Source organism: Faecalibacterium sp. I4-1-79, assembly GCF_023347235.1.
Lineage (GTDB): Bacteria > Bacillota > Clostridia > Oscillospirales > Ruminococcaceae > Faecalibacterium > Faecalibacterium tardum.
In genome coordinates, this window is the sequence record NZ_CP094467.1 from 799,499 (window position 1) to 914,841 (window position 115,343).

A 115,343-nucleotide genomic window follows, 5' to 3' on the forward strand; every position below is an offset into this window, starting at 1 on the left:
GCGTTATGGCAAGCCGTACCATCGAGAACGAGCGTGACCGCCGCATGACCATCATGACCACCTGCTTCATCCCCTGCGGCGCAAAGATGCCCATCATCGGCCTGATCGCCGGTGCACTGTTCGGCGGTTCTTCGCTGGTGGCAGTGTCTGCCTACTTCATCGGCATGGCAGCCATCATCTGCTCCGGCATCATGCTGAAAAAGACCAAGCTCTTCGCAGGTGATCCCGCTCCCTTCGTCATGGAGCTGCCCGCCTACCATGTGCCCGCATGGGGCAACGTGCTGCGGGCAACTTGGGAGCGCGGCTGGTCCTTCATCAAGCGCGCAGGCTCTGTGATTTTGCTCGCTACCGTTGTGCTGTGGTTTATGCAGGGCTTCGGCTTCGAGAACGGTGCCTTCGGTATGGTCGAGGATCAGGACAACTCCGTGCTGGCTGCTATCGCTACCAAGGTCGCATGGATCTTTGCACCTCTGGGCTTCGGCAACTGGCGTGCAACCGTCGCTTCCGTCTCCGGCCTGATTGCAAAGGAGAACGTGGTTGGTACCTTCGGTGTTCTGTATCACTTCGGCGGCGAGCTGTCTGAGAACGGCGACGAGATCTGGGCTGCTGTTGCGAAGGACTACACCGCTCTGTCCGCTTACGCCTTCATGATCTTCAACCTGCTGTGCGCTCCCTGCTTTGCTGCTATGGGCGCCATCAAGCGCGAGATGAATAACGGCAAGTGGACGGCCATCGCCATTGGTTACATGTGTGCTCTGGCTTACTGCGCTGCGCTGGTGGTGTATCAGCTGGGCGGCCTTATCACCGGCGAGGTGCACTTCGGCCTGTTCACCGTGGTGGCTGTTGTGGTGCTGGCAGCGTTTATCTACCTGATGGTGCGCCCCAACAAGTACGCAAACAACAACGAAGTAAAGCTGGATACTTCCCGCATCTGATAGAAACGAAAGGGTGTGTACTGTATGACGGAATTTATTGCAACAAACTTTAATCTGCCCACCATCATCGTGGCAGCGCTGGTATTCGGCGCGCTGGGCTGGGTCGTATGGCACACCCACAAGCACGGCGGCGGCTGCAGCTGCGGCGGCGATTGCAGCCACTGTAAGGGCTGCCACTAAACACTGAACACTGAACCAGGGTGCATCTGAAAAGTCGAAAATTTAGTCTATTTCTACAAGCACAGCTGGCTTTTGCGTTAAACAGCCTTGAAATCCACAAAGGATTCCTGCGGCTATTTGCCTTAAATCCCGCTTGTGCTTGCGAAATATCCGTCATTTTCTTTGTTTTCAGATACACCTTAGGAGCGCGGGCTGAAACTCTCGGCTCGCGCTCTTTTTTAAGCAAAACAAAGTTAGCTTATGATAACACCGGGCAGGCCCCGGCGCGTAAAAAGGAGAGTGACCGGTATGCAGCTGACCGCAGCGCATCTGCGCTATCTGCTGGCCATCTACGAGGTAAGCCGCACCCATCTGGACATCAGCTCCCGCAGCATTGCGGAAAAGCTGGGGGTGACAAAGCCCTCGGTGGTGCGCATTTTGAACCTGCTCATGGAGCAGGGCATGATCGTAAAGGAGTACTACGGTAAAATTTACCTGACCGACCGCGGCATCTGGGTGGCAAAGCGGGTGCAGCAGGAGCTGGACGCCATTCTGGCGCACTTTCCGCCGGTGAGCGGGGAGCTGACGGACGAGGAAAAGTGGAGCGCCGCCCTTGCCATGACCAGCGCTTTGCCCCAGCGCCTTTTTACCGCCGACTATGAGCGGATGGTGGAAGAGGAGGAAACTCCCTCAGTCAAAGCCTGACGGCTTTGCCAGCTCCCTCCCAGAGGGAGCCTCTGGCGAAACCGGGCACTTTGCAGTTCAACCGGGAGGTGGGGACGATTGGGAATGCGCCGCGCTCCGCGGGGCAACTTTCTGCCTGCCAGCAGCGGGCAAGGACGCTCCGCTGGGCCAGAGGCAGGGAGGGGTGTTCCGACTCCCCCCTCCCTACCTCTGGACTCCACCCACCCCGCAACGGGCCAAGGGCTGCTCGCCCTTGACAATCCTAAAGAAGAAGTCGAAGCACAAAAAAGCTAGCGCTGCGCCAGTCGGCGCTATCGCTTTAACGCTTTTTTCGCTTCTCCATTTATAGCCCCTCAGTCGCTGCGCGACAGCTCCCCCAAGGGGGAGCGAGCGCGCCCGCAAGCTTTGCAGTTCAACCGGGAACTTTCCCGCCATGCCAAGGGCTCCCCCTTTGGGGGAGCTGGCGCGCAGCGAGACTGAGAGGGCAAGCCTGCTGCCCCGCAGCGCCGCGCTTTCGCAGAAAGCGGCGCTGCAAATGCAGTTTCCCGTTACGACCCCTCCCGTGAAAATAGCGTTTGGAGCGGCCCGCAGGCCGCGACAAACGCGAAATTATAAATAATTTTTCCTCTGATGATGCGCAGAGCGCAGCGGAGCGCATTTCAAATCGTCCCGCCCCCGGCAAGGGCGACTGTTCAAAAGTCCCCTATGACCCATAGAGTTTTGAAGAGTTACTTTTTCTGCGCCAAAACACGCAGGACGCTGCGCTTTTTGCCCTGACTCTTCAAAAGTAGCCAAAGTTTTGAAGAGTTGCAAACATAACGGAACTACGTTACTTTTAGATGCTATTCAATATAAAAAAGTGGTAATAATGTCCGACTCTTCAAAAGTCCCTTTGTATCATAGGGCTTCGCCGCCTGTTTTGAATAGTCGCATTTGCGGTCAAAGCGGCAGCTGCGTCTGTTTGTTGAGGTTGATGATCTCAGCAGCAACAGCCGCCGGTTCAAGCTCTGGACGATGCCAGTAGATCTTCTGGTTCGGCGGCTTTCCAACGCGCAACAGCTTCAAATCCAGCGCGATGCGTGCCCTGCGGATGGTACTGTCCGAGATATCCCGCTCGGCGCACAGGCGGTACACCTCGCCCGCCTCTACCCAGCCCACAAAGGACAGCTGCTTTTCCAGCGCCTCGATGGCGTTGGCAAGGGCGGCAGAGGGACGGCCATTGCCGGTGGCGGGGGTGCCCGCCTCCCGGATGATGGCGTCGGCGGTAAGGGTGCAGGGGCCGTCGTAGGCCACCGTGCCCTGCGGACAGATGCGGTAGCGCTGGCTTTCGCCGGGCTGACCAAGGCTGTTTTTGGCGTGGGCCACCACCCGCACCTCCGGGTGCTCCGGGTCCCGCCCGGCAATGAGGATGCTGCGGGCGGCGTTGCGGAAATCGCTGGAGCCAAGCAGACGGTCCAGTGCGCTGCACACCCCGGGGCCGGGCTTGCTCATGTGGCTGATGAGCAGCACCGCCATGTCCAGCTCCTTGGCAAGGGCACCCAGATGGTCCAGCAAGGGGCGCACCTGCTCGGCGCGGTTCATCTGCACCCCCTGCCCCAGATAGCTCTGGATGGGGTCGAACACCAGCAGCGCCGGGCGGTACACCCGGCACAGGGCGGCAAGCTCCTCGTCGCCCATGCTGTAACTGGCACCGTCCTGAAAGTACAGCCGGTCAAGGTCTGCCCCCATGGCCTCGGCGCGGGGACGCAGCACCTTGTTGGGGTCGTTCTCGGCGGTAAGGTAGAGCACGGTGGCGGGGGGCTGCGGCGGGGTGTCCGGCGCAAAGGCAGCGCCCCGGGTAAGCCGGGCGCACACATCCAGCGCAAGGCTGGTCTTGCCCGCAGCGGACACGCCGCCCAGAATGCTGATCATGCCCCGGGGCAGGTAGGGCTGCACCAGATAGGCGGCGCGCTCCGGCGCAAAGGCGCTGGCGGGACGGATGCGGAACCGCCCGCGCCCGGCCTTTTGTTTGGCTTCGGCTTCGGCGCGCTGCTCCTCGGCAAGGCCGGCCTGCACATACTGCTGGCGGGCGTTTGCCACAAAGCCCTCGATATCCTGCCCCATGCGCGCCCCGCAGTCGGTATACCAGCTCTCCACCCGACCGGTGTCCCGCAGCTGACGGCTGTACAGCTGCCCCCGCAGCAGCCGCAGGGCTTCCTCGCGGCGGTCTTTGTCCAGTGTATACACCAGCGTGGCGGTGTAATCGCTGAGCAATTGGGCATCCGGCGCGTGCTCCAGATGCTGGCACAGCTCCGTCCAAACCTCGTGCTGGACGGCCTGCGCCTTGTCGTAGGCGGTACGGTACTTGTTTGCGTCCATGTAAAAAAACCTCCTTCGGACATAAAGTATCTACCCTTATCCTAAGGCGATGGACGCGGAAAAACCAGTGTGTACTTTTTGGGAGCCAGAGCGTATTATCGCACACGAGATATACGAAACGTAAACACAAGCGCGGCAGCTGTAAACTAAAAACCAACGCAGCAGCGCACAACAACCTCCGCCGCACGGGAAAAATCTGCCAAAAGCTGGCAAAGTATTTTCCCCCGCGTAATCCACCGAAAACGTGCGATTTTTGGGGGAGAGACAGCAAAAACCGGACAGCCCGCGGGCTGCCCGGTTTTTGCGTATCCTTTTATTTCTTAACCGCCCGCAGGATGCGGTTGGCGATGTACTTATGCCCGCTCACGGTGGGGTGGGCATCGGTGGCGGTCATGGCAAAGGGGATGGGCACATAGGTCACGTTCTCGTTCTGGGCGGCAAGGCTCTTGCCAAGGGCGTTCAGCCGCCGGAACAGCTGCGTCCACTCCGGCAGTAGAGGCACGGGGTTGGTGTAGCCTACAAGGATGATCTGCGCGTCCGGGTTCAGCGCCCGCAGCTGGGCCACCACCTGCGGCATGTTGACGGCGGCGTCCTGATACGCCTGCTCGCAGATAGCGTCGGTGCCGCCGCCCAGCAAAAGCTGGGTAGTGGCTTTGCGCTCCTCGCGGGTAAGCCGCAGGCGGGAAAGGCCGCTGTTCAGCCGCTGCAAATTCTCAAAGCTGGGGGTACGCAGCACGCCGCTGACGAGGGTGGCTACCAGCTGCTCGCTTTTCCAGTTGGTGGCGTTGCCCAGCGCCACAAGGGCGGGTACCAGCGCATCGTTGGAGCCGACCTGCACGCTGATGATATCCGCACGCCGGATATAGTCCAGCATCTGGGGGTAGACGTAGTAGGTGCCCGCCTGCTGGTTCATCTGGGGCATTGCACCGGTGCGCAGCATATCCACAAGGTCGCCGGTGGTCAGCCCGGGCAGGCCGAGATCGATGGCGTGCTGACGGTCCAGTCCAAGCCCCTTGCCCACCAGCGAAACATAGCACTGCTCCGGGTAACCCTCAAAGTTTGCGGCCACGTCCATGCCGATGGCGGCTTCGGTGTACTTGAAATCCGGCAGACCTACGCCGGAAACGATGCTGTCGCCCAGCGCCACATAGGTGCGCTGAGGGTCAGCAGCAGGGGGTTCTGCGTCTGGGGCGGGCTGGGCAGTCTCCGCTGTCGGGGACGGAACATCCGCAGGGGCGGTCTGCACCTGCGCGGCGGGGGCATCCTCCGGCGGTAGGGCATCGGGCTGCTGGGCGAAGGCGGGCACAGCCAGCAGCACCAGCGCAGCGGCGCTGCACAGCCATGCGGCAAAACGGGGATGGTTCATGGATGGTCCCTTCTTTCTCAAGGGAAGGCGGGTTTACCCCAGCTCCTCTTCCAGTTTGCGGTAGTCGGCCTTGCCGGCGGGGGTCATGGGCATTTCGGCGATGATCTTATAGGCCGAGGATGCGGGCTGCACATACTCCGGCAGCTCCTCGCGGCACAGCTGGCGCAGCTCCCGCAGGATCTGGCGCTTTTTGCCGGTGGCGGCAGGGTCCAGCACCACAAAAACGAAGGGCAGACGTCCCTGGGTGTGGTCGGTATCGGCGCAGCCCACCACGCAGCACTGCTGCACGGCAGGGTGGCGGCTGATGACGTTTTCGATCATGGAGGGGAACACCTTGAAGCCGTCGTGCCGGATGATGATGCGCTTGATGCGGGCATCCAGATACACAAAGCCGTCCTCGTCCATGGAACCGATATCGCCGGTGTGCGCCCACAGCTGGCCGTCGGCGTGGCGGCGCAGCAGATAGGCGGTCTCCTCGGGCTTGTTGTAGTAGCCCTTCATGGCGGTGGGGGTGCAGATGCAGATCTCGCCGCGCTGACCGATGGGCAGCTCGGTCTCGGTGCCCGGCTCGAAAATGGAGACCACCGTGTTGACCATGGGGATGCCCACGCTGCCGGGCTTTGTCACGTTACCGGCGGCAATGGTAGCTGCCGAGGATACCTCGGTCATGCCATAGCCCTTTGCCAGCGGGTACTCCACCCCGTGGGCTTTGAGGAACTGGTTCACCGTCTGCTCCGCGCCCAGCGAGAGGGAGTCGCCGCCGGCGGCGTAGTTGCGGATGAAGGAGAGGTCTTTGTTTTTCAGCAGCGGGTCAGCAGCCAGCTGCTGGTAGTGGGTGGGCACGCCGAACATGTGCGCGGGCTTGTACTTCCACACCAGCGCGCCCAGCTTTTCCGGGTCCAGATTAGGGATGATGATGATATGCAGCCCCATGACCAGCGGCATGTGGATGCCGCAGCTGTAACCGTAGGCGATGAAGGGCGGCATCACGTTCAGCATCTTCTGTCCGCGATGGAACAGGCGGCTCTGGGCGGCAAACTCCTGCGCAAGGGCGTTGAAGCAGTAGTCGGTCAGCATAACGCCCTTGGGCGAGCCGGTAGTGCCGCCGGTGTGCACCACCACGCAGGTGTGCTGAGGGTCGTAGGGCACGGCGGCGGGGCTGTGCCCCTTGCCTGCGGCGATAAAGTCCTTCCAGCGCAGCACGTTGGAGGCGTAGCGGTTTTTATCCGGGTTGGTCAGCTTGTAGCCCACGGCCTTGGCCAGCGGCAGGCTGTCGGCGGGGCTGAGCACCACCACCCGCTCCACGCTGGTGCGCTTTGCAGCCTGATGGCAGCGGGGGTACACCACGTTCAGGCAGATGAGCAGGCGGGACTCCACCTCCTCGATGTACTCCCGGATGCCCTCAGTGCTGTACCGGGGGTCCACCAGATTCAGGGTAGCGCCCAGCAGGTCGGCGGCGTAGAAGGCGTAGACCACCTCCGGGGTCATCACGCTGACCACCGTGATGATATCGCCCTTTTTCACCCCCAGCGCCTGCAGGGCGGCGGCGGTCTTTTTGACCTGCACGATCAGGTCGGCATAGCTGAACTTGCGTCCGTAGTATTCCAGCGCGGTGTCGCCCAGATGCCGCTCGTTGTTGCGGCAGACCAGCTCAAAGGCCGAGCACTCCGGCACGGTCTGGTGGATGTACTTTTCCTCATAATACTTCAGCCAAGGCTTTGCCTTGGAGGCATAGACCGGCTGCTTGGTGGTTTCCGTCATAGGATCAAAACCTTTCTTCACTTTTTTCTTCTTTTCTCTTTTCAGGTCTGCTGCCCGGCGCAGCGTCTGCGGCAGACAAAAAAGGCAGCTTGCCATAGTGGAAAGCTGCCGGGATGCTGCTGCATCAGAGAAGGCAAAACCTCTCATTCAATATTGTAGTAGAACCGCAGGGGAAAGTCAATAAACAAACCGTGCAACCGTGAAAAAGGGAAAGGGGCTGTTGCAAAATAAAAATGCGATAGCAACTTGCACAAAGAAATAGTGCAAAAACAGAAACCCGGAACCCTTTTTGAGTCGTTTTGACCCTGAAAAGGTTCCGGGTTTTGTGCATGATTTTTTCAGAGAGCTATTTTGCAACAGCCCCTTTTGACTACTTATTCATTTTTGGACTGGTTTTGCTTCGCTTCTTTATATGTATGGTACATCATAAGCCTTGCGTCCGGGTCTGCACCACCCGCAAGCAATTCCTCTTTGGTTTTTGTTTTCGGCTGACTCTTTTTGCCGCAGCCAGTTATACCAATCACCGCCGAAACCAGCAAGGTACTGCCGATACCTTAAAAAAACTCCGGCGGCTGACATTTCGTTCGTCCATCGTTTTATAACGTTACGACCACAGCTTTGCGTCCGCCATGATGAGCGCACCATCATTGCCATCCGGACCCTCGCCGATGGAATTTCCTGTATGGACATACACTTCCAATTTGATATATTCTGCGTCCGCAATATTTGCTTCAAAGTCGATTACCGAAGATTTTTTCTTCACGAACTCCGAAGTTGCTACAAGCTTATCATCTGCATACACTTTAATATAAGCGTTTCCGTCCTTATTCATCAGCTTGTGCGGTGCCAGCTTCATGGTCAGCTTCTTATATTTTTTGGATACACGATACTCTGCAAAACCGTACCCATATCCATTCGAGGTATAACTCTTCAAGAAATCCCACTCGGATCCGTTCGAAAATGCACAAACCATATAGTTGACCGCTTTGGAGTAACTGTTTCCGGAGACATCCTCTGGTTCTACGCCGTTGTTCCATTCCAAATGTCCGGTGAACGCATCCAGCGATGCCAATGAAACCGAGCCATCGCCTTTATTCTGTTCCGGCCCAGGCACCGGGCCACAACCCGTCAAAGCACCCGCTGCGCCCACAAGAGCCGCCGCACCCATAACCTGCAAAAACTTTCTGCGCTCCATTTTTTTCATCGTACTGCCTCCTTGTTATTAATTATGTCCTCCAAACGTTCCCATGCATTTTTTTGCATAGTATACACTTATATTATAGAGCAATACCGCTGATTGTCAAGGTAGTTGTCGGAAAATTCTAGCAATTCAACTTTATAATGCAACAGCAACTATTTATGCGCAAAGCGAACGCGGCGCGCATTTCAAATCGTCCCGCTCCCGGCAAGCCACTTTTCCGCCTCGGCGTCATTGCACAGCACCCAATGGCGCGGGCGCAATTCCCGCCACGCGGGGGGCGCGGCGGTGTAGTCGTGCATGGCGGGGTCGTAGACCAGCAGCTGCTTTTCCCGCTCCCGGCGCGGGTCCGGCATGGGAATGGCGGACAGCAGGCTGCGGGTGTAGGGGTGCAGCGGGTGGGTGACCAGCTCCTCGGCGTCCGCCAGCTCCAGAATATTGCCCTTGCGGATGACGGCAATGCGGTCGGAAATATAACGCATCACCGAAAGGTCGTGGGCGATGAACAGGTAGGTGATGCCGTGCTGTTTTTGCAGCTGGCGCAGCAGGTTGAGCACCTGCGCCCGGATGGACATATCCAGTGCGCTGATGGGCTCGTCCGCCACGATGAACTCCGGCTCTACGATCAGCGCCCGGGCAATGCCGATGCGCTGGCGCTGCCCGCCGGAAAATTCGTGGGGGAAGCGGGAAGCAAACTCCGGCAGCAGACCTACGTCCAACAGCGCCTGCCGCACCTTCGCCTCCCGCTGCGCGGCGCTCAGCTCCGGGCGCACGTTCTGCAAGCCCTCGCCCACGATGTAGCTTACCTTGGAGCGCTCGTTCAGGGAGGATTGCGGGTCCTGAAAGATCATCTGAATTTCCCGGGTGAGCTGCTTATCCAGCGCGCGGGGAATTTTGCCGTTGATGCGTTGACCTTTGTATAAAATTTCGCCGCCGGTGGTGGGCAAAATGCGCAGGATGGCGCGGCCGATGGTGGTCTTGCCGGAGCCGCTCTCGCCCACAAGGCCGAAGGTCTCGCCCTTATAGATGGTAAAGCTGGCGTTCTGCACCGCAGCGTAAGCTTTGCGCCCGCTGCCGTAGGTCACCTGCAAATTTTTTACTTCCAGTAACGGCTCTGCCATATCACAGCCCCTCCTTTTGCAGCTTTTTCACCGCAGCGGGCGGCTCGATGTGGGGCGCACGAGGGTCCAGCAGCCATGTGCGCGCCTTGTGGGTGGGCGATACCGCAAAGTAGGGCGGCCGCTTGACAAAATCGATCTTGAGCGCCTGCGGGTTGCGGGGCGCAAAGGCGTCGCCGTGGATCTCGGCAAACAGGTTGGGCGGCGTGCCCGGGATGCTGAACAAATCCTCGCCCTTCACGCCCATCTGGGGCATACTGGACAGCAGCGCCCATGTGTAGGGGTGGCGGGGGTCGTAGTAAATTTCGTCTGCTGTGCCAATTTCCACGATGTCGCCCGCGTACATCACCGCCACCCGGTCTGCAAGGTTTGCCACCACGCCAAGGTCGTGGGTGATGAGCACGATGGTCAGGTGGTATTTTTCCCGCATCTGCCGCAGCAGCTGTAAAATTTGCGCCTGAATGGTCACATCCAGCGCGGTGGTGGGCTCGTCGCAGAGCAGTATTTTGGGGTTGCACGCCAGCGCAATGGCAATGACCACCCGCTGCCGCATGCCGCCGGAGAACTCGTGGGGGTACTGCTTATACCGCAGCGCAGGGTCGGAGATGCCCACGTCCCGCAGGTATTCCAGCGTCTTTTCCCGCGCAGCAGCGCCCTTTAAGCCCTGATGCAGGGTGACGGCCTCGGTGATCTGCTCGCCGATGGTCTTGAGCGGGTTCAGGCTGGTCATGGGGTCCTGCATCACCATGGCAATCTCCCGCCCGCGGACGGTGAGCCACTCTTTTTCAGTCTTGAGCGCCGCAAGGTGCAGCGGGGTGCAGCCGGGGGTGGGGTAGTAGTCGATGCTGCCGCCGGTGATGCTGCCGTTCGCGTCCAGAAGGCCCATAAAGCTTTTGGTGAACACACTTTTGCCGGAGCCGCTCTCGCCCACAAGGGCCAGCACCTCGCCCCGGTAAAGGTCGAGGTCGATGTCCCGGATGGCGTGCAGGGTGCGCCCGCGCAGCCCGAACCGGATCTGCAAGCCGCGCACCGAGAGGATGGGGTCTTGGGTCATGGGATATCCTCCTTATTGCAGATGGTTCTTGGGGTCGGCAGCGTCCGAGAAGGCGTTGCCGATCAGGTAAAAGGCGATGGTGACAAAGCTTAAAATCAGGGTGGGGTACAGCAGCTGATACCGCAGCCCGGCCTGCATCATCACCTTGCGGCCGTCGTTCACCAGATTGCCCAGCGAGGGCGTTTCCACCGAGAGCCCAAGGCCGATATAGGTGATGAACACCTCGTTGCCGATGGCTTCCGGGATGGTCAGCGCCATGCGCAGCATGATGACCGAAACCAGATACGGCAGCAGGTTGCGCAGCACGATGCGCAGCGTGGGCGTGCCGATGCAGCGGGAGGCGATGTTATAGTCCCGGTCGCGGATAATTAAAATCTGATTGCGGATGAACCGCGCCATCTCGATCCACCCTTTGATGGACATACCAAGGATCATCGTCCAGATGCTGGGGGTAGCCACATAGGAGATCAGGATCAGCACGATGGCGGTGGGGATGTTATCGAAGATGTTGTACAGCTCGGTGAACACAAAGTCCAGCCCGCGCACATAGCCCCACAGCACACCGGCGGTAATGCCTACGGCAGCCTCGATGACCGCCACGAAAAAGGCGATGGTCAGGCTGGTGCGCGCGCCCGCCCAGATGCGCGCCCACAGGTCCTGCCCGATGGAGTTGGAGCCCCAGAGAAAGCCCTGCTGCCCCGGGGCGATGTTGCGGTACTGGATGCCGGTGGCGGGGTCTACGGCGCAAAGGTTGGGGTCTGCCTGCCCGGGCAGCAGCGGCTGCACAAAGGCGAACACCACCACCGCCGCCAGCGCTGCCAGCAGCGCCACGGCAAGCTTATTTTTGAAAAAGGCACGGAAGGTGCTGCCCCAGTAGCTGTAACTGGTGCTGGCAGTGGCTTCGGCCTGCTGGCTGCTGAACCCGGCGGGGGTGAAAAGCTCCTCCTCCGGCAGGGTTGCCCACGCGGCGGGGCCGTCCTTTTGCAGGGTGTTCAGCTGCGCTTCCAGCTGACGGGAACACGCACGTTTGAACATCAGCGGCCACCTTCCTTCTTGCCAAAATTGATGCGGGGGTCAATGAGCACCATCAGGATATCGCCCAGTATCAGCCCCACGATGCCCACGCAGGCGTACAGCAGCACGATGCCCTGCACCATGGTATTGTCGTGGCGCTGCACACAGGTGACCAGCAGCCCGCCCATGCCGGGGATGCTGTACAGGCTTTCGATGTAAATGGAGCCCACCACGGTATTGAGAAATGCCGAGGGGATATACTGCACCAGCGGCACCATGGCGTTGCGGAACACATGATGCAGCGCGATATCCCGCCCGCACACGCCCTTGGCGCGGGCAAGGCGAACGTAGTCCTTGTTGCTTTCGTCCACCATGTAGCGGCGCAGCCACATGGCGTAAAAGGCAAGGTTTGCAAGGCTCATGCTGCACACCGGCAGCACCCAGTACCGCCAGTTTGCGGCGTTGAACAAAAGTCCCACGCCCACCGCCGCCGTGCCGTACATCTGGATGTACAAAAAGTACACCGCAGCGGGCACAGCCTGTATCAGCACGATGAGCGCCGTGCCCAGCTTATCCGGCCAGCGGCCCTTGTACTGCCCCATCACAAGCCCCAGCGGGATGCCCAGCACAAGGCTGAGCAGCATGGCCAGCACGCCCATCTGCACAGAGATGGGCAGCTTTTGCGCTAAAATCTGGGTGACCGGAGCGTTCACCTTATAGATATGGCTCACCCCAAGGTCGCCGTGCAAAGCGTTTCTCCAAAAGCGCCCCACCTGCACCGGCAGGGGGTCAAGCAGCCCCATAGATTGCAGCCCGGCCTGAATCTGCGCCTCGGACATTTTTTCGTAGTTTGCAAAGTAGCCTTCCACCGGCATGAGCCGCAGCAGGCAGAACACCAGCGTCACGATGATAAACAGCGTCAGCACCGAGCGCCCGATGCGCTTTGCAAGATATTGCACCATGGTGTGCACCTCTCTTTTTACTTGAAATATCGATAGATATAGCATACCGCAAATTGCCCTTTTTGGGAAGTGCTTTGTGGGCTTTTGCGGGAAAATGAGAAGAGGGACGATTTTGAATGCGCTCCGCTTCACGGGGAAAGCTTCTGCTTGCCGCAAGCGTGCAAAGACGCTCCGCTGGGCCAGAGGCAGGGAGGGGTGTTCCGACTCCCCCCTCCCTACCTCTGGACTCCACCCACCCCGCAACAGGTCAAGGGCTGCACGCCCTTGACAATCCTAAAGAAGAAGTCGAAGCACAAAAAAGCTAGCGCTGCGCCAGTCGGCGCTATCGCTTTAACGCTTTTTTCGCTTCTCCATTTATAGCCCCTCAGTCGCTGCGCGACAGCTCCCCCCGGGGGAGCGAGCACGCCCGGAAACTTTGCCGCCATTGCTGAAGCCTTCCCCCGGTCGGGGGAAGGTGGCGCGTAGCGCCGGATGAGGGCGCAGACTGGCAGTGCTTTCCCGCAGCGCCGCCGCTTCCGCAGGAAGCAGGCGCTGCAAATGCCGTTTTCCTTCACGACCCCTCCCGTGAAAATGCAAAGCCGGAGCGTCCGCAGACGCTCCGGCTTTGCTCTATTAAAAATATTCTTTCCGCTATTTATGCGCAGAGCAACGCGGAGCGCATTTGAATCGTTTTACCGTGCATCCCGGTTGGCGTTATACTCGTCCATGGAAACGTAGTGGTCGAGGATATGGATGCCCTTCAGGCGGTTCGAGGAAAAGCCGGTGGGGGCGTACTGTCCCTCCCACAGGTTCAGCCGGGTGGCAATGTAGGGCGGAACCGGCAGGCTGAGCGGGATGACCAGCGCATTCTCGATGAGGTACGCCTCGGCATCGGCAAAGGCGGCGTACCGGGCGTCGAGGTCAGCGGTGATGGCCTTGGCCTTTTCTACCATGTCCATGTAGGTCATGACATAGTCGGCGGTCTCGCCGGTGATGATGCCGTCCTCTACGCCGGTGCGCAGAAAGGCATAGCAGGTGCCCCGGTCGCCCGCTTCCTGATAGAAGGGGTACACTTCGGTCTCGGGGTCGGAGTAGTCCGCGCCCCAGTAGTAGGACATGAACTCGTAGGCACCCGCGCGGCGCACTGCGTTCAAAAAGTTATCCGACGGCCCCTGCGTGATGATAATATCCACAAAGTCAAAGCCGTCGTTCAGTACGCCCTCTACCTGCTGCTTGAACACCTGACACTGCTTGTCCCAGTCCACCACGGCGGGGTTGTAGGGGTACTGCACCTTAATGGGGAAGGTAGCCCCCGCAGCGGTCAGCTCCTGCACGGCGGCGTCGCGGTACTGCTTGGCGGTGGCTTCGTTGAAGTGGTCGGTCACCTTGGCAAGCGCGCCGCATTCGGTGTAGTCCACGCCCTTGCTGTCCGCGCAGAAGGAGGGCGGGGTGATGGTGTGCAGCTTGTAGTTTTCGTACCCTTCCGGCGCAGTGACCGCCAGCGTAACGGCGGGGTTGATGGCGTAGAGGAACGCCTTGCGGAAGTTGGTGCTGTTCACCGCCTTGGCCCAGTTGTCCGGCTGGTACTGGGCATCCACGCCGGTGGTGTTCCAGTTGGGGAACTGGTGGGCGTAGGGCAGGAAGTTGAAGAAATAAAAGTAGCTCTTGCCGGTCTCCGGGCGATCCATGGACACCATATCCTTGGTGGTATCGTCTGCCAGCCAGCTGTCCAGAATATCCGAGCTGATGGTGGCCTGATCGATCTCGCCGCGCCGCACCATCTCCGGGCCGCTGATGAGCGCCTCCTGATTGTAGATGTAGCGGATGGTGTCGATGTAAACATTGTCCTTATCGTAGTTTTCGGGGTTTTTCTTCATCACCCAGCTTTCCAGCGGGGTGTACTCTGCCAGATAGAACGCACCGCAGTTGCAGGCGGTCTCGGCGCTGGTGCAGAACTGGTCGCCCAGCTCCGCCAGCATGGGGCCGTAGGCAGGCTCAAAGGGGGCGTAGTTCAAAAGGCTCAAAAAGCCCGGGAAGTCGTAGTTCAAAGTATAGGTCAGGGTGTGCTCGTCCACAGCTGCCACGCCCACGGAGGAAAAATCCACAGCAGGGCAGGTGGTGGTGCTGCCGTCGGCGGCGGTCAGGGTCACGGTGCCTGCGGCGTCGATGGTGTAGGTGGTGCCGTCCTCGGCTACGGTGCCGTTGTTGGCGTTGTTGCGCCAGACGCAGTAGTTATAGTAGTCCTCAGCCCCGGCCACATAGGGGGTGACAAGGCTGGCGGTGCCGGAGGCGTAGTCCGGGTTCAGCAGATAGGCCAGCGCGTCCACAAAGTCCTGCGCGGTCACAGGGCCAAGCACCGCGCCAGTATAGTCCACCCAGTTCTCATCCCGCAGGTGGAAGGTCCATGTCAGGGTGTCGGCGTCCCACTCCCAGCTGGTGGCAAGGCCTTCGCGGATCTTACCACGGCTGTCGTACTCCACCAGCGTGTCCACGCAATGGGTGCCGTGGTACAGGTCCGGGTCGGCAGAGCAGATGAGATAATTCAGGGTGGCGGGCTGGCGGGCATACAGCACGGTGTAGGTGGCGCTGCCGTCACCGGCAGTGTCGCCCGCAGCGGAGCCGCCGCAGCTGCTCAGCAGCCCGGCAGCAGCGGTAGAAAGGGCTGCCGCACCGCCGGCCTTCAAAAACTGACGGCGGGAAAAAGCATGATGCATCATAAAAACCTCTTTCGCTCTTTGTAAAAAAAGAGGCAACGGAACCACATCCGTTACCTCTTTTGAACAGTCTGTCGGCTATTACTGGTAACTTTAAGTCCAGTATAGCATTGTTTGGGCGCAACGTCAAATAGTTTCCACTGGGCTGCCGGTCTGCGCCCTCTCAGGCGCTCCCTTTGGGAGAGCTGTCACCGCAGGTGACTGAGAGGGCGCAGCAAGGCTAATGGGTGTTGCCCCTCATCCGGCGCTGCGCGCCACCTTCCCCCGGCGGGTGAAGGCTTCAGCGGCGGCGGGAAAGTTCCCGGCAGCACCCAAAGGCTCCCCCTTGGGGGAGCTGGCGCGTTAGCGCCTGAAGGGGTGACCCCTCCCCGTGAAAATGCAATGCCGGAGCGTCCGCAGACGCTCCGGCATTGCTCTATTTAAAATAATTTTTCCGCTATTTATGCGCAAAGCAACGCGGAGCGCATTCCCAATCGTCCGGCTGTTACTCGGAGCGCGGCGCTTCGAGACTGGGTGCAGCAACGTTTGCAGGGGCTGCGCTCTGCCCGGCGGGGATGGTATCGGGCAGGGCAGTGGCGGCGGTCTCCGCAGTCTTTACGGCAGCTTCGGCGGCAGTTTCTGCCATAGCTTCCGCAGCGTTTTCCGCTGCCTTGGCGGCTTCCTCAGCGGCTTTGGCGGCACGCTCGGCCTTCAGCTGCTCGGCGCGCAGACGCGCTTCCTCCTGCCGCTTCTGGGTGCGCGCCTTGATGCGGCACACCGAGCACAGACCCTCGGCGCTGTCCGGGGCAATGGGCTTGCCGCACTGCTTGCACAGGGTCTTGGTGCACTTGTGCAGCACCACGGGGCCAAGGGTGGTAAGCTGGTACAGCTTCATGCCGTCAAAGCCCTTGTTGGAGCACACGTTCATGCACACGCCGCACTCGCTGCACTTCCACGGGGTAAGCACCATGCGGGTCTGACCGTTTGGCATCTCCTCAAACTTCAAAGCGTTGGCGCGGCAGGCTTTTTCGCACCGGCCGCAGCCAAAGCAGTTGTCGGTGAATTTGGGCATATAGTAGCCGTACTGCAGGGGCGTTTCCATGGCGGCTTTCAGCTGCTTTGTGCGCTGGTGCAGCAGCAGACGGAAGTCCACCCCGCTGTCCTCCTCGCTGCGCAGACCGGGCAGCATTTGCAGCAGCTTTTTGGTGCCGCTCTTGGAGCCGTGGCTCACCTGTTCCAGCATCTCGCGGCGGGTCAGCTCCTGCACATGGTAGGGGTACTCCTTTTCCTCATAAGCCAGCGAGAACCGCGCTTCGAACATCGGCTGACCGAAAAAGTCCACAAGGCGGGTCAGCTCCTTACGCAGCTGCTCGGCGCAAAGGTCGTTCTCGCACTGCCCGCAGGGGGTCAGGTCCAGCACGATCTTTTTGTTCAGCGCCAGATATGCCAGCGCCTCCCACGAAAGCGCACAGATGCAGCTGCGCACCACGGTGTTTTTGCGGGTGGATTTTTCACAGCCGATCCAGATGGTATCGCTGTCGGTGTCCGCCGCGGCGGTATCCCGCTGCACCTGCTCGGGCGAGGGGGCGATGCAGCCGCTGCGGCAGGCGGAAACGCACAGCCCGCAGTCGGTGCAGGGGTCCCAGTCCTTGACAAGGTTCGGGCGGGTAAAGATCTCCTCGCCGTATGGGCAGATGTCCTTGCAGGTCGTGCAGGGCTTGCGGTGGGGGTGCAGGTTCCAGCACTGGCGGCGGTTGATCTCGGGATGGCTGGTCTTCATCAGGGCATCCATTGCAGTTCTGGTAAAAAAGCCCATGGTCTTACTCCTTTTCCACAACAGAGGTAAGGGCAGCGTGGTCGAGCAGGAAACGCTGCACCTTCTGGTTGGTCACGGCGGCGGCGATGGCGTCCCGGCTCAGCACCTTGCGGATCTCTTCTTCCGGGGTGTCGTGCAGCTTGGAAAGGCGGGCGATCTCGGCGTCCACCTCCTGCTGGGTCACGGTGATCTTTTCAGCTTCGGCGATGGCGCGCACTGCCAGCATTGCCCGCAGCTGTCGCTCGGCTTCCTTGCGGTAGCCCTCCCGCACCTGCTCCGGGGTCAGCCCGGCGCTCTTGCAGTAGAGCTCCATGGTCATCTGGCTCTTGCGCAGCCGCTGGCGCAGCTGGGTCATCTGGTATTCGGCGTTCTGTGCCAGCAGCTCTGCGGGCAGTTCCACGGTCAGGTTCGCGCCTGCCATATCCAGCAGCGCCGCCCCGGCAATGCGGTCGGCGTTGGCTTCGTGGGACAGGCGTTTTTTCTCCCGCAGGCTCTCCCGCAGGGCTTCCAAGTCCGCAAAGCCCTGTGCCTTGGCAAAGGCATCGTCCACCGGGGGCACCTGCTTGCGCTCTACCGTGTGCAGGCAGATCTCAAACTGCGCCGTCTTGCCGGAAAGCTCCGGCACCCGGAAGTCGGCGGGGTAGGTGAAGTCGAAGCGGAAAGTCTCGCCCGCGCAGTGGCCGTACACCGCTTCCTCAGCGGCGGGCATCAGCTGCCCGGTGCCCAGCACCACGGTCACCTTTTCCATCCGGCTGTCCGGGATGGGCGCACCCTCCAGAAAGCCCTCGAAATCCAGCGTGACGCGCATCCCGCGGGCGGCGGGCGCGTCAGTCGGCACAAAGGGCGCGTGGACCCGCGCCAGATTGCCGATATCCGCTTCTACGGCCTTTTCCGATACCGGGCGCACCCGGCGGGTGAAGGCAAGCCCCTTGTACTGCCCTAAGGCGGCAGCGGGCATGGTGTTTGCAGTCTGTTCCATAGTCGAACACTCCTTTTTATAAAAGCGGCGTTACAGCCCGCGGGCGGCCAGCCAGCTTTCTGCGATCTGGGAGAACATCTCCGGGTACTGGGCATCTTCTTCTTTAAAGGCGCTCAGGTAGTACTCCACCTCGGCGCGGGTGGGGCTTGCGGTGCGCCGCCATATCGTAAAGGTGGTGCCGTTGCCCATATCAAAGGTGGCTTCCTGTGTAAAGTACTCGTCCCGCACCGCAAGGAACCTCTCGTTCAGCTTGTGGGACATCTCGCCGCTGCCCACAAAGGTCTGGGGGAAGGGGTCGGCGGTAAGGACGTACTTTGCCTCAAAGAACTGCATGGGGAAGTTGTGGGTGCCCGGCACCGAGAAACCGAAGGCCAGCTTATCGTTGATGGGCATTTCGGGCAGAAGGCAGTTCTTGAAGTGATCCGGGCAGTACAGCATATCGTGGGGGATCATGTAGCTGAGCTCACCCTCGGCGCAGTGGGTGTCGATCCAGTTGGCAATGGCCTTGATCTGCGGCAGATCCTTGCGGTCGTAGATCAGCTTGTCCAGCCGGACGAACTCCGACGCCGCCTTGAGGGGGAAGTGATCCACCAGAAAGCCCGGCAGGGCAATGGTGGTCAGGGGAGAGCAGCGCACCGAGGTGGCAAACACCAGCGTGAACACCCAGAACACGACCTTTGCCGCCCGGAAGCGGCTGATGCCCTCGGCCAGCGCCGCGGCGCCCAGCAAAAACAGGAGAAACCACCCCGGGAGGAACAGCAGCATCTGGTGGGAGCCGGTGTTCTGGATGCGGGTGAACAGCAGCATGCTCAGAAGGATCTCCAGCCCGGCAAGGCAGGGCAGCGCGGGCATTTTGCGCTTTTTCAGGCTGAACCACAGCCCCATGCCCACGAGCACAAGGTTCATCAGACCCATGCGGAAGAAATGCAGCGAGATCTCGGCCACAAAGCCGCCGCCGTTATAGTAGGAATAGCGCTCGGCGTAGCTGTAAGCGAGGATGCGGCTGACCATCGGCCACAGCAGGATCAGCATGGCCACCATGCTCATCAGGCCGAACAGCACGAGGTTGCGCACCTGCAAAAGCGCCTGCTTTTTCTGCCCGGCGCGGGCAGTGCGCGCGCTGCTTACCAGCACCAGCACCGCGTAGGCAAAGTAGTAGCCCACCACAAAGTATAAGTACCACCGGCGGGAAAGGATGATGGCTGCCGTGGCAAGGAACAACAGGCAAAAGCGCACCGGCTCCAGCTTTTCAAACCGGAAGTCCAGCGTGAGCAGCAGGATGCTGAAGGCGAAGATGAGGCCGAACCAGTCCGGCTGGCTGAGCATGGCGCTCATGCGCAGCCACGGGTAGGTGACCATCCAGGTCATGCCGATGAGGAAGTACCAGAAGCGGTTTTTCACCCGCAGCATCTGCCCCACCTTGATGGTAAGCCCTGCCAGCAGCACCAGCAGCATGGGCAGGATGCTGAACACCTGACAGAAGGCAAAGCTGTCGCCGGTGCGGTCACTCAGGCAGAAGGGAAAATCCAGAAACAGGGTGATGAAGTTGGTGTAGTCCTCGGCAAGGGAGCCGAAGATGTACTGGAAACCCGCCGCCGGGCTTTGCAAAAAGGCGGCCTCGGCGCCGTACTGTTTGTTGATATAGTTGACGTAATCCCAGATATACACAAAGCTGCGGCGGTTCAACGCCCAGAAAAAGTAGACCAGCGACGCCGCCCACAGGCCGACGAGCACCGCTTTGTGGAAGAGGTCAAATTTGATCCCCGCCACCCGCAGCACCAGCAGCACACAGGCAAACAGCACTAAGTTGCACCACAGGCTCACCAGCGGAAAAAAGAACTTACTGCCGGGCGCAGCCAGCGCAAAAACGGCCAGCAGCACCGCCGCTGCAGCCAGCACCAGCGCAGTTTTCGCCGCAGCGGAAACGCGGGGCTTTGTAATGGGTTCGGTCATGGAACAAGACCCTCCTTGCAAAGTTTCATACCTTACAGTATAACAACTCCCCGGGGCACTGTCCAGCACCCCGGCGGCGAAAAATGCAGAATGTCCCGCCGCTTTCAAAGCAGACGGGACATTTTTGCATAAATATTACTTGTCGGAAACTTCCGCAGTAGCCTTTGCAGCCTTTGCCGCCTTGCGCTTTTGCGCCAGCGCCCTGTTGGCGCTCAGGCGGGCGGCGTCCGGGTTCGGGGCTTCCGGGGTAAGCCGCAGCAGATAGCTGCCCATGGCGGGCAGGTCCAGCGTCAGGGTGTAGTCCCTGCCGAACACGCCGCCGTCGGTGGTGTGGAAGTTCTGCTTGCGGTGCGCCTTGTGCACGCCGCCCCAAGTGCCGGCCTCGGTGTCCAGCACCAGCTCTGCGCTGCAGGGGAATTTAAGGTACAGGGGGAACTTTTTGTGGGCGTGGTCCTGCGTGTTCATCACGCAGAGCAGGTTCTGCCCGCGCCCCTTGCGCAGCCATGCGTACACGCCCTCGGCGCAGCTTTCGTTGGCCACCCACTCAAAGCAGTCCGGGTTGTACTCGCCGTCATACAAAGCAGGCTCGGAGGCGTAGATGCGGCACAGGGCAGCAAAGTACTTCTGGAAGGCATCGTGGAAGGGGTATTCCAGCAAATTCCAGTCCAGCTCCCGCTTTTCGTCCCACTCCCGGAAGTGTGCCAGCTCGTTGCCCATAAAGTTCAGCTTTTTGCCGGGATGGGTATACATATAAAAATACAGGGTGCGCAGCTGGGCGCATTTTTCCGCGTAGCTGCCCCACAGCTTATCAATGATGGTTTTTTTGCCGTGCACCACCTCATCGTGGCTCAGCGCCAGCAGATACAGCTCGTTGTAGAAGTAGTGCATACTGAACAGCAGCTTGCCGTAGCAGCCCGGGCGCTCGCCGAAGGGGGTGGCAAAGTAGTCCAGCGTGTCGTGCATCCAGCCCATGTCCCACTTGTAGTCAAAGCCCACGCCCTCGTAGCGGGTGGGGGCGGTCACCTTGAGGAAGTTGGTGGAGTCCTCCGCCATGTAGATGCCGGTGGGCCAGCGCTCGTTCAGGCCGTGGTTCAGGCTGCGCAAAAAGTTCACCGCGCCCTGATTTACGCCGCGGTTGGGGTCGCCCTGCCAGTACAGCGCCCGGGAGATGGCGTCCATGCGGATGCCGTCGCAGTGGTAGACGTCCATCCACAGCCCGGCGGCGCTGCTCAGAAAGCTGCACACCTCCCGGCGGTAGTAGTTGAAGTTGCAGGTGCCCCACTCGCTCTGTCCCACGTCGCTGTCGTACTCGTACAGGTAGGTGCCGTCAAACTTTGCCAGAGCATCGGCGTTGGCGGCAAAGTGCACCGGCACAAAGTCCATGATGACGCCAATGCCCATGCGGTGACAGGCGTTGACAAAGCCCGCAAACTGGGCGGGGGTGCCGTAGCGGCTGGTCACCGAGAAGTAGCCGGTGGTCTGGTAGCCCCAGCTGCCGTCAAAGGGATGCTCTGCCAGCGGCAGCAGCTCCACATGGGTAAAGTGGTGCTCCAGCAGCCACGGGATCAGCTCCCGCGCCAGCTCCTCGTAGTTGTACCACCCGTCCGAGCCGTCCGGCTTGCTTGCGCCGGGCTTGTGCTTCCAGCTGCCGACGTGCAGCTCGTAGATGTTCAGCGGGCGGTTGCGGCATTTGTCCCGCCGCTCCATCCACGCGGTGTCGTCAAAGGTGAAATCCAGCTTTGTCAGCTTGCTGGCGGTGCCGGGGCGCAGCTCGGTGGCAAAGGCGTAGGGGTCGCTGCGCATCACGGTGCTGCCGTCCGCGCCATGCACGCGGTATTTGTACAGATCCCCCTCCGCAAGGCCGGGGATAAAGGCGCTCCACACGCCGGTATCGGCTTTTTCCATGGGCACACCACGCTCCCAGCCGTCAAAGCCGCCGCACACCTCCACGGCGGTGGCACCGGGTGCCCACACGGCAAAACGCCAGCCCTCGGCGCCGTTCGGGTCGGTGCAGGGGTGCGCACCCAGAATGCGGTAGGCATCGAAGCAGTCGCCACTGAAAAACGTGCGGGGGATCACAGGGTAATTCATGCAAAGATCTCCTTACTTCTCTATGTTGACCGGCGGTGTGCGCCGGTTGGTACAAAGCTATTTGGGCAAACTATCCAAGAGAAACGGCTGTTTACCGGCATGATAGCCGATAATCTTAGCGAATCTTGACAAAAATCGGCAAATTTTCACATATTTGCCAAATCTTGTGGTATACTGTTGCTACCGCCGTGCAAGCGGCGCAACTTTTTAAGCAATAGAACGGGAGCGAACGATCATGGCTTGGTATGACGAAGCAGTATTTTATCACATTTATCCGCTGGGGCTGTGCGGCTGTGCGCACGAAAACGACGGCCAGCCCACCCCGGGCGCTTTTGCAAAGCTGGAAGCATGGGCAGCCCACGCGGCAAAGCTGGGCTGTACAGCCATCTACATCGGCCCGCTGTTCGAAAGCGGCTCCCACGGCTATGATACCATCGACTACCGTCTGGTGGACCGCCGCCTTGGCACCAACGAGGAGTTCAAGGCCTTTGTGGCAGCCTGCCACGCCCGCGGGCAGCGGGTCATCGTGGACGGCGTGTTCAACCATGTGGGCCGCGATTTCTTCGCGTTCCAGGACCTGAAGGCAAACCGCGAGAACGCCCGCTATAAGGACTGGTTCTGCGATGTGAACTTCTGGGGCAACAACGAGTATAACGATGGCTTTAGCTACGGCAACTGGGGCGGCTACAACCTGCTGGTCAAGCTGAACCAGCGCAACCCGGAGGTGCAGCAGTACCATTATGATACCGTCCGCTTCTGGGTGGAGCAGTTCGACATCGACGGCATCCGTCTGGACGCAGCCGATGTGCTGGATTTCGACTTCATGCGGGGGCTGCGCCGTCTGGCAAACGAGGTAAAGCCGGAGTTCTGGCTGATGGGCGAGGTCATCCACGGCGATTACAGCCGCTGGGCAAACCCGGAAATGCTGCACTCGGTCACCAACTACGAGCTGCACAAGGGCTTGTGGAGCGGACACAACGACCATAACTATTTTGAAATTGCCCACACCATGCGCCGGCTGCAGGGGCTGTGCCACGACACCCGGCTGTATCTCTTCTCGGATAACCACGACGTGGAGCGCCTGCCCAACAAGCTGCGCAACCGGGAGCACATCCGGCATATCGCCATTCTGGTGTACAGCCTGTGGGGCATTCCGTCCATCTACTACGGCTCGGAGTTCGGCATCGAGGGCAAAAAGGAGTGGGGCAGCGACTGGCCGCTGCGCCCCTGCTTGGAGCTCAGTGACTACGCTGATGCAGAACATACAAATCCTGTTACCAGTGTATACAAAGCGCTGGGAAAATGCAAGGCTGAGTTGCCGGAAATGACCTACGGCGAGGTAAAGGAATTGCAACTCACCACTCAGTGCTACGCCTTTGCCCGGGTGCTGGACGGCAAGGCGGTTGTGGCGGTGCTGAACAACGGCGATACCCCCGCACAGCTGGAGTTCCAGCTGCCGGTGGAAACCGCCAAGGTCACCGACCTGCTGGCGGATACTGTGGGCGCGCAGGAGGTGCTGGTCTCTACCGAGTGGAACCGCATGAAGGTGCAGCTGCCCTCCAATTACGCCACCCTGCTGAGATTGGAATAAAGCAATGCCTGCGGCGTGACCGGAGCGAAAGCCTTTACCCTTTGGGGATAGGTTTCCCCCTTTCGGGGGGAAGCCTTTGTTCAGAAAGCTGAGATTGGAATAACCTTGCACATTGCGCTGCGTTTTGCTACAATAAGGAGAGAAAAGTCGTTTTACGGAAAGGAAGCCTGACCCTCTATGAATGCAGCACAGCGCAGAGAACGCATCCTGACCCGGCTGAACAGCGCCGGTGCCCCCTTAAGCGCCAGCACGCTGGCGGCAGAACTGGGGGTGTCGCGGCAGATCGTGGTAGGGGATGTGGCGCTGCTGCGCGCCGGTGGGGCGCAGATCGATGCCACCCCCCGGGGCTACCAGCTGCACCCGGCGGAAAAGGGCTATACCGGCATTCTGGCCTGTGTGCACCGCACGCAGGAGGAGATGCGCCGGGAACTGTACACCGTGGTGGATCAGGGCGGCACGGTGGTGGATGTGGCGGTGGAAAACAGCCTGTACGGCGAGATTCGCGCCACCCTGAACCTGTGCAACCGGTACGACGTGGACAACTTTATCCGTCAGGCAGCCGATGCGCCTGAAAGCCTTTTGAGCCGCATGACCGGCGGCGTGCACCTGCACACTTTGCGCTGCCCGGACAAGGACACCTTTGCCCGCATCCGCGATGCTTTGGAGCAGCAGGGGCTTTTGTACCGCAAGGAGTGACCCTGCTCCGCTTATACCCAGTATAAAAAGGCTTGCGGGGCTTGTCTATCCGCAAAACCGGAAAAATGTTGGAAAATCAACAAAAAAGCAAAAGAGGTGGGTTTTCTGGATATCCGCATTGAAAAGACCGAGCGCGCCATCAAAGAAGCCTTTATGGAGCTGCGCCGTGAAAAACCGGTGGAGAAGATCCGTGTCAAGGAGCTGTGCGACCGCGCCTGTATCAATAAATCCACATTTTACGCCCATTATCAGGATATCTATGCGCTGGCCAACGCCATGGAGGACGAGATGGTGCACGCGGTGGTGGAAAGTCTGCCCCGCCTGACCGCCAGCGATGTGAGCGAGCGCACCGAGTGGCTTGCGCGGGAGATGTTCCGCGCCTTTGCCGAGCATCAAGAAGAGATCAGCGTGCTGTTCTCCGGCTCCCGGCAGGGGCTGTTCATCAACCGGGTGGAACAGGCCATGTGCCAGTGCATCGCCCAGACAGACCCCACTTTTGAGGCGGACGTAGTGCGCAAGGTGGTGCTTTCCTTCTGTGTACAGGGGTGTTACTACACCTTTACCAGCTACTGCGGTCAGATGGACGAAAAACGCCTTGTGACCCTGCTTGCCTCCATCGCCCGCGCCGCGCAGCGGATACGGATGTAATGCGGGACGATCAAAAATGGCCGCCGCTTGTGCTTTGGCCATCTTTAGAGGAATAATTATTTTTACTTCGGGATAGCGGAGCGTCTGCGGACGCTCCGCTATCCCATTTTCACAGGGCAGGGACGTAACCGAAAACGGGCAGTTGCGCCCCGCCCATAAAAATACAAAGTCGGGCAGTCTGCGGGCTGTCCGATTTTTTGTTTTCACGGGGGGAGACACACCTTGACAAAACCACCAAAAAATAAGACGAAAATTCGTCATCTGCACTTTTTTACCAGAATTTTTAAGAAAGAGTTTACACTATGCCGGAAACAGTGGTATTATATAAAATAGTATATCATGGCGTAAAATGCGCCTGCGTACGCCGGGAGGGTATAGATCAGGATGAAGAACAAGATCTCGCGCCGCAGCTTTCTGGCGGCGGCTGCGGTCTCGGCAGCGGCACTGGTTGTGTCCGGCTGTGATGCAAAAACGAGCAAAAAAGCAGTGACCGACATCACGGTGTGGAACTACTACAACGGCGACCAGCTGGAAAGCTTCAACCGCCTTGTGAGCACCTTCAACGAGACCATCGGCAAGGAAAAGGGCATCCGGGTGTCCAGCTCCAGTCAGGGCACGGTGAACGATCTGGAAGCCAACGTGATGGACGCTGCCGAGGGCAAGGTGGGCTCTGCGGAGATGCCCACCATTTTTGCCGCCTACGCGGATACCGCTTATAAACTGGATCAGATGGGCATGGTGGTGGACCTGAAGGACTACCTGACCGAGGATGAAAAGGCCGCCTTTGTGCCCGGCTATATCACCGAGGGCGATTTTGACGGCAGCGGCAGCATAAAAATTTTTCCGGTGGCAAAATCCACCGAGCTGATGTTCTTTAACGATACCGACTGGCAGCGGTTCGCAAAGGAGACCTTTGTGCGTTACGGTGCTCTTTCCACCATGGAGGGCGTGACGGCGGTGGCCGAGCAGTACTATAACTGGTCCGGCGGCAAGGCGCTGTTTGGTCGGGACGCGATGGCAAACTATATGATTGTGGGCGCAAAGCAGCTGGGCTGCGAAATTTTTGAAGTGCACAACGGCAAAATGACCCTGCACTTTGACCATGATGTGGTGCGCAAACTGTGGGATAACTACTATGTGCCCTTCGTCAAGGGGTATTTTGCTGCGAATGGCCGCTTCCGCAGCGATGACGTAAAAACCGGCGCACTGCTGGGCTGTGTAGGCTCCTGTGCCAGCGCTACCTTTTTCCCGAAGCAGGTGATGCCCGGGGATAACCAAGTCCACGATATCGAGATGAAGGTACTGCCTGCGCCCCGGTTTGCCGGGAGCGAAAAGGTGGCGGTGCAGCAGGGAGCCGGCATGGTGGTCACCACCGGCACCGAGGCCGAGATCAACGGCGCAGTCACCTTTTTAAAGTGGTTCACCGAGCCGCAGAATAACATCGCTTTCGCGGTGGAGTCGGGCTATCTGCCGGTGACCACTGCCGCCAACGACATGGACGCCATCCGTGCAAGCGGGCTGGAGCTGACCGACAATATGGAGCAGACCCTTTCCGGCGCGGTGAAAACGGTGCGCGAAAACGAGCTGTACACCCCTACGGCCTTTGCAGGCGGCAATGCAGTCCGCAAGATACTGGAATACAGCATCGGCGATCAGGCCAGTGCCGACCGGGACACGGTGCTGGAACGCATCGCCGCAGGCCAGAGCGCGGAAGCAGCCATGGCAGAATTTTTGACCGACGACTATTTTGAGGCGTGGTATCAGGCCACCCTTGCACAGTTACAGCAGTACGAGGGCTGACCGCCCGCAAAAAAGACGGAAAGGGGGCAGGGCGATGTTTGACGCATGGAAAGAGCGCCAGCGGCAGCGCTTGAAAAACAGACCGGAAAGAACCGTGTTCTACAATATTTTTGCCACCATGATGCTGGTGCTGGTGGTGGAGCTGCTGATGGCGGTCGCCAGCATCCTTGCCGTCAACGTGACCGGGCAGCTGGACGAAAACGCCAAGGATCTGCTTACCATGCGGGTGCGCAACCGCGCCAGCTATGTGCAGGAGATCCTGCGGAACGCGGAGGATCTGGATCAGCTGAGCGAGCAGATCACCGCCACCACCCAGCAGCTGCTGAAAAGCGGCGATATCTCGCTGGATACGCTGGATAACAGCAGCGAGCAGAGCGATGCTTTGCTGGTAGCGCTTGCCCCGCAGCTTCTGGACACCCTGCGCACAAAGCAGGTGACCGGCATCTTTCTCATCCTGAACACCCATGATCTGGACACCTGCGAGGTGGGCAAAAAAATGCCCGGCATCTACCTGCGGGATATGGACCCGGACGCCCGCCCTTCGGAGCGCAACAGCGACCTTTTGCTGGAACGCGCCAGCGCCACAGTGGTAAAAGAGCTGGCCATCGGCACGGATAAGGGCTGGCAGCCCGCCTTCCCCTATCAGGGAGATACCAAGGGCGGCATCCTGCGCACGGTGTTTCAGACCGCGTATAAGAGCGGTGCCAGCCTTTCGGCGGAAAGCTATGGCCGCTGGACCACCAACTCCTACTGTCTGGCAGGGGACGACCGGCACGCCATTGCCTACTCGATGCCGCTGATCCTGCCGGACGGCACGGTATACGGCGTGGTGGGCGTGGAACTGCTCACGGACTATCTGCAAACAAAGCTGCCCTTCACCGAGCTGGACGAGGACAAGGCAGGCACCTATTTTATCGTGACCACTACCGATGATGCGCTGACGGACGACGTGCTCTCCCTGCGCAAGACCGTGACCTCCGGCGAGGATCTGGTAACGGCAGATGCACCGCTGGGCGTTTTGAACTGCCGCAGCAACGGCAACGGCGGCAACTGGGCGGAGCTGAACGGCAAGCGCTATTATATGGTGCTGGAGCCGCTGCTGGTGTATAACCGCAACGCGCCCTTTGCCGCCGAAAAGTGGTTCCTGGCAGGTACCATGGAGCAGTCGGTGCTGCTGGCTTTTTCCGACCGGGTGCGCGAGGTGCTGCTGGCTACCTTACTGTTCACGCTGGTGCTGAGCGTTTTGGGCAGCCTGCTGATCTCGGCACGGCTGGCCAGCCCCATCAACCATTTGTACCGCGAGGTGATAGACGCGCAGGAGAAAAAGACCTTCCCCCGCCTGTCCCGCACCGCCATCCGGGAGGTGGACCGCTTTGCCGAGACCATTACAGAGCTGAACAGGGAGCTGGTGACCAACTCCACCAAGTTTTTGCGCATCATGGATATGGCCAGTGTGGAGATCGGCGGGTACGAGCTGCGCACCGACACCGGCAGCGTGTTCGTGACCGATAATTTCTTCTCCCTGCTGGGCAAGCCCGAGATGCAGGGCGAGCCGCTGAGCGTGCGCCGCTTTGAGGAGGTACTCAAGGGCATCCGGGAAAAGAATCCCTGTGACCACACCGCCGAAGGGGACGAGCTGCTGACCATTCAGCAGCCGGACGGCGTGCGGTACATCATGCTGCGCAGCACCATCGAGGGGCACGCCAAGATCGGCCTTGCCGAGGACGTGACTGCCGCTGTGCTGGAACGGAAGCGCATCGAGCACGAGCGCGATCACGATATCCTGACCGGGCTGTACAACCGGCAGGCCTTCAACCGGGTGTGCACCGAGCTGTTCGCCGCGCCGGAGCGCATGGGCGTGGCGGCGCTGATGATGATGGACTTGGATAACCTCAAGCACATCAACGATACCTACGGCCACGACTGGGGCGACCAGTACATCCGCCGCACCGGTCAGTGCCTGCGGGACAATACCCCCGCCGGGACGGTCTGCGCCCGCCTTTCCGGCGACGAGTTCCTTGTGCTGTTCCACGGCTACCGCAGCCGGGACGCAGTGCGGGAAAAGATCGACTGCCTGACGAAGGCCATGCAGCAGAGCGTGGCGCTGCTGCCCAGCGGCAACGCTTTGCACATCAGCCTTTCCGGCGGCATCGCGTGGTACCCGGACGATGGGCAGGACTGGGAGACCTTGAAAAAATACGCCGACTTTGCCATGTATCAGGTCAAGCATTCGGAGAAGGGCCGGGTGGAGGAGTTCGACATCGGGGTGTACAACCGCGAAGCCTACGCCGAGCGCACCCGCCGGGAGTTCCGGCAGCTGCTCAGCAATGCGCAGGTGTTCTACTGCTTCCAGCCCATCTTCTCGGCGCGCAGCGGCAGGGTAGTCGCCTACGAGGCGCTGATGCGCTCCGACCTGCCCACCCTGCGCTCCCCGGCCACCATCATGAAGCTGGCGCGGGAGCAGGGGGCACTGTACGAGATTGAGCGCATCACCTTTACCAAGGCGCTGGAGACCTTCGACAGCCTGTGCCGGGCGGGCAGTGTGTCCGGGGATGCCATGCTCTTTGTCAACTCCATCGCCAACACCTGCCTGTCGCATGAGGACGGCAAATATATAAACAGCCATTGGCACGAGCTGTGCCGCCGCATGGTCGTCGAGATCACCGAAGAGGAAGAGATCGACTACGAAGCACTGGAGAGAAAGCGCAATGCACCGGGCTTTTCCGGGATGTTTGCACTGGACGATTACGGCAGCGGCTATTCCAACGAGAATACGCTATTGCAGCTTGCACCCCGGTTCGTCAAGGTGGATATTACCATCATCCGTGGCATCGACACCTCGCCGGACAAGCAGCAGATCCTGCGCAATGTGGTGGCCTACGCCCACCCCCGCAGCATGAAGATCGTTGCCGAGGGCGTGGAGACCGCCGCCGAGCTGCGCACGGTCATCGAGCTGGGCGCAGACCTTTTGCAGGGCTATTTTCTGGCACGCCCGGCCATTGTGCCGGGGGATATCGCGCCGGAAGCGGCTGCGATCATCCGGGAATTGCAGCGCCGGAAAAAAGACTGAAATACAAGCCCTCCCGGGCGCTGCGGCGCTGGGAGGGTTTTTGCAACGGAGGTAAATAGATATGGTTCAGGTGGATCTCATCACCGGCTTTTTGGGCGCAGGCAAGACCACTTTTTTGCGCCGCTATGTGCGGTATCTGGTGCAGCAGGGGCATAAGGTGTGCATTCTGGAAAACGATTTTGGCGCGGTGAACGTGGACGCCATGCTGGTGCAGGAGGTGCTGGGCCCCGGCTGCGATGTGGAGACCATCAGCGGCGGCTGCGACTGCGACACCCACCAGCGCCGGATGCGCACCAAGCTCATCGCCATGGCTATGCGCGGCTTTGACCGTGTGGTGGTGGAGCCCAGCGGCATCTTTGACGTGGACGAGTTTTTCGATATCCTGCGGGACGACCCGCTGGACCGGTGGTATCAGCTGGGCAGCGTCATTGCCGTTGTGGATGCCCTGCTGCCGGAAACGCTTTCGCCGCAGGCAGAGTACCTGCTGGCGTCCGAGACCATGAACGCGGGCCGCGTGCTGCTGAGCCGCGCCCAGCTGGCAGCGCCTGCCCAGTGCGCTGCCGCCGCTGCCCACTTGGAGCGTGCACTGGAAGCCGCAAAATCTTCCCGCCGCTTTGCGCCGGGGGAGATCCTTGCCAAGGATTGGAATGCCCTGACCGATGCCGACCTTGCCGCCCTTGCCGCCTGCGGCTACCGGCAGGCCAGCTGCGAAAAGCTGCATTTTGACCAGCACGCGGCCTTTACCTCCCTTTGCTTTCTGGAACTGCACCTCACCCCGCAGCAGCTGCAGGCTGCTGCACAGCGGCTGTTCGCCGCGCCGGAGTGCGGGCAGGTGCTGCGGGTAAAGGGCTTTGCGCCCGCCCCGGCAGGCGGCTGGCTGGAGCTGAACGCCACCGCCGCCGGCTGCACCCTTGCGCCCATCCCGCAAGGGCAGGAGGTAGTCATCGTCATCGGCGAGGGGCTGGACAAAGCCGCCATTGAAGCAAACCTGAAGGGGTGAAAGGCAGTTTTCACCTATAACAAAACGCATTGTGGAAAAACAGGAGGGAGCATCATGCAGGAAGTACGTGCAGCCGTTATTGGCACCGGGGTCATGGGGCGCAAGTATGCCCAGATGATCGCAGAGGGAAAGGCGGGGGCATTGCGCCTGACCGCCGTGGTCTGCCGCAGCGCCGGGGCGCAGCAGTGGGCAAAGGATACCCTGCCGGATACGGTGCGGGTGTGCCCCAGCGCAGACCAGCTGTACGACTACGCGGAGGAGTTTGATGCCGTGTTGGTGGTCACCCCGCACAAGACCCACCCGGCGCTGGTGATGCAGGCTTTTGCCCACGGCAAGCACGTCTTGTGCGACAAGCCCAGCGCAAACGCGCTGGCACCGGCGCTGGAAATGAACTGCGCCGCCGAAAAAAGCGGCCTTGTTTTCGCCATGATGTTCCATCAGCGCCGCTACAAAAAGTATATGCGACTTAAAAAATTACTGGATGATGGGGTTCTGGGCGAGATCAAGCGGGTGCAGCTGGAAAACAGCCGCTACTTCCGCACATGGATGTACCACCGCTCCGGCAGCTGGCGTTCCAGCTGGGCGGGGGAGGGCGGCGGCGCGCTGCTCAATCAGGGCCAGCACATTCTGGATATCTGGCAGTGGCTGTTCGGGATGCCGACTAGTATTTATGCGGTAATACCATACGGCAAGTATAACGATTTCATGGTGGATGACGAGGCTACTCTGCTGATGGAGTACCCGCAGCAGCGCACGGCAACCTTTATCCTCTCCACCGGCGAGGGCAGCTACACCGAGCGGTTGGAGATCGTGGGCACCAAGGGCACCGCCCTGCTGGAAGAGGACACCCTCACCCTGCACACCTACACGCCGGACACCGAGACCTACCGCCGTACCGCAGACTGCACCGAGCGCCAGCAGCTTACCGAGACCACCACCACCGAGCAGTTCGCCCCGCAGGCAGAGCCTTACCCGGAGATGCTGGCAAACTTTGCGGATGCCATCCTGCACGGCACGCCCCTGACCGCCCCCGGCGTGGAGGGCGTGCGCGCACTGGAGCTGACCGATGCGGCTTACCTGTCCGCATGGCTGGGGGAGAAGCTCACCCTGCCGCTGGACGCAAACCGCTTTGAACAGGAGCTGCAAAAGCATATTCAGGAGGAACAGACGAATGGCTAAGCTGCGGTTTATTATAGTAGGTTCCGGCTGGCGGTCGCTGTTTTACTGGCGTGTCGCGCAGGCGCTGCCGGAGCGGTTCGAGCTGTGCGCCATGCTTTGCCGCACCGAGGAAAAGGCCGAAAAGATGCACCGGGAGTACGGCGTGCCGGTAAGTACCTCGGCGGAGCAGTGCATTGCCCTGCACCCGGATTTCGTGGTGGTGGCAGTGAATAAAGCGTCCATCGCCGCCGTCAGCACCGAATGGCTTGCCCGGGGCTTTGCCGTGCTGTGCGAGACCCCGGCGGCGCTGGAGGAGAACGCATTGTGCGCCCTCTGGCAGCTGCACCGGCAGGGCGCAAAGCTGCAGGTGGCAGAACAGTACTGGCTGTACCCCACGCTGGCAAAACGGCTGGCGGCGGTGCACAGCGGCGCGCTGGGCACGCCGCAGTTTGCCCGGCTGTCGGTGGCGCACGGCTACCACGCAGTCAGTCTGGCGCGGCAGTTCCTGAACGCCGGGCAGCAGCCGGTGCGGGTGACCGGCCGCAGCTGGACGGAAAAGATCATCGAAACGGATTCCCGCTGGGGCGCGGTGCATAACGGCGCACTGGTGGAAAAGACGTTGCAGCAGCACACGCTGGAATTTGCGGGCGGTGGCACGGCGTTTCTGGATTTTAACGGCGTGCAGTACCACTCCTATCTGCGCAGCACCCACACCAGTGTGCAGGGAGAGCGGGGCGAAGTGTTCGACGACACCCTGCGCTGTCTGGATGCCGCCGGGGAGCCGGTGTGCCGTCCGCTGACCCCGCTGCCGGACCCGCTGGCAGCAACCGCCGCGCAGGCGGGGCTGAACGAGGACGAGACTGCCATCGCTTGTTTTCTGGACAGGATGCAGGGCTATCTTGCCGGCGGGGCAGAGGTGTACCCGCTGGCAGACGCCTTGCAGGACGCCTACCTTGCCCTGCTGATGGAGCACGCCCTTGCCGTCCCCGGCCAGCCGGTGGAAAGCACCCCGCAGCCGTGGAACACAGAAGAAAGATAAAAAAGGCTCAGAAGCACCTGTCGGCGCTTCTGAGCCTCTTTTCACGATTGGAGCCGTGACGGCAACCAGCCAGTTCTCCGTAGCAGCCCTTTCCGTGAAAACGGGACAGCGGAGCGTCCGCAGACGCTCCGCTGTCCCAAAATTATAAATGTTTTTCCGCTAAAAATGCCCAGCAACGACGACGACCGCCGCCAGTGGCGGAAACAGGGAGGAGTTGTTGGGGCAGCGGCCAGCAAGACGCAAGTGCCGCCCAAGGCACGATGCGGATGCTGGGTGCCGCAACCCGTAAGACGCGGAGGGCATTCAAATCGTTATATTCAAAAAGGAGCGCGGGATCACATCAGGTCGATCAGCGCTTCCACCTCGTCCATGCGGGTAGCCCAGCTGGTGGCGATACGCACCACGGTGTGGGTGTCGTCGAACTTCTCCCAGAAGCCGAACTTTGCCTTGCCTTCCAGCGCAGCCAGCTGGGCATTTTCCAGCACAAGGAAGATCTGGTTGGTGGGGGAGTCCATAAAGAAGCGATAGCCCTTTTCCGCAAAACCGGCCTTCAGGCGGTTGGCAGTGGCAATGGCGTTTTTGCTGATGGAAAAATACAGGTCATCGGTGAACAGCACATCGAACTGGATGCCCAGCAGCCGCCCCTTTGCCAGCAGTGCGCCCTGCTGCTTGACCATGGTCATAAAGTGCGCCGGTGCGCCGTGGGGGAACACCACAGCCTCGCCGCACAGCGCACCCACCTTGGTGCCGCCGATGTAGAACACATCGGTCAGCCGGGCAAGGTCGGCCAGCGTTACGTCCGTACCATCGGCAGCCAGACCGTAGCCCAGCCGTGCACCATCTAAGAACAGCGGCATCTTGTACTCCTGACATACAGCGTGCAGGGCTTCCAGCTCTGCCTTGGTGTACAGGGTGCCGTACTCGGTGGGGTGGGAGATGTACACCATGCCGGGGAACACCATGTGGTCGTGGTTGTCATCGGCGTAGAAGGTGGCCACCAGCGCCCGCAGCTCGGCGGCGTCCATCTTGCCGTTGTGCTGCGGCAGGGTGATAACCTTGTGGCCGGTGTACTCGATGGCACCGGCTTCGTGCCCGGCCACATGGCCGGTGGCAGCAGCCACTACGCCCTGCCACCGCTGCAGCATGGACGCGATGACGATGGCGTTGCTCTGGGTGCCGCCGGAGATGAACTGCACGTCGGCCTCCGGGCAGGCGCAGGCGGCGCGGATCTTCTCCCGGGCGCTGGCGCAGTAGGGGTCGGTGCCGTAGCCGGAGACCTTTTCAAAGTTGGTCTCGGTCAGCTTTTGCAGAATGGCGGGGTGTGCACCCTCGCAATAGTCGTTTTCAAAATACAGCATGGCAAAACGCTCCTCTATATAATTGTAAGAAAACAGTACCTTTATTCTACATCGCCGCGAAAACCCTGTCAAACCCAAAACGGCGCACGGTACACGCAATGCACCGCAAAAACGCTTACAGGATACCCGGTGCGACACTATGTTGACCAGAACCACAGCCTACGACAGTTTTTTACGAAAGTATGATTATTTCCAGAAAGACGAAAAGTTTTTCAAAAAAGTGCTTGACAATTCTGCTGCATCTGGTATAATAACTATCGTTCCGAGCATCGCAGCTCACGAACACAACAGAATATGCGGATATGGCGGAATTGGCAGACGCGTTAGATTCAGGTTCTAATCGGGGCAACTCGGTGGAGGTTCAAGTCCTCTTATCCGCACCACAAGGAAGGCAGCTTTTAGTAGCTGTCTTTTTTGTTTTACATGACTATTTCCCTTTGGCTGCAACGGCGATAACAGGACTTGAACAGCACTGCAACGCCGCAGGCGGGGCAACGTGTAGGAATGTCTACCAGGAGGACTGCCACTGAAATAGAAAATCCGAACCTTTTCTCGATAGGAGAAGGGCTCGGATTTTTTGGTTTATTGGTTCTTGGATCGTGCCGGAATTTACGGCTCAGGCAAGGCTTTCAATTTTTCGAGCCATAAAGGCTCCGAAAAAGGTTCCGGGGCTTGTGTATTTTTCAGAGAGCTATTTTGCAACAGTCCGGAACGGATTTACTTTCCGAGTACAACGGAGAGCCTGATTTCCTTTTCCGTCTCGCTCAGGTCAAGAGCGCCGCCATCGGCGACGGTCACGTGCAGCTCATAGAGCGTACCGGCGGTAAGTTCCGTTACAGCCTTGCCGTCCTCGTCTGTGATCGACCACAGTGCAGGATCGACCTTTGCCAGCTTGCCGTCCACGCCATAGGCGTAGAGGGTCAGACCGGAGGTGCTGCCGGACAGGTTGTTCATACGGAAAGCTACCGTGGTGTTGGGATGTACGTTGCGGACGGTCACAGTGTTGCGCCAGCTTGCAACGGTGCCTTCGCCGCCGTTCTGCGCAAACCGCTCCTGCGAAAGGACGTTTCTTGCCGCCTGATCAAGCTCGACCTTGCGGTAGGGCATTTCGGGCAGATAAACAAACCGGTCCTGCAGACGAAGCAGTTCCAGATAGCCCGTCGGGCAGTAGAGCGCGTTGCCGCTGTTGCCGGCATACATACCAATGGCCATGTTGTTGTAGCCGTATTTGTTGGAAACATCCATCGTGAAAACCGTCTCGCCGGTTTCAAAATCCAGAATGATGTACTGCCACATCCCGGTGGTCACATCCTGCACATAGCCGTAGATATAGCCCGTTGCGGTGGAAAGCTTCATGATGGAGGTGTCGCTCAGGTCGTTCCGGCACCAGACGCTCTTCATTTCGTAGCCGTTTGCGGTCTTTACGGTGTCCATGCGCTCGATGCCGGGGGCAATCATAATGTTGCCCTTCATGAGCCAGCTCTGGTCGTAAATATTGGCGTAGCTCTGGATGGAGGAGTCGTTGTTGGGGTCCGCCAGACCTGCATTGCCCGCGCCAAACCAGTTGCAGACGATGGTGCTGACGGTGCCATTGCCGTCGTCATAGACGATGGCAGAGTTCTCAACGGCTACCTGATAGCCCTCGGGCAGGTCATCCAGCACCGGGGCGCTTGCCACGACCTCGCCGGTCTTCATATCGAGCGCAAGAAGGTTTACAATATCCTGATTGTCGGTGAACAGCACAAGGTTCGGTGTCAGTGTGGGAGAGCAGCCACCGCCCCATGCAAGACCGCCGCCGGTGGTCTTATCGCCTTCGCCGCTCACCTTTGCACCCGCGCTCTCATAGGGCGTGCACCACACAACGTCTACGCCTTCTTCTGCGCGCAGAAGATAGCAGTTCTGGTTGGTCAGGACCACCGCACCGTCCTTGGAGGCGGCGATGCCGTTTTCAGCGCCCTCGCCGGGGGTCAGTTCGTGGACAAAAACAGCCTTTGAAAGGTCTGTCTGCTCGCCGTTCAGGATCGCATCAATGGCAGAACGGGCAATATAGCCGATGACGCCCTGCTGCTGGCGCTGCGGATAAATGCGGAAGCCGCCCGTTGCAAACCAGAGGTTTCCGTCATAATCAAAGACCACGGACAAAAGATTCTGCGTCAGCTCTTTTCCAAGCGCGGCCTCGGCAGCAGCTTTGATATCAATGTCCAGCACCTTTTCAAATTCCGGCAGAACATTGCCGTTTTCATCCGTTGCACGGAGCATCAGCACATGGTTGTTGCTCGTGGGGCAGACGATGCGGTTGGATTCGTCAAGGAAGGTATAGGAGCTCTGGATAACGTAACCGCCGCCGTCATGCTGTTTGGGGGAGAAATAGCCGAGCGTCTTTGTCTCTTCGGCGTTCAGGTCTCGGATGGCGATGCCGCCCAGCAGCGGCACAACGGCATGACCGTAGCTGTCAAAGTAGATGGCGGGCGAAGCGTTCGCGTTCGTCGTCTCATAGGAAACGTTGATCTCCGGATAGATGGCAAGCGGCAGGATCTCATCCGTCGAGTCGGTGTTGTAGCCGTCGTGATGAATGTTTGCATCACTCTTGGCCATGTAGGGGTTTTCCTCCACCTGCTTGGGGTTCAGAGCCTTTACCGGCAGCGCCGCAGAGGCTTGTTCCGCTGAAGAGGGCTGTACCGCAGCGGACGGGGCAGCGGGCTGCGAAGCGTCAGCACTGTCTGCCGGCGTCTGTGTTCCGCCGCAGGCAGCCATGGAAAGGCACAATGCTGCGGTCAGCGACAGGCTTAACGCAGAATGGACGATGTTTCTCTTTTTCATAAACCGTTCTCCTTGTTGTGTTCGTTGCGGTCAGACCAGTGCTGCTCCGCCTGATTTTTTTCCATCCAGCCAGATGCGGAATCCCTGCCGCAAGGCGGCTTCGGTCACCGGCTCCAGCAGAAAATAGTCTGCACGCAACCGGAAGGCATGGAGCGAAAAATCCAGATCGCTGCACCAGATAATGCGTGTCTGTGGACAAAGCGCGCGCAGATGCTCTACTGCATTCAATCCGTCGACCCCCGGCAGGGCAATCACGGCATTTGTCAGCGGCTCGTTGCGTGCAGCCTCAAAAAAGCTTTCCTGATCGTGGTAACAGTCCATTTTCGGGAACAAGCAATGTTCGGCGCAGAACCGCGAGATCTGCTCTGCCAGAAAAGCTTCCTGCGCCCTGCTGCTTGTCAGCACGGCAATTCGGTACACAGCGTGCCTCCTTTCTCTTGCGCCATCGTTGGCGTTCTCTGCTTTCAGTATACGGACAGGCATGGTCTTTTCAAGCCATTTAGCACGAAAGCCCCTTTTCCGTCACGAAATCCCATTTTCGGCTGCGACATAACCGGGCAACTGTGCTATAATCAGGATGAAAGAGTTTATAAAGGAGGTTGGAAGCTGTAAAACGGCTTCCTGATACAGCATGAGGATCGCAATCGTCGATGACCTTGATACCGAGCGCACACTGCTGAAGGAGCGCTTGGCACGGCAGCTGCGCCAGCGCGGTACAGAAGCAGATCTTTTAGAATTTGACAGCGGAGAAGCTTTTCTGGCGGCAGAAGAAGCGCAGCGCTTTACCGCCGCATTTTTGGATATTTACATGGATGGTTTAAGCGGCATGGACGCGGCAAAGGAACTTCGGAAAACAGACGCAGACTGTCTTCTGGTTTTTACCACCACCTCGACAGACCATGCACTCGAGGGGTTTCAGGTACGGGCATTTCATTATCTGGTCAAGCCCTTTTCAGAGGCCGAGTTGTCCGGTCTGTTGGATGAAATGCTCGCAAAACTCCCCCGCCCGGAGCCGGTTTTGACGGTGAAGGTGGATGGCAGCGACATCCGTTTGCGCTATCGTGATATCATATCCGCCGAGCATTTCGCCCACATGATCAACATCCGCACCACTGCCGGCAAAACGCTTGCTACGCGCCAGAGCTTCAAAGCGTTCACCGAGCCGCTCAAAAAAGATCCGCGCTTTTTTGTCTGCGGACGTGGCGCGATCATCAATATGGAAAATGCTGCCGATTTTCAGGCTGCCGCCTTCTGTATGACGGACGGCAGCCGCGTCTATGTCAGTCAGGAGCTTTTGAAAGCCGCCCGGCAGGCCTTTATGGAATTTCTGCTGCAAAGGGGGCGTGCGGATTGAAGGACGTTCTGCGCCCGGTTCTGGAACTTACGGTCGTGTTTCCCGGTTTGCTGCTTGCGTATTTTCCGGTAGGTTCCTATCTGAAGCTGCCGCCCGCAAAGCTTGCAGCAGGGGCGGTGCCGCTGCTGCTCGGGCTTTGCCTTGGCGGCGGGCTGTTTTGCTATCATTTTGGCATTTCAACGGCGTTCTCCGTGCTGCTTATTACGCTTACAGCAATTTTTTTGTATCTCAGAACGCTGCGTCTCTCTCTCTGGAAATCCGGAACCATCGCGCTTGCGGTCTGCGCGGTATTTGCGTGCCTGAACAGCCTGTCCCGGGCCGTCGGCACGGCAATCGTGATCCGGATGCAGCTGCCGCCGGACAAGCCGTGGTTCTGCTTTGGCGCCTGCATCTTTTATAATGCGGTCTGCTGGCTGATCACTGCCGCAGCCTATTATCCCGCCACCCACGCAGTACGCGCGATGGTGGAGGATGACAATTTTGCGCAGACGTGGTATGTGTTCTGGGTACTGCCGCTGGTGTTCATCCTGCTGAACCTTTTTATAACCCCGCGCTACCAGATAACGCTCCGGACGGGGCGGGTCTTGCAGGTCTACATCGTTATGAGCATCGCGCTTTTGTTTCTGATGTTCATGTTCAATGCGATCTTTCTGCTGATGGCAAACAGCCTTAACCGGAATGCGAGATTGCAGCAGGAAAACCAGTTTCTTTCCATGCAGCAGCAGCGCTATGAAAGCCTGAAAACCGCCATTGATGAAGCCCGGCAGGCGCGGCACGATATGCGCCACCAGCTGAATCAGATCTCCGCACTGGCCGAGGCAGGAGATCTGGATAACCTGAAGGCTTACCTTGCAAAAACGGTCTCCCGGATCCCGGATCTGGATATGAATTTCTGCGAAAACCGTGCAGCGGACAGTGTTGTCGGCTATTATTGTGCCCTTGCAAAGCGTGAGGGTGTTCCCTTTTGTGCCAAACTCGACTTACCACAGGTGCTTCCTGTGGACGAGATCGATCTGTGTCTGGTGCTGTCTAATCTTCTGGAAAACGCATTCGAAGCCAGCCTGCGCACCGCACCCGCCCGGCGCAAGATCGCGATCACCGCGTATGTCCATGCCGAGCGGCTTCTTCTGGTCGAAGTGGAAAACGCATTTGACGGCGCAGTTCACGAAAAAAGCGGGGTGTTCCGCTCTTCCAAGCGAAGGGAAAACGGGATCGGCATCCAGTCTGTCCGCCATATTGCAGAAAAGACCGGCGGGGCAAGCACGTTTACCCATCAGAATGGCGTTTTCTCTGCCAAGGTCATGCTCTGCGGATAAGGAGCCTTTTGCTTTTGCGGGGATTTTTATACCCGATTTTTTACAAAAAATTCACCCTGGCAGGGTTGCCGCCGCATACCGGATGTGCTATGATGAGGTGCAAAATTTGAAGCGGAGCGATGGATTTTGATTTGTCGAGCTCGCGGAATCAGGAGGAACTACCCATGCAGAAGAATTATGTACAGGAAATTCTGAGCATCATTCACAGTGGTCTGCCCAAGGCAGAGCTGGCCGAAAAACTGTCGGATTACCATGAAAAGGATCTGGCAGATGCGTTGGAGGCACTGACCCCCGCCGAACGACAATCGCTCTATTCCATTCTGGGCGTGGATACCGTTGCCGAGATCTTTACCTATCTGGACGATGCCGAGCCGTATCTGAAGGAGCTGCCCAGCCACGAGGCCGCAAAGGTCATTTCCAACATGGACTCGGACGATGCGGTGGACGCACTGGAAGACCTTGACGATACCGATAAAAACGAGATCGTCAACAAGCTGGACAAAGACTCGGTGGAAGATGTGAAGATGCTGCTCTCTTATGACGAGGATGAGATCGGCAGCAGAATGACCACCAACTACATCTCCATCAAAAACGATATGACCATCCGGCAGGCGATGAGCGAGCTGGTAAAGCAGGCCGGAGAAAACGACAACATCTCCACCCTGTATGTGGTGGATGAAAACGAGCATTTCTACGGTGCCATCGACCTGAAAGACCTCATCATTGCCCGGGCAGAGGAGAGCTTGGAAAGCCTGATCGTCCGCTCCTATCCCTATGTCACCGACCGGGAGCAGATCAGCGATTGTATCGACCGCATCGTGGACTACGCGGAGCGCAGTCTGCCTGTGTTGAACGATGCCGGTAAGCTGGTGGGCATCATCACCTCGTCCGATGTTGTCGAGCTGGTCGATGATGAGATGGGCGATGATTACGCAAAGCTGGGCGGTCTGACCGGCGAGGAAGATCTGAACGAAAGCGTATTTGAAAGCGTGAAAAAGCGTCTCCCGTGGCTGATTGCATTGCTGTTCCTCGGGATGCTGGTCTCCTCGGTCGTCGGCGCGTTTGAATCTGTGGTAGCGGTGCTGCCGGTGGTCATTTGCTTCCAGTCCATGGTGCTGGATATGGCCGGTAATGTTGGTACCCAGTCGCTGGCTGTGACCATCCGCGTGCTGGTGGATGAAAACCTGACCCTTTCCAAAAAATTGCAGCTGCTCTGGAAGGAGACCCGCGTGGGTCTTTTGAACGGTGCCATTCTGGCTGTGATGGCCTTGGGCTTTCTGGGCTGCTACATCCACTTTTTCAAGGGCTATGTCTGGACCTCGGCCTTTTTGCTGTCCGGCTGTGTCGGGCTGTCGCTGATCGTGTCCATGGTCATTTCCAGTCTGGTGGGCACGCTGATCCCGATGCTGTTCCATAAGATCCATATCGACCCGGCGGTCGCTTCCGGCCCGCTGATCACCACGATCAACGATCTGGTGGCGGTCGTGGTCTACTATGGCCTTGCCATGGTCGTGCTGATCGATCTGTTCCACCTTGCATAATGGGTGCATCCAGCAGGGCGTTCCCTCCGGGGAGCGCCCTGCTTTGCGTTAAGATGTTTTTTCCGCTGAAAATGCTCAGAGGGCATTCAGGCTCGTCCCAGCCCAAAGAACAGTCGTGAACAAAAGAAAAAGCGACGACCCGTGCAGGTGGGTCATCGCTTTTCTCGTCCCTTGCGGGACAGGCAGGGTAAATGATAAGAAGGTAAATGAAGAAAATAGCAAGGTGAAAAACAAAAGCGTGTGCGGAGCCGAAGTTGCTGCTCCAAAGTGAAGATGTATCCAAGTTTCACTTTTGTTGGATACAACATACCACTTTGGAACAGAAATTGCAAGAGGTTTTTTAAAATTTCTCCCTAAAAATACGCGGGAAATCGCATTTTTGTAGAAACGCACAAATTTTGCGGAAAGTTCCCGGCAAACTGACGAACAAGCATAAAAACGGAAAGCCTGCCGGAAAACCGTGCAGGATACCTTTATAAAACCGGCGGGCAATAGGAGATAGGCATGGAAAGCTGATTTTCGTGGGATATAGCCTGCACCGCTTTACAAGCAGCCGGTGGTGTGTTAAGATGGACACATCTGCTGCAACCGGAAAAATGCACGCGCCGGGCAGCGGCAGCGTACCGGAAAAGTGTCCGGTGTCGGGAGGGGAGAAACGGATGACAAAGCTACTGCATGGCAATGAAAAAACCAGCCTGAACGGCGGACGGGAGCCGCTGTTCAGCCAGAAGGAACTGCTGGTATTGGCCGTTCCGCTGCTGGTGGAGCAGCTGCTGGAAGTAACGGTGGGCATGGCCGACACCATGATGGTGTCCCGCTGCGGCGAGGCGGCCATCTCCGGCGTCAGTCTGGTGGATATGATCAACAACCTTATCATCGTGCTGTTTGCGGCGCTGGCTACCGGCGGCGCGGTGGTGGTAAGCCAGTATCTGGGGGCAAAGGATCGCCCGGATGCCGACAAAAGCGCCGGTCAGCTGCTGCTGCTCAGCGGACTGTCCGGCATGGTGATCGGCGCGGTATGCTTTGTGCTGGCCCGCCCCATGATCCGGCTGTTCTACGGCTCTATTGACGCTGACGTGCTGGATGCGGGCGTGAAATATTTGCAGATCATCGCCCTCAGCTACCCGTTTCTGGCGCTGTACAACGGCGGCGCGGCGCTGTTCCGCAGCATCGGCAACTCCAAGATCTCCATGCAGATCAGCTTTCTGATGAACATCATCAACATCGTGGGCAACGCAGTGTGCATCTTCGGCTTCAAAATGGGAGTGGACGGCGTAGCGTGGCCCAGCGTGGTGTCCCGCGTGGTGGCTGCGGCGCTCATCCTGCGCAAGTGCTACCGGGAGGATGCGGTGCTTACCGTGCCAAAGACCCTGCGGCTGGACGGTGGCATGGCAAAGCGCATTCTGGGCATCGGTATCCCCTCGGCCTTTGAAAACAGCCTGTTCGAGGCCGGGCGCATTCTGGTGGTGAGCATGATCTCCACCTTCGGCACGGTGCAGATCGCAGCCAACGCAGTGGCAAACAATTTGGACGGCATGGGCGTCATCCCGGGCAAGGCCATCAGTCTTGCCATGATCACGGTGGTGGGACGCTGCATCGGTGCCGGTGACCACGAACAGACCGTTTACTACACCCGCAAGCTGCTGCTGTGGGCTTACATTACGATGGGGCTTTCCAACGGGGCGATCCTGCTGTTCCTCCGGCAGCTGGTGGGCATCTACGCCCTTTCCGGCGAGACCATGGAGCTGGCCATCACGCTGGTCACCATCCACGCGGGCTGCGCCATTATCTTCTGGCCGCTGTCCTTCGTGCTGCCCAACGCCCTGCGCGCGGCCAACGACGTAAAATTTACCATGGTGGTGTCCATCCTCAGCATGGCATGCTGGCGGCTGGGCTTCAGCTATCTGCTGTGCGTCCGCATGGGCTGGGGCGCTGTGGGCGTGTGGGTGGCTATGGTCATCGACTGGACCTGCCGCGTGACCTGCTTTGTGCTGCGCTTCCGCAGCGGCGCATGGAAAACAAAATATCAGGCATAACAATAAGGAGAAAAGCATGAAACTGATCAGCTGGAACGTGAACGGTCTGCGCGCCTGCCTGACCCACGGCTTTGCCGAAAGCTTTGCCGCGCTGGACGCGGACATCTTCTCGGTGCAGGAGACCAAGATGCAGCCGGGACAGGCAGATTTTGCGCCGGAGGGCTACACCGAATACACCTATTCGGCCGAGAAAAAGGGATACTCCGGCACAGCCTGCTGGTGCAAAACGGCACCGCTGGCAGTGACCACCGGCATCGGGCTGGAACAGCACGACCACGAGGGGCGGGTGCTGACGCTGGAATACCCCGGCTTTTATCTGGTGAACTGCTACACCCCCAACAGTCAGGACGGGCTGAAGCGGCTGGACTACCGCATGGAGTGGGAGGATGCCTTCCGGGCGTACCTGCTGGCGCTGGACGCAAAAAAGCCGGTGATCCTGTGCGGAGACCTGAACGTAGCACACACTGAGATGGATATCAAAAACGCTAAGACCAACCGCATGAGCGCGGGCTTTACCGATCAGGAGCGCGCCAAAATGACCGAGCTGCTGACGGCGGGTTTTGCGGACAGCTTCCGGGTGGTGCACCCGGACGAGGTGAAGTACAGCTGGTGGAGCTACCGCTTCCACGCACGGGAAAAGAACGCGGGCTGGCGCATCGACTATTTTATCGTTTCCCGGCGCATTGCAGACCGCATCCGCGCCGCCGAGATCCACAACGAGATCTTTGGCTCCGACCATTGCCCGGTGGAGCTGCAGATCGACCTGTAATATAAGGAGAAGCCAATGCTGAAAAATTATCTTCTGATCTTCCTTATCTCCATGGTGCCCATCATCGAGCTGCGCGGGGCCATCCCTATCGGGCTGGGCATGGGGCTGCCGGTGCTGCCCACCTACCTTTTGTGCGTGCTGGGCAATATGATCCCGGTGCCCTTCATCTACCTGTTTGCCCGCAAGTTCCTTATCTGGGGCTACTACAAGCCCCTCATCGGCCCCATCTGCCGCTTTTGCATCAACAAGGGCGAAAAGGGTGGCCGCGCACTGGAAGCCAAGGCAGGCAAGGGCCTGACTGTGGCACTGCTGCTGTTCGTGGGCATCCCGCTGCCGGGCACCGGTGCGTGGACGGGCACGCTGGCAGCCTCCATTCTGGATATGAAGTTCAAGGACGTGCTGATCGCCTGTATGGGCGGTGTGCTGCTGGCGGGCATCATCATGGGCTTGGCAAGCGCCGGGCTGCTGGGCGCGCTCAGCGGGCTGTTTGCGGCAGGCTGACAAAACGCGGACGCTTTTGTCGTGAAAAATGCCGGTAGCTTTTCCGCCCGGAGTGTGTTAAACTAGGTAACAGTTGTGTAAAGACAGGGATCTGCTCCCGGTCAGAAAGGACGTTATAGAACATGGATCAGGCACTGAATCAGAAAATTGACGCATATATTGCGGAAAATAAGGAGCAGCTGCTGCAGGACATTGCAGCGCTGGTCGCCATCGACAGCGTGGAGGGCACCCCGGAGGAGGGCGCACCCTTCGGCGCAGGCCCCCGGGCGGCACTGGACAAGACGCTGGAGCTGGCAGCAGGCATGGGCTTTGCCACCCGCAACTGCGAAAACTACATCGGCTATGCCGAGCTGGCCGGTGCAGACCCGGAAAAATATCTGGCTACCATCTGCCATGTGGACGTTGTGCCCGTGGGCAACGGCTGGACGGCAGACCCCTTTAAGATGCGCATTCAGGACGGCTGGCTGCTGGGCCGCGGCGTCTCGGACGATAAGGGCCCGATGATCGTCACTCTGTACGCGCTGAAGTTCCTCAAAGAGCAGGGCTACCAGCTGCGCTACCCCATCCGTGCCATTGTGGGCGACAACGAGGAGACCCACATGAACGATGTGAAGTACTATCTGGAAAACTATCCCGCCCCGGTGTTCTGCTTTACCCCGGATGCCGAGTTCCCGGTGTGCAACGGCGAAAAGGGTCACTTCGGCGGCAAGATCGTCAGCCCGGTGTGCAACGGCGTCATTGCAGAGTTTGAGGGCGGTGTTGCCAACAACGCGGTGCCGGACCGCGCCAGCGCACTGGTCAAGACCGATATCCGCAAGCTGAAGAACGCCCCCAACATCACGCTGGAACCGGAAGGGGACGGCGTGCGGGTGCGCGGCTGGGGCAAGTCCGGCCATGCCGCTATGCCGGAGGGCACGGTGAACGCCATTGGTCTGGTGGTGGAGTATCTGCTGGACAACGGCCTGTGCAACGATGCCGAGCGCGCTTATCTGGAGGCACTGCGCAAGCTGCACAGCTCCACCGCAGGCACCGGCCTTGGCATCGACTGCGCCGATGGCCCCTTTGGCCCGCTGACCATCATCGGCGGCCGCATCTATATGGAGGACGGCAAGCTGGTGCAGACCATCGACAGCCGCTTCCCCACCTGCACCGACGGCGAAAAGCTGACCGCACAGATCACCGCTGCGCTGGGCGAGGGCGCAAAGCTGGAGGATGTGGACGCAGCCGAGCCTTTCTACATCGAGGCCGACAGCCCCGCCATCCGCGCCTGCATCGACACCTACAACGAGGTGACCGGCGAGAACGCCACCCCCTTCACCATGGGCGGCGGCACCTATGCCCGCCACTTCCCCTATGCTGTCAGCTTCGGCCCGGAGCATGAGGACGTGAAGCTGCCGGAGTTCGGCGGTCCGATGCACGGCGCTAACGAAGCTGCTCCCATCGACAAGCTGCTGGAGGCCGTCAAGATCTACATTCTGGCGCTGCTGCGGTTGGAAGAGGTCGACTTCTGAGGTACGGCATGAACGTGCTTGTCATTGACGGACAGGGCGGGGGACTGGGGCGCCAGCTGGTGGCTGCCCTCAGTGCCCAGTGCCCGGACATCCGGCTGGTGGCCGTGGGCACCAACAGTGTGGCCGCACAGGCCATGCACAAGGCCGGGGCGCAGCGCGCCGCCACCGGTGAGAATGCCGTGGTGGTGAACTGCCGCAATGCGGATATCATCGTGGGGCCCATCGGTATCGTCATTGCAGATGCGCTGCTGGGGGAGATCACCCCCGCCATGGCCACGGCAGTATGCCAGAGCAGCGCCACCCGGGTGCTGATCCCGGTGAACCACTGCGAAAACTATATCGTCGGCGTGCCCGACCAGCCCATCGGCAGCCTTGTAGCTGCCGCCGTGCAGAAGGTGAAAGCCCTCTGCGCCGGGGAAGGCTGCTGAAAATTTCTACAAACAAACAGGCGGCTGTACAAAATGCTGTACAGCCGCCTGTTTAGTTTATTCAGCGCATATTGCTGGTGCGATGCTCCATCAGGTAGGTAGCCTGCAGGTCTGCGATGTGCAGTTTGACCGCCAGCGGGTACTTGTCGTAAGCTTCCGAGATGGCAAAACAGCCGCCCCGGGCAGCATCGTCAAAGCCGCCCATGTGCCAGCGGATGGCAACCGCTTCCTCCACCTTCAGCTTCATGAACCGCTCGATGAGGAACACGCTCTTTTCGCCGTGACCGTAGGGAAAAAGGTCGTCCACACTGTAAAAAGGCGCTTTCTCCCACTGTCCGGTGGCTTCGTTCTTCACGTTGCGGGTGCCCAGCTTGTAGTAGTTGGCCTTGCACAGATCGTGCAGCAGGGCACAGATGGCGTAGCTTTCCTCGCTTTCGCCCTCGGTGAAAAAGCTGTCGTGCAGCGCGTGGTAGACGTTCAGGCTGTGCATACACAGCCCGCCCTCACAGGCTCCGTGAAAACGGGTGGACGCCGGTGCGGTGAAAAAATCCGTCTTTTTGTCCAGCCAGTCCAGCAGCTTTTCGCTGCCCGGGCGGGTGACATGCTGCTGCCACACGTCCAGAAACTCTGCGCGGTCGCCCCCGCTCACAGCTCCATATCCTCCAGAATGCCCTTGAGGATGGCCAGCTCGTCGTGGCTCAGGGAGATACCCTTGCCCATGCGGGTGCCGTCCGGGGACCAGTCGCGGATGTCGTACTTAGGCTCGCCGTCGTTCCAGCTGATAAGGTTCAGCTGACGCTCCCAGCCGCGGGGACGCTGGCTCAGCACGGCTACACGCTGGACAACTTCGTATTTGATCTCTGCCATATTGCAAAACCTGCCTTTATGTTTGTATGCTACCATAATAAGGGAAGTGCGGCGAGATTTCAACAGGTAAACTGAAATATTTTAAAAAATTTTTGTTACGCTCAGCCGTAAGGGGCGTCCTCGCGCCATTCCACCAGCTCCAAAACGGCGGTCGTGTCCTCGTCCGGGGCAGGGTGGCGGCTGTGCAGCTTCTGCTTTGTGCTGAACAGTTCCGGTGCGTAGTGTGCCATCACGCTGGTCTGCACGTCCCCAGCCAAAAAGGCGGCGGCGTTCTTCTGGCGGCAGGCCACGGGAGTACCGTCTGTCATGGGGACGCCGGGCTTTTCCGGCTGCGGCTCCTCCGGCGGGGGCAGCTGGGTGCCGGGCATGTCCGGCGCAGCCGGGGGCTGCAGGGGCATACTGCCCAGCGGCGGGGCGATGCGGGTGCTGTTTGCCTGCGGGGCGGCAGCGGTGCCGGACTGGTTTTCCAGTTCGTGGCGGATGAAGGGTTCCAGAGAATTCATCAAATTCACCTCCGCCCCTAGTGTGCCCCGCCAGAAGCGTTTTACACCCGCAGCTCTATGGTGGAGCCGCCGGTGCGGGCCTTGTGCACCACCACCTGCCGGTCGATGCGGTCTTTCAGCGCCCCCACATGGGAGATGATGCCCACCAGACGGTCGCCCTCGGTCAGGCCGGAGAGCACCCGGATAGCCAGTTCCAGCGATTCCTCGTCCAGCGAGCCGAAGCCCTCGTCCAAGAACAAAGTGTCCAGCCGGATGCCGCCGGCGCTGCTCTGCACCTCGTCCGAAAGGCCAAGCGCCAGTGCCAGCGAAGCCTTGAAGCTCTCACCGCCGGAAAGGGTCTTTACGCTGCGGCGGGTGCCATTGTAGTGGTCGATGACGCCAAGGTCCAGCCCGGACTGGCTGCGCTGGTTCTCTGCGCCGATGCGTTCCAGCTCGTACTGCCCGGCGGTCATCTGCATCAGGCGGGTGTTGGCGTAGCGCAAAATGCGGTCCAGATAGTTCATCTGGATGTAGGCTTCCAGTTTGATCTTCTGCTTGCTGGTCAAAGTGCCGCCCGCTGTGGCAGCCAGCGCGCTGACCCACTGCCACCGGCTTTCCAGCGTCTGCCGCGCTTCGGCGGCCGCGCGGTACTGCGCCGCCGTTTTGCGGTTGGGCAGCAATTGTGCCGAAAGCTGCTTTTCCCGGCTGCGCAAAGTCTCCCGCGCGGCGGTCAGCGCGGTCTGCTGTGCGGTAAGTTCCTCGGCGCTGCGGGCGGGCAGCTCCTTTTGGGCGGCGGTCTGCTGTGCGGTCAGTGCATCCACGGCGGCTTCGGCGGCGGCAACGGTCTGCTCGGCCTGCTTCAGGCGGCGCTGTGCCGTGTCCATGCCGGCGCGCAGGGTGCGGCGGTCGGCTTCCAGCTTGTCCAGTGCCGCCTGCGCGTCCGCGCGCCGGGGGTAGGGCAGGGCGGCGCGCCGCTCTGCGATCTGCTCTTCCAACGCGTCTGCGCTGGCATTCTGGGCGGCGGCGTTGCGGTCAGCTTCGGCAGCGGCCTGTTCCAGCGCCGGGCGCTGGCGGGTCTTGTTTTGCCGGTCAGCTTCCAGCTGTGCCTTGCGGCGGCAGTCAGCTTCGGCCTGTCGGCACTGGGCGGCACAGCCGGCCTGTGCCGTCTGCAAGGAAGCGCTTTCCTCGGCCAGAACGTTGGTCATCAGGGCAAAGGTGAGGGGCACCGTGCCCTCCGGGGCGGTAAAGCGCTCCGGCAGCAGGGTCTCGGCGTCCCGCCGGAGAGAGATCTTTGCTTCGTTGGCAGTAGCCAGTGCGCTCTGGGCGGCAGCGCTGGCAGTCTGTGCCTGCCGGTCAGCCGCGGCAGCAGCCTGCCGTGCAGCTTCCACCTGCGCCTGCGTGGGTGCGGTATGGGGCAGCAGGGCGCGGGCAGGGTGATGGGTACTGCCGCACACCGGGCAGGGTGCGCCCTCGGTCAGGCTCTCGGCCAGCAGTCCGGCCTGTGCGTCCAAGAATGCCCGTTCCAGCGTATTCTGCCGGGTGCGGGCTTCGTCCTGTGCGGCGGCAGCGGCGCGGTAGCTCTCCTGCGCCTTGTGGGCGCGTTTGGCCTGATGCTGGCATTCCGCAAGGCGCTGTTCCAGCTTTGCCAGCGCTTCGCCGCGCTGTGCCAGCTGGGTGCTGCGGGTTTGCAGCGCCAGCAGCCGGGTGTCCGCGTCTGCCAGTGCGGAAAGTTCGGTCTCAGCGGCGGCAAGGGCGGCGTTCAGACTGTCCAGCTGGGTGCGCCGCTTGTGCGCCTGTGCTGCCGCCAGCCGGGCGGCGTCCCGCGCTTCGGTCTGCTGGCGGCAGAGGGCGTCCAGCGCGTCATAGGCCGCAAGGGCGCTCTGTGCCTGCGTCACCTGCGCGGTGAGGGCATCCAGCTGCGCAGCGTCCCCGGCGTGGCGGTCGGCTTCGGCGCGGGCAGCGTCCAGTGCGGGCCTTGCGGCGGCAAGCTCTGCCTGCCGGGCGGTCAGCTGCTGCGCCAGCCGCTGTGCCTGTGCGGCTGCACCCAGCTGCCGCTGCACCGTGTCCAGCTGTGCTTCGGTGGTTTGCAGGGCGGTGCCGGCTTCTTCCAGCGCCGCCGCCTGCCGTGCGGTCAGGGCGTCCAGTAAAGTAAGCGCCGTTTCCGGCACGGTCTGGGCGCACAGGGCGCACAGCGCCTCGGCGTCTGGGTCCTCCGGGCTGAATTGCAGCCCGCCCAGCAGGCTGTCCAGCTTGGCGTTCTGAGCGGTGCGCTGCTGGTTCAGCGCGGCGGCTTCTGCCTGCAAACGCTCCTGCAGTTGGGCATAGCGCTGGGTGCGGAACAGCTTGCGGAAGATGCGGCTGCGCTCCTCCGTAGAAGCGTTGAGCAGCTTTGTGAACTGCCCCTGCGCAATGAGCACGATCTGGGAAAACTGGTTATAGTCCAGCCCGATGATCTCCTGCACGGCGGCGGTCACGTCCTTCGCCTTGGTCACCGGAGGGCGGGTGTCCGGGTAGGTCAGGGTGGCATCTGCTTTTTCGGTGGTCATGCCCTCGCCCCGGGCCTTGGGGCGCTGATACTCCGGGTTGCGGCGCACCGTGTAGCGCACACCGTGCACCTCAAATTCCAGCTCCACAAAGGTGGGGGTTTTGTCGTCTGCGTACTTGCAGCGCAGCATGGAGCCCTCCCGGATGCCGCTGCTGGAATGATCGTACAGCGCGTAGGTGATGGCGTCAAAAATAGTGGTCTTGCCCGCGCCGGTGTCGCCGGTAATGAGATACAGCCCGCCTTTGCCCAGTTTTTCAAGGTCAAGGGTAGTCTGGGCGGCATAGGGGCCAAAGGCCGAAAGGGTCAGTCGCAGCGGTCTCATAGGGTGTCGCCCTCCTTCCAGATCTCCTCAATCAGCGCTTGGCAGAACGCCGTCTGCTCGGCGGTCAGGGGCTGGTTATTCTGCAGCTGGTAGAAGGCTGCCAGATGCTCCAGCGGGGAGATGCTCTCGGTGCGCTCCGGGGCGCAGATCTCCTGCTGCTGGCGGGTGCGCTGGTTGTCGTAGTCCAGCTGCATCAGGTTGGGATAGATGACCCGCAGCCGCGCCAGCGCATCCGGCACATCCTGCTCGTCGGTCAGGGTGATGTACAGGTAATCGTCCACGGCGGTGCCCTCGTAGCGGCTGCGGTCGGTCAGTTCCATGTAGCTGCCCCGCAGCCCGCGCAGCTCGTGCCGGGGGGTCAGGGGCGCGGTGGTGATGTGCACTTCGCCCTTTGCACCCAGCTCCACAAAGGTGGCGCTTTTGCACTGCCCCGCCTCCGAGAAGGAGTACTTCAGCGGCGTGCCGCAGTAGCGCAAGGTCTCCCGCCCCACCTTCTGCGGGCTGTGCAGATGCCCCAGCGCCACATAGTCAAAGGCATCGAACAGGGCGGCGTCCACGCTGTCCACCCCGCCCACCGAGGGTTCTTCGCTCTCGCAGGCGGCAGCACCCGCCACAAACTGGTGCGCCACCAGCACGCTGCGGTGGCCGGGGTCCGGGGTGCAGTGCCGCAGCACGCAGGCAAGGGCATCATTGTAGCTTTCAATGGGCTCGTCCGGCCAGACGTGCCGCACCATGGCGGGCTTCAAAAAGGGCAGTAAGTACACATCCACCGTGCCGTGGGCATCCTGCAAAGGGATGGGCTGCGGCGCACCGGTGAACACCGGGCTGACGTAGACTTGGCTGTCGGCCAGCAGGGCAGAGCCAAAGGCCACCCGGTCGGCGGAATCGTGGTTGCCGCTGATGGCGAACACCGGCAGCTTCCGCGCCGCCAGTTGGGTAAGGAACCAGTCCAGCAGCCGCACCGCTTCGGCAGGGGGAACGGGCTTGTCGTAAAGGTCGCCTGCCAGCAGCACGCCGTCCACAGGGGTCTCATCCAGCAGGGTCAGAATTTCTTCCAGAATATACCGCTGATCCTCCAGCATGGAAAACTCGCACACCCGCTTGCCCAGATGCAGGTCGGACAAATGCAGAAAACGCAAACAGGAACACCGCCTTTCAAAAAACGCTTTGCCCTATTATAACGCAGCCGCCGCTGCACGCGCAACCAAGGAGAACAGAAAAACGGACAACTGCTGTTTGCCGTTGCGACCCCTTCTGTGAAAATGGGACACCGGAGCGTCCGCAGACGCTCCGGTGTCCCAAAATTTAAAATGATTTTTCCGCTGAATATGGCCAAAGCGCACGCGGAGGCCATTCCAAATCGTTTTACGGTCTGCGTATATCAGAACATCTTTTCCCAAGTGGCGTAGCCCACGCTGCCGTCTGCCGTCAGACCGTTGCGCCGCTGGAACCGCTGCACGGCGGCAGCGGTGGCTGCACCGTATTTTCCGTCATCCTTCAGCCGCTCGCCCAGAGAGTTGAGCTTTTGCTGCACCAGCCGCACTGTGCCGCCGGAGGAGCCGGTGTGCAGCACGATGCCGGGGTAGGGCACTTTCAGCCCGTGCTTTGCGGTGTAGCGGGTGTAGAGCACGTTCCATGTGTTCTGCCCCACCTTGCCGTCCATGTTCATCTTGTTTTTCAGCTGGAACTCCTGCACGGCGCGCTGGGTGCTTGCGCCGAATTTGCCGTCCGGCTTCAGCGCATCGTACCATGTGCACGCATCGCGCACGCCGTTGAGCCACGTCTGTACAAGTGCCACGTCCGGCCCGGAGGAGCCGCGCTGGAGCAGGGAATAATAACCGGGAATCGCCATAAGGGGATCCCTCCTTTCCCTCCATGCTATGCTCCGGCGGGGTGCGGCGTCACCCCGCCAGCAGCACTGTCTGCCGCCGGGCAGTCAGCCGGTGCGCCCAGTCCACCAGCCGGAACCGCAGGATGTACTGCCCGCAGACAAGGTCGTTCTCCGCAGGCAGGGCGTAGCCACCCTGCGCAAAGCTGCACAGCCCCGGGTATAGCACACACCACCAGTTGCGCCCGCCGCCACTGCCAATATCAATGCGCACGGCATCGTACCGCCCGGCGGGCAGCTGACCGGTGGGGTAGCGCCGGGCGGGGAAGTACATATTCACGAGATACACCCGCACCGGGGCATGGATGCCCTGCGCGGCAAGTGCCCGCTGCGCCGCCAGCTGAAACTGCAAAAGCTGCCCCGCCGCCCACGCTCGCGCCTCCGGTGCGCTTTGCGCCGGGCACTGCTGCATCACGGCCAGCACGGCGTCCCGCACCCGGAGCTTGGCACTCTGGTCGGCCACGGCATTGCTGGCTGCCCGGATGTGCAGCCGCAGGGTGTCGGCGCACAGCGCTGCCCCTGCATCCAGCTGGGTGCGCCCCCAGCACAGCCCCTGCAAAGCGCCGCATAGCGCAAAGCCCGCCAGCAAGCTGGCGCACAGCAGCCGCATTTGCCGGACGGAAAGCGGCTTTAAGAAAAAACGCACCATAAAAACAGACCCCTCTTCTGGAAATGATAACCAGAGGATGGGTCTGTTGCGGCGGGGTTATACAAAAAAACTCTCCGCCATTACTGCAAAATGACGGAGAGGGAGTTTATGTTAGTTCTTCAAAGACTGCATGGGTGCGGGCAGGCGGCCGCCGCGGTTGATGAACACCGAGGGGTCGTGGCTGTTTACCGGCATGATGGGACCGTAGCCCAGCAGGCCGCCGAAGTCCAGCACCTCACCGGCCTTGCGGCCAATGGCGGGGATGACGCGCACGGCGGTGGTCTTGCTGTTCACCATACCAATGGCGGCTTCGTCCGCGATCAGGGCGCTGATGACGGCGGGGGTGGTGTCGCCGGGGATGATGACCATATCGATGCCCACAGAGCAGACGGCGGTCATGGCTTCCAGCTTTTCAATGGTCAGGCAGCCGATCTCGGCAGCGTGGATCATGCCGGCATCCTCACTGACCGGGATAAAGGCACCGGACAGACCGCCAACGTGGTTGGAGGCCATCACGCCGCCCTTCTTCACAGCATCGTTCAGCAGGGCAAGGCAAGCGGTGGTGCCGCAGCAGCCGCAGGTCTCCAGACCCATCTCTTCCAGAATATTGGCCACGCTGTCGCCGATGGCAGGGGTGGGAGCCAGAGAAAGGTCGATGATACCGGCGGGCACGCCCAGTGCCTTGGAGGCAAGGTTTGCCACCAGCTGGCCTACGCGGGTGATCTTGAAGGCAGTGCGCTTGACAAGCTCTGCCACCTCGTCAATGGGGGCGTCCTTGGGCAGGCGTGCCAGCGCGGCGCGCACAACGCCCGGGCCGGAAACGCCCACATGGATCTCGCAGTCCGGCTCGCCGGGGCCGTGGAAGGCACCGGCCATGAAGGGGTTATCCTCCGGGGCATTGCAGAACACCACCAGCTTGGCAGCGCCGATGCACTGACGGTCGGCGGTCAGCTCGCTGGCCTTCTTCACGGCCTCGCCCATCAGCTTGATGGCGTCCATGTTCAGACCGGCCTTGGTGGCGCCGATGTTCACCGAGCTGCACACGATGTCGGTCTCGGCCAGTGCGCGGGGGATGGATTCGATCAGGCGGCGGTCACCGGCAGAAAAGCCCTTGTGCACCAGTGCGCTGTAGCCGCCCACAAAGTTGACGCCCACCTTTTTACCGGCGGCGTCCAGCGTCTTTGCAAAGTCCACAGGGTCTGCCTCCGGGCAGGCACCCAGCAGCATGGCAATGGGGGTAACGCTGATGCGCTTGTTGATGATGGGGATACCGTACTCGGCGCTGATGTGCTCCACGGTGGAGACAAGGTTCGCAGCCTTGGTGGTGATCTTGTTGTAGATATTCTCGCAGGCCTTTTTGGGGTCCGGGTCGATGCAGTCCAGCAGGCTGATGCCCATGGTCACGGTGCGCACGTCCAGATTATCCTGCGTGAACATCTCGATGGTCTCCAGGATATCCCCGGTGTTAAACATACTCATAGCGGTTGCGGGCTCCTTTCCGGCTCAGATGGTGTGCATGGCGTCAAAAACTTCCTGACGGGTCACGTTGATCTGCATCCCCATCTCGGCGGCAAGCGCATCGGTGCGCTTGTGCAGCTGGTCGTGGTCAACATTGCAGTTGGAAAGATCCACCAGCATGATCATGGCAAACATCCCCTGCAGGATGCTCTGGGTCACATCCTCGATGTTGATGTTCAGTTCGGTGCACAGACCGGCCACCTTTGCGACAACGCCCACGGTATCGTGTCCAATGACGGTAATGAAAGCTTTCATGGTTTCCACCCTCGTTTTCCTTATAGTGATTGGTGCCGCCAAAGACCCGGCACACGCTTACCCTTCCAGTATAGCAGATTTAGCAAATTTTGAACACACTTTTTGTAAAAAAGAGCAGAATCCGGGGGCAAAAGACATTCTATATAAAAATCAAGTGCATTCTGCCGGGGCTTGTGCTATACTTATATTTAATTTCCCGCGGATTTCCGTGTAGAGGGTTGATAAGGAGTATATGACAATGGAACAGCTTTTGAAGATTCTGGAAAACAACGCCCGGCTGCCCGTGGAGGACATTGCCACCATGCTGAACAAATCCCCCGCCGAGGTGGCGGCGATGATGGACCTTGCCCGGGCACAGGGCATCATCAAGGGCTACAAGACCCTTGTGGACTGGGAAAAGGCCAAGGTGAACCGCGTGGAGGCAGTCATCGAGCTGAACGTCAGCCCCAAAAAGAGCCGCGGCTTTGACGAGATCGCTGCCACCATCGCCGCCTTTGACGAGGTGGAGAGCGTGCTGCTGATGAGCGGCGGGTACGACCTGCAGCTGGTGATCAAGGGACAGACCTTCCAGGAGATCGCCCTGTTTGTGGCAAAGCGGCTCTCGCCGCTGGACGATGTGCTGTCCACCGCCACCCATTTTGTGCTGCGCACCTACAAAAAAGAGGGGCGGCTGTATCAGGATGAAGAAATTGATGAAAGAGAGTGCACGGTGCTGTGATGGATTATGATAAACTGATCGCGCCTGCCGCCAAGGCCATGCGCCCCTCCGGCATCCGCAAATTTTTCGATCTGGCCGCCGAAATGCCCGAGTGCATCAGCCTTGGCGTAGGCGAGCCGGACTTCAAGACCCCGTGGGCTGTGCGCGAGGCCGGCATTGAAAGCCTTGAGCATGGCCGCACCCGCTATACCTCCAACGCCGGCTTAAAAGAGCTGCGCGCCGAGATCAGCCGGTACTTGGAGCGGCGCATGAACCTGCGCTACGACCCCATGCGGCAGATCCTTGTGACCGTGGGCGGCAGCGAAGCCATTGATATGTGCATCCGCACGCTGGTCAAGCCCGGGGACGAGGTGATCATCCCGGAGCCCTGCTTTGTGTGCTACGAGCCCATCACCACCCTGTCCGGCGGCGTGCCGGTGCACGTTGCCTGCCGTCAGGAGGACGAGTTCCGTCTGCGTGCCGATGCACTGAAGGCAGCCATCACCCCCAAGACCAAGCTGGTCATCATGCCCTTCCCCAATAACCCCACCGGTGCGGTGATGGAGCGGGAGGATCTGGAAGCAGTGGCTGAGGTGCTGCGCGGCACCGACATCATGGTGCTGTCCGATGAAATTTACGCAGAGCTGAACTACGGTCTGCGGCCGCACGTTTCCATTGCCACCCTGCCCGGCATGGCAGAGCGTACTATTGTGGTGAACGGCTTTTCCAAGAGCTACGCCATGACAGGCTGGCGGCTGGGCTACGCCTGCGGCCCGGAGGCGGTCATTAAAATTATGACCAAGATCCACCAGAGCGCTATTATGAGCGCCCCCACCACCAGCCAGTACGCCGCCATCACCGCCCTGAAAGAGTGTGACGGCGAGATCGATCGGATGCGGGACGAGTACAATATGCGCCGCCGTCTGGTGGTGCGCAGCTTCAACGATATGGGTCTGACCTGCTTCGAGCCCCGGGGTGCGTTCTACGCCTTCCCCTGCATCAAGAGCACCGGCATGAGCAGTCAGGAGTTCTGCACAAAGCTTTTGGAGCAAAAGCACGTTGCCATCATCCCCGGCGATGCCTTTGGCGCTTCCGGCGAGGGGTACTGCCGCGTTTCCTACGCTTACAGCGTGGAGCACCTGACCGAGGCGCTGAAGCGCATCCGGGAGTTTTTGGTGGAAAACAACATCTACCACGGCAACTGAGGAGGAACACAGATGGAACGGCGAGAGCGGAGAAACGCAGTGACCGTGCTGGCCCCGGCCAAGCTCAATCTGGCACTGGATGTAGTGGGCCTGCTGCCCAATGGCTACCACGCGCTGGACATGACCATGCAGACCATTACCCTGTACGAGCGGGTGATGCTGCGCCGCAGCGCCGGGCTCAGTCTGCGTCTGCCGGGCAGCCTTGTGCAGCCCAACGATAAAAATACCGCCATCAAGGCGGCGCTGGCGTTCTTCTACTACACCGGTCTGCTGGCGGGGGTGGATATCACCATCTACAAAAACACCCCGGTGCGGGCGGGCATGGCGGGCGGCAGCGCAGACGCAGCCGCCGTGCTGGTGGGTCTGAATGCCCTGTACGGCGCAAAGCTTTCCATGAGCGAATTGTGCGCGCTGGGCGCAGGCATCGGCGCGGACGTGCCCTTTGCCCTGATGGGCGGCACCTGCCGGGTGCAGGGCGTGGGTGACCTGCTCAAGGCGCTGCCCCCTGTGCCGGACTGCTGGTTCACGGTGGTGATGCCGGACTACGGCGTGTCCACCCCGGAGGCCTTTGCCGCCTATGATACCGTGGGCAGCAGCACCCACCCGGACTGTGAGGCGCAGGAAAAGGCTATCCGCGCCGGAAACTTGGACGCCGTATGTGCTGCCGCCGGGAATGCGCTGGAAGAGTGCAGCGGCGCAAAGGATAACGAAGCAATCAAGTCCCTGCTCCGGGCGCACGGCGCTGTTACCGCCCTGATGACCGGCAGCGGTGCAGCAGTGTTCGGCGTGTTCCGGGACGAAGCTGCCGCCAGAGCCGCCGCAGCGGCAGCAAAGCGGCAGTGGCCGCAGGTCTACGTTGCCAAGCCCGACCGCGGCGGTGCCCGGGTGATCCGCTAAAAAAAGTATAAACCTCCTTCCCGCAGGGCATACTGAACCCAAAGGAAGGAGGTCTTTTTTGTGCAGACCTTTTACAAAATCTGCCTGCTGCTGCTCATTGTGGGCGGCGTGAACTGGGGGCTCGTGGGGCTTTTTCAGTTCGACCTTGTGGGCTGGCTGCTGGGCGGCAGTACCTCGGTGTGGTCCCGTATCGTGTTTGCGCTGGTGGGCTTGGCTGCTCTTGGCTGCATTCCGAATCTGTTCAGCGAGGAACCGGAGGAAGAATAACAAAACGGCTGCTGCACTTAACAGTGCGGCAGCCGTTTGTGCATTGCAGCGCTTCCGGTAAAAAAACAGGTCTGGAAAATCTTTGGATTTTCCAGACCTGATAATAAAAAGCGTTTTCTGCGTGGATTACTGGTCGTTGTCCACATCGTCCCAGCCGATAAGGTCGGGCAGGGTCAGCGTCTCGTCCGAGCAGTGGTGGCTTGTGCGGCGCTGGTCGGCAGCTTTCGTATGGATCACCTCGCGGGCAAGCTCCCGGATGGCAACGCAGTCCTCCGGCAGGTCGGTCTGGCTGCGGCCGGAGTGGGTGAACAGAATCTTGCCCTCGTGGCCGACGATCAGGGTCATGGGCAGGATCTGCGGAGCATTGCGGTCGTAGTGATAACCGGCATCCCGGGCGCTTTTGTAGATGCGCTGGGCAGAAAAGCTCCAGCTCAAAAGCCCGCGTGCCTGCTCCACCCCCAGATAACTGTATAGCACACCCGGCGCATCGCAGATGATGGGGAAGGGAAACTCCTTCCCCTGCGTAGCCTCGGCCACCGCGCGGGGCGCTGAGCGCACCACACACGCCAGCCGTACACCCCGCAGCCGCGGCAGGGTCTTTAAGTAGCGGGTCAGGTATTCCCGGGTGACCGGGTGGTCGAACCCGGGCAGAAAGATCATGCACAGGGGTTCGGTGCCCGCACACAGGGCGTAAAAATCGTTGCCCGGGGTGGTGGGGGTGTCAAAGGTGAACCGGGGAATGGAAGTACCAACCAGATGCTCAGAACTCATGCCGCAATTGCACATCCTTTCAAATGGTGATAAAAAAATCCACAGCCGTGCCCTGTGTTTGCAGGGGCACAAGCGGTGGATTGGATTACTATAAAGATCCCGCCCGGTCGTCTGCGGCCAATCAAACCTACCCTTACGGACAGGTGGGTGCCCTGTCTCCGGAATCACGCTTCCTCATCGAGCCTCCATGGTCGACCCATGGCGGGGAGGTCTGCAATCCACCGGAGAACTCCGGGCTCCCGTTGAATGATTAGTAGGATCATACAAACCGCAACAAATCGAGCCGGGCAGGAAGTCTTGCACGGGTCAATCCGTCAAAGGACTTACTCGATATCGTAGTCCTCGCTCAGACGCTGCTCAAACAGCTTGCTGACTTCCATCAGCACCTCGTCGTCCTCTACAACGTCCAGATATTCGCCTTCGTCATCTTCCCCGACACTCAGGATCACCAGCTGGGCGTCCTCGTTCAGGTCCTCTTCGTTTTCGGCGTATTCCACAACAGCCAGATAATGCACACCCTTGTGGTCCAGCGCATCGATCACTTCAAAGGTGACCTCGTTGCCGTCCTCGTCCTCAAGGGTCATCAGGTCGGGCTGATATTCTTCTTCCGTATTGGGGTTCTTGATCTCGTCAGACATAATACGCTCCTGTATTGCTTCATCACAAAAAGCAGTTGATGCTGCGGGCTGTACCCCGCTTGGTCTGCTTATAGTGTAGCGTGTTTTGCCCGGTTCGTCAAGATGCTTTTTCGCACAGAAATCATTGGATAAATTTTCACGCAATTTCCTCTCGCACTGCCGCGCAGAATATGGTATACTACTGGTTGAATCTTTTGCGCTGCGCTGTGCAGCGTTGTAGTACAGTATATGGAACAGGGAGCGGGAGTATGTTGAAAAAATTAGGGGCAGTCTGTCTTGCGGCGGTGCTGCTGCTTACCGGCTGCACGCTGCGGCCACAGGAAAACGGCAACGCCGTCCAGAGCGTCAGCCGCCCGGCGGTGGAATCGGCCGAGCTGCAATTCACCCACCCGGCAGCGGGGGACACGGTTGCGGTGTTCGATACCTCTGCGGGTGTTTTCCGGGCGGTGCTCTTCCCGGAAAAGGCCCCGCAGGCCTGCGATAACTTTATTGGTCTTGTGCAGCAGGGCTACTACAACGGCCTTACCGTGAGCCGGGTGGAGAACCAGTTTGTGGTGGAAGCCGGGCAGGGCGCAGACGGCAAGGGCTCTACCATCTGGAAGGGCAGTCGCTACCCGGTGGAAGCATCGGACAGCCTGCACCACTACGCCGGGGCGCTGTGCATGGGCGTGGACGCTTCCGGCGCGTGCGCCAGCGTGTTCTATGTGGTGGAATCGCTGCCGGGAGAACAGTCGGTAACGCAGGAGCTGGTGGACCAGATGAATGCCGCCGGTTACCGCGCCGAGGTGGTATCCGCTTACCAGACGGCGGGCGGCGCGCCCTATCTGGACTACACCGATACCGTATTCGGGCAGGTGTACGAGGGCATGGACATCGTGGACACCATCGCCCAGACCGCTGTGGACGAAAACCAGAAGCCCACCACCGAGATCACCATCAACAGCGTGAGCATCGAGACCTATCAGGGATAAATAGTAAAGTCAAAAAATGATGCCTGTGCGTGAGCACAGGCATCATTTTTATATTTCCCCGGGGTGCTCCTTGCGCCATGCAAGGTAGTCCTCTAAAATCACCGTGGCGCTGACCGAATCCAGAATCTCCTTGCGGCGGCTGCCGTAGGTGCCGCTTTCGTCCAGAAGGTCGGCGGCGGCGCAGGTGGTCTGACGCTCGTCCCACATCCGCACCGGCAGGCCGCTCCAAAGTTCCACGGTCTTTGCCAGCTTGCGGCTCTTGGCGGCGCGCTCGCCCTCGGTGCCGTCCATATTCAGAGGCAGGCCGATCAAAATCATCTCGGCTTCGATCTCCTTGGCTACCTCGCATACCCGGGCGGCAACCTTGTTGCGCGCCTTTAAGGTGATCTGGGGCGTGATGGCGGTGGTCAGAAATTCGGTGCGGTCGCAGGTGGCAAGGCCGGTGCGGCTGTCCCCGTAGTCAACGGCTAAAATCTTCATACAAAGTCCCTTTCCGGTGTGCAGAATGTTTTTTTCAGTGTACCACAGCGGCGGCGGGATTGCAAAGAAAAGCGGTGGTTTTATCTTTGCTTTCGTGTTACAATAAAGACAAAAATCAACGAGCGGGAGGAGACCGAAATGCTGAAACTGGTTCTGGGCGCTTCCGGCAGCGGCAAAACCACCCTGCTGTATGCCCGCATCCGTGCCCGTGCCGAGGCGGGAAAGCGCAGCATCCTGCTGGTGCCGGAGCAGTTTACCTCCAGCACCGAAGCGCGCATCTACCGGGAGCTGGGGGATGCCCTTTCCGGCATGGTGGAAAGCTATTCCTTCACCAGTCTGGCCGAGCATATCCTTGCGGCGCTTGGCGGCGCGGCGGTGCAGACCCTGACCGATGCCGGGCGGGCGGTGCTGGTGCGCCGTGCGCTGGAGGAATTGCAGGATAACGTGCACTACTACTACCGCCACCGGCGCAGCGCGGCCTTTTGCCAGATGGCTGCAGAGACCATAGACGAGCTGAAAAGCGCCGGGCTTTCCGGGCAGCAATTGCAGGAGCTTGCCCGGGACTGCGGCACCGAGAGCGCAAAGCTGGGCGAGTTGGCGCTCATCTTTCAGGGCTACGAAAGCCTGCTGGCGGGCACCGGCATGGACCCCGCCGACCGTCTGGAGCTGGCTGCCGACCGTCTGGAAGCCGCGCTTGCCCGGGACGAGCTGCCGGACTTTCTGCGTGAGCGCGAGGTGTTCATTGATGAGTTCGACACCTTCAACGCGCCCAAAAAGCGGCTGATGGGCGCCATGCTGGCCGCTCTGCCCGCCGTGACGGTGGCACTGTGCGAGGATGGTGCACCCATGCAGCCCGGCGATCTGGAACTGTTCTCCGGTGCAAAGCAGGTGGCGGCGCAGCTGCGCCAGCTGGCGCGTAAAAACGGCGCACAGGTGGCAGCGCCGGAGCTGCTGCGGCGGGACCTGCGCCACAAAGACGCCCCGGGCCTTGCTGCCTTGACTGAGCTGCTGGAGACCGGCAGCTGCACCCCGCCGGAAAGCGCCCCGGAGCTGCGGCTGTTTGCCGCCGCCAGCCGGGAAGAGGAAGCCCGCTGCGCCGCTGCCGCCATCCGCCGCCTGATGCGGCAGGGGGTGCGCTGCGGAAAAATTGCGGTGGTCTGCCGCGATATCAGCCTGTACCGGGCTGCGGTGCGGTACGAGTTCCGTATGGCAGAGATCCCTCTGTACTGCGACGAACCCACCACCCCGGAGTTCAGCGCCCCTGCCACGGCAGTGCGGGCACTGCTGGCGCTGCTACGGGGCGCGGACATGACCGAGCAGCTGACCGTGCTGGCCAAGACCGGCCTGTGCGACCTGACCGAGCCGGAAGTCTGCGCGCTGGAAAACTATGCCTACACATGGTCGCCCAATGCAGCGGCGTGGCGGGCAGAATTTACCAAAAGCCCCCGGGGCTTCGGTGACGCCGAGCTGACCGAGGAGGATACGCTGAACCTGACCCGCGCCGAAAACGCCCGCAAAAAGCTGGTGACGGCGGTGGATACCCTGCGCAGCAAGGTGCGCAGCGCCAACGCGGAACAGATCAGCCGGGCGCTGTATTTCTGCCTGAAGGAACTGGGCGCAGAGGAGCAGCAGGCCGCGCAGGTGGAGGATATCCGCACCGCCCGGGGCATCCCGGCAGCAGAGGAAGCCGCCCGCGAGTGGAACGTGGTGATGCAGCTGCTGGACGAGATGGCGCGGCTGCTGGGCAGTCAGGGCATCACTGTGCCGGAGTATGAGGATCTTTTCAGCCTGCTGCTGCGCTCCTCTGATCTGGGGCACATTCCGCAGACCTTAGACGCGGTGGTGCTGGCAAGCGCCGGTAAAATGCGTCTGGATGCGCCGGACTATGTATTCGTGATGGGGCTTGCGGAGGGGGAATTCCCCTGCACTCCCGCAGAAAGCGGCCTGCTGACCCACGCCGACCGCGATTTGCTGATGGCAAAACAGATCGACCTGCCGGACTGCTTTGAGAACCGCGTGGTGCGGGAGCAGGTCTGTTTTTACAAAGCCCTTACCGCCCCGGCAAAGGGGCTGTGGATGAGCTGGCCGAAAGGGCAGGGACAGACCCTGTGCGCTGCGCTGGAGCCCATCGTGGAGGCATTGCAGCCCGCCGCGCCGCAGCTGGAACTGATCGACCTTGCTGCCACCCCCGCAGACGGCTTAGACGTGCTGGGCGGCGGCTGGCCGCTGACCGAGCTGGAGCGCGCCAGCCTGACCGAGGCGCTGCGCGCCCCCGGCGAAGGGGTACAGGCGCCCCGGGGGCTGGCACTGTTACAGCGCATGGAGCAGGACCCGCCCCGGCAGGTGCAGGATCTGCCCACGCTGGAAATGCTGCTGGGCAGGCGGCTGCACATCTCGCCCAGCCAGCTGGAAAAATATTATACCTGCCGCTACGGCTACTTTTTGCAGTATGTGCTGGGGCTCAAACCCCGCCGCCGTGCGGAGCTTTCGGCAGACCAGAGCGGTACCCTGATGCACTGGGTGCTGCAAATGGCGCTGGACCCCCACCCCGGGGCAGACAACCCCTGCGCCGGGCTGCGCCCCTTTTTGGAGCTGGACGATGCCGCCATGGCTGACCTTGCCGCCGCACTGGTAGACGAGTACGCGCGGCGCTACCTGCCGGAGGATACCGCACGCTTTGCCTACCTGCTCTCCCGGCTGAAAAAGAGCATGACCAGCCTGTTGTGCTATCTGCGGGACGAGCAGAACCAGTCCCAGTTCAAGCCCGTGGCCTGTGAGCTGAAAATAGGCCGGGGCGAGGACGCTGTGCCCGGACAGGTGTACCGCCTGTCGGACGGGCGCACGGTGCAGCTGGTGGGCACGGTGGACCGCGCGGACGAGTGGATCGAGGACGACGGCACCCGCTGGGTACGGGTGGTGGACTACAAGACCGGCAGCAAAAAGCTGGACTTGAAAGAGGTCTACTGCGGGCTGGACTGCCAGATGCTGCTGTATCTGTTCAGCCTGACCCGGGATTCCGGCGGGCGCTTTACCGGCGCACAGCCGGCGGGCGTGTTGTATCTGCTGGCCGACCCCGCCCCCCAGACCCTGCCCCGCGGGCAGGCTGCCCGGGCGGTGGAATACCAGCTGGACGGCCTTGTGCGGGACGAGCAGAAGATCTTTGACGCAATGGATGCGGACGAAACGGGCAAATATCTGCCCTTCGGCTACCGCAACGGTGCACCCAGCCCCTACCAGAAGGACAAACGGGCCGACAGCGCCAAGCTCAGCCGCATTCAATTGCATCTGGACGACCTTGTCACCCAGATGGGCGAGCAGCTTTACGGCGGGCAGATCGACGCCGAGCCGCTGGTGGTGAGCAGCAGCAAAAGCCCCTGTACTTGGTGCGATTACAGCTTTATCTGCTGCCACGAGACCGGGGTGCACGAGCGCGCGCTGGAAGCCCCCGCAAAGCCCTTTGAACCTGAGGAAGAACCCGAAGAAAAGGAGGAACAGCCGTGAGCGGACCCAAATGGACCCCGGCGCAGCAGGCCGCCATCGCCGACCGGGGCGGTGCGCTGCTGGTAAGCGCAGCCGCAGGCAGCGGCAAGACCGCTGTGCTGACCGAGCGTGCGGTGCAGCTGATCACCGACCCGGAGCACCCGGTCAATGCCGACCGGCTGCTCATCGTTACCTTTACCAACGCGGCGGCGGCAGAGCTGCGCGCCCGCATCGGGCAGGCGCTGCTGCACCGCAGCCAGCTGCAGCCCGGCAACGCCATGCTGCGCCGTCAGCGGATGCTATTGCAGCGTGCCCCCATCTGCACCATTGATGCTTTTTGTCTGAACCTGCTGCACAAGCATTTTCAGGCGCTGGATATCCCGCCGGATTTTGCCCCGGCAGACCCCGGCACGGTGCAGCTGCTGCGGGGCGCGGCGTTGGCTGAAACGCTGGAAAACGCCTACCGCGACCCGGATTTCTGCGCCTTTGCAGACCTGTACGGCAAGGGACGTACGGACAAGCCCGCAGGCGATGCCATTTTGCAGATCTACGACTTTCTGCGGGCGCTGCCGGATTACGACCGCAAGCTGGATGAATTTCTTGCGCCTTACGAGCAGGAAAACGGTTTTGCCGACACCTGCTGGCACGACCTGCTGCTGGCCGAAGCTGCCCGCTGCGCCAGGGCTGCGCGGGAACTGCTGACGGCAGCACTGGCCGACTGCCGTGCGGATTTTGCACAGGAGCAGGCAGCTGCTGAGGAAAAAAAGACCCCCACTGCCCGGGCAAAGGCACAGGCCGCGGTGGCAGAAAAATACGAGGAAGCCGGTACAAGGCTGGAAAAAGCCGCCGCCCTCTTTGCGCAGGCAGAGCAGCTGGCTGCTGCCGGGCAGTGGGACCCGCTGTACGACCTGCTCACCCCCTATGTGCTGGGCATGGAGGAAGCTCCCGGGCTGAAAGGCATGAAAAAGCGTCTGGGCGGCGACCACAAGGCGGAGATCAAGACCCGCTCGGACGAAGCCGCCGCCCTGTTCGAGCAGATGACCCAGCTCATCTGCTGCTCCGAGGCCGAAGCCGAGACCGACCGGCAGATCACCCTGCCCCGGCTGCGGGCACTGTTCGCCGCCGTGCGGGACTTCGATGCCCGGTTCACAGCCAGAAAGCGGGAGCGCAAGCTGCTGGAATTCAGCGATTTTGAACACCTTGCCCTGCGGTTGCTGCGCACCCCGGAGGGTACGCCTACCCCCTTGTGCGAGAACATCCGGCAGGACTACGCCGCCGTGATGGTGGACGAATATCAGGATACGAACGCCCTGCAGGACGCCCTTTACCGCTGCCTTGCCGCCCCGGCGGGAGATAACCTTTTCCTTGTGGGCGATTTGAAGCAGAGCATCTACCGCTTCCGGCAGGCAGAGCCGGGCATCTTCCGGCAAAAGCTGGACAGCTGGCCGCTGCTGCCGGGCGCAAAAGCCCGTCCCCGCCCGTCGGAGGGTACCCCGGGCACAGACGCACTGCTGGCGCTGGATGCAAACTTCCGCTCCGCACCGAAGGTAGTGGCGGGCATCAACTACCTCTTTGAGCAGCTCATGACCCCGGAGCTGGGCGATACCGCCTACGGGGACGGGCAGCGTCTGGTCTGCGGTGCACCCGGGGAATATCAGGGCAGCGTGGAAGTGCAGTTTCTGCCGGACGATGAGACGGAAACCGATGCGGGATGGATCGCCGAACGCATCGCGCAGCTGGTTTCTGCCGGGGAGCCGGTGCGGGAGGGTAGTACCACCCGCCCGGTGCGGTACGAGGACTGTTGCATCCTGCTGGCGGCGCGCACCGAGTTCCCGGCCTATGTAGAGGCACTGACCGCCCGGGGCATCCCGGTATACGCCGACGCCCGGGAGAACCTGATGCTTGCACCCCACATCCGTCCCCTCATCGCCCTGCTCAAGGTCATCGACGACCCCTCGCAGGATATCTATCTGGCTGCTGCCATGCTGGGCCCCATGTTCGGCTTTACCGAGGATGATCTTGTGCGGCTGCGCGCCCGCAGCCGTCAGGTGTCGGCAGAGCCGGACAAAAAGCCCGCCCGCATCAGCCTGTACGGCGCGCTGCTGCTGGCGCTGGAGGACCCGGCAGATGATCCCTTTACCGAGAAGGTGAAGGATTTCTACGCCCACCTTACCGCCCTGCGGCAGATGGCACGCAGCGCCCCGGCAGAGCAGCTGCTGGAGGAAATTTTTGCCTCCACCGGTTATCTGGCGGCGCTGGGCGTGCTGGAAAACGGTGCCCGCCGCCGGGAGGATGCCCGCCGCTTTGCCTCCTTCTGCGCCGCCTCCGGCACAGGCGGCATCTCGGCGCTGGTGCGCGCCATTGATGCCGCCGCGCAGGCCGGCAGCACCGGACAGGACACCGTGCCCAGCGGGGTGCACCCGGGGTGCGTGTCCATCATGACCATCCACCGCTCCAAGGGTTTGCAGTTCCCGGTGGTGTTCGTAGGGGATACAGCCCGCAAGTTCAATGCTTCGGATATCCGTCAGCCGGTGCTGGTGCACCGCACTTTCGGCGCGGGGCTGCGGCTGCGGCCGGAGAACGGTGAGGGCGCTTACAAGACCGCTGCCTACACCGCGCTGGCCAATGTCCACGCCAAGGAACTGCGCAGCGAGCAGATGCGCCTTTTGTATGTGGCGCTCACCCGCGCGCAGGATAAACTCATCCTCACCGTGCCCCTGAGCAGCGGCAAAACTGCAAAGCCCTTTGCCAAGGCGGCGGCTTTTCTGGCTGCCGGGGCGGGGGCTACGCTGCACCAGCAGGCCAACAGCTTTGCCGACTGGCTGCGGGCGGCGCTGCTGGTGCACCCGGACGGCGGGGTGCTGCGGCAGCTTTCCGGCAACCGGGAACTGCTGTTTGTGCAGACCGAAAGCATGATGAATATCAAAGTGTGCGACGAAGCCGTGCACTTGTCTGAGGAACTGGATGCAGATACGGCGGACGAAGCGCCGGAGACCGACTTGGCACTGGTGGAGAAGCTGCGGCAGGGCTTTGCGTGGCAGTACCCGGCGGCAGCGCTTGCACAGGTGCCCGCCAAGGTCAGCGTGACCAGCATCGTGCACAAGGCCGAACAGACCACGCTGGAGCGCCCGGGCTTCCTTTCCAAGGACGGCCTGACCGCCGCCGAGATGGGCACGGCGCTGCACGCCTTTTTGGAGCATGCGGACTTTGCCCGGTTGGCTGCGGCCAAGGCTGCGGGCAAGCTGGACAAGGCCATCCCGGCAGAGCGGGACCGGCAGGTGGCATTGCAGCTGACCGCCCCGGAGATCGCGGAAAAGCTGGATGCGGTGTGCATCCGCCGTTTTGTGGAAAGCGAAGCCTTTGCAAAGATCTGCGCCGCCGAGCAGGTGCTGCGGGAGCTGCCCTTCATCACGGCGCTGCCCGCCGGTGCAGTGCTGGCGGCGCAGGGGCACGAGGAACTGCCCGCTGCCGCAGACGCGCAGGTACTGGTGCAGGGTATTGCCGACCTTGTGCTGGTGTACCCGGACCATCTGGAACTGCTGGACTACAAGACCGACCGCCGCAAGGCCGAGAGCGACTTTTTGCGCGCCTACCGCGCCCAGCTGAACCTCTACGCCATTGCAATCGAAAAGCGCTTTGCCCCGAAAAAGGTGACCTATAAGGGCATCTACTCCTTTGCACTGGGCAAACTGATCGAGGCGTAAAAGGGAAAAGTCATATTTTTTCCAAAGAACGCATAAAAAGAGCTTGACAGGGCAGATAAAGCGTGGTAGAATAGCCGAGTAAAGAAAGCAGCTACGGCCCGTGCCGCGCTCGCCTTGCGGGAGAATGTCCCCGGGCTATACCCGAAACAGCAGTATATTTCTTTGAAAATGCTGCGGCTTTGTGTGAAATTTCGCGCGGCTGTCCAGAATATGGGCGGCCGCGTTTTCTATGCCAAATATTGCAACACTATGGATTTTGTTTGGAGGTGCATTCATTATCGCTACCGCTGGAAAGTCGAAGGAACTGGAGATCAACGGCCAGATCCGTGATCGTGAGGTTCGCCTGATCGGTGCAGACGGCGAGCAGAAGGGCGTTGTGTCCATTCAGGTGGCCATGCGCGCTGCAGAAGAAGCCGGGCTCGATCTGGTAAAGATCGCACCGCAGGCTGTGCCGCCTGTGTGCAAGGTGCTGGACTACGGTAAATACCGTTTTGAACAGCAGAAGAAGGAGAAGGAAGCCAAGAAGAACCAGAAGGTGGTCGAGGTCAAGGAGACCCGCCTTTCGCTCAATATTGACACCAACGACTTCAACACCAAGCTCAACCAGACTGCCAAGTTCCTGGCAGCCGGACACAAGGTAAAGGTTTCGATCCGTTTCCGCGGCCGCGAAATGGCGCACAGTGCTCTGGGCGCAGACGTGCTGAAGCGGTTTGCCGAGGCGCTGCCTCAGGCATCCACCGATAAGCCGCCCGTGCTCGAGGGCCGCACGATGTCCATTCTGCTGATCCCGAAACCCAATAAGGACTAATTTTAGGAGGAAACTAAAATGGCTAAGATGAAACTGAAGACGCACTCCGGCGCTAAGAAGCGCTTTAAGCTGACCAAGAACGGCAAGATCAAGCGTGGTCATGCATTCCGCAGCCACATCCTGACCAAGAAGACCACCAAGCTGACCCGTGGCTACCGTCAGCCCAGCTACGTTGATAAGACCAACGCAGCTACCATCAAGAGCATGCTGCCCTACGCCTAAGAGCGAGCCGCAGGTACACAAAACTTTCTACGAGATACTAAAGGAGATATAAAAAATGGCACGTATCAAAGGCGCAACCATGACCCACAAACGTCGTAAGAAGATGCTGAAGCTGGCCAAGGGCTTCTACGGCTGCAAGAGCAAGCACTTTAAGATGGCCAAGCAGCAGGTCATGAAGAGCGGTAACTACGCTCTGGCTGGCCGCCGCATGAAGAAGCGTCAGTTCCGCAACCTGTGGATCTGCCGTATCAACAACGCAGTTCGTCCTCTGGGCATGAACTACTCCACCTTTATGGCTGGCCTGAAGAAGGCAGGCATTGAGCTGAACCGCAAGATGCTGTCCGAGATGGCCATCAACGATCCCCAGAGCTTTGCCGCTCTGGTCGAGACCGTGAAGAACGCCTGATAAAGACCTTGCATCGTGACGCCCGCGCGTATACGCGGGCGTCCGTTTTGTATCCGGGCATTTTTTGCGGCCAGGGAAACAAGGCAACGGGGCAGCGCCCTGCCGCAGAAACCTGCGGCAGACGCTGCCCTTTTTCTATTATATCCAAAGCAGAACGCATACACACCTGTTCAGGAGGAACGCATGGACGAAAAGATCACCAGCCGGGAAAACGCAAAAATAAAATATGCCTGCCGCCTTGCTTCCAGCGCAGCATTCCGCCGTACTGAGGGGCGCTTTCTGGCCGAAGGGCGCAAGCTGTGCCCGGAGCTTTGCCGCGGTGCAGAGCTGGAGACCCTGTTTTATACCGAAAATGCGCTGGAAAAGTGCCCGGAACTTGCCGCTTTGCCGGGCGAGCACTATCTGGTAGAGGATCATGTGGCGGACAAGCTGGCAGACGTGGGCACCCATCAGGGTGTGTTCGGGGTGTTCTGCACCCCGGTGCATACCTTGGAGGAGGTGCGCCCCGGTGGGCGGTATCTGGCACTGGAGCGGGTGCAGGACCCCGGCAATGTGGGTACTTTGCTGCGCAGCGCAGCGGCCTTTGGATTTGATGGTGTCATCCTGAGCGAGGGCTGCGCCAGTGTCTACGCCCCCAAGACCCTGCGCGCCTCCATGGGCGCAGCGGTGCGCATCCCGGTCATTGAGACCGGTGCCATGCCGCAGGCCATCGCTCTGCTGCGGGAAAAAGGCATCACCTGCCTTGCGGCGGCGCTGTACCAGTCCCAGCCGCTCAGCGCGGCAAAGGCCGGGTATCCCGGCGGTGTCTGCGTGGTCATCGGCAGCGAGGGACAGGGTCTGACCGACGAGACCATCGCCGCCTGCAACAGCACGGTGCGCATCCCCATGACCGACCGGGTGGAAAGCCTGAACGCCGGCATCGCGGGCAGCATCCTGCTGTGGCACTTCCGGGAGGAGAGCCTGTGACCGGGCAGACCAGCCTGTTCCCGCCGGAGCCTGCACCCGACCCGCTGCTGTGCTGGCTGTGGCTGGCGCAGGTGCTGGGGCCTGCCAGTCTCCACGCCGGAAAGGTGCTGGACGCCTTTGGCGGCGCACAGGAGGCATGGGAAGCGCGGGAGACCGAGGAATTCCGGCAGGCGGCAGGGGATACGGCCTTTAAGCGGGCAGCACAGCTGGATGCAGAAAGTTTCCACACGCTGGTGATGCAGTGCGATGCCCTGCGGGTGCGCATCCTGCCCTTTGACGACCCGGACTACCCGCTGGCCTTTTCCCGTATCCCGGATATGCCGCTGGTGCTCTACTGCACCGGCGACCCCTGCTGGCTCAACGAGCCCGGGGCGGTGGGCATCGTGGGCAGCCGCAAGCCCACGGAATACGGCCTGAACGCGGCGGCAGATATCGGCGGCGAACTGGCAAAAAACGGAGCCATCATCGTCAGTGGTCTGGCCGATGGGCTGGACAGCGCCGGACACCGGGCGGCAGTGAAAAACGACTGCCCCACCATTGCGGTGATGGGCGTACCCATCGACCGCACCTACCCAGCAGCCAATGCCGCTCTGCGGCAGAAGATCGAGCGCAAGGGCTGCGTCATCAGCGAGTACCCGCCCTGCGGCGAGGGCGTAGGCCCCAACGGCTTTTTGCAGCGCAACCGGCTCATCGCGGCGCTTTCCTCTGCAGTACTGGTGGTGGAAGCGCGGGAAAAAAGCGGCACCATGTCTACCGTTGCCCACGCCGAGCGCTACGGCAAGCCGGTGTACGCCGTGCCGGGCAGCATCTATTCCCCCAATTCTGCAGGCACGAACGGCCTGCTGCGGGACGGACGCGCCCGGGCAGTGGCGGGTGCAGCCGACCTGTTGGCGGCGCTGGGCCTGCACACCCGGCAGGCAGCACCGGCTGCCGCAAAGCAGCCTGCACCCCTGAGCGATACCGAGCGCCGGGTGCTGGCGTGCATCGGGCCAAAGCCCGTGGGCATCGAGGAGCTGTGCGTGAGCACCGGCCTGTCCATGTCCGCGCTGCTGGGCACCCTGATGAAGCTGGAACTCACCGGCCGGGTGTACAAGCAGCCGGGGCAGCGGTATGTGCTGCGGTAAAATTGTGGAATATTTCCGCTGGTAAAGCACACAACAGCTGTGGTACAATAATATGAGCGAATGACCGTGCATCCCTTTGGGGGGCACGTTGCAGATAGAGGAGAAAAGAAGAAATGGCGAAACTGGTTATCGTGGAGTCGCCTGCAAAGGCGAAAACCATCGGCAAATATCTGGGCGATGACTACGAGGTCACCGCCAGCATGGGTCATATCCGCGATCTGCCCGCATCTCAGCTGGGCATTGATGTGGAGCATGGCTATACCCCGCAATACATCAGCATCAAGGGCAAGGAAAAGCTCATCAAGGAACTGAAGAGCAAGGCCAAACACGCCGACGGCGTGCTGCTGGCGACCGACCCGGACCGCGAGGGTGAGGCCATCAGCTGGCATCTGGCCAATATTCTGGGGCTGGACCCCCACGAGCCCAACCGCGTCACCTTTGACGAGATCACCAAAAAGGGTGTGAAGGAGGGCATGGCCCACCCCCGCGCCATTGACGAAGATCTGTTCAACGCCCAGCAGGCGCGCCGCGTGCTGGACCGTCTGGTGGGCTACAAGCTCAGCCCGTTTCTGTGGCGCAAGGTGCGCCGCGGTCTGTCCGCAGGCCGTGTGCAGAGCGTGGCGGTGCGGCTGATCGACGACCGGGAAAAGGAGATCGAAAACTTTAAGCCCGATGAATACTGGAACGTGGATGCCACCTTGGGTGCCGGGCACAAAAGCTTTGTGGCACGCCTTGCCACGGATGCCAACGGCAAAAAGCTGCTGCCCAAGAGCGAAGCCGAGGCGCGCGCCATCGAGAAGGGCTTGGAGGGCGCAAGCTATGTGGTGAGCGAGCTCAAGCGCGGCAAGCGCGCAAAGCAGCCCACCCCGGCCTTTATCACCAGTACCCTGCAGCAGGAGGCCTCCCGCCGGTTGGGCTTTACGGCCACCCGCACCATGCGCGCCGCTCAGACGTTGTACGAAGGCGTGGATATTGCCGGACACGGCATGATGGGTCTGATCACCTATATGCGTACCGACAGTCTGCGCATTTCGGACGAAGCTGTGGCCGCCGCCAAGGAGTATATCGCCAGTGCTTACGGCGAGGCGTATATTTGTCCCTATAAGCGCACATGGAAAACCAAGAGCGCCACGGCAGCACAGGACGCCCACGAAGCCATCCGCCCCTCTGTGCCGTCCCTGACCCCGGACGAGGTGGACAAGAGCATCAGCGGCGACACCGCAAAGCTGTACCGCATGATCTGGAGCCGCTTTATGGCCAGCCAGATGGCAGACTGCCAGCAGGACACCGTGTCGGTCACCGTCAGCGCGGCGGATTACCACTTCAAGGCCAGCGGCTACACTGTGACCTTTGACGGCTTTACCGCCTTGTACGAGGAAGCCACCGACGAAAAGGAAAAGAAGGAAACGAACCTTCCCCCGCTGGAACAGGGACAGGTGCTCAAGCTGCGGGAGCTGAAGAGCGAGCAGAAGTTCACCCAGCCGCCCGCCCGCTACACTGAAGCTACCCTCATCAAGGCGCTGGAAGAAAACGGCATCGGCCGTCCCTCCACCTATGCGCCCATCATCACCACCATCATCGACCGCGGCTATGTGGAGCGCGACCAGAAAAAGCTCAAGCCCACCCTGCTGGGACGGGCTGTGGACGGGCTGATGCTGGAGCAGTTCCCCCACATCGTGGACGTGGATTTCTCCGCCCAGATGGAGAAGAATCTGGATAAGGTGGAAAGCGGCAAGGCCGACTGGCGCAAGACCGTGGATGATTTCTATCAGGGCTTTGAGGCCAGTCTGGAGCAGGCCGAAAAGAACATGGAGGGCAAAAAGGTCAAGGTGCCGGACGAGCCTTCCAGCGAGGTGTGCGACCTGTGCGGCCGCCCTATGGTCATCAAGGTGGGCAAGTACGGCAAGTTTTTGGCGTGCAGCGGCTTCCCGGAGTGCCGGGGCACCAAGCGTCTCGTCAAGGATACCGGCGGCATCTGCCCCAAGTGCGGCAAGGGGCGTCTGCTGGAACGCAAGAGCTCCAAGGGACGCATCTACTACGGCTGCGAGCGCTACCCGGACTGCGATTTTATGACTTGGGATATGCCGGTGGCTACCAAGTGCGAAAAGTGCGGCAGCACCCTGTTCCGCAAGGGCGGCAAGCTGTACTGTGCCAAGGAGGGCTGCGGCTTTGAGATGCCGGTGCCCAAAAAGGATTAAAGGAAAGACTAAATGAACGAATACAAAGTAACCATTCTGGGCGCGGGTCTGGCGGGCTGCGAAGCGGCTCTCTGGCTGGCGGGCAAGGGCGTGCAGGTAGATCTATACGAGCAGAAGCCCGTCCACTTTTCCCCCGCCCACAAAAGCGAGGGATTTGCGGAGCTGATCTGCTCCAACAGCCTGAAGGCTGAGCGGCTGGACTCTGCCTCCGGTCTGCTGAAGGAAGAGATGCGCCGCATGGGCAGCCGGCTGCTGACCGCCGCCGAGGAGACCCGCGTGGCCGCCGGCGGTGCGCTGGCGGTGGACCGCGATGCCTTCAGCGCCGCCGTCACCCGCATGGTGGAGCAGTGCAAGAACATCACCGTCCACCGGGAGCAGGTGGAAACCATCGACGAGAGCGCTCCCATTCTGGTGGCCACCGGCCCCCTGACCGACGGCGCACTGGCCGATGAGATCGGACGCCTGACCGGGGACGAGCGGCTGCATTTCTACGATGCCGTTGCCCCCATCGTCACCGCCGAAAGTCTGGACTACGGTAAGGTGTTTGCTGCCTCCCGCTACGACCGTGGCGAGGCCGACTACCTGAACTGCCCCTTCAACAAGGCAGAATATGAGGCTTTCCATGCCGCACTGGCCGGTGCCGAGCGTGCCCCTCTACACGACTTTGACACCGGCGCCGAGCAGAGCGCAAAGCCCGACCCGGACGCCCACGGCAAAAAGGCCGATACCGTCACCGTGTACGAGGGCTGTATGCCCATTGAGATCATGGCTGCCCGGGGGGCCGACACCATGCGGTTCGGCCCGCTGCGCCCGGTGGGTCTGGTAGACCCGAACACCGGCCACCGTCCTTGGGCAAACGTGCAGCTGCGCGCAGAAAATAAGGAGCGCACCCTGTATAACATCGTGGGCTTCCAGACCAACCTCAAGTGGGGCGAGCAGAAGCGGGTGTTCAGCATGATCCCCGGGCTGGAAAATGCGGAGTTTGTGCGCTACGGCGTGATGCACCGCAACACCTTTCTGGATGCGCCCCGGGTGCTCAGCACCCAGCTGTGCCTGAAAAAACATCCCAATGTGTTTTTTGCAGGGCAGATCACCGGTTTTGAGGGCTATATGGAAAGCGCCGCCTGCGGTCTGCTGGCAGCACGCAACCTCTACGCCCGCTTGGAGGGCAGGCAGCTGCCCCCGCCGCCCGCCGATACCATGTGCGGTGCGCTGGTGCAGTATCTGACCACCGAGAACAAAAACTTCCAGCCCATGGGCGCAAATATGGGCATTCTGCCGCCGCTGCCCGCCGAGACCCGTCCCCGGGACAAGCGGCTGCGTTACATGGCACAGGCTGAGCGCGCTGTTGCCAGCTTCCAGCACTGGCTGGAGGAAAACGCTCTGTAAGGCAAACCACCTGAAAGGAGAAAACAGGTATGAAGATCATTGTGGACATGATGGGCGGCGACAACGCCCCGCTGGCTGTTCTGGAAGGCGCTGCACAGGCCGTTAAGGAGTACGGCGTGCAGCTCATCGGCGTGGGCAACGAGGCGCTGGTGCGCAAGACCGCCGCCGAGCACAACATTCCGCTGGACGGCATCGAGCTGGTGAACTGCACCGAGACCATCGAGATGTGCGACGAGCCCGCCCGCGCCATCCGTCAGAAGAAGGATTCCTCCATCGTGGTGGGTCTGAATATGCTTAAAGAGGGCAAAGGCGATGCCTTTGTCTCTGCCGGCAGCACCGGTGCGCTGCACGTTGGCGCAAGCCTCATCGTGCGCACCCTGCGGGGCGTCAAGCGCCCGGCACTGGCTACCATGGTGCCCGCAAAGCAGCAGGCTTATCTGCTGCTGGACTGCGGTGCCAACGTGGAGTGCCGCCCGGAGATGCTGGCCGCTTTTGCAGTCATGGGCAGCTGCTATGTGAACAAAGTAGAGGGACGTAAAAACCCCAGCGTAGCACTGGCCAACAACGGTGCCGAGGAGAGCAAGGGCACCCCCGTGCTGCGGGACGCCCATCAGCTGCTCAAGACTACCCCGGGCATCCGCTTTGTGGGCAATATCGAGCCCCGGGATGTGCCGAACGGCGAGGTGGATGTGGTGGTCTGCGACGGCTTTACCGGCAATGTCATCCTCAAGCTGACCGAAGGCGTGGCAAAGATGCTGCTGGGTATGCTCAAGCAGATGTTTCTTGCAAACCTTGGCGGCAAGCTGGCATATCTGCTGCTCAAGGGCGGCGTTACCGACCTGAAGCACCAGATGGACAGCGAGGAGTACGGCGGCGCACCCTTCCTTGGCGCAAAGCAGCCGGTCATCAAGGCACACGGCTCCTCCAAGGCAAAAGGCATCAAAAACGCCATCCGGCAGGCAAAGATCTGCGTGGAGAATGACCTGTGCGGCACCATGCAGTCCGCACTGGACGAGCTGGCCGCAGCGCAGAAAACTGAGGAATAAAAGGGAGTAAAAACGACCATGAGCCATCAGTTGGAAACTATCATCGGTTACAAATTCAAAAACCCGGAGCTGCTGGAGACCGCGCTTACCCACACCAGCTACGCCAACGAGAGCCGCACCCCGGTCAAGCACAACGAGCGGCTGGAGTTTCTGGGTGACAGCGTGTTGCAGATCGTGTCCGCAGACTACCTGTTCCACGCCTATGCCGACCGCCCGGAGGGCGACCTGACCCGTATCCGCGCCAGCCTTGTCAGCGAGGGTGCGCTGTTCCAGTTCGCACAGGAGATCGACCTTGGCGAGTATCTGCGTCTTGGCCGCGGCGAGGAGCGCTGCGGCGGTCGCACCCGTCCCAGCGTGGTGTCGGACGCCTTCGAGGCCGTTATTGCCGCCTTGTATCTGGACGGCGGCATGGAGGTGGCGCGCAAGTTCATCCTGCCCTTCATCACCGAGGGCAAGCACGCCGAGGCGGACTACAAGACCCGTCTGCAGGAGATCGTGCAGCAGAACCCGGAAGAGCGCCTGAGCTATGTGGTGGAAAGCGAGTCCGGCCCGGATCACGACAAGCATTTTGTGGTGGCAGTGCGCTTTAACTCCGACCGCGTGGCGCGGGGCGAGGGACGCAGCAAAAAAGCCGCCGAGCAGTGCGCCGCCAAGGAAGCGCTCAAGCTGCTGGGCGTGATAAAGGAAAAGTAAATGGTATTCAAGGAACTGGAGATCCAGGGCTTTAAAAGTTTTCCCGATAAGGTAAAGATCAGCTTTGATACCGGCGTTACCGGCGTGGTGGGACCCAATGGCTCCGGCAAGTCCAACCTTTCGGACGCGGTACGCTGGGTGCTGGGCGAGACCAGCTCCCACCAGCTGCGTGCTGCCGGTAAGATGGAGGACGTCATCTTTGGCGGCACCCGCAAGCGCAGCCCCATGGGCTTTGCGCAGGTGCGGCTGACGCTGGACAACGCCGCCCACACGCTGGATGTGGACGCGGACGAGGTGACCATCGGGCGCAAATACTACCGCTCCGGCGACAGCGAGTACACCATCAACGGGCAGGTATGCCGTCTGCGGGACGTGTACGAGCTGCTGCTGGATACCGGCATCGGCAGGGACGGCTATTCGGTCATCGGGCAGGGACGCATTGCGGAGATCGTGGCGGCAAAAAGCAGCGAGCGCCGCGAGATCTTTGAGGAAGCCTGCGGCATTGCCAAGTACCGCTACCGCAAGACCGAAGCCGAGCGCCGTCTGGCCGCAGCGGGCGAGAACTTGGAGCGCCTGCGGGATATCCTTGGCGAGCTGGAAAGCCGGGTGGGCCCGCTGGAAAAAGAGAGCGCCAAGGCGCAGAAGTTTCTGGAACTGAGCGCCCAGCGCAAAACGCTGGAAGTGACCCTGTGGACCGATGGGGTGCACCGTGCCCGGGAAGCTGTGCGCCAGCAGGTGCGGGACTATGAGACCGCCCAGACCGACTACGAGCGTTTCGACCGGGAGACCAAGGCCGCCGAGCAGGAGGCTGAGGAGATCCGTATGCAGGCACAGCAGCTGACGGTTGCTGTCGAGCGCCTGAATGGGGATATCCGCAGCATCACCCAGCAGATCAGCGGCTCCGAAAGCCGCATCGCCGTGCTGGAAAACGATATTCTGCGCAACGACGAGAGTGCGGCTTCCTTACAACAGGAGATCGCCGCCGGGCAGCAGGATACCGCCGAAGCGGATGCCGCCTTGCAGCGCCACCGTGCCGTGGCAAAGACCATGGAAGCGGCGGGCGAAAAGCTTGCGGCGGAGATCGAAGCGCTGAACGCCGAACTTGCCCGGCTGGCAGATGCCAGTACCGCCAGCGGTGCCCGCAAGGACAGCCTGCGGGCAGAGCTTGCCGACCGCACCGCAAAGCGCACCGAGGCACAGGTGGCACAGGCTGCCGCCGAAGCAGCCGGAGATACCGCCCGGCAGCGTCTGCCCGCGCTGGAACAGAGCGCCCGGGATGCCGCCGCACAGCTGGAGGAAACAAGACAGGATCTGGCCGATACCGTAAAGTACCGGCAGACGCTGGAGGAAAACGAAAAGCAGCTGGGCAACATCCGCTCCGGTCTGGAGCTCAAGCTGCGCAGCCGCAAGGCCGCACTGGACGAAGCCGATGCCGCCGAGCAGCGGCTGGGCAGGGAACTGGATGCTGCCCGGCAGCGCCTTTCGGTGCTGCGGGAGCTGGAGAAGAACATGGACGGCTACCAGAACTCGGTGCGCGCGGTCATGCGCGCCGCCGGGGCACGCCGTCTGCGGGGCGTTCTGGGGCCGGTATCCACCATCCTGAAGGTGGAGCCCGGGTGCGAGGTTGCCATCGAGACCGCATTGGGCGGCGCATTGCAGAACATCGTGGTGGAAAACGAAGCCGCCGCGAAAGCCGCTATCGCCCTGCTGCGCAACGACCATGCAGGCCGCGCCACCTTTTTACCGCTGGATACCGTGCAGCCCGGCGTGTTCCGGGGGCGGCTGTCCGGCACGGCACGGCTGGCCTCTGCGCTGGTGCAGGCCGACCCCCGGTACGAGAATATCGTCTCGAACCTGCTGGGGCGCATCATCGTGGTGGAGGATATCAACGAAGCCTCCCGTGTGGCACGGGACAACGGCTACCACAATAAGGTAGTTACCATGGACGGACAGGTGATCAATGCAGGCGGCAGCTTTACCGGCGGCAGCGTGCAGCGCAGCGCCGGTCTGTTTACCCGCAAGCAGGAGATGGAAGAACTGCGCCTGAAGGCGGCAAAGCTGCAAAAGGACTGCCTTGCCGCACAGGAAAAGACCGACCAGTGCAAAGAGCAGGCAGATGCTTTGCAGGCAGAGCTGACCGCCACCGCCAGCGAGCAGATCACTGCCGCCAACGACCGGGTGCGTGCGGAGGCGGAGCAGAAGCGGCTGGAAGCTGCTGCCGCCCAGCTGGAAACTGCCGTGCAGAACGCACAGCAGCAGATGGACACTTTGCAGGCTGCTTTGAACGACAGCCGCGCAAAGGCGGATGCCGCTGCCTTGCAGCAGGCAGAGCTGACAGCGCAGATCGAGCAGCTGACTGCCGAGCTGAGCCGCATTGCAGAGGGCAGCGACAGCTTCCTGACCCAGCAGAACCAGCTGGCACAGGCGCTCAGCGCCAAGCGGCTGGAACAGGTGACCCGCCGCAAGGATGCGGAGCTGGCTTACAGCCAGATCGCCGCGCTGGAACAGCGTGCCAAGGACGCCGCTGCCCGTCGCACTGCATTGGAAGAAAGCCTTGCCGCCCTTGCCGCCCGCAGCGAAGCCTGCCGCACCGAGATCGCGGCTATCCGCAAGGCTAAAACAGACAGCCAGACCACCATTACCCAAAAGGAGCAGGCCATCCGCGAAGCTACCGAAAAGCGGCTTGCCTGCCAGCAGAAGGAAACGGAAGCACTGGCAAAGGCCCGCACCGTCTCCGACAGCCGCGAGGAGATGGGCCGGGAGATGGCACGCCTTGCCGAGCGCAAGGCCGCTGCCGAGACCGAGTACGACCAGACCGTGGCAAAGCTGTGGGACGAGTACCAGCTCTCAGTCAGTCAGGCCGAGGAGCTGTGCGTGGAGTTCGACAGCCTGACCGCGCTGCGGGCACAGGTGGCAGACCTGCGCAGCAAGATCCGCGCCCTTGGCAGCGTGAATGTGAGCGCCATTGAGGAGTACAAGGAGGTCAAAGCCCGCTACGATGATCTGTCCCGTCAGGTGACCGATGTGGAGGAGAGCCGCAACGAGCTGGGCCGCATGATCGCAAAGCTTTCCGCCCAGATGCGGGAGATCTTCACCGACAGCTTCCGTGCCATCAACGAAAACTTCAGCCGCGTGTTCACCGAGCTGTTCGGCGGCGGCGAAGCCAGCCTTGTGCTGGAGGACGAAAGCGATGTGCTGGCCTGCGGCATCGGCATCCGGGTAGCCCCGCCGGGCAAGGTCATCAAAAATCTGGAAGCCCTTTCCGGCGGCGAGCAGGCGCTGGTGGCGATCAGCATCTACTTTGCCATTCTGGCGGTGAACCCCGCGCCCTTCTGCATTCTGGACGAGATCGAAGCCGCCTTGGACGATGCCAACGTGGTGCGGTTTGCCCAGTATCTGCGCCGCATCAGCGACAAGACCCAGTTCATCGTCATCACCCACCGCCGCGGCACCATGGAGGCCGCCAACGTGTTGTATGGCGTTACCATGCAGGAGGACGGCGTGTCCAAGCTGCTCAAGCTGGATCTGGAACAGGTTGACGCAACGCTGGTTTCCTGATATAAAATAAACAGAAAATAGATAGGAGGACCACTATGGCGTTCTTCGGATTTGGAAAAAAAGAAAAAGACAAGATGAAAACGGGTCTGGAAAAGACCCGCACCGGCTTCTGGGGCAGCATTATGAACACCCTGACCGGCAGCGTCATCGACGATGAAATGTACGATGATCTCGAGGAGCAGCTGATCCTTGCCGACGTAGGCGGCGAGGTGGCGGTGCATCTGGTGGACAAGCTCCGCGATCGTGTGCGTGACAAGGGGCTGAAAACCGGTGAGCAGGCCGCAGATGCTCTGCGCGACATCATTGCCGAGGAGATGACCCCGGAGGCCGAGATGGCACTGGACGGCAAGCCCGCCGTCATTCTGGTCATCGGCGTCAACGGCGTGGGCAAGACCACCAGCATTGCCAAGCTGGCCGATTACTACACCCGGCAGGGCAAGCGGGTCATGCTGGCCGCCGGTGATACCTTCCGCGCCGCTGCCAGCGAGCAGCTGGAGATCTGGGCAAGCCGTGCCGGCGTGCCCATCGTCAGCGCGGGCGAAGGCGCAGACCCCGCCGCCGTCATCTTTGATACGGTCAAGTCTGCCACCGCACGCGGCTATGATATGGTCATTGCGGACACCGCAGGCCGTCTGCACAACAAATCAAACCTGATGGCAGAGCTTTCCAAGATCAGCCGCAGCGTCAAAAAGGCAAGCCCGGAAGCCAGTCTGGAGACCCTGCTGGTGCTGGATGCCATCACCGGACAGAACGCCATCAGTCAGGCCAAGGAGTTCTGCAAGGCTGCCGATGCCACCGGCATCATCCTGACCAAGCTGGACGGCACCGCCAAGGGCGGCTGCGTCGTGGCGGTTAAGCAGCGTCTGGGCCTGCCGGTGCGCTTTATCGGCGTGGGCGAGGGCATCGACGACCTGCTGCCCTTTACCCCGGAGGGCTTTGTGGAAGAGCTGCTCCCCCGGGAATGGAAGCATTAAAACAAAACCCTCTCACCGTTCCGTCCGCTTACAGCGGCGCGGAAACGGAGATTCCCCTCTCTGGCGCTGGACGCGCCATCTCTCCCCGGCCGGGGAGAGTCTTTCCTCTCAGGGGGAGCTTTGAAAGCGGAAGGAGTATCAAGATGAAAATTTGTGCAGCCACCGGCAACGCCGGAAAGCTTCGCGAGCTGCGCCGCATTCTGGAAGCGCAGGGACATGAGGTGGTCAGCCAGAAGGAGCTGGGCATCACCATCGAGCCGGAAGAGACCGGCACCACCTTTGCCGAGAACGCGCTCATCAAGGCCGAGACCATCTGCAAGGCCAGCGGCCTGCCTACCATCGCCGATGACTCCGGCCTGTGTGTGGACGCGCTGGACGGCGCACCCGGTGTGTACAGCGCCCGCTACTGCGGCCACCACGGCGACGATGAAGCCAACAACGATAAGCTTCTGGCTGCCATGCAGGCGGTGCCTGCCGGGCAGCGGGGCGCAAAGTTCGTTTCGGCGGTATGTTTTATCCTGCCGGACGGTCGGCACCTGACCTGCATGGGCGAGTGCCCGGGCAGCATTGCCTTTACACGGCTGTGCGGCGATTACGGTTTTGGCTACGACCCGCTGTTCATCCCCGCCGACTGCGGCGTGGGCAAAACGGACAAGCGCCCCAACACCGAGAAACGCAGCTACGCCCAGCTGACCCCGGACGAAAAGGACGCCATCAGCCACCGCGGCAACGCGCTGGCGGAACTGGAAAAGCAGCTGCCCAGCTTTCTGGGAGAGTGAAGAGGCGCAAACTCAGCTGCGTTTGCCCCGGACGGTTGGTACTTTCTCTGAGGACCGTCCGCTGGGGTGGGACCCTGTTGCCCGCAGGGCAATAGGGCGGGCGATGGAATGGCCCGCTTCGTGTCCGAAGAGAAATGTACCAGCCGCCCGCACCACCTCCCGTGAAAAAGTAAAATTGAAAAATCTGCAGATTTTTCAATTTTACAAAATATAAAAAAATTCCGCAATATCAACCTGAAAATAAAGGAGAAAAACTATGCTGACTAGCAAACAGCGCGCCATTCTGCGCGGCAAGGCAAATACCATGGACCCCGTTTACATCGTGGGTAAGGGCGAGATCGACGAGACCCTGATCCAGGGCGTGAAGGATTGTCTGGACGCCCGGGAGCTGATCAAGCTCAAGGTGCTGGAAAACAGTATGTACAACGCCCGTGAGGCCGCTACCAAGCTGGCTGAGGCCACCGGCGCAGACTGCGTGCAGGTCATCGGCTCCAAGTTCGTGCTGTATCTGCAGAAGAAAAAGGACAGCGCCTACGCTGCCCTGCTGAAGTAAGATGAAGATCCTTCTCTATGGCGGCAGCTTTGACCCGCCCCATAACGGCCACCTGAATAACCTGCGTGCAGCGGCAGACCGCGTGCACCCGGATAAGATCGTGGTGATGCCGGCAGGCACCTCTCCCTTTAAGCAGGGAACGAATGCCTCCGGTGCGCTGCGGCTGGAAATGTGCCGGTGCTTTGCGGCACTGGCGCAGGAGCCGGGTATGCCGCCGCTGGAAGTAAGCGGCTGGGAGGTGGCGCAGGCCGCAGCGGGCAGCCGCAATTATACCGTGCTCACGCTGGAAATGCTGGCAAGGGAAAATCCGGGCGCTGTGCTGTATCTTGCCATTGGCAGCGATATGCTGCTCAGCTTTGAGGGCTGGCACCGCTGGCAGGACATCCTGCGCATTGCGCGGGTGGTGGTCACCAGCCGGGATATCGGCGATGCCCCGGCGCTGCACGCAAAGGCAAAGCTGCTGGACCCGTCGGGCGGACGCATCCTGTTTGCCCCGGTGCAGGCGCTGCCTATGGCAAGCAGCCAGCTGCGGGCCCGGCTTGCCGCCGGAGAGGAGTGCAAAACCGAACTGCCGGAGATGGTGCGCGCCGTCATCCGGCGGGAGGGACTATACCGGAACACAGAAGGAAGTAGCAGATAAATGGATCTGAAACAGGCAAAGGAGCTTGTGCGCAGCCGCTTGAGCGATAAGCGCTACGAGCATACCATCAACGTGAAAAAAATGGCCGTCAAGCTGGCCAAGCACTACGGCACCGACCCGGAGCAGGCCGCACTGGCTGCGCTTTTGCACGATGCCGCCAAGGAATTGCCCAAAGACGAGATGCGCGCCATCATGCAGGCGTACCCGGAATACGCGCAGGGCGGCGAAGCACGCCCCACACCGGTGTGGCACGGCATCTGCGCCGCCATTCTGGCGCGTACCGAATGGGGCGTTACGGACGAAGCCGTGCTCAGCGCCATCGCCTGCCATACCGCAGGCAAGGCGGGCATGACCCAACTGGATAAGATCCTGTATCTGGCTGATATGACCAGTGCCGAGCGGGACTGGCCCGGGGTGGAAAAGCTGCGCAAGCTGGAAATGAAGGACTTGGACGCCGCCATGCTGGCGGCGCTCAGGCAGACGAACGGTTTTGTGCTGTCCGAGGGCAAGCCCCTTGACCCCGAAAGCAAGGCTGCCTACGAGGATATCTTAGCGCACAGCGGGCAGAATGAAGGGTGAAAAGCCGGACGCCGGTTAAAAATGGTTCCGGTCATCCCCGGATAAAACAATTGCAGATTTTGCCGTACCATGCTATACTGAAGGATATGACAGGTCTGCAAGTAAAAAACTCTGCAGAGCAGTGAAAAGCTGGAGGATACAAAAAGCATGAGCCAGACGCCACGCCATATCAATACAGACCGCTCGCTCAGCCGCCCGGATCAGGCGGCGCGCGCCCCGCAGGCTGCCCCGGAGCAGAACACCCGCAGCACCGCCGGGGCGCAGCACGCCGCCCCGCCCCGCCGCCCGGCACAGCCCGACATGGGCGGGGATGGTGCACCGCGCCGCCGCAAAAAGAAGAAAAAGACCCCGCTGTGGCTGCCCTTTGCCATCGTGATGGGGGTGATCGCTGTGATCTCCGGTGTGGTGGTGTACGGTGTGAGCCTTGTGAACAAGGTAGAGGACAGCATCCGCCCGGCGGAAAGCGCCCCCTCCATCGTACAGGAGATCCAGACCGCGGAGGAGTACAAGGGCGATGTGGTCAACATTCTGGTCTGCGGCATCGACTTTGAAGAGGGACGCTCTTACAGCGACGCCAGTTCCAACGACGGTATGACGGATATGATCCTGTACTGCCAGTTCGATATCAAGGGCGGTGCGCTGCGGATGCTGCAGATCCCCCGCAATACGCTGGTGACCACCCAGAACCGTAAGCTTACCCTCTCCAACGGCAAGACCTATGCCGTTTCCAACTACCAGATCAACTCGGTGGCGCTTTCCAACGGCGGCAGCATTGCCGCGCTGGCAGATGTCATCTACGACCAGTACCACCTGCCCATCGACTACTATGTCACCATCGATATGCAGGCACTGGTGGAAATGGTGGATAACTTCGGCGGCATCGAGGTGTATATCCCCCGGGATATGTCCTACGGCGGCAGTAAGCTGCTGAAGGGCTACCGCAATCTGGACGGTGCCTCGGCGGAGTTCTTTGTGCGCTGCCGCCACGGCGACGGCTACGCAAACTCTGATATCGACCGCTTGAATATGCAGCGCTACTTCTACGCAGGTCTGTTCAAGCGCGCCCGCGCCATGGGCATTACCGATATCCTGAACCAGCTGCCGCTGATATTCAAGGACTATATCCACACGGATATGGATATCACCACTATCGCAAAGCTGCTGGCGTCCTTCCTCAAGATCGACAGCTCCAATATCATTCTGGCGCAGACGCCGGTGTTCATGGGCGTGCCCAACGTGGGCAAGACTGACTCCTTTGCCGGTTATTCCTGCGTGGTGCCGGATGCCGGTTCCATCGCAAACCTGCTCAACCAGTATTTCTGCACCTACACCGGCCCGGTGGAGGTAAGCGAGCTGCACATGGTCACCGACCAGTGGCCCCACGGCAACGCATCCACCGATGCCAACGTGCAGTATATGGGACGCATCGATAAGGAATCCGACGACGCCATCCTCAGCGGCGATACCGACCTTTCCGGCGCTGTGACCACCGATGGTCAGGCAGCGGGCACCGGACAGTAACAACAAAAACAATGCCCTGCACACCGGGTGCGGGCGTGTTCCGACAGAAGGGAGAAACACATGGATAATTTCAACGACAGCAAGGCGCTTGCCATTGAGATCGCCAAGATTTTGGACAAGAAAAAGGCACAGGATGTACGGGTGCTCAAGGTGGAAAGCCTGACCGTCCTGACCGATTACTTCGTCATCGCCTCCGGTACCTCCACCACGCAGGTGGCATCTCTGGCCGACGAGGTGGAGTACGAGCTTTCACAGAAGGGTCTGGAGCCTTACAGCACCGAGGGTCACGACACCAAGAACTGGGTGCTGTTGGATTACTCCAACGTCATCGTGCACGTCTTTGTGCCCAACAGCCGCGCTTACTATGATCTGGAGCACCTGTGGGCAGACGGCGAGCCGGTGGACATCTCGGAGTACCTGACCCCGGATAGCAGCATTGAATAATTAAGGCAAAAAGGTTTGCTTTTGGCAGAACCCGCTCCGTTATTGCGGCGCAATAGGGAAAGTTGGCAGAAAAGCTCCCCCCTCGGGGGAGCTGGCAGGGCGAATGCCCTGACTGAGAGGGTTTGTACCGGAAGTACCTTAAAAGCATACACCCCCCCAAGCAACGGTATTTTGGTTAAAGTCTGGAGCTGATTACAAACATGAAGTATGATTACAAGGCTGTTGAAGCCAAGTGGCAGAAGGTGTGGGAGGACGAAAAGACCTTCCATGTTGAGATCGACCACAAAAAACCCAAGTTCTATGCCCTTGTGGAGTTCCCGTATCCCTCGGGTGCGGGCCTGCACGTCGGCCATCCCCGCAGCTACACCGCGCTGGATGTGGTAAGCCGCAAGCGCCGTAAAAACGGCTACAATGTGCTGTACCCCATGGGCTGGGATGCCTTCGGTCTGCCCACCGAGAACTTCGCCATGAAGAACCACATCCACCCGGCCATCGTCACCAAGAGCAACGTGGATCATTTCCGCAGCCAGCTTAAGGCGCTGGGCTTCTCTTTTGACTGGGATCGCGAGATCAACACCACCGACCCCGAGTACTACAAGTGGACCCAGTGGATCTTCCTGCAGCTGTACAAGCACGGTCTGGCCTACAAGAAGGAAATGAACGTCAACTGGTGCACCGGCTGCAAGTGCGTGCTGGCCAACGAGGAAGTTGTCAACGGCGTGTGCGAGCGCTGCGGCAGCGAGGTGGTGCACCGCGTCAAGAGCCAGTGGATGCTTAAGATCACCGCTTATGCCGATAAGCTGATCGACGGTCTGGATGGCTTGGATTACATCGAGCGCGTGTCCACCCAGCAGAAGAACTGGATCGGCCGCAGCCACGGCGCAGAAGTGAACTTCGGCACCACCGCAGGGGACACCCTGACCGTGTACACCACCCGCTGCGATACCCTGTTCGGCGCTACCTACATGGTCATCTCCCCGGAGCACGCCCTGCTCAAGGCATGGCTGGAAAAGGGCATCATCAAGAACGCCGATGCCGTCAAGGCTTATCAGGCCGAAGCTGCCCGCAAGAGCGACTTTGAGCGCAGCGAGCTGAACAAGGAAAAGACCGGCGTGCAGCTGGACGGCGTGATGGGCATCAACCCGGTCAACGAGACCGAGATCCCCATCTTCATCTCCGACTACGTTCTGTCCACCTACGGCACCGGCGCCATCATGGCCGTGCCCGCTCACGATACCCGCGACTGGGAGTTTGCCAAGAAGTTCGGCCTGCCCATCATCGAGGTGGTCAAGGGCAACACCCCGTCCAATCTGGACGAAGCTGCCTTTACCGATGTGGCTACCGGTACGCTGGTCAACTCCGGCTTCCTGAACGGCCTGTCCGTGGTCGATGCCAAAAAGAAGATGATCACCTGGCTGGAGGAGAACGGCAAGGGCCGCGATAAGGTCAACTACAAGCTGCGCGACTGGGTGTTCAGCCGTCAGCGTTACTGGGGCGAGCCCATCCCCATGGTGCACTGCGACAAGTGCGGCTGGCAGCCCCTGCCCGAGAGCAGCCTGCCGCTGACCCTGCCGGACATCACCGACTTTGAGCCGGGCCCGGACGGCGAGTCCCCGCTGGCACGCCACAAGGACTGGGTCAAGACCACCTGCCCCTGCTGCGGCGGCCCCGCTACCCGCGAGACCGACACCATGCCCCAGTGGGCTGGTTCCTCCTGGTACTTCCTGCGCTACATGGACCCCCACTGCAAGGATGCTCTGGCCTCCAAGGAAGCGCTGGAATACTGGTCTCCGGTGGACTGGTACAACGGCGGCATGGAGCACACCACCCTGCACCTGCTGTACAGCCGCTTCTGGCATAAGTTCCTGTACGATATCGGTGTGGTGCCCACGGCAGAGCCCTACCAGAAGCGTACCGCCCACGGCATGATCCTTGGCCTGAACCCCCACAGCTTTGTCAACCTGCCCGCTGAGGAGCAGGAGAAGCTGCTCAAGGAGTACGGCAGCCAGAAGGCCGCCGAGAAGGCACTGGAAGAGAAGTACGGCGAGATGGCACGCCATCCCATCGTGAAGATGTCCAAGAGCCTTGGCAACGTCATCAACCCCGACGAGGTGGTGGATCAGTACGGTGCCGACACCATGCGTCTGTACGAGATGTTCATGGGTGACTTTGAGCAGGCTGCACCGTGGCAGACCTCTGCCATTGCGGGCTGCAACCGCTTCCTTGACCGCGTGTGGGCACTGAGCGACAAGCTGGTGGAGGGCGAGGGCTACCGCCCCGCCATGGAGACCCTGATGCACCAGACCATCAAGAAGGTCAGCGCAGATATCGAGAGCCTGAAGATGAACACCGCCATTGCCCAGCTGATGACGCTGGTCAACGCCCTGTACGACAACGGCGGCGCCACCAAGGCTGAGTTTGAAACGCTGGTGCAGCTGCTGAACCCCTTTGCTCCCCACATGACCGAGGAGCTGTGGGAGAAGCTGGGGCACAGCCACGACGAGCAGCTGGCCTACTATCCGTGGCCTGCCTACGAGGAAGCCAAGTGCGTGGAGGCTGCTGTGGAGATCGCCGTGCAGGTGAACGGCAAGGTGAAGGCACGCCTGAAGGTGCCCGCAGACATCACCGCCGAGGACGCCATTGCCACCGCCAAGGCAGACCCTGCTGTGGCTGCCGCGCTGGAAGGCAAGCAGCTGGTCAAGGAGATCTACGTCAAGGGCCGTCTGGTCAATCTGGCTGCCAAGGGCTGAGAACTGCTGCTCCGCTGAATAAGCGTGAACATATCATCACCCGCAGAGGCGGATTTAGCGCAGGAAACACCCGGGAGCGTCTGTTCAAAAATCTTTCAAAAGTTTTGAGCAAAAACTTTCAAAAAAAGGTTGACGAACCGGATAAAATGCGCTATACTGTCTACTGTTAGTTACCATGTAACAACGAAATTCCTGCCTCACGGTCCAAGGGAGGGAATAAGATGTCGGAAATTCGTGTTAAAGAGGGCGAGTCGCTGGAAAGCGCACTGCGTCGCTTCAAGCGCAGCACTGCTCGCAGCGGTGTGCTCGCAGAGGTTCGTAAGCGCGAGGCTTACGAGAAGCCGTCTGTTAAGCGCAAGAAGAAGTCCGAAGCAGCCCGCAAGCGCAAGTTCAAGTAATCACTTGCTTGGAATCGCACGTTGCTTTAGATTTTAAACGCGTTGCTAACGCCGATGTAGGGGAGCCTGTTTATGCAGGTTCCCCTATTTTCATTTTAAAGCTGCTTTGCGCAGGGCAGACTGAGAGGGTCTATTTATGCTCATTACCCCCGAATATGTTTTCAAGGACGTTACCCATATCACGCCGGAATGGCTTGCCGCCAAGGGCATCACGGCTCTGGTGCTGGATATCGACAACACCCTGACCGCAGACCGCAGTCAGGAGCTGCCGGAGGAGGTGGCCGCGTGGCTTGACACCATGCGCAAGGCCGGGGTAAAGCTGACCATCGTCTCCAACGGTGCGGAAAAGCGGGTGCGCCCCTTTGCCGAAAAGCTGGGTCTTGCATACCTGTACCGTGCTGCCAAGCCTCTGCCTTTTGCGTTGATGGTGGCGCAGCACCGCATGGGCGTGAAGCACCGCCAGATGGCCATGGTGGGCGACCAGCTTTACGCCGATCGCATGGTGGCGGCGCTGTATGGCATCCCCGGGCTGATGGTCATCCCCCGCGGGCCGGATTTGGGTGCGCAGGTCATCCTCAAGCGCAAGTGGGAAAAGAAACACTGGCAGAAGTACTACGACCGGGGAGGTAAGACCCTATGAGTGAAGCTTGGAACATCCGGTTCGGCACTGCAGGCACCAGCGACAGCTTTGCCGCCCAAGGCTACAAAAGCAGTCTGGATGTGCCGGAGTACACCGCCAAAATGGGGCTGAACGCCTTTGAGTACCAGTGCGGGCGTGGGGTGCGTCTGGGGCTGGATAAGGCTGCCCGCATGGCTGCCCTTGCTGCCCAGCGGGACATCCTGTTCAGCGTCCATGCACCTTATTATATCAGTATGTCCAGTCTGGAAGAGGACAAGCGGCTGAACAGCATCCAGTACCTGCTGCAAAGCGCGGCGGTGTGCCGGGCGCTGGGCGGCAGACGCATCATCTTCCACTCCGGCAGCTGCGGCAAACAGAGCCGGGAGGCTGCGCTGGAAAAGGCGCTGGATACCATGCGCCGCGCCGTGTCTGCGCTGGACGAGGCAGGCTTTGGAGATATGACCCTGTGCCCGGAGACCATGGGCAAGGTGGGGCAGCTAGGCACGCTGGACGAGGTGCTGACGCTGTGCGGTGTGGACAGCCGCATCACCCCCTGTATCGACTTCGGCCACCTGAACGCCCGCACGCTGGGCGGCATCCAGACCAAGGCGGACTATGCCGCCATTCTGGACCGCATGGCTGAGGTGCTGGGCGATGACCGCGCCCGGCAGTTCCATGTGCATTTTTCCCGCATCGAGTACTCAGCGGGCGGCGAAAAGCGCCACTGGACCTTTGCCGATACCCAGTTTGGCCCGGAGCCCCAGCCCCTGATGGAGCTGCTGGCAGAGCGGAAGCTTGCGCCGGTGGTCATCTGCGAGAGCGCGGGCACACAGGCCGAGGACGCGCAGACGATGCAGCAAATGTACCGCGCAGCGCGGAATGTGTAAAAAATTTTGTGTTTTTATCGTCTTTTTTGCCCAAACCCCTTGCCAAACAGGGGCAGATTGGGTAAAATAAATAGAGATATGCGTTAAGCATCTGAGATTAAATTTATGGAGGAATTCCTATGATTTCTGCAGGCGAGTTTCGCAATGGCGTGACCTTTGAGCAGGACGGCCAGGTTCTTCAGGTCGTTGAGTTCCAGCACGTCAAGCCCGGCAAGGGCGCTGCCTTTGTCCGTACCAAGACCAAGAACGTCATCACCGGTTCTGTGGTCGAGACCAGCTACAACCCCACCGCAAAGTTCCCGCAGGCTTTCATCGAGCGTAAGGACGTGACCTACAGCTACGAGGATGGCGACCTGTACCACTTCATGGACAACGAGACCTACGATGACATCCCCGTCAACGCAGCCGACGTGCCCGATAACTTCAAGTTCTGCAAGGAGAACGAGCTGTGCAAGCTGCTGAGCTACAAGGGCAAGGTGTTCAGCGTCGAGATCCCCAACTTCATCGAGCTGGAAGTCACCCAGACCGAGCCGGGTGTCAAGGGCAACACTGCTACCAACACCCTGAAGCCCGCTACCGTTGAGACTGGCGCCGAGATCCGTGTGCCTCTGTTCATCAACGAGGGCGATCACATCCGCATCGATACCCGCACCGGCGAGTATATGGAGCGCGTCTGATCATTTGTCGCATACCGGGCAGCGGGCAACCGTTTGCCCGGTTTTTTTATGATAAGTTAGGAGGGCATTTCAGATGGAACTGAACAAGAAAGCAGCCTACCTGCAGGGCTTAGTGGACGGTCTGGGCGTGGATGAGAGCACCAAAGAGGGCAAAATCATCAAGGCCATGGCCGCGCTGCTGGGCGAGATGGCCGACGCCATTGCCGCCATGGACGAGGATCTGACCCACGCCTACGACCAGATCAACGATCTGAGCGAGGAGCTGGAGGATCTGGAAGCCGACCTGTACGAGGACGAGGATGCCGAGGACGAGGACGACGACGCAGCCGACGAGGATGAGGATGCGGGAGATGACGACATCGCCAGCGAGCCCTTCTATGAGGTAGCCTGCCCCGCCTGCGGCGAGACCGTCTACGTCAGCGAGGATGATCTGGATGCAGGCGAAGCCAACTGCGCCCACTGCGGTGTGACTTTTGAGGTCGCGCTGGAAGGCGAGGAGGACGAAGCCAAGGACGCCCCCGTGCAGTACGAAGTGACCTGCCCCGCCTGCGGAAAGACCGCCGTATTTGAGGAGGACGAGCTGCTGGATGGCGCACCCAAGTGCCCCAACTGCGGTGAGCCGCTGGACTTTGAGGTGACCGAGGAGTAAACGCTTCTTCATCGCCCGTGAAAAGGCAATTTTGGAAAATCCGCAGATTTTCCAAAATTGCAATCTAAAAAAGAAATTCCTATGAATATGGCCAAAGCGCACGCGAAGGCCATTTCCAATCGTCCCTGTAAAAACGCAATGCCGGACAGTCCGCAGACTGTCCGGCATTGTTCATTTTAATTTGATTCAGCGGGTCTCGTTGGCCTTCTGCAGCCAGATGCCGCCAATGTCCAGCGCATTGTACAGGCCGTGCTTGGTGGTCTGGCGCGCTACGCGCTCCTGCGGTGCCTTGGTGGTATCGGTAGAAAGCAGCATCAGGTGTACCTTGTCGGCTACCTGCTGCTCGCCCACCGGGGTGGTGGTCAGGATCTGCAGATACAGCACATAGGGATCGGTCATGCTGCCGTAATACAGCTCGTTGTCCTTGCGGACGAGGGGCTTGCCTTTATAAGTCAGTTTCGGTGTATATGCCATCGTGAAAGCCTCCCTGTCGTTTGATTCGTCTTAGTATAACACATTCTGCCTATGGGATGCAAGCGTTTGCGGCAGCGCTCTGTTAGTTTTGCACCAAAACAGCCCCGCACCGTGCAAAACCGGCAGTACATTTTTGGCAAATGGGGTTTGCTGTTGGGTGCAGTTATGCTATACTATAAATAGAACAGCCCGCATTCCGGGCCGGAAGTGAGGGAACGACAATGGCAGATTATCAGGAATACCGGCGGCGCATCCTGCACCGGCGCTGGCGCAGAGTGTTTATCATCGTTGCCCTTCTGGCGCTGGTGGCTCTGCTGAGCGCCATCGGCATCCTGTGGAAGGTGCTGCACCGGGAGCGCGTGGACACCGCCCTGAGCCAGAATACCATTCTGCGGCAGGTGACCACGGATAATACATGGAACACGGTCAACTACCCGCTGGCGCGGCAGCTCCGGGTGCAGACGCTGGAGGACAGCACCGAGACCGCGCTGGACTTCCGCATGGCGGCGCTGCCGGCCAGCGCTCCGGTGGAAAAAAGCTGGTTTGCACAGGTCAGTTTTGTGGGTGACAGCCTGACGCAGGGGCTGCAAATCTACGATACCGGTCTGCCCGGGGCGCAGTTCTGCGCCTATAAGGGGGTAGGCCCCAACGCCTTTGTCAACGGTACCAGCTGCAAGCGGGCGGACGGCGTGACGGAGATCCCGTTGGACGCTTTGACCGCCCAGCAGCCCAAGGCCGTTTACGTGCTGCTGGGCAGCAACGTGCTGGGGCGGGACACCGATTACACCAGCTTTCTGACCTACTACCGCCTGATGCTGGATATGATCAGTCAGGCACTGCCGGATGCAAAGATCTATGTGCAGTCTATCACGCCGGTACGGCCGGAGGTGAGCGCACAGGCAAACCACGCAGGGCTGAACCGCGACCGCCTGTGCCACATCAACAACGAACTTGCCGCCATTGCGCTGGAAAAGAACTGCTATTTCCTCAACCTGTGGGAGGTACTGGCAGACGAAAACGGCGACCTGATCGAAAGCTACGCCCAGCCGGACGGCTACCACATCAAGCCGGAGGGCTACGCCGCATGGGTAGACTACCTTTGCAGCCACACCATGGAGTGAAAAAGAACATAAAAGACGCTGCCCTTGCGGACAGCGCCTTTTGTGTTTTATTAGGGTTTTTTATCAGAACAGGCCGGTGATCTTGCCGTCTGCGTCTACGTCGATGTTCACGGCGGCGGGCTTTTTGGGCAGGCCGGGCATGGTCATGATGTTGCCGCAGATCACCACCACAAAGCCTGCACCGGCGGCCAGACGCACCTCGCGCACCTCCATGGTAAAGCCGGTGGGTGCACCGGTCAGCTTGGCGTTGTCGCTGAAGCTGTACTGGGTCTTGGCAATGCACACGGGCAGGTTGCCGTAGCCCATCTCGGTCAGCTCGGCCAGCGTCTTGCTGGCGGCGGCGCTGTAATTCACGCCGTCGGCGCGGTAGATCTTGGTGGCAATGGCGTTGATCTTGTCCTTCAGGGGCATCTCCAGCGGGTAGGTGTACTGGATGGGACGATCCTCCAGGATCTCAAGCACCTTCTCAGCCAGTGCCTTGCCGCCCTCGCCGCCCTTGGCGAACACCTCGCTCAGCACGCAGGGCACGCCCTGCTCGGCGCAGACCTGCTCCACATAGGCCTGCTCCTCGGCGGTGTCGGTGGGGAAGGCATTGATGGCGACCACCACCGGCAGACCGAAGCCGTTCTTCAGGTTGTCGATGTGGCGGATCAGGTTGGAAGCACCGGCCTTGACGGCCTCGAGGTTGGGCTGGTTCAGGTCGGCCTTGGCTACGCCGCCGTGGCTCTTGAGGGCACGCACGGTAGCCACCAGCACACAGGCAGAGGGAGCAATACCGGCATAGCGGCACTTGATATCCAAGAACTTCTCCGCGCCCAGATCAGCACCAAAGCCGGCCTCGGTGATGGTGTAGTCTGCCAGCGAAAGGCTGAGCTTGGTGGCCAGCACGCTGTTGCAGCCGTGGGCAATGTTGGCAAAGGGGCCGCCGTGGATGATGGCGGGGTTATTCTCCAGCGTCTGCACAAGGTTCGGGTCCAGTGCGTCCTTCAGCAGGGCGGTCATGGCACCGGCTGCGCCGATCTCACCGGCAGTCACCGGCTTGCCGTCGTAGGTGTAGGCGCACACGATGCGGGACAGCCGATCCTTCAGGTCGGAGATGCTGGTGGCAAGGCAGAAGATGGCCATGACCTCGCTGGCGACCGTAATGTCAAAGCCGTCCTCACGGGGGGTGCCGTTCACCTTGCCGCCCAGACCGTCCACGATGAACCGCAGCTGACGGTCGTTCATGTCCATGCAGCGCTTCCAGGTGATGCGGCGGGGGTCGATGTTCAGCGGGTTGCCCTGCTGGATGCTGTTGTCGATCATGGCAGCCAGCAGGTTGTTGGCGGTGCCAATGGCGTGCAGGTCACCGGTAAAGTGCAGGTTGATATCCTCCATGGGCACCACCTGTGCGTAGCCGCCGCCGGCAGCGCCGCCCTTTACGCCGAACACGGGGCCAAGGCTGGGCTCGCGCAGGCAGAGCATGGTCTTTTTGCCCAGCGCGTTCATGGCATCGGCCAGACCTACGCTGGTAGTAGTTTTGCCCTCACCGGCAGGGGTGGGGCTGATGGCGGTGACAAGGATCAGCTTGCCCTGCTTTTTGGCGTTGTGGATCAGCCGGTGGTCGATCTTGGCCTTGTAGCGGCCATAGGGGATCACACTTTCGTCCTCCAGACCCAGCTGAGCTGCGATCTGGGTGATCGGTTTCATCTTGGCTTCCTGCGCGATCTCGATATCGGTCTTCATACAGACATCCTCCTTGATAGCAAAAAAGGGCAGCTTTGCGCAGCAATTGCGCAAGGCTGCCCAGACGGTCGGCATTGACATCCCCAGCACCCCTGCACTGTGGTGCTCCACAAGGTTCCGTCAGCAGGGATGCGGTCTATGCTGTAAAGATAGCACACCACCGGGGTGTTTGTCAAGGAGGTACAGTTACAAAAATCTCCCATAAATACAGAAAATTTTTTGCGTTATCCAAGGGTTTGTGCTATACTTATTCTGGGTTATTATGAAAACAACGACAGAAAGCAGGAAATCCATATATGCTGCAAAACCCTCAGTTACATTATCTGGACAACGCGGCCACCACCATCGTAGCGCCCGAGGTGGCGGACGTCATAAACAAGGCCATGCGGGAGCACTGGGCAAACCCTTCCAGCCTGTACGGCCCGGGCGCGCGCAGTGAAGAGGCTTTGAACGCCGCCCGCGCCGCCGTGGCGCGCACGCTGGGCTGCAAAAGCCGGGAGCTGTACTTTACCTCCTGCGGCAGCGAGAGCAACAATCTGGCGCTGCTGGGCGCGGTGCAGACCCGCACCTTTGGCAAGGGCATCGTGGTGTCCGGCTTCGAGCACCCAAGTGTGCAGCGCCCGCTGGAGCGGCTGGCAAAGCAGGGCTATGATGTTACCGTGGTAGCCCCCCGGGCAGACGGCACGCTGGACATTGCCGCCATGCTGGAGCGGGTGGACAAAAACACCATCCTTGTGGCCTGCATGATGGTGAACAACGAGATCGGCACCCGCAACGATGTGGAGCGCCTTGCCGCCGAGGTAAAGCGCCGCAACAGCCGCACCATCGTCCATGTGGACGCAGTGCAGGCGTGGATGCGTGTACCCATCAAGCTGGACAACATCGATACACTCTCGGTGAGCGGCCACAAGATCCATGCCCCTAAGGGCATTGGTGCGCTCTACCTTTCCGACCGGCTGGTGCAGGCTTTCCAGCCGCCCTATCTGGGCGGCGAGCAGGAGCGGCAGATGCGCCCCGGCACTGAAAATCTGCCCTACGCCATGGGTCTGGCCGCAGCGGCCACCCGTCTGGCAAAGACCATGAAGAGCCGGGACACTGCCATGCGTGCGCTGAACCGACAGCTGCGGGAGGGGCTGAAGGCCTTCCCGGAGGTGGTCATCAACAGCCCGGAGAACGCTGTGCCCGAGGTGCTGAACTTCAGCGAGATGTGCATCAAGAGCGAGACCATGCTGGCTTTTCTGGCCGAGGAGCAGATCTACGTTTCCTCGGCCAGTGCCTGCGGGCGCGGTCAGCCCAGCCACACGCTGGCAGCCATGGGGCGCGACCCGCTGGCCATCGACACCGCCATCCGGGTGTCCTTCTGCGCCGACAACACCCCGGAGGATGTGGACGCCTTCCTCAACCGCTTCGAGGACGGCATGAAGCACTTGCAGAAGATCAGAAAGTAAAAACTGAAGCCGCAGAACGGCTGACAGTTTCTCTGAGGACCGTCCGCTGGGGTGGGACCCTGTTGCCCGCAGGGCAATAGGGCGGGCGATGGAATGGCTTGCAACAGCAACGACCGCCGCCAGCGGCGGAAACAGAGAGTTGCTGTTTGGGCAGCGGCCAGCAAGACGCAAGTGCCGCCCAAGGCACGATGCGAATGCTGGGTGCCGCAACCCGAACTCGTGTCCGAAGAGAAAGCTGTCAGCCGTTCTATGGGAAGATGCAGCTTACCTGCGCGACCCCAATGCGTGAAAGGGTGAATGGAAAATGACCGCAGTCATTTTCCATTCACAGATAAAAATAATTCATCCGCTGAATATGGCCAGAGCGAAAGCGGAGGCCATTATAAATCCCACATCAGGAGATGCAACATTTATGAAGGAAATTATTATGGGCTATCAGGGCGAAATGTCCCTGAAAGGCCTCAACCGCAACCAGTTCGAAGCAGCCATGATGAAGATCCTGCGCTACCGCCTTAAGACGGTGGGCAAGTTCAAGGTGTACTGCACCCAGTCCACCTTTTATATGGAGCCCGAGGAAGAGGACGTGGACATGGATCTCGCCTTTGAGCGGGTCAGCAAGGTGTTCGGCCTTGCCGCGCTCAGCCGCGCCGTGGTGTGCGAAAAGGATTTCGATACCATTTGCCAGACCGCTGAGGATTATCTGGGCAGCGCGCTGCACGGCATTCGCACCTTCAAGGTGGAAGCCCGCCGCGCTGATAAGACCTACCCCATGACCAGCCCGGAGCTGATGCGGGAGCTGGGCGCTTACCTGCTGGGCAAGCACAACTACCTGAAGGTGGATGTGCATAACCCGCAGTTCAAGGTCATCGTGGAGATTCGCGATTACGGTGCGTATATTCACGGCCCGAAAATACCGGGTGAGGGCGGTCTACCCGTGGGTACCAGCGGCCGTGCGCTGAATATGCTCTCCGGCGGCATCGACAGCCCGGTGGCAGCCTATCGTATGGCAAAGCGCGGTCTGGCACTGGATCACATCCATTTTGCGTCCCCTCCGTATACTTCTGAGCGTGCAAAACTGAAAGTAAAGGCTCTGGCACAGCTCATCACCGTGTATACCGGCAGTGCTAACCTGTTTGTGGTGCCCTACACCAAGCCGCAGGAATACATTCGGGACAACGCCCCGGATGTGCTGTTCACGGTGCTGATGCGCCGCAGCATGATGCGTATTGCAAACGTGATCGCCAAAAAGCAGGGCTGCGAAGCACTGGTCACCGGCGAAAGTCTGGCACAGGTGGCAAGCCAGACCGTCAAGGCGCTGCAGTGCACCGATGCCGCACAGGATCTGCCCATTCTGCGCCCGCTCATCGGTATGGATAAGACCGAGATCATTGAGACCTCCCGCCACATCAATACCTTTGAGACCAGCATCCTGCCCTACGAGGACTGCTGCACCATCTTCACCCCGCCGCACCCGAAGATCCGCCCCGAGCTGGAGGAGATCCTTGCTGCCGAAGCCGCTATGCCCGGCCTTGCCGCGCTGGAAGCCGAGGCCGCAGAGCAGACCGAGCGCATCCGGGTGCGCATCACCGATCAGGTAGAATTCGAGGGTTGATTTGTCCATGACAGCAGAGATCATCAGTGTGGGTACCGAGCTGCTGCTCGGCAACATTCTTAACACCAATGCCCAGTACCTCAGCCGGGAGCTGGCTGCACTGGGCATCACCGTCCGGCGGCAGAGCACCATCGGCGATAACCATGACCGTCTGGCGGATTTTGTCAACGAAGCAAAGCAACGGTGCGATTTGTTGGTGTTCACCGGCGGGCTGGGCCCCACGGCGGACGACCTGACCAAGGAGACGGTGGCCGCCTGCTTTGGCGACACCCTTACCTTTGACTCCGACGAGTGGCAGAAGATCGTGGACTTCTTTACCCGCACCGGGCGCGAGACCACCCCCAACAACCGCAAGCAGGCCATGGTGCCGGTGCACGGGCATAAGGTGGTCAACCACCACGGCACCGCGCCGGGTGCATGGTTCGAGCAGGACGGTCATTGTGCCGTGTTGATGCCCGGCGTGCCCCACGAGATGAAGGCCATGTGGGAGGAAAGTGTGCGCCCGCTGCTGCTGGCGCGGCAGAGCTGCGCCCTGCACAGCCTGACGCTGCGGGTGCTGGGCGGCGAGAGCAATCTGGAGTACCGGGTGCGTCCGCTGCTGGAGAACCCGAACCCGACCGCTGCCATCTACTGCAAGACCGGTGAGTGCGAGATCCGCATCACCGCCCGGGCACAGAACGACACCGAGGCACAGACCATGTGCCGCGCCTACGCCAAAAAGTTCTATGATCTGCTGGGCGATGCGGTGTATGATGAGGATGTCGCCGGGTTGGAAGAGACGGTGGTGCACACGCTGCAGGCCAACGGCCTGACCATTGCCACAGCCGAAAGCTGCACCGGCGGCATGATCGCCCAGCGCCTGACCAACGTGTCCGGCGCAAGCGAGGTGTTCGGCTACGGCTTTGTGACCTACTGGGAGCAGGCCAAGGCGAAGCTTGTCGGGGTAGACCCGGCGGTCATTGCGCAATATAATGTGGTGTCGGCTCCCGTGGCGGCGCAGATGGCGCTGGGCGCGGCAAAGGCCGCCGGTGCGGATATCGCGGTCAGCGTTACCGGTCTGGCAGGCCCCGGCGGCGGTGATGCCGTCCGGCCTGTGGGCACGGTGTATCTGGGCGCTGCCCGGGGAGACAAGGTCTATGTGAAAAAGCTGTTCGTCTCCCGCCCGGACCGTGCGCTCATCCGCGCCCGCGCCGCACAGACTGCGCTGGAACTGGCGCTGCGGCTGGCACAGGGCAAGACCCCTGCCGGTACGCAGGTGCTGCCCGAAAGCGCGCAGCATGACCCAGTCGCCCTGACCGCCTTGGACGAGACCCTGCGGGCAGAGTAAGGGCGGCCCCTGCGGCCGCAGGGGGGATGCGTCATGACAAAAGAAGAAAAGTGCCCGGCAGGCTGTGTGCTGCGGCTGTTCGGTGTGCCGGAGCAGACCGTGCAAAAGGCAGTGGAAACCCTGCCGGACACTTGGCAGGGCACCGTACACTGCCGCACCCGGGGCGCGGAAACGCTAGTGGCGCTGCAAAGCAGCACCCCGCAGCAGCTGCACCGGGCGGTACAGCAGTTGCGGACAAGCCTTGCCCCAGCGCTGTATGGGGAAGGGGAGCAGACCCTTGCCGCTGCCACAGTGCAGGCGCTGGAGCAGCACCGCAAGCTTTTGGTGTGCAGCGATGCTGCCGCCGGGGCGCTGCTGGAGACCCGGCTGGAGAACCTTCCCGGTGCGGAAAAGGTGTTCGATTTTGGCGCTATGAGCTACGCCAACGCCGCGCTTACCGCCCGGCTCAGCCGGAAGCTGCGTAAAGCCCCGCAGGCAGAGCCTGCCCGCACACTGGCGCGGGTGCAGGCCATGCAGCGGCTGACCGGCGCCGCGCTGGCGGTGGGCTGTGTGGAACTGCCCCAAAGCCGCCTGCTGCTGGTGGGCGGTAAAAAGGGTTGCTGGCTGCGGTGCGTATCGCCGGAGGAGAACCCCGGCCTGTGGCTGCTGGATCTGCTGCGCCGTGCCGCCTGTGGTCTGCCGCAGGCTGGGGGCACAAACTGGCAGCCTTACGGCAGAGCTGTGCCGGATGCAGCCCTGACCCCTGCCGTTCTTGCGGCTGCGCCGCCCACGCCGCTGAACCCGAAGCATCACCGGCTGGGCAAGGCACTGGTGGTGCTTTTGCTGCTGGCACTGGCAGCACTGGCTGCGGGCTGGTATTATACCGGCGGCGACCTTGCCGCCCTGCCTCAAAAACTGCAGAGCCTTGGCGCAGAAAGCCTGCCCCACGCCGGGGCAAGGCTGGTGTGAGCGCTGCGTTGGCGTTTTCACTTTCAATAGAAAAAACCAAGCCCGGAGGGTTCATAGACCTTCCGGGCTTGGTTTTTGCACTGGCGTCCCCGATGTGATTCGAACACACGGCCTTCCGCTTAGGAGTAGGGGCTGAAGCCATAAATCCTAGGCAAAAGTAGGTAAAACAAGTAACGTTTTATCAATGGATTTTTTGTTGCGCTGTCAATCCGAGTAAAGAACACAAACCCCGAAATAAAACGAGTAAAAGGCTTTTCATTAGCAGAAAATTAGCAGAGCTAATGAAAAGTGGAAGGTTCATTGTAAAATGCCCACCTTTCATTAGCTGGAAAGTGTACGTTTCCCTACGGATATTTGCTTGTTTAGCATTCGTGAACCAGACCATACAGCCGTAGCTGGTGTGATGGACAAATGTTTTCAATAGAAAAAGACCAGAGCTTTCTGCGAGAAAACTCTGGTCTATGTAACAGTGCGAATGGAAATGCGCATTGTCTTGTAAAAGGAAGGGGCTTATGGTATTCTTACGGGAGTAAAGGCACTGGATGCAAGGAACTTTGCGTGATTTTAGGAGTGTGCGATGGAAAAGAAATTTAATATTGTAGTCGGTGAAGATGGAACTGTAAAACTCCCAGATGCGGTTCTGGAAAAACTTGAAGTCAAACCCGGAGAGGAAGTTCGCTTCGAGGTAGATGACAATTTCTATGCAGTCAGGCTTCTATCGCGGATAGAAGCTGAACGCTTGGATTACTTGAATTGGATGCATAATAAACATTGCCCCTCTATTGAGGAAATGATTGCAGAGTCGAGAAAACAAGCCACTCAGAACATTGTGATCTCCCGTATCCTTGATGGGATGCCGGCAGAAAAAATCGCAGAAGGCTATGAAGTTTCACTCGATTATGTAAAACAGCTTACACATCAGCTGAAGATGGACATAGAGGAAGCTAAGGCGAAAAAACACAAAGAAACGGGATCATCCTAAAACAGATAGCGGCAGTTTTCCATATACGGAAAACTGCCGCTGTTTATGTATAGAGGCTTATAGGTTCTTTGCAAGATTTTTAATGAGTGTAGCCATAGAGGGGTCAGCCAGCAGTTTAGCAAGAGCTGCTGCCGCATCTGTATCGACGGGACTGGCTTTGGGAGTGGATTGCTCTGCGCGAGGGAGGACTTCAGGCTCTGCACCATGATGCTGATAGAAGAAATCGTCGAATCGTTGTGCGTTCAAACGCCGATCATCATCCAGAATGTGTGCGTACTGCTCGGTGACCATCGAAGCCTGTGCATGACCGGAATCGCCCTGCACGGCTTTGATATCGCCGCCGTTCAGCTTGAGCTTGTATGTAATGCTGGAGTGTCGGAAGCTGTGGAAAACCACTTTGGGGAGATCGTTTTCCTCAATCAGCTGCTTCAATGCACCGTTAATGGTGGATTGTTCGGTCGGCATTCCCAGCGGGCCGGCAACCACGAGATTATAGTCTGCATACTCTGCACCCAGTGCGTCCTTTGTCATGTCCTGCTCGGCTTTATAGTGGACAAGCATTTCAGCAACTGTTTTGGGGAGAAAAATGGTTCGGATACTGCTGTCTGTTTTAGGGCTTTTCAGAACCTGGACCGTGGTGCAGCGGGAACTCAGCGAGGGAAAACGAGTGATGACATTTTTATTTTCCAAGGCGTTCAGCGAAGCAATATCTACACGCTGCAATTCCTTATTTATGTAAATGGAGGCTCGCCCGGCTTCAATGCTTTCGGGGGAGATATCCACACAATCCCATGTCAGACCGAGCAATTCCCCTAAGCGCAGGGAACAAGAGAAGGAGAGGTTGATGCAAAGCCGGAGCCGTGGATCATCACAGACTTCTAAGGCATGGAACAGGGTCTCGGCAGTCCAGATATCACGCTTCTTTGCAGTGTATTTGGGCAAGGTGGCATAAATACAGGGATTCTTTTCCATAAGTTCCCACTTTACGGCCTGCTCAAAGGCACTTCTCAAAATTTTGTGAACCGAACGAACTGTGCCGGGAGAAACGTATTGATGCTGACGCTTTCCACACATAGGGTCAACGGCTTCGTATTTAAGCAGCCGCTGATAATATCCCTCAATTACGCGGGTGGTGAGATCTTGCAGCTTCATTGAGCCGATAAGCGGTTCTATGTAGTTTGAAATCAGTGCAGTGTTTGATTGATAGGTTGAAAGTGCCCATTTGGTTCTTCCGTACAGGGTGACGTATTCTTTAAGCAGGTCTTTTAGAGTTCGGCACTGGGGTGCCACAAAGGTACCGACGGATTCTTTGTATTCGACCTCTTTCTTACGGTTTTTGGCATCTGCAAGGTCGGTAAAGGTTTCCCATTTCTGCTTTAGCGTTCCATTAGTGTGTTTGTAGGTATAGACAACGCAGTATCGGTTATTGCGTTTGACAATGCTAGCCATTATACATCCTCCTCTACTTTACGTTTGGACTTCAGAACTTCATCGAAAGCATCTTTTTGGATGCGTTTTACCCTTCCCAACTTCATCGTTGGAATTCCTTCTTTGAGAACCCACGAGTCAAGTGTTGGGCGGCTGATTCCGTAAAAAGCCTGAATTTCCTGAAAACTGTAGTATTTCCCATTCTTGGGACATTGCAGTTTTAGCGGCGGCTCCTCATGCGTTTCTTTTTTCGATTTTTGAAGTTGGTATGTAGATTGGCTTTTAAGCCATGCCTTAAAACTTTTTTTGGTAATGCGCGGCCTGTCGGCCACGCGCTCAATGACGAAACAATCTCGGTATTTTTTGCAATCAAGAATCCCATAAACATTCTTGCGTGGGATACCGAGTAGTTTTGCCATTTCCGGGATGGAGATGGTTTGTGCTTCAATCTCCCGGTCACGCTCCCGGTCGGCTGCTGTGCGGTAGCGACTTTGTGATCGGTACCACCGCTCAAAGTCCTCTTTGGGAATTCTCATACAGAAGTCTGCCGTTTCTGTTTTCAACTTGCCCTGTCGGATGAGTGTATAGATCGTTTCGGGTTTCACCTTCAATATCTCGGCGGCGTCAGGAACGGAATAGGACCGTTTGCAAAGTTCCTCGCCCGGTGGCGAACCATTGACCTTATGATATTTGACCTGATTGGCATACCATTTCTCAAAGCTGGAAATAACGATACGCCTTTTGTCGTTTATCAGAATGACTTCAAAGAGATTCTTATGAAGCAGCCAATAGCTGTCTGTTTTGCCAAGGCCGAGAAGCTGCCGCATCTCACGAACCGACATGGTGGTTTTGGTAGTGGCAGGTTCAGCTTTTCCGTATAAGGGAGCCGAAGTATTCCGCATATCATCCATGAAAGACACCTCTCTATCTATGTAAAAGTTTAGCCGGGATTTCTCATCCCGGCTAAAGAATAGCAGATTTCGCGTGAAATGTTGAGGATGTCAAACAGCGGGATTGCGTTCAACAGTGCCATCATTGAGCCATGCTTCAAAGCTGGCTTTGGAAATACGGTAAGCGCCGCTTACCTTGAACCAGCGGAATTCATTCTGCTTCAGCAGACGGTAGACAGTGGGACGGCTCAGGAGCAGCATTTCCATCAGGTCTTCTACGGTATAGCAGCGGCTGTCCTTTGCTGTGGAAACAGGGGAGGAAACCGAGTTGGGCGAAGGTTCTTCATGGATAATCATTGGATAATACCTCATTAAATATACTTAAAGTTAAAACTTAAGCGGCAACGCAGCCCGGCGGCTGCCACCATTATAAATAGTATAGACCTGCTGAAGGTACTTCATCTTGCCGGGAAGGCTTACGCCTGCGGTTCGTGCAAGGCGAAAAATCGTGAATGCATCGACCTGCCGCAGTTTGGCAATCAGACGGCTTTTACTGTATTCGGAGTGGTACAGTTCTACAAAGCGGCAGATGCCGAGCAGATTTGCAGAACTCATGGAATCAGGTTCTCCGTCCCACGCATTCAGCAAAACATCAAGGGATTCGATATACAGTTCAGGACCAAGCCGGATGAATTCGTGATAGGCGGTTGCGATGCAGCTGATCCGCTGCTTGCCCCGGCCTTCTTCAAAAGAAAGATGAACGCCAGCCAATTCGGTGGCCTGCTGGAATGCAACGGCAGCAGGCTCCCCTGCAAAAATCAGGGCACGGAGCTTCTGCCCTGCACTCAGCCGTTCCGAAATGCCTGTCTGCTGTGCAAACAGGAGGGCTTCTTCCTGCTCGGTCATGTTAAAGTAGACCTTGCAGCGAATCTGCAGATCATCACCACCGTTCAGGAACTTCCGGGCAGCGATGGTGTTCTGCCCGTCCATCACATAGTAGTGACCATCCCGGAAGCTGATCTTCGGCTCATTGGCAACCCGCTCGTCAAATTCTTTTGCGATACGGGCAACACGAGCGGGGTGAAGAGCACGCTGATAAGTGTCGCGCGGCACGATCAGCTCACTGCTGTTCAGGCACATTTCATGGTAAGGTTTTACCGCTGCGTTCATCATAAAGGAACCTCCTTCTTTTTTTGCAGAAAATCAATTCCTGATTGGATAATCGAACCGATTTTCTTCTTTTCGTTATCGGATAAGCGGAAAGTGGAATACCGTTCATAACAGATATTCCAGCGGAACATAAGCGATTGAAGCGCATCATCCAGTTCTGCAACCATGAACTCAACAGAAGATTCCGTCGGGGTGGAGAGCATCCTTTCCGATATCTGCTCAATGCTATGTAGGTCGCCTTTTGTGTGCTTGGCGAGAGCAGGGGGCTGACTGTTCAGCACCCGAAGATTCTGAAACTGCTGGGAGAGCAGCTCTTTTGCAGCGGCGAGAACATCCTCCTGCGGAGGAGCCGTAAGGTATTTTCGGAATGACTTGTATCCAATGAACCCAAAGCTGTATTGCAGACACACTGACACTTGCCGCATTTCATATTTGGACAGGTGCCCAAGGTAGCTTAACACTCTGGATTTATCTGCGGGGCGCGGGCTTTCGCAAATCGCCATAGATGGCGCACTCAAAAAACGATTGTGCAGAATAAAATGCGTTGGCATATTTCGCTTTTTGATCTGTGTTGTCAGTGGAACGACCAGAAGAACATTGGAATAAAAATTACCGTCATCGTTTTGGACAACAATGGCAGGTCGGATGCCGCCTTGCTCGGAACCGCTGTAAGGATTCAGATCCATCATGTAGACATCCCCGCGCTTGTACATCCAGTTTGCGGGCATAGGCGGATACTCTTTCTCTTTTTTACCTCGTGTGGCCAATTTGGATTTCTCCTTTCTATCCGTATATGTAACAGTGGGCTGCTCGCACAGCCCACCCTACTATCTCAAACAGCAAATTGCTGTGATTTATAGTTCTATACCTTTCCGTATTTGTCCCCGACATCCCCGGAAACCGAAAACTCTGTTTTCGTGTGGGAAATCTTTCAGCCGTCCGGCAGCGTACCGAATCCATAGGGTTCTCACCTCTCCGTGGTTCTCACCGAGCTGCCCGAAGGCAGAAGTATCATTATTCTGTGATGGCTCTTAGCTATGGAGAAGCTGTCATCCATTTACCGTCAACCTACCGCTCATTCCCTCAGTGGGAGATCATCGCATTTGTTACGGACGTGGCTCATCATCACAGGAACGTGACTGAAGAATGCGTGTTCAATTTTCAAGGGGCGGGATAGCTTGAGGGCTGCTTTGAACGCTTGCCGAAGCTATGGCTGTATTGTAACCGATGCGGAACGAAATGAACAGGAACTCAGAGTTCACAATTTTTGAGGAAAATAGGAAGTATCGTTCCTGTTTCTCGATGAGCCGTCAAAAATATATTTCCTGACTTTATGTAAGAAATGAAGTATTATACTCGTAAGAAACTAACTTACGAGTATATAAATTCGATAAATACACTTTGGGGAGGGAACAAACTACCACTACTACATTTTCTCGAAAGGCGGATTTACGGACGGACTACTTCAGGCACAGGAACGCGGAGAAGTACAGCTGCTTACCCTTGCCGATATTTTTGAATAACACAAGAAACGCTCTTGCCGGTGTAAAACCGGCAGGAGCGTTTCTTGTTGAAGTGATTATAAAAGACCTTTGATTTTTTCAAGATGATCTATAGCGGCTTGCAGTTCATTTTGAAACTGATCCCTAGAAGGATCTCGGCCCAAAAGAAGATAATCCATACTGACATGGAAGTATTCTGCAATATCGATCAGGATTTTTACAGAGCCATTGGAGCTTCCCCTTTCAAGATCGCCGAGGTGTCGATGGGAAACACCAAGTTTTTCCTGCGATAACTTCGCATTTGTACGCAAAGTAAAAATACGGTTACCAATAGCATTCGGATCAAAACTCATGTGTGACCTCCAAATTTTCGATAAAGCGTGAGAAGTCGAAAACTCGGAGTTGCTACGGATATCTAGCCGCTTGGGGCATCCACGAAAAACGGACAAACATAAAGCCTGCTCCTTTTTACGGGAGCAGGCTTCCTGAAGGCTAAAAAAATAGCCGGACAACAACCAACTGAGGGATCTTCAAAGAAAATCTCTCAATCAGCTGTTGCCCGGCTATTTGGAGCACGTTTCATACATTGCCTTGCGGCAATGGCCCGTTGCTCGGAGCGAACAGTCCATATTCAGGGTGCAATGCACCCGTATTTGTTAAAATGACTGGAAAATCACCGGCATCTAAATGCCAGATCAAGTCTCAGGGTTTCTTTGCATCTATTGCACTTCACTTGTAGTATACCTGAACACCCCTCGATTTTTTGGTATAACTTATTTCCACAAACAGGGCAAAATCTCCAGCCTATGCTAAATTCTGCCTGCTGTGTAGTAGTCGGTGCTTTACCGGCAAAGGGACGGTTCTTTAACTGAATCATATTCATTCTCCAAATCGCATGATGTCCAATGGATGGCAGTGGATGGGTTTGCCTTTTATAACCTGCATCTGCTGCAGTCTGATCCTGATTGCAGACCAAGAAACCCCAATCCGTCGAGCCATCTCCAGAATTTTTTCATAGTTAGGGTCAGACACTGATTTGTACAGAATCCCATTTGGCAGAGTCAACGCTACACGTTCTATTTCGGCATTGATCAGAAATGTTGGCATCAGCAGCTCTGCTGCAAGGGTATCCGCCTGCCATTCTTCCCACGAGGGCTTTCCGTTTCTCTCCCGATAGGCAATGTGCCCACGGCACTTGACTGCTTTTCCGTAGTCGTTCGGAAACAGATCAGCCAAAATCTGATGTGCTGCTTCATGCGCTATTGTGAAATTCCGGCATCCAGTGCATCTGTCTGCCGCAAGAGCAGAATCGATTACGATATCCCTCGGCATAAATACTTCAACAAGCTTTGTTCCATCCTCAAGGGTTGCTGTGAAGCTACATCTCTGGAAAACCGTTAATCCAAGGATGTGACCATCGCTACACAGCGGCAACATCTTCAGGTTCAGTCCAAGAACAGAATTTGCAAACTGCTCTGGGTTAATAGGAGCGGGGTCATTTTTGCTTATTCCGAAGAGTGCATAGTACATTTCAATATATTTGCCTGCTATGCACGAGAGTTCTGCACGCGATAAGTATCTTGCCATTATGAAGCCCTACCTTCTGATGTGGCACAGTAGGCTTCCACGAACCACTTGCCCTTTTCAAGCCAAAGATTCCGCTTCTGCCCGCAAATCAGGCAGGTGAAGCAATGCCCTTTCACGCCAAAACGTGATGTACCGTGCTTGACTGCCAAGACACGATCAATTCCATAAGTACGAGTCTTGTCATAGTTTATGGCAAGAGGACGGATCTTGCCGTCAGGAGTAAAACGAACATCCACTTCGACGTATCTTTTCTCACGGCGAAGGTTGTAATCACCACACATCAGAATTCCTCCTTTTTGCAGATTTATCAGAATGCAGCGTGTATTACTTGCGAATCATACTGCGTGCCACGAGCTGCTTTTCGTTTAACAGAGGAACGGACACTGTATGCTTTTTCCACTCATCCATAGAGCAGGTTACTGCTTTGCACAGACGGCATTTTGTCCAGCCGTCGGTTGCATCAAGATCTACATCATAGTTCATGGTTCCGCACATCGGGCATCTTAAATTTTCTTTTCTCATATTATCACCTCTCAAAAACGCCAAATATACACGATTTCGGTCCAGAATCAACACCAAAAAGCTGTTATTTGCGAATTTGATTCGATTATACGCCCACTTTATGGAGATACCAATTACGCATTTGTCGCCATTTTGGAGATTTCTTGTTGATTTCTTATCTTTTCTATACTATAATAGAGCTACCGGATCACAAAGGAGTGTTCTTGCTATGAAAAAGAAAACTGCGCTCACCAAAATGCACATAGCCCCATCTACGGTGTGCTATGATGCAGTCGCCGCAAGGGATAGTAATGAGGTTGGTCTGATTCTCGCAGCTGTACGAAAAAGGAATGGCTATTCACTTGTAACTTTCTCCGAACTTCTCCGCCACTATGGCGTCGATGTCAGTGACAAGGGAATCAGTAAATGGGAAAAAGGATACACCACTCCCAGCATCTACCAACTGGTTGCGATCTGCCACGCATTGAACATCAAGGAAGGACCTTCCTACTTTACAAAGACCTTTCAGAAACCCGCCCTTCTAAATGCCATCGGGCAAAAAAAAGTCGCCGAGTACGAAATGGACTTGATTGCATCTCGGCGCTACCAGCCAGGCACAGAAGAGCCTGCGAAAATCGACTGCATAACGATGCCAGTATCGGCAGGTCTAGGAGCTTTTCTTGAAGGTGAAATGTTTCAACAGATACAGGTGCCTGCCAGTAGCGTTCCGGCAGGGACTGAGTTTGGGATATACGTTAGTGGCGATAGTATGGAGCCGCGTTATCATGACGGACAAATCGTATGGGTGAAGCGCTGCGAAGAACTTGAATGCGGGGATATCGGTATATTCGTATATGATGACTGTGGATATCTGAAAAAATACGATGAACATACCCCAGATAAGTCTCAAGCAGAGTTCTTTACCGACAGCTATGGCGTGGTGCATAACCAACCGGTTTTGGTTTCTCTTAACACCAAATATTCACCGATCCTTATATCTCCAGAGCAAAGATTCGAGGTTGTTGGAAAAGTTTTGAACTAAAAAGATGGGAGGAATTTTCGTGGATACGATCAAGCGTGTTCAGGATTTGATGCAAGCGCGTGATATGAATCTGTGTGTGTTGGCAAAGAAATGCGGAATATCGTATTCCACGATCCAAACCACTGCTCGTCGGGGAGGCCAGTTAAGCGTAGAGACGATTGAAAGAATCTGTCTGGGTTTGGAAATTACACTAAAAGACTTCTTTGATTCCTCATATTTGTAGTAAAAAGCCGCTCACCATGCTGGAAACCTGCACGGTGAGCGGCTTTAATACTGCTTCTATTTATCCTTTGGCAACCTCCAGATAAACGCTATTCTCCATGCTCATTACTATTGAAGGAATATACGGGATCGCATTGTCATTATACCGTGTGGAAATAGTGGTCGATTTCATCTCTGTATGAGTTGCTAAATCATAAAGTGACCAGTTGCGTTCTTTACGGTGGGCGGTTATAGTATTCAGAATATTATCCGCCGCCGCTCCTCACTTTCGCACAATAAACTTTTGCTTATTATACTGTACTACGCAAAAAACATATGCCTTCTCGTCGCATAAAAAGTACGAAGTTCGGGAGTGTTAAAATCATGGATAGCCTGTCCGCATTTGACGATTTATACACTGCCATCGAAGCGTGCCTCATTTACCCTGATGAAGTCATCGATCGTTTGGCACGGGCATTCTACCCAGCCATCCTTGCCTGCTGGAACAGCGAGGAAGGCCAGCGTGAGTTTGCTGCATGGCAGGCGGAACAGGTTCATCTTGCTGGAAAAGAGAAGCAGGAAGTTCCCGCTGGGGAACTCCCTGCTGTACATATCATTCTTGTCTGTGGCTTTTGGCAGGGTACGTCCGGGTGGGCGCACCCTGTTTTTTTGTTTTTAATAAACAAGATGGAGCAAATCGGCCAGTACGATCATAGCAACAATTATAGCAAAAAGAAACACGGGCAATCAATCTCCGGGCTGTGATATGGGATTACCCGGCCAAATTGATTCTTTTCCGCAAGCTCCCGGCACTGCATTGCATCCAGATGCACCGGATACCGCAGGAAGAGCATCTGCCCGTTTTTCAGCATTTCTGCGCTCAGGCTGCCCGCATCCGGGGTGCCTGTCATGATGCCGTGTGCTCCGTGCGCCACCATTTCGCGGGCGCGCTGCCCGGCTTTTCCTGCCAGCTGCGGTCCGCTGAGAAAGACAACGCCTTTTTCCCGGCTGAGGAAAGCATCCGGCTGCACCCAGTCCGCAAAATGCGGCGGCACAGGCAACAGCCACGGTCCACCCAGCTGGATCTGCTGTAGCTGACGAAGGAAATGCGCATCGCCGTAAAATTTCAGATTCGGTGCAAAGCGTTTCAGCAACAGAAGGATCTCCGGCCCTCGGCCATATTTCGGCACCGGGAAGAACAGGAGCTGTGTCTGTTTCAGGCACTGCACGGTCTCCACACAGAGTTTTTTGACGCAAGTGTTCCAGTCTGCGTCCGTGCTGCCGTAAGCCGCATCCAGAACGGCCAGATCTGCCGTCTGGCTCCGCAGCGGGTCACAGGGGTAGAGCGGGCTGTGCTCTGCATAGTCGCCAGAAAAGAGAATGCTCTTTCCGTTCCATTCAAATCGCAGCCAGACGCTGCCTGCGCAGTGCCCGGAACGCCCCCATGTGACCTGCAGGCCGGGCAGTTCCGGCACAGAGCCGGAGCCTTTGCAAGGGCAGAGACTTTCCAGCGTTTGGATATGATTCAAGGAAAAGGGCAGTTGGGTCAGAGTAGGCAGCGTAGCATAGACCGGCCCCTGATACCCCTGCTGCGCCAGCCACGGCAGCGCCCCGGTGTGGTCTGCGTGGCTGTGGGTCAGAAAGACAGCCCGCAGTTTTTGAATCTGCTCTGCATTCAGCCGGGGCAGGTCGTCCTCTGCGCCAGCCAGCAGACCGCAATCCACCAGAAAAGCAGCACTATTCTGTTCCACATAAAAGCAGTTGCGGCCATGTTCGCCGCAGCCCCCGGCAATAAAAAGTTCCATCTCAATGCACCTTCCGATGATCGATCACCGTGTTCAAGATCAGCAGTGCCGTGGTCGAAAACAACACACACAGCACCGCCATCGCCATGCCAACCGAAACGCTGCCCTGCTCAAATTCCCGCACGATAAAGGTGGAGACCACCAGTGTGTTGGGCGGAGCGATCAGACTTGCCGTTACCAGTTCCCGGAAAGCGATGATGAAGGTCATCATCCAGCCGGTGGCGATGCCCTGCCGGATCAGCGGCAGGGTGATACGCCGCAGGATGTAAACCGGGCTTCCGCCGAACACCTGTCCTGCCGCCATCAGGCTGTCACTGATTTGGGTAAAGGACGAAGTGACGTACTGCACCGTATAGGGAAGAAACAGCACCACATAGGCCAGAACCATGATGCCCATAGTGTTGTACAGCGGCAGGATGTTGTAGATTTGGTTCCAGAATAGCATAATTCCAATGACCAATACAATACCCGGCAGCATTTCCGGCAGCAGACCAATGGCTTCTACCACCTTGCGCAGTTTGGAGTGCGACTTCCGCACCGCCAATACCAGCAGAGTGCCCAGCACTGCACAGATGGTAGCCGAAGTGACCGCAAGAAAAACGCTGTTCTTCAGAGCACTCAATCCCTTTTCGTTCTCGGTGAACAGTTCTACATAATGTGCGATGGTAAAGTTGCCCGGTGCCAGACCGTAGCCGCGGAGATTGATGAGAGATGTGGAAATGACCGAGAAGTACGGAACCCCAACTGCAATCAGCAGCACCAGAACGGTATATGCCCACGCAGCGACGGTGGCTCCTTTGCCCATGGACTGCTCTACGCGGCGGGCACCCTTGCCGCTGACCAAATTGTAACTTTTGCGCGTGGTAATGTAATTTTGCAGCATCCACATACACAGACAGATGCCTACCAGCACGGAGGAGAGCGTGGCTGAACTGCCAAAGTCGATGGGGGCTACGGTGGCGTGGCGGTGGATCTCGGTGGTAAACACCTCAAACCCGATGCGCTTGCCCAGCGTAGAAGGCGTGCCGTATTCAGACAGCGTTTTCACAAACACCAGCAGCGCACCGATGGCGTAGTTGCCGGAGAGCAGCGGCAGAAAGATCTTGCGCATCCGGGCAGAGAATCCGGCCCCAAACACAGCACCTGCCTCTTCCAGACTGGAGGGGATATTCAGCATGGCGTTTTTGAGCATGGTGAGCATGAACGGAAAAACGTGCAGGCTCATCACCAGCACCAAACCGCCCAGAGTGAAGAAGATCTTTTCGCACCCGGCAGCTGCGGGGATCAGCTGCTGCAAAAGCCCCTTTTTCTGCATAAATAAGATCCAGCCCATGGAGGCAATGTAGGGCGGCGTCATGAACGGGATCATAAAGAGAATGTCAAAGACACGGTAGCGGGCAAACTTTGTCCGGGAGAACAGATAGGCCAGCGGTGCGGCAATCAGAGTAGACAGCAGCACCACCAGCACACCCAACAGCAGCGAATTGCCGATCATGTGGGCGTTTTCCGGGTTCAACAGCGTCTGCACAGCGGGAGAAAAGTCAAGGCGGCCATTCTGCATGACCGCCTTGGCAAAAATCATTCCCACAGGACAGACGATCAGAAAGATCAACACCACTGCCAGCAACAGCAGCGGAAGATTCGCCTTACGATTCGTCTGTTTCATGGAGCGTTACCCGTTGCTGGCACCGCAGATCTGGTTGATCTTTGCGGCATCATCGCTGGCTTCCGCCATCATCTTGTCCCAATCGGGCGTGATCTGAGGAATATCCTCCAGATTGCTGCGCTTGTCGCACTTGATGTCGGTGCGGCCGGGCAGCAGATAAGCATTTGCCACCAGCTGCTGTGCCTCATCGCTGAACAGATAATCAACAAATGCCTTGGCATTGTCCATGTTGGGAGCCGTTTTCAGGATCATTGCCGGGCGGGGGTTCACGATGGTGCCGCCTGCCGGGTAGTAGATGTCCAGCGGCTCGCCCTTATTCTTGGAAGAATAGGCGTTGTAGTCCACGCCGGCCACAAGGATGCCCACTTCGCCGGTGGTGACAGCTTCCAGTGCAGCCTTGTTTGCGCCGGGGACCGTCATACCGTTGTCGGCCATAGCCTGAAAATCATCCCAGCCATTCTTGACCACATAGCCTGCCACAAAGTCCTTGCAGGCACCGGACTTTTCCGGGTCGGGGATGGCCAGCTGATCCTTATACTCTGCGTTGCCAAGGTCTTTCCAGTCGGCATCAAGCGTGGAGAACACCGTGGTGTTATAAATAACGCCCACAGCGGATGCACTGTAACCAAACAGCACACTGTCGTCATCCAGCCAGCCGTCCACGATGAGGTCGGCGTTTTCCGGGGTGTAGCTTTCCAGCTTGTCATCTGCTTTCATGGACAGACCATCCGACCAGGAAGCCAGAATCACTACATCGGCCACAGGGTTTGCTGCTTCGGCTTCCAGACGAGCGAGGATCTCGCCGGTAGTGCCCTGAAACTGCTCTACCTCGATACCAGTCTTTGCCGTAAAGCCCTCGGCCAGCTTATCGGCCAGACCAGCCGGAGAAGGCATATAGACCGTCACTTTGCCGGTGCCGGATGCGGCAGCGGGAGTGCTATCGCTTGCCACGCTGGAAGAAGCTGTGCTGGAAGCAACCGTGCTGCTTGCGGAGCCGCCGCAGGCGGTCAAGGCGGCAGCGGCAGTCAGAGTACCCGCCACAGCAAGAAAATTACGACGGCTGATTTTATAATTACGCATAAGGATTCTCCTTTTTCATTTCCAATGATGTATCATCAAGCCGCACCTTGCGGCAGGAAGCTGATTCAGACGGCAACGATGGCACTACGGGGCAGATAAAGCGAGATCTTTTCGCCCACCGAGACCCGTCGGGGGCTGATATATGTCCAGTCCTGTCCGTTGTGGTTCAGCTGTAGCTGGTAGCTGCTGCCAAGGAACTGCACCGCCGTGACATCGGCATCGTATTTTTCGGCCTGCTCGGTGGGAACCGTCTGTGCCTGTTCCGGGCGGAACAGATGATTCTGGTCGAGCCAGTTGGAAGAGCCTACAAATCGTGCCACGAACTCCGTTGCCGGATGGGAATAGATTTTTTCCGGGGTATCATACTGCTCAATTTTTCCGGCGTGACAGACCGCAATTGCATCGCTCATGCTCATGGCCTCAATCTGGTCGTGGGTCACAAACACGCCGGTAATGCCCAACTTGGTGATCAGCGTCCGCAGTTCCGAGCGCATCTCTTCCCGCAGCAGTGCGTCCAGTGCGGAAAGCGGCTCGTCAAACAGGATGCAGGCCGGTTCAATGA

Annotated in this window: 103 protein-coding genes, 1 tRNA gene, 1 other RNA gene and 1 riboswitch (2 of these 106 running past the window's edge); of the genes, 60 read left to right on the forward strand and 45 right to left on the reverse strand. The window is 59.2% G+C overall.

Translation table 11 applies throughout. From position 1 onward, the window contains the following. The 3 genes from feoB to MTP36_RS03910 all read left to right on the forward strand — a co-directional run. On the forward strand, window positions 1-935 hold the final stretch of the coding sequence (gene feoB / locus MTP36_RS03900) for a ferrous iron transport protein B (RefSeq protein WP_249253673.1). Its footprint begins 1,252 nt before the window's first position; only the last 935 of its 2,187 coding nucleotides appear in the window; the start codon falls outside the window, past its left edge; the stop codon is at window positions 933-935. Window positions 936-959: 24 nt separating this feature from the next. Beyond that, window positions 960-1,115 (forward strand): FeoB-associated Cys-rich membrane protein, encoded by a 156-nt coding sequence (locus tag MTP36_RS03905; RefSeq protein WP_117554208.1) that lies wholly within the window; start codon window positions 960-962, stop codon window positions 1,113-1,115. 288 nt (window positions 1,116-1,403) lie between these two features. Beyond that, complete coding sequence (locus MTP36_RS03910; RefSeq protein ID WP_249253675.1) at window positions 1,404-1,799, forward strand: metal-dependent transcriptional regulator; 396 nt, start codon at window positions 1,404-1,406, stop codon at window positions 1,797-1,799. A 918-nt stretch (window positions 1,800-2,717) separates the two neighbouring features. On the opposite strand, the gene MTP36_RS03915 is transcribed toward MTP36_RS03910, so the two are convergent. From MTP36_RS03915 to MTP36_RS03925, 3 genes are all read right to left on the reverse strand, one after another. Further along, a complete protein-coding gene (locus MTP36_RS03915) occupies window positions 2,718-4,136 on the reverse strand; it encodes an AAA family ATPase (RefSeq protein ID WP_249253677.1) in 1,419 nt (472 codons plus the stop codon). A gap of 313 nt (window positions 4,137-4,449) precedes the next feature. Beyond that, window positions 4,450-5,502, reverse strand: coding sequence for an SGNH/GDSL hydrolase family protein (locus MTP36_RS03920; protein ID WP_249253679.1), 1,053 nt, complete (start codon window positions 5,500-5,502; stop codon window positions 4,450-4,452). Window positions 5,503-5,535: 33 nt separating this feature from the next. Further along, window positions 5,536-7,410, reverse strand: coding sequence for a class I adenylate-forming enzyme family protein (locus MTP36_RS03925; protein WP_249253681.1), 1,875 nt, complete (start codon window positions 7,408-7,410; stop codon window positions 5,536-5,538). 152 nt (window positions 7,411-7,562) lie between these two features. Here MTP36_RS03925 and MTP36_RS03930 point away from each other — a divergent pair, with 152 nt between their 5' ends. Next, on the forward strand, window positions 7,563-7,865 hold the full coding sequence (locus MTP36_RS03930) for a hypothetical protein (RefSeq protein WP_249253682.1): 303 nt from the start codon (window positions 7,563-7,565) through the stop codon (window positions 7,863-7,865). Between the two features lie 2 nt (window positions 7,866-7,867). Here the strand turns inward: MTP36_RS03930 and MTP36_RS03935 are convergent, their stop codons facing one another. From MTP36_RS03935 to glgB, 10 genes are all read right to left on the reverse strand, one after another. After that, a complete protein-coding gene (locus MTP36_RS03935) occupies window positions 7,868-8,467 on the reverse strand; it encodes an NPCBM/NEW2 domain-containing protein (protein ID WP_249253684.1) in 600 nt (199 codons plus the stop codon). A 182-nt stretch (window positions 8,468-8,649) separates the two neighbouring features. Beyond that, window positions 8,650-9,582 (reverse strand): ATP-binding cassette domain-containing protein, encoded by a 933-nt coding sequence (locus MTP36_RS03940; RefSeq protein ID WP_249253686.1) that lies wholly within the window; start codon window positions 9,580-9,582, stop codon window positions 8,650-8,652. Between the two features lies 1 nt (window position 9,583). After that, window positions 9,584-10,633, reverse strand: coding sequence for an ABC transporter ATP-binding protein (locus tag MTP36_RS03945; protein ID WP_249253688.1), 1,050 nt, complete (start codon window positions 10,631-10,633; stop codon window positions 9,584-9,586). A gap of 12 nt (window positions 10,634-10,645) precedes the next feature. Continuing rightward, on the reverse strand, window positions 10,646-11,668 hold the full coding sequence (locus MTP36_RS03950) for an ABC transporter permease (RefSeq protein WP_249253690.1): 1,023 nt from the start codon (window positions 11,666-11,668) through the stop codon (window positions 10,646-10,648). Continuing rightward, a complete protein-coding gene (locus MTP36_RS03955) occupies window positions 11,668-12,609 on the reverse strand; it encodes an ABC transporter permease (RefSeq protein ID WP_249253692.1) in 942 nt (313 codons plus the stop codon). Before MTP36_RS03955 ends, MTP36_RS03950 begins: the two co-directional genes overlap by 1 nt. A gap of 671 nt (window positions 12,610-13,280) precedes the next feature. After that, a complete protein-coding gene (locus tag MTP36_RS03960) occupies window positions 13,281-15,305 on the reverse strand; it encodes an ABC transporter substrate-binding protein (RefSeq protein ID WP_249253694.1) in 2,025 nt (674 codons plus the stop codon). Window positions 15,306-15,786: 481 nt separating this feature from the next. Beyond that, entirely contained in the window at window positions 15,787-17,097 is a 1,311-nt protein-coding gene (locus MTP36_RS03965; protein ID WP_249253696.1) for a 4Fe-4S dicluster domain-containing protein, read from the reverse strand. Window positions 17,098-17,101: 4 nt separating this feature from the next. Beyond that, on the reverse strand, window positions 17,102-18,076 hold the full coding sequence (tig, locus tag MTP36_RS03970) for a trigger factor (RefSeq protein WP_249253698.1): 975 nt from the start codon (window positions 18,074-18,076) through the stop codon (window positions 17,102-17,104). 30 nt (window positions 18,077-18,106) lie between these two features. Then, window positions 18,107-20,029 (reverse strand): hypothetical protein, encoded by a 1,923-nt coding sequence (locus MTP36_RS03975; protein ID WP_249253700.1) that lies wholly within the window; start codon window positions 20,027-20,029, stop codon window positions 18,107-18,109. A gap of 135 nt (window positions 20,030-20,164) precedes the next feature. Further along, the gene (gene glgB / locus MTP36_RS03980; RefSeq protein ID WP_249253702.1) at window positions 20,165-22,120 is read right to left on the reverse strand and encodes a 1,4-alpha-glucan branching protein GlgB; all 1,956 of its coding nucleotides are present in this window, start codon (window positions 22,118-22,120) and stop codon (window positions 20,165-20,167) included. A 235-nt stretch (window positions 22,121-22,355) separates the two neighbouring features. Between glgB and MTP36_RS03985 the strand changes: the two genes are divergently transcribed. The 8 genes from MTP36_RS03985 (at window position 22,356) to MTP36_RS04020 (ending at window position 33,122) form a co-directional block, all read left to right on the forward strand. After that, the gene (locus MTP36_RS03985; protein ID WP_249253704.1) at window positions 22,356-23,711 is read left to right on the forward strand and encodes an alpha-amylase family glycosyl hydrolase; all 1,356 of its coding nucleotides are present in this window, start codon (window positions 22,356-22,358) and stop codon (window positions 23,709-23,711) included. 177 nt (window positions 23,712-23,888) lie between these two features. Next, window positions 23,889-24,407 (forward strand): transcription repressor NadR, encoded by a 519-nt coding sequence (locus tag MTP36_RS03990; RefSeq protein WP_097778648.1) that lies wholly within the window; start codon window positions 23,889-23,891, stop codon window positions 24,405-24,407. Between the two features lie 96 nt (window positions 24,408-24,503). After that, complete coding sequence (locus tag MTP36_RS03995) at window positions 24,504-25,055, forward strand: TetR/AcrR family transcriptional regulator (protein WP_249253706.1); 552 nt, start codon at window positions 24,504-24,506, stop codon at window positions 25,053-25,055. 384 nt (window positions 25,056-25,439) lie between these two features. Then, on the forward strand, window positions 25,440-26,855 hold the full coding sequence (locus tag MTP36_RS04000; protein ID WP_249253707.1) for an extracellular solute-binding protein: 1,416 nt from the start codon (window positions 25,440-25,442) through the stop codon (window positions 26,853-26,855). A 34-nt stretch (window positions 26,856-26,889) separates the two neighbouring features. Then, window positions 26,890-29,925, forward strand: a complete 3,036-nt coding sequence (locus MTP36_RS04005) for an EAL domain-containing protein (RefSeq protein WP_249253708.1) — start codon at window positions 26,890-26,892, stop codon at window positions 29,923-29,925. 61 nt (window positions 29,926-29,986) lie between these two features. Next, on the forward strand, window positions 29,987-30,925 hold the full coding sequence (locus MTP36_RS04010; RefSeq protein ID WP_249253710.1) for a GTP-binding protein: 939 nt from the start codon (window positions 29,987-29,989) through the stop codon (window positions 30,923-30,925). A 54-nt stretch (window positions 30,926-30,979) separates the two neighbouring features. Continuing rightward, the gene (locus MTP36_RS04015) at window positions 30,980-32,104 is read left to right on the forward strand and encodes a Gfo/Idh/MocA family protein (protein WP_249253712.1); all 1,125 of its coding nucleotides are present in this window, start codon (window positions 30,980-30,982) and stop codon (window positions 32,102-32,104) included. After that, a complete protein-coding gene (locus tag MTP36_RS04020; RefSeq protein ID WP_249253714.1) occupies window positions 32,097-33,122 on the forward strand; it encodes a Gfo/Idh/MocA family protein in 1,026 nt (341 codons plus the stop codon). The genes MTP36_RS04015 and MTP36_RS04020 overlap by 8 nt, the downstream gene beginning before the upstream one ends. A gap of 335 nt (window positions 33,123-33,457) precedes the next feature. On the opposite strand, the gene MTP36_RS04025 is transcribed toward MTP36_RS04020, so the two are convergent. Further along, window positions 33,458-34,480, reverse strand: coding sequence for a threonine aldolase family protein (locus tag MTP36_RS04025; RefSeq protein WP_249253716.1), 1,023 nt, complete (start codon window positions 34,478-34,480; stop codon window positions 33,458-33,460). Window positions 34,481-34,776: 296 nt separating this feature from the next. Between MTP36_RS04025 and MTP36_RS04030 the strand changes: the two genes are divergently transcribed. Then, a tRNA-Leu gene (locus tag MTP36_RS04030) sits at window positions 34,777-34,863 on the forward strand. A gap of 334 nt (window positions 34,864-35,197) precedes the next feature. Here the strand turns inward: MTP36_RS04030 and MTP36_RS04035 are convergent. Together MTP36_RS04035 and MTP36_RS04040 are read right to left on the reverse strand one after the other, a co-directional pair. After that, window positions 35,198-37,300, reverse strand: coding sequence for a hypothetical protein (locus MTP36_RS04035; RefSeq protein WP_249253718.1), 2,103 nt, complete (start codon window positions 37,298-37,300; stop codon window positions 35,198-35,200). A gap of 30 nt (window positions 37,301-37,330) precedes the next feature. Further along, on the reverse strand, window positions 37,331-37,705 hold the full coding sequence (locus MTP36_RS04040) for a response regulator (protein WP_242983482.1): 375 nt from the start codon (window positions 37,703-37,705) through the stop codon (window positions 37,331-37,333). A 226-nt stretch (window positions 37,706-37,931) separates the two neighbouring features. Here MTP36_RS04040 and MTP36_RS04045 point away from each other — a divergent pair, with 226 nt between their 5' ends. The 3 genes from MTP36_RS04045 (at window position 37,932) to mgtE (ending at window position 41,511) form a co-directional block, all read left to right on the forward strand. Continuing rightward, window positions 37,932-38,654 (forward strand): LytR/AlgR family response regulator transcription factor, encoded by a 723-nt coding sequence (locus MTP36_RS04045; protein WP_055185839.1) that lies wholly within the window; start codon window positions 37,932-37,934, stop codon window positions 38,652-38,654. Continuing rightward, complete coding sequence (locus MTP36_RS04050) at window positions 38,651-39,970, forward strand: sensor histidine kinase (RefSeq protein WP_249253719.1); 1,320 nt, start codon at window positions 38,651-38,653, stop codon at window positions 39,968-39,970. Before MTP36_RS04045 ends, MTP36_RS04050 begins: the two co-directional genes overlap by 4 nt. A 164-nt stretch (window positions 39,971-40,134) precedes the next feature. Next, window positions 40,135-41,511, forward strand: a complete 1,377-nt coding sequence (gene mgtE, locus MTP36_RS04055) for a magnesium transporter (protein WP_249241476.1) — start codon at window positions 40,135-40,137, stop codon at window positions 41,509-41,511. Window positions 41,512-41,586: 75 nt separating this feature from the next. On the opposite strand, the gene MTP36_RS04060 is transcribed toward mgtE, so the two are convergent. After that, window positions 41,587-41,904: a hypothetical protein gene (locus tag MTP36_RS04060; RefSeq protein WP_249253721.1), complete on the reverse strand. Its 318-nt coding sequence runs from the start codon at window positions 41,902-41,904 to the stop codon at window positions 41,587-41,589. 266 nt (window positions 41,905-42,170) lie between these two features. Between MTP36_RS04060 and MTP36_RS04065 the strand changes: the two genes are divergently transcribed. From MTP36_RS04065 to MTP36_RS04085, 5 genes are all read left to right on the forward strand, one after another. Further along, window positions 42,171-43,547, forward strand: a complete 1,377-nt coding sequence (locus MTP36_RS04065) for an MATE family efflux transporter (RefSeq protein WP_249253723.1) — start codon at window positions 42,171-42,173, stop codon at window positions 43,545-43,547. A gap of 16 nt (window positions 43,548-43,563) precedes the next feature. Next, window positions 43,564-44,316, forward strand: a complete 753-nt coding sequence (locus MTP36_RS04070; RefSeq protein WP_097778686.1) for an exodeoxyribonuclease III — start codon at window positions 43,564-43,566, stop codon at window positions 44,314-44,316. A 15-nt stretch (window positions 44,317-44,331) separates the two neighbouring features. After that, entirely contained in the window at window positions 44,332-44,817 is a 486-nt protein-coding gene (locus tag MTP36_RS04075; RefSeq protein ID WP_055185843.1) for a COG2426 family protein, read from the forward strand. Window positions 44,818-44,939: 122 nt separating this feature from the next. Next, window positions 44,940-46,328, forward strand: a complete 1,389-nt coding sequence (locus MTP36_RS04080) for a Sapep family Mn(2+)-dependent dipeptidase (RefSeq protein WP_249253725.1) — start codon at window positions 44,940-44,942, stop codon at window positions 46,326-46,328. Window positions 46,329-46,336: 8 nt separating this feature from the next. Further along, window positions 46,337-46,756 (forward strand): DUF3842 family protein, encoded by a 420-nt coding sequence (locus MTP36_RS04085; protein ID WP_117554360.1) that lies wholly within the window; start codon window positions 46,337-46,339, stop codon window positions 46,754-46,756. 61 nt (window positions 46,757-46,817) lie between these two features. On the opposite strand, the gene MTP36_RS04090 is transcribed toward MTP36_RS04085, so the two are convergent. The 9 genes from MTP36_RS04090 to MTP36_RS04130 all read right to left on the reverse strand — a co-directional run bounded on the left by MTP36_RS04090 (window position 46,818) and on the right by MTP36_RS04130 (window position 55,282). Then, window positions 46,818-47,405 (reverse strand): hydrolase, encoded by a 588-nt coding sequence (locus tag MTP36_RS04090; protein WP_118658132.1) that lies wholly within the window; start codon window positions 47,403-47,405, stop codon window positions 46,818-46,820. Beyond that, window positions 47,402-47,623, reverse strand: coding sequence for a YdbC family protein (locus MTP36_RS04095; RefSeq protein ID WP_015536721.1), 222 nt, complete (start codon window positions 47,621-47,623; stop codon window positions 47,402-47,404). The genes MTP36_RS04090 and MTP36_RS04095 overlap by 4 nt, the downstream gene beginning before the upstream one ends. Window positions 47,624-47,724: 101 nt before the next feature. Further along, on the reverse strand, window positions 47,725-48,126 hold the full coding sequence (locus MTP36_RS04100; protein ID WP_249253727.1) for a hypothetical protein: 402 nt from the start codon (window positions 48,124-48,126) through the stop codon (window positions 47,725-47,727). A gap of 41 nt (window positions 48,127-48,167) precedes the next feature. After that, window positions 48,168-50,972, reverse strand: coding sequence for an AAA family ATPase (locus MTP36_RS04105; RefSeq protein ID WP_249253729.1), 2,805 nt, complete (start codon window positions 50,970-50,972; stop codon window positions 48,168-48,170). Beyond that, entirely contained in the window at window positions 50,969-52,111 is a 1,143-nt protein-coding gene (locus tag MTP36_RS04110; RefSeq protein WP_249253731.1) for an exonuclease SbcCD subunit D, read from the reverse strand. The genes MTP36_RS04105 and MTP36_RS04110 overlap by 4 nt, the downstream gene beginning before the upstream one ends. Window positions 52,112-52,353: 242 nt before the next feature. Then, complete coding sequence (locus MTP36_RS04115; protein ID WP_249253733.1) at window positions 52,354-52,824, reverse strand: peptidoglycan-binding domain-containing protein; 471 nt, start codon at window positions 52,822-52,824, stop codon at window positions 52,354-52,356. Between the two features lie 49 nt (window positions 52,825-52,873). After that, the gene (locus MTP36_RS04120) at window positions 52,874-53,509 is read right to left on the reverse strand and encodes a stage II sporulation protein R (RefSeq protein ID WP_249253735.1); all 636 of its coding nucleotides are present in this window, start codon (window positions 53,507-53,509) and stop codon (window positions 52,874-52,876) included. Window positions 53,510-53,620: 111 nt separating this feature from the next. Then, window positions 53,621-54,982: a PFL family protein gene (locus MTP36_RS04125; RefSeq protein WP_442900285.1), complete on the reverse strand. Its 1,362-nt coding sequence runs from the start codon at window positions 54,980-54,982 to the stop codon at window positions 53,621-53,623. Window positions 54,983-55,012: 30 nt separating this feature from the next. Beyond that, window positions 55,013-55,282, reverse strand: coding sequence for an ACT domain-containing protein (locus MTP36_RS04130; protein ID WP_005928182.1), 270 nt, complete (start codon window positions 55,280-55,282; stop codon window positions 55,013-55,015). Window positions 55,283-55,520: 238 nt separating this feature from the next. On the opposite strand from MTP36_RS04130, the gene MTP36_RS04135 reads away from it, so the two are divergent. From MTP36_RS04135 to MTP36_RS04150, 4 genes are read left to right on the forward strand one after another with little or no spacing between them, the layout of a single operon-like run. Continuing rightward, complete coding sequence (locus MTP36_RS04135) at window positions 55,521-56,000, forward strand: Lrp/AsnC family transcriptional regulator (protein ID WP_015536725.1); 480 nt, start codon at window positions 55,521-55,523, stop codon at window positions 55,998-56,000. After that, window positions 56,000-57,184, forward strand: a complete 1,185-nt coding sequence (locus tag MTP36_RS04140) for a pyridoxal phosphate-dependent aminotransferase (protein ID WP_097778699.1) — start codon at window positions 56,000-56,002, stop codon at window positions 57,182-57,184. The genes MTP36_RS04135 and MTP36_RS04140 overlap by 1 nt, the downstream gene beginning before the upstream one ends. A 12-nt stretch (window positions 57,185-57,196) precedes the next feature. Further along, on the forward strand, window positions 57,197-58,081 hold the full coding sequence (gene ispE / locus MTP36_RS04145) for a 4-(cytidine 5'-diphospho)-2-C-methyl-D-erythritol kinase (protein WP_249253739.1): 885 nt from the start codon (window positions 57,197-57,199) through the stop codon (window positions 58,079-58,081). A 60-nt stretch (window positions 58,082-58,141) separates the two neighbouring features. After that, window positions 58,142-58,348, forward strand: coding sequence for a DUF378 domain-containing protein (locus MTP36_RS04150; RefSeq protein WP_055185854.1), 207 nt, complete (start codon window positions 58,142-58,144; stop codon window positions 58,346-58,348). A 126-nt stretch (window positions 58,349-58,474) separates the two neighbouring features. Here the strand turns inward: MTP36_RS04150 and MTP36_RS04155 are convergent, their stop codons facing one another. The 3 genes from MTP36_RS04155 to MTP36_RS04165 form a co-directional block, all read right to left on the reverse strand. Continuing rightward, complete coding sequence (locus MTP36_RS04155; protein WP_249253741.1) at window positions 58,475-59,119, reverse strand: AhpC/TSA family protein; 645 nt, start codon at window positions 59,117-59,119, stop codon at window positions 58,475-58,477. A gap of 92 nt (window positions 59,120-59,211) precedes the next feature. Beyond that, window positions 59,212-59,416, reverse strand: a non-coding RNA gene (gene ssrS / locus MTP36_RS04160) — 6S RNA. 26 nt (window positions 59,417-59,442) lie between these two features. Next, window positions 59,443-59,757, reverse strand: coding sequence for a DUF1292 domain-containing protein (locus MTP36_RS04165; protein ID WP_005928201.1), 315 nt, complete (start codon window positions 59,755-59,757; stop codon window positions 59,443-59,445). A gap of 248 nt (window positions 59,758-60,005) precedes the next feature. On the opposite strand from MTP36_RS04165, the gene MTP36_RS04170 reads away from it, so the two are divergent. Next, complete coding sequence (locus tag MTP36_RS04170; RefSeq protein ID WP_249253743.1) at window positions 60,006-60,728, forward strand: peptidylprolyl isomerase; 723 nt, start codon at window positions 60,006-60,008, stop codon at window positions 60,726-60,728. Window positions 60,729-60,776: 48 nt separating this feature from the next. Here the strand turns inward: MTP36_RS04170 and ruvX are convergent, their stop codons facing one another. Beyond that, window positions 60,777-61,208 (reverse strand): Holliday junction resolvase RuvX, encoded by a 432-nt coding sequence (ruvX, locus tag MTP36_RS04175; protein ID WP_015536729.1) that lies wholly within the window; start codon window positions 61,206-61,208, stop codon window positions 60,777-60,779. 138 nt (window positions 61,209-61,346) lie between these two features. On the opposite strand from ruvX, the gene MTP36_RS04180 reads away from it, so the two are divergent. From MTP36_RS04180 to MTP36_RS04300, 25 genes are all read left to right on the forward strand, one after another. After that, on the forward strand, window positions 61,347-64,709 hold the full coding sequence (locus MTP36_RS04180; RefSeq protein ID WP_249253745.1) for a PD-(D/E)XK nuclease family protein: 3,363 nt from the start codon (window positions 61,347-61,349) through the stop codon (window positions 64,707-64,709). Beyond that, complete coding sequence (locus MTP36_RS04185; protein WP_249253747.1) at window positions 64,706-68,392, forward strand: UvrD-helicase domain-containing protein; 3,687 nt, start codon at window positions 64,706-64,708, stop codon at window positions 68,390-68,392. The genes MTP36_RS04180 and MTP36_RS04185 overlap by 4 nt, the downstream gene beginning before the upstream one ends. A gap of 256 nt (window positions 68,393-68,648) precedes the next feature. Continuing rightward, a complete protein-coding gene (infC, locus tag MTP36_RS04190) occupies window positions 68,649-69,200 on the forward strand; it encodes a translation initiation factor IF-3 (RefSeq protein WP_212792169.1) in 552 nt (183 codons plus the stop codon). A gap of 18 nt (window positions 69,201-69,218) precedes the next feature. Beyond that, window positions 69,219-69,422, forward strand: a complete 204-nt coding sequence (rpmI, locus tag MTP36_RS04195; protein WP_005928215.1) for a 50S ribosomal protein L35 — start codon at window positions 69,219-69,221, stop codon at window positions 69,420-69,422. 55 nt (window positions 69,423-69,477) lie between these two features. Continuing rightward, entirely contained in the window at window positions 69,478-69,828 is a 351-nt protein-coding gene (rplT, locus tag MTP36_RS04200; protein ID WP_005935552.1) for a 50S ribosomal protein L20, read from the forward strand. Window positions 69,829-70,011: 183 nt separating this feature from the next. Then, window positions 70,012-70,794, forward strand: coding sequence for a TrmH family RNA methyltransferase (locus tag MTP36_RS04205; protein ID WP_249253749.1), 783 nt, complete (start codon window positions 70,012-70,014; stop codon window positions 70,792-70,794). After that, complete coding sequence (gene dprA / locus MTP36_RS04210) at window positions 70,791-71,918, forward strand: DNA-processing protein DprA (protein ID WP_249253751.1); 1,128 nt, start codon at window positions 70,791-70,793, stop codon at window positions 71,916-71,918. The genes MTP36_RS04205 and dprA overlap by 4 nt, the downstream gene beginning before the upstream one ends. A gap of 113 nt (window positions 71,919-72,031) precedes the next feature. Then, on the forward strand, window positions 72,032-74,116 hold the full coding sequence (gene topA, locus MTP36_RS04215; RefSeq protein WP_249253753.1) for a type I DNA topoisomerase: 2,085 nt from the start codon (window positions 72,032-72,034) through the stop codon (window positions 74,114-74,116). A gap of 12 nt (window positions 74,117-74,128) precedes the next feature. Then, window positions 74,129-75,505, forward strand: coding sequence for a methylenetetrahydrofolate--tRNA-(uracil(54)-C(5))-methyltransferase (FADH(2)-oxidizing) TrmFO (trmFO, locus tag MTP36_RS04220; RefSeq protein ID WP_249253755.1), 1,377 nt, complete (start codon window positions 74,129-74,131; stop codon window positions 75,503-75,505). A 29-nt stretch (window positions 75,506-75,534) separates the two neighbouring features. Next, complete coding sequence (plsX, locus tag MTP36_RS04225; RefSeq protein ID WP_097778711.1) at window positions 75,535-76,551, forward strand: phosphate acyltransferase PlsX; 1,017 nt, start codon at window positions 75,535-75,537, stop codon at window positions 76,549-76,551. Between the two features lie 18 nt (window positions 76,552-76,569). Further along, window positions 76,570-77,244 (forward strand): ribonuclease III, encoded by a 675-nt coding sequence (rnc, locus tag MTP36_RS04230; RefSeq protein WP_055185866.1) that lies wholly within the window; start codon window positions 76,570-76,572, stop codon window positions 77,242-77,244. Next, window positions 77,245-80,802: a chromosome segregation protein SMC gene (smc, locus tag MTP36_RS04235; RefSeq protein ID WP_249253757.1), complete on the forward strand. Its 3,558-nt coding sequence runs from the start codon at window positions 77,245-77,247 to the stop codon at window positions 80,800-80,802. Window positions 80,803-80,837: 35 nt separating this feature from the next. Beyond that, window positions 80,838-81,776, forward strand: a complete 939-nt coding sequence (gene ftsY / locus MTP36_RS04240) for a signal recognition particle-docking protein FtsY (RefSeq protein WP_005928244.1) — start codon at window positions 80,838-80,840, stop codon at window positions 81,774-81,776. Between the two features lie 143 nt (window positions 81,777-81,919). After that, window positions 81,920-82,555, forward strand: coding sequence for an RdgB/HAM1 family non-canonical purine NTP pyrophosphatase (gene rdgB / locus MTP36_RS04245; protein ID WP_249253759.1), 636 nt, complete (start codon window positions 81,920-81,922; stop codon window positions 82,553-82,555). A 256-nt stretch (window positions 82,556-82,811) separates the two neighbouring features. Next, the gene (locus MTP36_RS04250; protein WP_097778714.1) at window positions 82,812-83,108 is read left to right on the forward strand and encodes a YhbY family RNA-binding protein; all 297 of its coding nucleotides are present in this window, start codon (window positions 82,812-82,814) and stop codon (window positions 83,106-83,108) included. Between the two features lies 1 nt (window position 83,109). Beyond that, window positions 83,110-83,748: a nicotinate (nicotinamide) nucleotide adenylyltransferase gene (nadD, locus tag MTP36_RS04255; protein WP_249253761.1), complete on the forward strand. Its 639-nt coding sequence runs from the start codon at window positions 83,110-83,112 to the stop codon at window positions 83,746-83,748. Then, a complete protein-coding gene (gene yqeK / locus MTP36_RS04260; RefSeq protein WP_097782369.1) occupies window positions 83,749-84,327 on the forward strand; it encodes a bis(5'-nucleosyl)-tetraphosphatase (symmetrical) YqeK in 579 nt (192 codons plus the stop codon). A gap of 147 nt (window positions 84,328-84,474) precedes the next feature. Continuing rightward, the gene (locus tag MTP36_RS04265) at window positions 84,475-85,848 is read left to right on the forward strand and encodes an LCP family protein (protein ID WP_249253763.1); all 1,374 of its coding nucleotides are present in this window, start codon (window positions 84,475-84,477) and stop codon (window positions 85,846-85,848) included. Between the two features lie 60 nt (window positions 85,849-85,908). Beyond that, window positions 85,909-86,292 (forward strand): ribosome silencing factor, encoded by a 384-nt coding sequence (rsfS, locus tag MTP36_RS04270; RefSeq protein ID WP_015536738.1) that lies wholly within the window; start codon window positions 85,909-85,911, stop codon window positions 86,290-86,292. Between the two features lie 200 nt (window positions 86,293-86,492). Beyond that, window positions 86,493-89,042: a leucine--tRNA ligase gene (leuS, locus tag MTP36_RS04275; RefSeq protein ID WP_249253765.1), complete on the forward strand. Its 2,550-nt coding sequence runs from the start codon at window positions 86,493-86,495 to the stop codon at window positions 89,040-89,042. A gap of 221 nt (window positions 89,043-89,263) precedes the next feature. After that, window positions 89,264-89,440, forward strand: a complete 177-nt coding sequence (rpsU, locus tag MTP36_RS04280; RefSeq protein ID WP_005928271.1) for a 30S ribosomal protein S21 — start codon at window positions 89,264-89,266, stop codon at window positions 89,438-89,440. A 136-nt stretch (window positions 89,441-89,576) separates the two neighbouring features. Beyond that, complete coding sequence (locus MTP36_RS04285; protein WP_097778717.1) at window positions 89,577-90,080, forward strand: YqeG family HAD IIIA-type phosphatase; 504 nt, start codon at window positions 89,577-89,579, stop codon at window positions 90,078-90,080. Further along, window positions 90,077-90,946 carry a TIM barrel protein gene (locus MTP36_RS04290; protein ID WP_249253767.1) on the forward strand — a complete coding sequence of 290 codons (870 nt, stop codon included), beginning with the start codon at window positions 90,077-90,079 and terminating at the stop codon, window positions 90,944-90,946. Before MTP36_RS04285 ends, MTP36_RS04290 begins: the two co-directional genes overlap by 4 nt. Window positions 90,947-91,065: 119 nt before the next feature. Further along, the gene (efp, locus tag MTP36_RS04295; RefSeq protein ID WP_005928281.1) at window positions 91,066-91,623 is read left to right on the forward strand and encodes an elongation factor P; all 558 of its coding nucleotides are present in this window, start codon (window positions 91,066-91,068) and stop codon (window positions 91,621-91,623) included. A gap of 73 nt (window positions 91,624-91,696) precedes the next feature. After that, on the forward strand, window positions 91,697-92,272 hold the full coding sequence (locus MTP36_RS04300; protein ID WP_112090471.1) for a CD1247 N-terminal domain-containing protein: 576 nt from the start codon (window positions 91,697-91,699) through the stop codon (window positions 92,270-92,272). A 186-nt stretch (window positions 92,273-92,458) separates the two neighbouring features. On the opposite strand, the gene MTP36_RS04305 is transcribed toward MTP36_RS04300, so the two are convergent. Further along, window positions 92,459-92,746, reverse strand: a complete 288-nt coding sequence (locus tag MTP36_RS04305; protein WP_005928286.1) for a hypothetical protein — start codon at window positions 92,744-92,746, stop codon at window positions 92,459-92,461. Between the two features lie 221 nt (window positions 92,747-92,967). Here MTP36_RS04305 and MTP36_RS04310 point away from each other — a divergent pair, with 221 nt between their 5' ends. Then, the gene (locus MTP36_RS04310) at window positions 92,968-93,867 is read left to right on the forward strand and encodes a GDSL-type esterase/lipase family protein (RefSeq protein WP_249253769.1); all 900 of its coding nucleotides are present in this window, start codon (window positions 92,968-92,970) and stop codon (window positions 93,865-93,867) included. A 63-nt stretch (window positions 93,868-93,930) separates the two neighbouring features. Here the strand turns inward: MTP36_RS04310 and MTP36_RS04315 are convergent, their stop codons facing one another. Further along, window positions 93,931-95,592, reverse strand: coding sequence for a formate--tetrahydrofolate ligase (locus MTP36_RS04315; protein ID WP_249253771.1), 1,662 nt, complete (start codon window positions 95,590-95,592; stop codon window positions 93,931-93,933). A 51-nt stretch (window positions 95,593-95,643) separates the two neighbouring features. Next, window positions 95,644-95,730, reverse strand: a riboswitch (ZMP/ZTP riboswitch). A gap of 158 nt (window positions 95,731-95,888) precedes the next feature. Here MTP36_RS04315 and MTP36_RS04320 point away from each other — a divergent pair. From MTP36_RS04320 to MTP36_RS04340, 5 genes are all read left to right on the forward strand, one after another. Then, on the forward strand, window positions 95,889-97,040 hold the full coding sequence (locus MTP36_RS04320) for a cysteine desulfurase family protein (protein ID WP_112090475.1): 1,152 nt from the start codon (window positions 95,889-95,891) through the stop codon (window positions 97,038-97,040). 412 nt (window positions 97,041-97,452) lie between these two features. Further along, on the forward strand, window positions 97,453-98,652 hold the full coding sequence (gene thiI / locus MTP36_RS04325) for a tRNA uracil 4-sulfurtransferase ThiI (protein ID WP_015536741.1): 1,200 nt from the start codon (window positions 97,453-97,455) through the stop codon (window positions 98,650-98,652). A 7-nt stretch (window positions 98,653-98,659) separates the two neighbouring features. After that, window positions 98,660-99,979 carry a competence/damage-inducible protein A gene (locus tag MTP36_RS04330; protein ID WP_249254394.1) on the forward strand — a complete coding sequence of 440 codons (1,320 nt, stop codon included), beginning with the start codon at window positions 98,660-98,662 and terminating at the stop codon, window positions 99,977-99,979. Between the two features lie 33 nt (window positions 99,980-100,012). Beyond that, window positions 100,013-100,927, forward strand: coding sequence for a CinA family protein (locus tag MTP36_RS04335; RefSeq protein WP_249253773.1), 915 nt, complete (start codon window positions 100,013-100,015; stop codon window positions 100,925-100,927). Between the two features lie 577 nt (window positions 100,928-101,504). After that, window positions 101,505-101,909, forward strand: a complete 405-nt coding sequence (locus MTP36_RS04340) for an AbrB/MazE/SpoVT family DNA-binding domain-containing protein (RefSeq protein WP_015536742.1) — start codon at window positions 101,505-101,507, stop codon at window positions 101,907-101,909. Window positions 101,910-101,966: 57 nt separating this feature from the next. Here the strand turns inward: MTP36_RS04340 and MTP36_RS04345 are convergent, their stop codons facing one another. The 9 genes from MTP36_RS04345 to MTP36_RS04385 form a co-directional block, all read right to left on the reverse strand. Further along, the gene (locus MTP36_RS04345) at window positions 101,967-103,358 is read right to left on the reverse strand and encodes a tyrosine-type recombinase/integrase (protein WP_112090681.1); all 1,392 of its coding nucleotides are present in this window, start codon (window positions 103,356-103,358) and stop codon (window positions 101,967-101,969) included. After that, complete coding sequence (locus tag MTP36_RS04350; RefSeq protein ID WP_249253775.1) at window positions 103,358-104,248, reverse strand: helix-turn-helix domain-containing protein; 891 nt, start codon at window positions 104,246-104,248, stop codon at window positions 103,358-103,360. The genes MTP36_RS04345 and MTP36_RS04350 overlap by 1 nt, the downstream gene beginning before the upstream one ends. Window positions 104,249-104,338: 90 nt before the next feature. Continuing rightward, window positions 104,339-104,584, reverse strand: a complete 246-nt coding sequence (locus MTP36_RS15935; protein WP_005933015.1) for a helix-turn-helix domain-containing protein — start codon at window positions 104,582-104,584, stop codon at window positions 104,339-104,341. A 30-nt stretch (window positions 104,585-104,614) separates the two neighbouring features. Beyond that, a complete protein-coding gene (locus MTP36_RS04360; RefSeq protein ID WP_249253777.1) occupies window positions 104,615-105,400 on the reverse strand; it encodes a DUF6551 family protein in 786 nt (261 codons plus the stop codon). Then, window positions 105,397-106,164, reverse strand: a complete 768-nt coding sequence (locus tag MTP36_RS04365) for a type II toxin-antitoxin system PemK/MazF family toxin (RefSeq protein WP_249253779.1) — start codon at window positions 106,162-106,164, stop codon at window positions 105,397-105,399. Before MTP36_RS04365 ends, MTP36_RS04360 begins: the two co-directional genes overlap by 4 nt. 812 nt (window positions 106,165-106,976) lie before the next feature. After that, complete coding sequence (locus tag MTP36_RS04370) at window positions 106,977-107,252, reverse strand: helix-turn-helix domain-containing protein (protein ID WP_249253781.1); 276 nt, start codon at window positions 107,250-107,252, stop codon at window positions 106,977-106,979. Between the two features lie 526 nt (window positions 107,253-107,778). After that, a complete protein-coding gene (locus tag MTP36_RS04375; RefSeq protein ID WP_181573319.1) occupies window positions 107,779-108,486 on the reverse strand; it encodes an ImmA/IrrE family metallo-endopeptidase in 708 nt (235 codons plus the stop codon). Beyond that, window positions 108,486-108,767, reverse strand: a complete 282-nt coding sequence (locus tag MTP36_RS04380; RefSeq protein ID WP_005928337.1) for a hypothetical protein — start codon at window positions 108,765-108,767, stop codon at window positions 108,486-108,488. The genes MTP36_RS04375 and MTP36_RS04380 overlap by 1 nt, the downstream gene beginning before the upstream one ends. 43 nt (window positions 108,768-108,810) lie before the next feature. Next, entirely contained in the window at window positions 108,811-108,969 is a 159-nt protein-coding gene (locus tag MTP36_RS04385; protein ID WP_242821979.1) for a hypothetical protein, read from the reverse strand. A gap of 247 nt (window positions 108,970-109,216) precedes the next feature. Here MTP36_RS04385 and MTP36_RS04390 point away from each other — a divergent pair, with 247 nt between their 5' ends. The 3 genes from MTP36_RS04390 (at window position 109,217) to MTP36_RS04400 (ending at window position 110,995) form a co-directional block, all read left to right on the forward strand. Next, complete coding sequence (locus tag MTP36_RS04390; protein WP_249253783.1) at window positions 109,217-110,029, forward strand: XRE family transcriptional regulator; 813 nt, start codon at window positions 109,217-109,219, stop codon at window positions 110,027-110,029. A 19-nt stretch (window positions 110,030-110,048) separates the two neighbouring features. Next, on the forward strand, window positions 110,049-110,252 hold the full coding sequence (locus tag MTP36_RS04395) for a helix-turn-helix domain-containing protein (protein WP_249253785.1): 204 nt from the start codon (window positions 110,049-110,051) through the stop codon (window positions 110,250-110,252). Between the two features lie 362 nt (window positions 110,253-110,614). Continuing rightward, a complete protein-coding gene (locus MTP36_RS04400; RefSeq protein WP_223388105.1) occupies window positions 110,615-110,995 on the forward strand; it encodes a hypothetical protein in 381 nt (126 codons plus the stop codon). On the opposite strand, the gene MTP36_RS04405 is transcribed toward MTP36_RS04400, so the two are convergent. From MTP36_RS04405 to MTP36_RS04420, 4 genes are all read right to left on the reverse strand, one after another. Next, on the reverse strand, window positions 110,953-112,035 hold the full coding sequence (locus MTP36_RS04405; protein WP_207686078.1) for an MBL fold metallo-hydrolase: 1,083 nt from the start codon (window positions 112,033-112,035) through the stop codon (window positions 110,953-110,955). The genes MTP36_RS04400 and MTP36_RS04405 overlap by 43 nt on opposite strands. Before the next feature lies 1 nt (window position 112,036). Continuing rightward, window positions 112,037-113,701: an ABC transporter permease gene (locus tag MTP36_RS04410; RefSeq protein ID WP_249253787.1), complete on the reverse strand. Its 1,665-nt coding sequence runs from the start codon at window positions 113,699-113,701 to the stop codon at window positions 112,037-112,039. A 6-nt stretch (window positions 113,702-113,707) separates the two neighbouring features. Beyond that, window positions 113,708-114,781, reverse strand: coding sequence for an ABC transporter substrate-binding protein (locus tag MTP36_RS04415; protein WP_112115028.1), 1,074 nt, complete (start codon window positions 114,779-114,781; stop codon window positions 113,708-113,710). A gap of 65 nt (window positions 114,782-114,846) precedes the next feature. Then, window positions 114,847-115,343: the 3' portion of an ABC transporter ATP-binding protein gene (locus MTP36_RS04420; protein ID WP_112115029.1), read on the reverse strand. 457 nt of this gene lie beyond the right edge of the window; only the last 497 of its 954 coding nucleotides appear in the window; its start codon lies beyond the right edge, outside the window — the gene reads right to left on this strand; it ends in the stop codon at window positions 114,847-114,849.

Bases quoted from the DNA above. Each gene is read 5' to 3' on its own strand.
- MTP36_RS04350 (WP_249253775.1), bottom strand. From the start codon at position 104,248: ATGGATGATATGCGGAATACTTCGGCTCCCTTATACGGAAAAGCTGAA.
- MTP36_RS04010 (WP_249253710.1), top strand. From the start codon at position 29,987: ATGGTTCAGGTGGATCTCATCACCGGCTTTTTGGGCGCAGGCAAGACC.
- thiI (WP_015536741.1), top strand. From the start codon at position 97,453: ATGAAGGAAATTATTATGGGCTATCAGGGCGAAATGTCCCTGAAAGGC.
- MTP36_RS04130 (WP_005928182.1), bottom strand. From the start codon at position 55,282: ATGAAAGCTTTCATTACCGTCATTGGACACGATACCGTGGGCGTTGTC.
- mgtE (WP_249241476.1), top strand. From the start codon at position 40,135: ATGCAGAAGAATTATGTACAGGAAATTCTGAGCATCATTCACAGTGGT.
- MTP36_RS04415 (WP_112115028.1), bottom strand. From the start codon at position 114,781: ATGCGTAATTATAAAATCAGCCGTCGTAATTTTCTTGCTGTGGCGGGT.
- rplT (WP_005935552.1), top strand. From the start codon at position 69,478: ATGGCACGTATCAAAGGCGCAACCATGACCCACAAACGTCGTAAGAAG.
- MTP36_RS04180 (WP_249253745.1), top strand. From the start codon at position 61,347: ATGCTGAAACTGGTTCTGGGCGCTTCCGGCAGCGGCAAAACCACCCTG.
- MTP36_RS03955 (WP_249253692.1), bottom strand. From the start codon at position 12,609: ATGGTGCAATATCTTGCAAAGCGCATCGGGCGCTCGGTGCTGACGCTG.
- MTP36_RS04265 (WP_249253763.1), top strand. From the start codon at position 84,475: ATGAGCCAGACGCCACGCCATATCAATACAGACCGCTCGCTCAGCCGC.
- MTP36_RS04360 (WP_249253777.1), bottom strand. From the start codon at position 105,400: ATGATGAACGCAGCGGTAAAACCTTACCATGAAATGTGCCTGAACAGC.
- MTP36_RS04330 (WP_249254394.1), top strand. From the start codon at position 98,660: ATGACAGCAGAGATCATCAGTGTGGGTACCGAGCTGCTGCTCGGCAAC.
- MTP36_RS04315 (WP_249253771.1), bottom strand. From the start codon at position 95,592: ATGAAGACCGATATCGAGATCGCGCAGGAAGCCAAGATGAAACCGATC.
- yqeK (WP_097782369.1), top strand. From the start codon at position 83,749: ATGGATCTGAAACAGGCAAAGGAGCTTGTGCGCAGCCGCTTGAGCGAT.
- MTP36_RS03985 (WP_249253704.1), top strand. From the start codon at position 22,356: ATGGCTTGGTATGACGAAGCAGTATTTTATCACATTTATCCGCTGGGG.
- smc (WP_249253757.1), top strand. From the start codon at position 77,245: ATGGTATTCAAGGAACTGGAGATCCAGGGCTTTAAAAGTTTTCCCGAT.
- topA (WP_249253753.1), top strand. From the start codon at position 72,032: ATGGCGAAACTGGTTATCGTGGAGTCGCCTGCAAAGGCGAAAACCATC.
- MTP36_RS04400 (WP_223388105.1), top strand. From the start codon at position 110,615: ATGGATAGCCTGTCCGCATTTGACGATTTATACACTGCCATCGAAGCG.
- MTP36_RS04375 (WP_181573319.1), bottom strand. From the start codon at position 108,486: ATGGCAAGATACTTATCGCGTGCAGAACTCTCGTGCATAGCAGGCAAA.
- MTP36_RS03940 (WP_249253686.1), bottom strand. From the start codon at position 9,582: ATGGCAGAGCCGTTACTGGAAGTAAAAAATTTGCAGGTGACCTACGGC.
- MTP36_RS04285 (WP_097778717.1), top strand. From the start codon at position 89,577: ATGCTCATTACCCCCGAATATGTTTTCAAGGACGTTACCCATATCACG.
- MTP36_RS03935 (WP_249253684.1), bottom strand. From the start codon at position 8,467: ATGAAAAAAATGGAGCGCAGAAAGTTTTTGCAGGTTATGGGTGCGGCG.
- MTP36_RS04065 (WP_249253723.1), top strand. From the start codon at position 42,171: ATGACAAAGCTACTGCATGGCAATGAAAAAACCAGCCTGAACGGCGGA.
- MTP36_RS03975 (WP_249253700.1), bottom strand. From the start codon at position 20,029: ATGACCGAACCCATTACAAAGCCCCGCGTTTCCGCTGCGGCGAAAACT.
- MTP36_RS04335 (WP_249253773.1), top strand. From the start codon at position 100,013: ATGACAAAAGAAGAAAAGTGCCCGGCAGGCTGTGTGCTGCGGCTGTTC.
- leuS (WP_249253765.1), top strand. From the start codon at position 86,493: ATGAAGTATGATTACAAGGCTGTTGAAGCCAAGTGGCAGAAGGTGTGG.
- MTP36_RS04080 (WP_249253725.1), top strand. From the start codon at position 44,940: ATGGATCAGGCACTGAATCAGAAAATTGACGCATATATTGCGGAAAAT.
- MTP36_RS03950 (WP_249253690.1), bottom strand. From the start codon at position 11,668: ATGTTCAAACGTGCGTGTTCCCGTCAGCTGGAAGCGCAGCTGAACACC.
- MTP36_RS04410 (WP_249253787.1), bottom strand. From the start codon at position 113,701: ATGAAACAGACGAATCGTAAGGCGAATCTTCCGCTGCTGTTGCTGGCA.
- ispE (WP_249253739.1), top strand. From the start codon at position 57,197: ATGGAACGGCGAGAGCGGAGAAACGCAGTGACCGTGCTGGCCCCGGCC.
- MTP36_RS04000 (WP_249253707.1), top strand. From the start codon at position 25,440: ATGAAGAACAAGATCTCGCGCCGCAGCTTTCTGGCGGCGGCTGCGGTC.
- MTP36_RS04140 (WP_097778699.1), top strand. From the start codon at position 56,000: ATGGATTATGATAAACTGATCGCGCCTGCCGCCAAGGCCATGCGCCCC.
- trmFO (WP_249253755.1), top strand. From the start codon at position 74,129: ATGAACGAATACAAAGTAACCATTCTGGGCGCGGGTCTGGCGGGCTGC.
- MTP36_RS03945 (WP_249253688.1), bottom strand. From the start codon at position 10,633: ATGACCCAAGACCCCATCCTCTCGGTGCGCGGCTTGCAGATCCGGTTC.
- rnc (WP_055185866.1), top strand. From the start codon at position 76,570: ATGAGCCATCAGTTGGAAACTATCATCGGTTACAAATTCAAAAACCCG.
- MTP36_RS03925 (WP_249253681.1), bottom strand. From the start codon at position 7,410: ATGAGAGGTTTTGCCTTCTCTGATGCAGCAGCATCCCGGCAGCTTTCC.
- MTP36_RS04340 (WP_015536742.1), top strand. From the start codon at position 101,505: ATGGAAAAGAAATTTAATATTGTAGTCGGTGAAGATGGAACTGTAAAA.
- MTP36_RS04135 (WP_015536725.1), top strand. From the start codon at position 55,521: ATGGAACAGCTTTTGAAGATTCTGGAAAACAACGCCCGGCTGCCCGTG.
- MTP36_RS04035 (WP_249253718.1), bottom strand. From the start codon at position 37,300: ATGAAAAAGAGAAACATCGTCCATTCTGCGTTAAGCCTGTCGCTGACC.
- MTP36_RS03965 (WP_249253696.1), bottom strand. From the start codon at position 17,097: ATGGGCTTTTTTACCAGAACTGCAATGGATGCCCTGATGAAGACCAGC.
- MTP36_RS04115 (WP_249253733.1), bottom strand. From the start codon at position 52,824: ATGGCGATTCCCGGTTATTATTCCCTGCTCCAGCGCGGCTCCTCCGGG.
- MTP36_RS04095 (WP_015536721.1), bottom strand. From the start codon at position 47,623: ATGGCAGAGATCAAATACGAAGTTGTCCAGCGTGTAGCCGTGCTGAGC.
- rpsU (WP_005928271.1), top strand. From the start codon at position 89,264: ATGTCGGAAATTCGTGTTAAAGAGGGCGAGTCGCTGGAAAGCGCACTG.
- MTP36_RS04015 (WP_249253712.1), top strand. From the start codon at position 30,980: ATGCAGGAAGTACGTGCAGCCGTTATTGGCACCGGGGTCATGGGGCGC.
- MTP36_RS04320 (WP_112090475.1), top strand. From the start codon at position 95,889: ATGCTGCAAAACCCTCAGTTACATTATCTGGACAACGCGGCCACCACC.
- rdgB (WP_249253759.1), top strand. From the start codon at position 81,920: ATGAAAATTTGTGCAGCCACCGGCAACGCCGGAAAGCTTCGCGAGCTG.
- MTP36_RS04105 (WP_249253729.1), bottom strand. From the start codon at position 50,972: ATGAGACCGCTGCGACTGACCCTTTCGGCCTTTGGCCCCTATGCCGCC.
- MTP36_RS04085 (WP_117554360.1), top strand. From the start codon at position 46,337: ATGAACGTGCTTGTCATTGACGGACAGGGCGGGGGACTGGGGCGCCAG.
- MTP36_RS04345 (WP_112090681.1), bottom strand. From the start codon at position 103,358: ATGGCTAGCATTGTCAAACGCAATAACCGATACTGCGTTGTCTATACC.
- tig (WP_249253698.1), bottom strand. From the start codon at position 18,076: ATGGAACAGACTGCAAACACCATGCCCGCTGCCGCCTTAGGGCAGTAC.
- MTP36_RS04390 (WP_249253783.1), top strand. From the start codon at position 109,217: ATGAAAAAGAAAACTGCGCTCACCAAAATGCACATAGCCCCATCTACG.
- MTP36_RS04070 (WP_097778686.1), top strand. From the start codon at position 43,564: ATGAAACTGATCAGCTGGAACGTGAACGGTCTGCGCGCCTGCCTGACC.
- nadD (WP_249253761.1), top strand. From the start codon at position 83,110: ATGAAGATCCTTCTCTATGGCGGCAGCTTTGACCCGCCCCATAACGGC.
- MTP36_RS04100 (WP_249253727.1), bottom strand. From the start codon at position 48,126: ATGAATTCTCTGGAACCCTTCATCCGCCACGAACTGGAAAACCAGTCC.
- MTP36_RS04385 (WP_242821979.1), bottom strand. From the start codon at position 108,969: ATGAACTATGATGTAGATCTTGATGCAACCGACGGCTGGACAAAATGC.
- MTP36_RS04020 (WP_249253714.1), top strand. From the start codon at position 32,097: ATGGCTAAGCTGCGGTTTATTATAGTAGGTTCCGGCTGGCGGTCGCTG.
- ftsY (WP_005928244.1), top strand. From the start codon at position 80,838: ATGGCGTTCTTCGGATTTGGAAAAAAAGAAAAAGACAAGATGAAAACG.
- MTP36_RS04170 (WP_249253743.1), top strand. From the start codon at position 60,006: ATGTTGAAAAAATTAGGGGCAGTCTGTCTTGCGGCGGTGCTGCTGCTT.
- MTP36_RS04300 (WP_112090471.1), top strand. From the start codon at position 91,697: ATGGAACTGAACAAGAAAGCAGCCTACCTGCAGGGCTTAGTGGACGGT.
- MTP36_RS04250 (WP_097778714.1), top strand. From the start codon at position 82,812: ATGCTGACTAGCAAACAGCGCGCCATTCTGCGCGGCAAGGCAAATACC.
- MTP36_RS03915 (WP_249253677.1), bottom strand. From the start codon at position 4,136: ATGGACGCAAACAAGTACCGTACCGCCTACGACAAGGCGCAGGCCGTC.
- MTP36_RS03910 (WP_249253675.1), top strand. From the start codon at position 1,404: ATGCAGCTGACCGCAGCGCATCTGCGCTATCTGCTGGCCATCTACGAG.
- rsfS (WP_015536738.1), top strand. From the start codon at position 85,909: ATGGATAATTTCAACGACAGCAAGGCGCTTGCCATTGAGATCGCCAAG.
- ruvX (WP_015536729.1), bottom strand. From the start codon at position 61,208: ATGAAGATTTTAGCCGTTGACTACGGGGACAGCCGCACCGGCCTTGCC.
- MTP36_RS04025 (WP_249253716.1), bottom strand. From the start codon at position 34,480: ATGCTGTATTTTGAAAACGACTATTGCGAGGGTGCACACCCCGCCATT.
- efp (WP_005928281.1), top strand. From the start codon at position 91,066: ATGATTTCTGCAGGCGAGTTTCGCAATGGCGTGACCTTTGAGCAGGAC.
- MTP36_RS03990 (WP_097778648.1), top strand. From the start codon at position 23,889: ATGAATGCAGCACAGCGCAGAGAACGCATCCTGACCCGGCTGAACAGC.
- MTP36_RS04405 (WP_207686078.1), bottom strand. From the start codon at position 112,035: ATGGAACTTTTTATTGCCGGGGGCTGCGGCGAACATGGCCGCAACTGC.
- MTP36_RS04005 (WP_249253708.1), top strand. From the start codon at position 26,890: ATGTTTGACGCATGGAAAGAGCGCCAGCGGCAGCGCTTGAAAAACAGA.
- MTP36_RS04205 (WP_249253749.1), top strand. From the start codon at position 70,012: ATGGACGAAAAGATCACCAGCCGGGAAAACGCAAAAATAAAATATGCC.
- rpmI (WP_005928215.1), top strand. From the start codon at position 69,219: ATGGCTAAGATGAAACTGAAGACGCACTCCGGCGCTAAGAAGCGCTTT.
- MTP36_RS04045 (WP_055185839.1), top strand. From the start codon at position 37,932: ATGAGGATCGCAATCGTCGATGACCTTGATACCGAGCGCACACTGCTG.
- MTP36_RS03960 (WP_249253694.1), bottom strand. From the start codon at position 15,305: ATGATGCATCATGCTTTTTCCCGCCGTCAGTTTTTGAAGGCCGGCGGT.
- MTP36_RS04290 (WP_249253767.1), top strand. From the start codon at position 90,077: ATGAGTGAAGCTTGGAACATCCGGTTCGGCACTGCAGGCACCAGCGAC.
- MTP36_RS04075 (WP_055185843.1), top strand. From the start codon at position 44,332: ATGCTGAAAAATTATCTTCTGATCTTCCTTATCTCCATGGTGCCCATC.
- MTP36_RS04305 (WP_005928286.1), bottom strand. From the start codon at position 92,746: ATGGCATATACACCGAAACTGACTTATAAAGGCAAGCCCCTCGTCCGC.
- MTP36_RS04310 (WP_249253769.1), top strand. From the start codon at position 92,968: ATGGCAGATTATCAGGAATACCGGCGGCGCATCCTGCACCGGCGCTGG.
- plsX (WP_097778711.1), top strand. From the start codon at position 75,535: ATGAAGATCATTGTGGACATGATGGGCGGCGACAACGCCCCGCTGGCT.
- MTP36_RS04380 (WP_005928337.1), bottom strand. From the start codon at position 108,767: ATGTGTGGTGATTACAACCTTCGCCGTGAGAAAAGATACGTCGAAGTG.
- MTP36_RS04165 (WP_005928201.1), bottom strand. From the start codon at position 59,757: ATGTCTGACGAGATCAAGAACCCCAATACGGAAGAAGAATATCAGCCC.
- MTP36_RS03905 (WP_117554208.1), top strand. From the start codon at position 960: ATGACGGAATTTATTGCAACAAACTTTAATCTGCCCACCATCATCGTG.
- MTP36_RS15935 (WP_005933015.1), bottom strand. From the start codon at position 104,584: ATGATTATCCATGAAGAACCTTCGCCCAACTCGGTTTCCTCCCCTGTT.
- MTP36_RS04155 (WP_249253741.1), bottom strand. From the start codon at position 59,119: ATGAGTTCTGAGCATCTGGTTGGTACTTCCATTCCCCGGTTCACCTTT.
- glgB (WP_249253702.1), bottom strand. From the start codon at position 22,120: ATGAATTACCCTGTGATCCCCCGCACGTTTTTCAGTGGCGACTGCTTC.
- MTP36_RS04370 (WP_249253781.1), bottom strand. From the start codon at position 107,252: ATGAGTTTTGATCCGAATGCTATTGGTAACCGTATTTTTACTTTGCGT.
- MTP36_RS03920 (WP_249253679.1), bottom strand. From the start codon at position 5,502: ATGAACCATCCCCGTTTTGCCGCATGGCTGTGCAGCGCCGCTGCGCTG.
- MTP36_RS04120 (WP_249253735.1), bottom strand. From the start codon at position 53,509: ATGGTGCGTTTTTTCTTAAAGCCGCTTTCCGTCCGGCAAATGCGGCTG.
- MTP36_RS04125 (WP_442900285.1), bottom strand. From the start codon at position 54,982: ATGTTTAACACCGGGGATATCCTGGAGACCATCGAGATGTTCACGCAG.